The sequence below is a fragment of the Kibdelosporangium banguiense genome (genome assembly GCF_017876405.1).
In the GTDB taxonomy this organism is placed as follows: Bacteria; Actinomycetota; Actinomycetes; order Mycobacteriales; family Pseudonocardiaceae; genus Kibdelosporangium; species Kibdelosporangium banguiense.
Genome location: NZ_JAGINW010000001.1, coordinates 11,600,652 through 11,714,433, shown reverse-complemented (window position 1 = coordinate 11,714,433; position 113,782 = coordinate 11,600,652). Strand labels below are relative to the sequence as shown.

Annotated in this window: 117 protein-coding genes and 2 pseudogenes (2 of these 119 only partly in view); 84 read left to right on the top strand and 35 right to left on the bottom strand. The window is 67.2% G+C overall.

Features of this window, described 5'->3' with window-relative positions; translation table 11 throughout:
- From JOF56_RS52450 to JOF56_RS52435, 4 genes are all read right to left on the bottom strand, one after another.
- Positions 1-496 carry the 5' portion of a phosphotransferase family protein gene (locus tag JOF56_RS52450; protein WP_209646905.1) on the bottom strand. It extends 344 nt beyond the left edge of the window, so 496 of the gene's 840 nt are visible here — the first part of the coding sequence; its start codon is at positions 494-496; the stop codon falls past the left edge of the window.
- Positions 497-533: 37 nt separating this feature from the next.
- Positions 534-2,291 (bottom strand): FAD-dependent oxidoreductase, encoded by a 1,758-nt coding sequence (locus JOF56_RS52445; protein ID WP_209646904.1) that lies wholly within the window; start codon positions 2,289-2,291, stop codon positions 534-536.
- Positions 2,281-4,134 (bottom strand): maleylacetate reductase and hydroxyquinol 1,2-dioxygenase domain-containing protein, encoded by a 1,854-nt coding sequence (locus JOF56_RS52440; protein ID WP_209646903.1) that lies wholly within the window; start codon positions 4,132-4,134, stop codon positions 2,281-2,283. Before JOF56_RS52440 ends, JOF56_RS52445 begins: the two co-directional genes overlap by 11 nt.
- 68 nt (positions 4,135-4,202) lie before the next feature.
- A complete protein-coding gene (locus JOF56_RS52435) occupies positions 4,203-5,057 on the bottom strand; it encodes an AraC family transcriptional regulator (RefSeq protein WP_209646902.1) in 855 nt (284 codons plus the stop codon).
- Between the two features lie 595 nt (positions 5,058-5,652).
- Between JOF56_RS52435 and JOF56_RS52430 the strand changes: the two genes are divergently transcribed.
- Positions 5,653-6,279, top strand: a complete 627-nt coding sequence (locus tag JOF56_RS52430; protein ID WP_209646901.1) for a hypothetical protein — start codon at positions 5,653-5,655, stop codon at positions 6,277-6,279.
- Here JOF56_RS52430 and JOF56_RS52425 read toward each other — a convergent pair whose 3' ends face one another.
- The 5 genes from JOF56_RS52425 to JOF56_RS52405 all read right to left on the bottom strand — a co-directional run bounded on the left by JOF56_RS52425 (position 6,280) and on the right by JOF56_RS52405 (position 10,158).
- Positions 6,280-6,660 (bottom strand): hypothetical protein, encoded by a 381-nt coding sequence (locus JOF56_RS52425; RefSeq protein ID WP_209646900.1) that lies wholly within the window; start codon positions 6,658-6,660, stop codon positions 6,280-6,282.
- Positions 6,661-6,727: 67 nt separating this feature from the next.
- Complete coding sequence (locus JOF56_RS52420) at positions 6,728-7,444, bottom strand: ABC transporter permease (protein WP_209646899.1); 717 nt, start codon at positions 7,442-7,444, stop codon at positions 6,728-6,730.
- Positions 7,441-8,388: an ABC transporter ATP-binding protein gene (locus tag JOF56_RS52415; protein WP_245378774.1), complete on the bottom strand. Its 948-nt coding sequence runs from the start codon at positions 8,386-8,388 to the stop codon at positions 7,441-7,443. The genes JOF56_RS52420 and JOF56_RS52415 overlap by 4 nt, the downstream gene beginning before the upstream one ends.
- Positions 8,385-9,254: an ABC transporter permease gene (locus JOF56_RS52410; RefSeq protein WP_209646898.1), complete on the bottom strand. Its 870-nt coding sequence runs from the start codon at positions 9,252-9,254 to the stop codon at positions 8,385-8,387. The genes JOF56_RS52415 and JOF56_RS52410 overlap by 4 nt, the downstream gene beginning before the upstream one ends.
- Positions 9,247-10,158, bottom strand: coding sequence for an ABC transporter ATP-binding protein (locus JOF56_RS52405; RefSeq protein ID WP_209646897.1), 912 nt, complete (start codon positions 10,156-10,158; stop codon positions 9,247-9,249). The genes JOF56_RS52410 and JOF56_RS52405 overlap by 8 nt, the downstream gene beginning before the upstream one ends.
- Before the next feature lie 153 nt (positions 10,159-10,311).
- Between JOF56_RS52405 and JOF56_RS52400 the strand changes: the two genes are divergently transcribed.
- From JOF56_RS52400 to JOF56_RS52390, 3 genes are read left to right on the top strand one after another with little or no spacing between them, the layout of a single operon-like run.
- Positions 10,312-11,700 carry an alpha/beta hydrolase gene (locus JOF56_RS52400; RefSeq protein WP_209646896.1) on the top strand — a complete coding sequence of 463 codons (1,389 nt, stop codon included), beginning with the start codon at positions 10,312-10,314 and terminating at the stop codon, positions 11,698-11,700.
- Positions 11,701-11,720: 20 nt separating this feature from the next.
- Complete coding sequence (locus JOF56_RS52395) at positions 11,721-12,818, top strand: sensor histidine kinase (RefSeq protein ID WP_209646895.1); 1,098 nt, start codon at positions 11,721-11,723, stop codon at positions 12,816-12,818.
- Positions 12,815-13,447: a response regulator gene (locus JOF56_RS52390; protein ID WP_209646894.1), complete on the top strand. Its 633-nt coding sequence runs from the start codon at positions 12,815-12,817 to the stop codon at positions 13,445-13,447. The genes JOF56_RS52395 and JOF56_RS52390 overlap by 4 nt, the downstream gene beginning before the upstream one ends.
- Positions 13,448-13,498: 51 nt before the next feature.
- Here JOF56_RS52390 and JOF56_RS52385 read toward each other — a convergent pair whose 3' ends face one another.
- Positions 13,499-14,920 (bottom strand): LVIVD repeat-containing protein, encoded by a 1,422-nt coding sequence (locus tag JOF56_RS52385; protein WP_209646893.1) that lies wholly within the window; start codon positions 14,918-14,920, stop codon positions 13,499-13,501.
- Between the two features lie 130 nt (positions 14,921-15,050).
- Between JOF56_RS52385 and JOF56_RS52380 the strand changes: the two genes are divergently transcribed.
- Positions 15,051-15,653 (top strand): DUF305 domain-containing protein, encoded by a 603-nt coding sequence (locus tag JOF56_RS52380; protein ID WP_245381086.1) that lies wholly within the window; start codon positions 15,051-15,053, stop codon positions 15,651-15,653.
- On the opposite strand, the gene JOF56_RS52375 is transcribed toward JOF56_RS52380, so the two are convergent.
- Positions 15,650-16,165 carry a hypothetical protein gene (locus JOF56_RS52375; RefSeq protein WP_209646891.1) on the bottom strand — a complete coding sequence of 172 codons (516 nt, stop codon included), beginning with the start codon at positions 16,163-16,165 and terminating at the stop codon, positions 15,650-15,652. The genes JOF56_RS52380 and JOF56_RS52375 overlap by 4 nt on opposite strands.
- A 222-nt stretch (positions 16,166-16,387) precedes the next feature.
- Between JOF56_RS52375 and thrS the strand changes: the two genes are divergently transcribed.
- On the top strand, positions 16,388-18,403 hold the full coding sequence (thrS, locus tag JOF56_RS52370) for a threonine--tRNA ligase (protein WP_209649015.1): 2,016 nt from the start codon (positions 16,388-16,390) through the stop codon (positions 18,401-18,403).
- Positions 18,400-18,948, top strand: a complete 549-nt coding sequence (locus tag JOF56_RS52365; RefSeq protein WP_307855679.1) for an HIT family protein — start codon at positions 18,400-18,402, stop codon at positions 18,946-18,948. Before thrS ends, JOF56_RS52365 begins: the two co-directional genes overlap by 4 nt.
- Before the next feature lie 104 nt (positions 18,949-19,052).
- Here the strand turns inward: JOF56_RS52365 and JOF56_RS52360 are convergent, their stop codons facing one another.
- Complete coding sequence (locus JOF56_RS52360) at positions 19,053-19,409, bottom strand: DUF397 domain-containing protein (RefSeq protein ID WP_209646890.1); 357 nt, start codon at positions 19,407-19,409, stop codon at positions 19,053-19,055.
- Positions 19,406-20,140, bottom strand: coding sequence for a DUF5753 domain-containing protein (locus tag JOF56_RS52355; RefSeq protein WP_209646889.1), 735 nt, complete (start codon positions 20,138-20,140; stop codon positions 19,406-19,408). The genes JOF56_RS52360 and JOF56_RS52355 overlap by 4 nt, the downstream gene beginning before the upstream one ends.
- Here JOF56_RS52355 and JOF56_RS52350 point away from each other — a divergent pair.
- Positions 20,123-20,290 (top strand): hypothetical protein, encoded by a 168-nt coding sequence (locus JOF56_RS52350; RefSeq protein WP_209646888.1) that lies wholly within the window; start codon positions 20,123-20,125, stop codon positions 20,288-20,290. The genes JOF56_RS52355 and JOF56_RS52350 overlap by 18 nt on opposite strands.
- Positions 20,291-20,419: 129 nt before the next feature.
- Here JOF56_RS52350 and JOF56_RS52345 read toward each other — a convergent pair whose 3' ends face one another.
- Positions 20,420-20,968: a YceI family protein gene (locus JOF56_RS52345; protein WP_209646887.1), complete on the bottom strand. Its 549-nt coding sequence runs from the start codon at positions 20,966-20,968 to the stop codon at positions 20,420-20,422.
- 90 nt (positions 20,969-21,058) lie between these two features.
- Here JOF56_RS52345 and JOF56_RS52340 point away from each other — a divergent pair, with 90 nt between their 5' ends.
- The 5 genes from JOF56_RS52340 (at position 21,059) to JOF56_RS52325 (ending at position 25,217) form a co-directional block, all read left to right on the top strand.
- Complete coding sequence (locus tag JOF56_RS52340) at positions 21,059-21,553, top strand: MarR family winged helix-turn-helix transcriptional regulator (RefSeq protein WP_209646886.1); 495 nt, start codon at positions 21,059-21,061, stop codon at positions 21,551-21,553.
- 64 nt (positions 21,554-21,617) lie between these two features.
- A complete protein-coding gene (gene pgsA, locus JOF56_RS59235) occupies positions 21,618-22,229 on the top strand; it encodes a phosphatidylinositol phosphate synthase (protein ID WP_307855678.1) in 612 nt (203 codons plus the stop codon).
- Positions 22,226-23,128, top strand: coding sequence for a phosphatidylinositol mannoside acyltransferase (locus tag JOF56_RS59230; RefSeq protein ID WP_307855677.1), 903 nt, complete (start codon positions 22,226-22,228; stop codon positions 23,126-23,128). Before pgsA ends, JOF56_RS59230 begins: the two co-directional genes overlap by 4 nt.
- Positions 23,128-24,258, top strand: coding sequence for a glycosyltransferase family 4 protein (locus JOF56_RS52330; RefSeq protein ID WP_209646884.1), 1,131 nt, complete (start codon positions 23,128-23,130; stop codon positions 24,256-24,258). Before JOF56_RS59230 ends, JOF56_RS52330 begins: the two co-directional genes overlap by 1 nt.
- A complete protein-coding gene (locus JOF56_RS52325; protein WP_307855676.1) occupies positions 24,255-25,217 on the top strand; it encodes an NUDIX hydrolase in 963 nt (320 codons plus the stop codon). The genes JOF56_RS52330 and JOF56_RS52325 overlap by 4 nt, the downstream gene beginning before the upstream one ends.
- Before the next feature lie 8 nt (positions 25,218-25,225).
- Here JOF56_RS52325 and JOF56_RS52320 read toward each other — a convergent pair whose 3' ends face one another.
- Positions 25,226-27,343, bottom strand: coding sequence for an elongation factor G-like protein EF-G2 (locus tag JOF56_RS52320; RefSeq protein WP_209646883.1), 2,118 nt, complete (start codon positions 27,341-27,343; stop codon positions 25,226-25,228).
- A gap of 284 nt (positions 27,344-27,627) precedes the next feature.
- On the opposite strand from JOF56_RS52320, the gene pdxS reads away from it, so the two are divergent.
- The 18 genes and pseudogenes from pdxS (at position 27,628) to JOF56_RS52235 (ending at position 41,947) form a co-directional block, all read left to right on the top strand.
- Positions 27,628-28,533 (top strand): pyridoxal 5'-phosphate synthase lyase subunit PdxS, encoded by a 906-nt coding sequence (gene pdxS / locus JOF56_RS52315; protein WP_209646882.1) that lies wholly within the window; start codon positions 27,628-27,630, stop codon positions 28,531-28,533.
- Between the two features lie 39 nt (positions 28,534-28,572).
- Positions 28,573-28,704 (top strand): annotated as a pseudogene (locus JOF56_RS60585) (type II toxin-antitoxin system RelE/ParE family toxin); the annotation flags it as partial.
- A gap of 104 nt (positions 28,705-28,808) precedes the next feature.
- Positions 28,809-28,934: a hypothetical protein gene (locus JOF56_RS60580; RefSeq protein ID WP_307855675.1), complete on the top strand. Its 126-nt coding sequence runs from the start codon at positions 28,809-28,811 to the stop codon at positions 28,932-28,934.
- Positions 28,931-29,248, top strand: a complete 318-nt coding sequence (locus tag JOF56_RS52305; protein WP_209646881.1) for a helix-turn-helix domain-containing protein — start codon at positions 28,931-28,933, stop codon at positions 29,246-29,248. The genes JOF56_RS60580 and JOF56_RS52305 overlap by 4 nt, the downstream gene beginning before the upstream one ends.
- A gap of 60 nt (positions 29,249-29,308) precedes the next feature.
- Positions 29,309-29,953, top strand: a complete 645-nt coding sequence (locus JOF56_RS52300) for a response regulator (protein ID WP_209646880.1) — start codon at positions 29,309-29,311, stop codon at positions 29,951-29,953.
- A 53-nt stretch (positions 29,954-30,006) separates the two neighbouring features.
- Positions 30,007-31,206: a sensor histidine kinase gene (locus JOF56_RS52295; RefSeq protein ID WP_307855674.1), complete on the top strand. Its 1,200-nt coding sequence runs from the start codon at positions 30,007-30,009 to the stop codon at positions 31,204-31,206.
- Between the two features lie 130 nt (positions 31,207-31,336).
- A complete protein-coding gene (locus tag JOF56_RS52290) occupies positions 31,337-32,035 on the top strand; it encodes a DedA family protein (protein ID WP_209646879.1) in 699 nt (232 codons plus the stop codon).
- Positions 32,036-32,315: 280 nt separating this feature from the next.
- A complete protein-coding gene (locus JOF56_RS52285) occupies positions 32,316-32,747 on the top strand; it encodes an SRPBCC domain-containing protein (RefSeq protein ID WP_209646878.1) in 432 nt (143 codons plus the stop codon).
- Positions 32,737-33,084: an ArsR/SmtB family transcription factor gene (locus JOF56_RS52280; RefSeq protein ID WP_209646877.1), complete on the top strand. Its 348-nt coding sequence runs from the start codon at positions 32,737-32,739 to the stop codon at positions 33,082-33,084. The genes JOF56_RS52285 and JOF56_RS52280 overlap by 11 nt, the downstream gene beginning before the upstream one ends.
- Complete coding sequence (locus JOF56_RS52275) at positions 33,081-33,863, top strand: DUF899 domain-containing protein (RefSeq protein ID WP_209646876.1); 783 nt, start codon at positions 33,081-33,083, stop codon at positions 33,861-33,863. The genes JOF56_RS52280 and JOF56_RS52275 overlap by 4 nt, the downstream gene beginning before the upstream one ends.
- Positions 33,864-33,941: 78 nt before the next feature.
- Positions 33,942-34,589, top strand: a complete 648-nt coding sequence (gene pdxT, locus JOF56_RS52270; protein WP_209646875.1) for a pyridoxal 5'-phosphate synthase glutaminase subunit PdxT — start codon at positions 33,942-33,944, stop codon at positions 34,587-34,589.
- Entirely contained in the window at positions 34,586-35,335 is a 750-nt protein-coding gene (locus JOF56_RS52265) for a YebC/PmpR family DNA-binding transcriptional regulator (protein ID WP_209646874.1), read from the top strand. The genes pdxT and JOF56_RS52265 overlap by 4 nt, the downstream gene beginning before the upstream one ends.
- Positions 35,336-35,400: 65 nt before the next feature.
- Positions 35,401-35,952 carry a hypothetical protein gene (locus JOF56_RS52260; RefSeq protein WP_209646873.1) on the top strand — a complete coding sequence of 184 codons (552 nt, stop codon included), beginning with the start codon at positions 35,401-35,403 and terminating at the stop codon, positions 35,950-35,952.
- 18 nt (positions 35,953-35,970) lie between these two features.
- Positions 35,971-36,483 carry a DUF4262 domain-containing protein gene (locus JOF56_RS52255; RefSeq protein ID WP_372448340.1) on the top strand — a complete coding sequence of 171 codons (513 nt, stop codon included), beginning with the start codon at positions 35,971-35,973 and terminating at the stop codon, positions 36,481-36,483.
- A gap of 250 nt (positions 36,484-36,733) precedes the next feature.
- Complete coding sequence (locus JOF56_RS52250; protein WP_209646871.1) at positions 36,734-38,296, top strand: NAD(P)-binding domain-containing protein; 1,563 nt, start codon at positions 36,734-36,736, stop codon at positions 38,294-38,296.
- A 3-nt stretch (positions 38,297-38,299) separates the two neighbouring features.
- Entirely contained in the window at positions 38,300-39,355 is a 1,056-nt protein-coding gene (locus JOF56_RS52245) for an alpha-hydroxy acid oxidase (protein WP_209646870.1), read from the top strand.
- The gene (locus JOF56_RS52240; RefSeq protein ID WP_307855673.1) at positions 39,349-40,674 is read left to right on the top strand and encodes a cytochrome P450; all 1,326 of its coding nucleotides are present in this window, start codon (positions 39,349-39,351) and stop codon (positions 40,672-40,674) included. The genes JOF56_RS52245 and JOF56_RS52240 overlap by 7 nt, the downstream gene beginning before the upstream one ends.
- 10 nt (positions 40,675-40,684) lie before the next feature.
- Positions 40,685-41,947, top strand: a complete 1,263-nt coding sequence (locus JOF56_RS52235; protein ID WP_209646868.1) for a cation:proton antiporter — start codon at positions 40,685-40,687, stop codon at positions 41,945-41,947.
- On the opposite strand, the gene JOF56_RS52230 is transcribed toward JOF56_RS52235, so the two are convergent.
- Positions 41,908-42,351 (bottom strand): cupin domain-containing protein, encoded by a 444-nt coding sequence (locus JOF56_RS52230; protein ID WP_209646867.1) that lies wholly within the window; start codon positions 42,349-42,351, stop codon positions 41,908-41,910. The two genes, JOF56_RS52235 and JOF56_RS52230, sit on opposite strands and share 40 nt — an antisense overlap.
- 86 nt (positions 42,352-42,437) lie before the next feature.
- On the opposite strand from JOF56_RS52230, the gene ruvC reads away from it, so the two are divergent.
- From ruvC to JOF56_RS52190, 8 genes are all read left to right on the top strand, one after another.
- Positions 42,438-43,022, top strand: a complete 585-nt coding sequence (ruvC, locus tag JOF56_RS52225) for a crossover junction endodeoxyribonuclease RuvC (RefSeq protein ID WP_209646866.1) — start codon at positions 42,438-42,440, stop codon at positions 43,020-43,022.
- Entirely contained in the window at positions 43,019-43,615 is a 597-nt protein-coding gene (ruvA, locus tag JOF56_RS52220; protein ID WP_209646865.1) for a Holliday junction branch migration protein RuvA, read from the top strand. The genes ruvC and ruvA overlap by 4 nt, the downstream gene beginning before the upstream one ends.
- Before the next feature lie 10 nt (positions 43,616-43,625).
- Positions 43,626-44,693 (top strand): Holliday junction branch migration DNA helicase RuvB, encoded by a 1,068-nt coding sequence (ruvB, locus tag JOF56_RS52215; protein WP_307855672.1) that lies wholly within the window; start codon positions 43,626-43,628, stop codon positions 44,691-44,693.
- A 102-nt stretch (positions 44,694-44,795) separates the two neighbouring features.
- Positions 44,796-45,191 (top strand): preprotein translocase subunit YajC, encoded by a 396-nt coding sequence (gene yajC / locus JOF56_RS52210; protein WP_209646863.1) that lies wholly within the window; start codon positions 44,796-44,798, stop codon positions 45,189-45,191.
- A 151-nt stretch (positions 45,192-45,342) separates the two neighbouring features.
- Positions 45,343-47,160 carry a protein translocase subunit SecD gene (gene secD / locus JOF56_RS52205; RefSeq protein WP_209646862.1) on the top strand — a complete coding sequence of 606 codons (1,818 nt, stop codon included), beginning with the start codon at positions 45,343-45,345 and terminating at the stop codon, positions 47,158-47,160.
- A 1-nt stretch (position 47,161) separates the two neighbouring features.
- Positions 47,162-48,367 (top strand): protein translocase subunit SecF, encoded by a 1,206-nt coding sequence (gene secF, locus JOF56_RS52200; protein WP_209646861.1) that lies wholly within the window; start codon positions 47,162-47,164, stop codon positions 48,365-48,367.
- Positions 48,367-48,882 carry an adenine phosphoribosyltransferase gene (locus tag JOF56_RS52195; RefSeq protein WP_209646860.1) on the top strand — a complete coding sequence of 172 codons (516 nt, stop codon included), beginning with the start codon at positions 48,367-48,369 and terminating at the stop codon, positions 48,880-48,882. The genes secF and JOF56_RS52195 overlap by 1 nt, the downstream gene beginning before the upstream one ends.
- Positions 48,883-48,993: 111 nt before the next feature.
- Entirely contained in the window at positions 48,994-51,312 is a 2,319-nt protein-coding gene (locus JOF56_RS52190; RefSeq protein WP_209646859.1) for a RelA/SpoT family protein, read from the top strand.
- Here the strand turns inward: JOF56_RS52190 and JOF56_RS52185 are convergent.
- Positions 51,279-51,977, bottom strand: a complete 699-nt coding sequence (locus JOF56_RS52185) for an AraC family transcriptional regulator (protein ID WP_209646858.1) — start codon at positions 51,975-51,977, stop codon at positions 51,279-51,281. The two genes, JOF56_RS52190 and JOF56_RS52185, sit on opposite strands and share 34 nt — an antisense overlap.
- Before the next feature lie 59 nt (positions 51,978-52,036).
- Entirely contained in the window at positions 52,037-52,870 is an 834-nt protein-coding gene (locus tag JOF56_RS52180; protein WP_209646857.1) for a peptidylprolyl isomerase, read from the bottom strand.
- A gap of 130 nt (positions 52,871-53,000) precedes the next feature.
- On the opposite strand from JOF56_RS52180, the gene JOF56_RS52175 reads away from it, so the two are divergent.
- Both JOF56_RS52175 and JOF56_RS52170 read left to right on the top strand, forming a co-directional pair.
- Positions 53,001-53,711, top strand: coding sequence for an MBL fold metallo-hydrolase (locus JOF56_RS52175; RefSeq protein WP_209646856.1), 711 nt, complete (start codon positions 53,001-53,003; stop codon positions 53,709-53,711).
- Complete coding sequence (locus JOF56_RS52170) at positions 53,711-54,337, top strand: hypothetical protein (protein ID WP_209646855.1); 627 nt, start codon at positions 53,711-53,713, stop codon at positions 54,335-54,337. Before JOF56_RS52175 ends, JOF56_RS52170 begins: the two co-directional genes overlap by 1 nt.
- Here the strand turns inward: JOF56_RS52170 and JOF56_RS52165 are convergent.
- From JOF56_RS52165 to pnuC, 3 genes are read right to left on the bottom strand one after another with little or no spacing between them, the layout of a single operon-like run.
- Complete coding sequence (locus JOF56_RS52165) at positions 54,309-55,580, bottom strand: YibE/F family protein (protein WP_307855670.1); 1,272 nt, start codon at positions 55,578-55,580, stop codon at positions 54,309-54,311. The two genes, JOF56_RS52170 and JOF56_RS52165, sit on opposite strands and share 29 nt — an antisense overlap.
- Positions 55,581-55,603: 23 nt before the next feature.
- The gene (locus JOF56_RS52160; protein WP_209646854.1) at positions 55,604-56,689 is read right to left on the bottom strand and encodes an AAA family ATPase; all 1,086 of its coding nucleotides are present in this window, start codon (positions 56,687-56,689) and stop codon (positions 55,604-55,606) included.
- Positions 56,686-57,321 carry a nicotinamide riboside transporter PnuC gene (gene pnuC, locus JOF56_RS52155; protein WP_209646853.1) on the bottom strand — a complete coding sequence of 212 codons (636 nt, stop codon included), beginning with the start codon at positions 57,319-57,321 and terminating at the stop codon, positions 56,686-56,688. The genes JOF56_RS52160 and pnuC overlap by 4 nt, the downstream gene beginning before the upstream one ends.
- Positions 57,322-57,465: 144 nt before the next feature.
- On the opposite strand from pnuC, the gene JOF56_RS52150 reads away from it, so the two are divergent.
- Positions 57,466-58,923: an Rv2578c family radical SAM protein gene (locus tag JOF56_RS52150; protein ID WP_209646852.1), complete on the top strand. Its 1,458-nt coding sequence runs from the start codon at positions 57,466-57,468 to the stop codon at positions 58,921-58,923.
- 21 nt (positions 58,924-58,944) lie between these two features.
- Here JOF56_RS52150 and JOF56_RS52145 read toward each other — a convergent pair whose 3' ends face one another.
- Both JOF56_RS52145 and JOF56_RS52140 read right to left on the bottom strand, forming a co-directional pair.
- On the bottom strand, positions 58,945-59,295 hold the full coding sequence (locus JOF56_RS52145) for a hypothetical protein (RefSeq protein ID WP_209646851.1): 351 nt from the start codon (positions 59,293-59,295) through the stop codon (positions 58,945-58,947).
- A 327-nt stretch (positions 59,296-59,622) separates the two neighbouring features.
- Complete coding sequence (locus JOF56_RS52140) at positions 59,623-60,576, bottom strand: helix-turn-helix domain-containing protein (protein ID WP_209646850.1); 954 nt, start codon at positions 60,574-60,576, stop codon at positions 59,623-59,625.
- A 181-nt stretch (positions 60,577-60,757) separates the two neighbouring features.
- Between JOF56_RS52140 and aspS the strand changes: the two genes are divergently transcribed.
- From aspS to JOF56_RS52070, 14 genes and pseudogenes are all read left to right on the top strand, one after another.
- Complete coding sequence (gene aspS, locus JOF56_RS52135; RefSeq protein ID WP_209646849.1) at positions 60,758-62,530, top strand: aspartate--tRNA ligase; 1,773 nt, start codon at positions 60,758-60,760, stop codon at positions 62,528-62,530.
- 134 nt (positions 62,531-62,664) lie between these two features.
- Positions 62,665-63,027: pseudogene (locus tag JOF56_RS52130) on the top strand (DUF389 domain-containing protein); the annotation flags it as partial.
- A 104-nt stretch (positions 63,028-63,131) separates the two neighbouring features.
- Positions 63,132-64,328, top strand: a complete 1,197-nt coding sequence (locus JOF56_RS52125) for a hypothetical protein (RefSeq protein ID WP_209646848.1) — start codon at positions 63,132-63,134, stop codon at positions 64,326-64,328.
- A 71-nt stretch (positions 64,329-64,399) separates the two neighbouring features.
- Positions 64,400-65,203 (top strand): SGNH/GDSL hydrolase family protein, encoded by an 804-nt coding sequence (locus JOF56_RS52120; RefSeq protein ID WP_307855669.1) that lies wholly within the window; start codon positions 64,400-64,402, stop codon positions 65,201-65,203.
- Between the two features lie 294 nt (positions 65,204-65,497).
- Complete coding sequence (locus JOF56_RS52115; RefSeq protein WP_209646847.1) at positions 65,498-66,853, top strand: replication-associated recombination protein A; 1,356 nt, start codon at positions 65,498-65,500, stop codon at positions 66,851-66,853.
- 105 nt (positions 66,854-66,958) lie between these two features.
- The gene (locus tag JOF56_RS52110) at positions 66,959-68,542 is read left to right on the top strand and encodes a purple acid phosphatase family protein (protein WP_209646846.1); all 1,584 of its coding nucleotides are present in this window, start codon (positions 66,959-66,961) and stop codon (positions 68,540-68,542) included.
- 93 nt (positions 68,543-68,635) lie between these two features.
- Positions 68,636-69,046: a DUF948 domain-containing protein gene (locus JOF56_RS52105; RefSeq protein ID WP_209646845.1), complete on the top strand. Its 411-nt coding sequence runs from the start codon at positions 68,636-68,638 to the stop codon at positions 69,044-69,046.
- Positions 69,043-69,321 (top strand): hypothetical protein, encoded by a 279-nt coding sequence (locus tag JOF56_RS52100; RefSeq protein WP_209646844.1) that lies wholly within the window; start codon positions 69,043-69,045, stop codon positions 69,319-69,321. Before JOF56_RS52105 ends, JOF56_RS52100 begins: the two co-directional genes overlap by 4 nt.
- A 67-nt stretch (positions 69,322-69,388) precedes the next feature.
- The gene (gene alaS / locus JOF56_RS52095; protein WP_209646843.1) at positions 69,389-72,049 is read left to right on the top strand and encodes an alanine--tRNA ligase; all 2,661 of its coding nucleotides are present in this window, start codon (positions 69,389-69,391) and stop codon (positions 72,047-72,049) included.
- The gene (ruvX, locus tag JOF56_RS52090) at positions 72,046-72,573 is read left to right on the top strand and encodes a Holliday junction resolvase RuvX (RefSeq protein ID WP_209646842.1); all 528 of its coding nucleotides are present in this window, start codon (positions 72,046-72,048) and stop codon (positions 72,571-72,573) included. Before alaS ends, ruvX begins: the two co-directional genes overlap by 4 nt.
- Complete coding sequence (gene mltG / locus JOF56_RS52085) at positions 72,570-73,802, top strand: endolytic transglycosylase MltG (protein WP_307855668.1); 1,233 nt, start codon at positions 72,570-72,572, stop codon at positions 73,800-73,802. Before ruvX ends, mltG begins: the two co-directional genes overlap by 4 nt.
- Positions 73,789-74,646, top strand: coding sequence for a shikimate dehydrogenase (locus JOF56_RS52080; RefSeq protein WP_209646841.1), 858 nt, complete (start codon positions 73,789-73,791; stop codon positions 74,644-74,646). The genes mltG and JOF56_RS52080 overlap by 14 nt, the downstream gene beginning before the upstream one ends.
- A gap of 69 nt (positions 74,647-74,715) precedes the next feature.
- Positions 74,716-74,874: a hypothetical protein gene (locus tag JOF56_RS52075; RefSeq protein ID WP_209646840.1), complete on the top strand. Its 159-nt coding sequence runs from the start codon at positions 74,716-74,718 to the stop codon at positions 74,872-74,874.
- 53 nt (positions 74,875-74,927) lie between these two features.
- On the top strand, positions 74,928-75,494 hold the full coding sequence (locus JOF56_RS52070) for a GrpB family protein (RefSeq protein ID WP_209646839.1): 567 nt from the start codon (positions 74,928-74,930) through the stop codon (positions 75,492-75,494).
- On the opposite strand, the gene JOF56_RS52065 is transcribed toward JOF56_RS52070, so the two are convergent.
- Positions 75,488-75,754 (bottom strand): HPr family phosphocarrier protein, encoded by a 267-nt coding sequence (locus JOF56_RS52065; protein WP_209646838.1) that lies wholly within the window; start codon positions 75,752-75,754, stop codon positions 75,488-75,490. The genes JOF56_RS52070 and JOF56_RS52065 overlap by 7 nt on opposite strands.
- Positions 75,747-77,057 carry a PTS transporter subunit EIIC gene (locus JOF56_RS52060; protein WP_372448412.1) on the bottom strand — a complete coding sequence of 437 codons (1,311 nt, stop codon included), beginning with the start codon at positions 77,055-77,057 and terminating at the stop codon, positions 75,747-75,749. The genes JOF56_RS52065 and JOF56_RS52060 overlap by 8 nt, the downstream gene beginning before the upstream one ends.
- Positions 77,058-77,243: 186 nt before the next feature.
- Between JOF56_RS52060 and JOF56_RS52055 the strand changes: the two genes are divergently transcribed.
- The 10 genes from JOF56_RS52055 to JOF56_RS52010 all read left to right on the top strand — a co-directional run bounded on the left by JOF56_RS52055 (position 77,244) and on the right by JOF56_RS52010 (position 87,120).
- Positions 77,244-77,480, top strand: a complete 237-nt coding sequence (locus JOF56_RS52055; RefSeq protein WP_209646837.1) for a PTS sugar transporter subunit IIB — start codon at positions 77,244-77,246, stop codon at positions 77,478-77,480.
- Positions 77,477-77,932 (top strand): PTS sugar transporter subunit IIA, encoded by a 456-nt coding sequence (locus JOF56_RS52050; RefSeq protein ID WP_209646836.1) that lies wholly within the window; start codon positions 77,477-77,479, stop codon positions 77,930-77,932. Before JOF56_RS52055 ends, JOF56_RS52050 begins: the two co-directional genes overlap by 4 nt.
- Positions 77,933-77,940: 8 nt before the next feature.
- Entirely contained in the window at positions 77,941-78,528 is a 588-nt protein-coding gene (locus JOF56_RS52045; protein WP_209646835.1) for a class I SAM-dependent methyltransferase, read from the top strand.
- 69 nt (positions 78,529-78,597) lie between these two features.
- Positions 78,598-79,188 carry a prepilin peptidase gene (locus tag JOF56_RS52040; protein ID WP_209646834.1) on the top strand — a complete coding sequence of 197 codons (591 nt, stop codon included), beginning with the start codon at positions 78,598-78,600 and terminating at the stop codon, positions 79,186-79,188.
- 274 nt (positions 79,189-79,462) lie between these two features.
- On the top strand, positions 79,463-80,695 hold the full coding sequence (locus JOF56_RS52035) for an HNH endonuclease signature motif containing protein (RefSeq protein WP_209646833.1): 1,233 nt from the start codon (positions 79,463-79,465) through the stop codon (positions 80,693-80,695).
- Between the two features lie 441 nt (positions 80,696-81,136).
- Positions 81,137-82,093 carry a GNAT family N-acetyltransferase gene (locus JOF56_RS52030; RefSeq protein ID WP_209646832.1) on the top strand — a complete coding sequence of 319 codons (957 nt, stop codon included), beginning with the start codon at positions 81,137-81,139 and terminating at the stop codon, positions 82,091-82,093.
- A 28-nt stretch (positions 82,094-82,121) separates the two neighbouring features.
- Positions 82,122-82,994 (top strand): GNAT family N-acetyltransferase, encoded by an 873-nt coding sequence (locus JOF56_RS52025; RefSeq protein ID WP_209646831.1) that lies wholly within the window; start codon positions 82,122-82,124, stop codon positions 82,992-82,994.
- Positions 82,995-83,149: 155 nt separating this feature from the next.
- Positions 83,150-83,806 carry a maleylpyruvate isomerase N-terminal domain-containing protein gene (locus tag JOF56_RS52020; protein ID WP_209646830.1) on the top strand — a complete coding sequence of 219 codons (657 nt, stop codon included), beginning with the start codon at positions 83,150-83,152 and terminating at the stop codon, positions 83,804-83,806.
- A gap of 203 nt (positions 83,807-84,009) precedes the next feature.
- Positions 84,010-85,353: a glucuronyl esterase domain-containing protein gene (locus JOF56_RS52015; protein WP_209646829.1), complete on the top strand. Its 1,344-nt coding sequence runs from the start codon at positions 84,010-84,012 to the stop codon at positions 85,351-85,353.
- Positions 85,354-85,518: 165 nt separating this feature from the next.
- The gene (locus tag JOF56_RS52010; RefSeq protein ID WP_209646828.1) at positions 85,519-87,120 is read left to right on the top strand and encodes an FAD-dependent oxidoreductase; all 1,602 of its coding nucleotides are present in this window, start codon (positions 85,519-85,521) and stop codon (positions 87,118-87,120) included.
- A gap of 44 nt (positions 87,121-87,164) precedes the next feature.
- Here JOF56_RS52010 and JOF56_RS52005 read toward each other — a convergent pair whose 3' ends face one another.
- The 7 genes from JOF56_RS52005 to JOF56_RS51975 all read right to left on the bottom strand — a co-directional run bounded on the left by JOF56_RS52005 (position 87,165) and on the right by JOF56_RS51975 (position 93,509).
- Positions 87,165-88,550, bottom strand: coding sequence for a serine hydrolase (locus JOF56_RS52005; RefSeq protein WP_307855667.1), 1,386 nt, complete (start codon positions 88,548-88,550; stop codon positions 87,165-87,167).
- 12 nt (positions 88,551-88,562) lie between these two features.
- Positions 88,563-88,820: a hypothetical protein gene (locus JOF56_RS52000; RefSeq protein WP_209646827.1), complete on the bottom strand. Its 258-nt coding sequence runs from the start codon at positions 88,818-88,820 to the stop codon at positions 88,563-88,565.
- An 11-nt stretch (positions 88,821-88,831) separates the two neighbouring features.
- Positions 88,832-89,308 (bottom strand): Clp protease N-terminal domain-containing protein, encoded by a 477-nt coding sequence (locus JOF56_RS51995; RefSeq protein WP_209646826.1) that lies wholly within the window; start codon positions 89,306-89,308, stop codon positions 88,832-88,834.
- Positions 89,305-89,541 (bottom strand): helix-turn-helix domain-containing protein, encoded by a 237-nt coding sequence (locus tag JOF56_RS51990; RefSeq protein ID WP_209646825.1) that lies wholly within the window; start codon positions 89,539-89,541, stop codon positions 89,305-89,307. Before JOF56_RS51990 ends, JOF56_RS51995 begins: the two co-directional genes overlap by 4 nt.
- A gap of 75 nt (positions 89,542-89,616) precedes the next feature.
- A complete protein-coding gene (locus tag JOF56_RS51985; RefSeq protein ID WP_209646824.1) occupies positions 89,617-90,621 on the bottom strand; it encodes a right-handed parallel beta-helix repeat-containing protein in 1,005 nt (334 codons plus the stop codon).
- Between the two features lie 192 nt (positions 90,622-90,813).
- Positions 90,814-93,048, bottom strand: coding sequence for a catalase/peroxidase HPI (katG, locus tag JOF56_RS51980; RefSeq protein ID WP_307855666.1), 2,235 nt, complete (start codon positions 93,046-93,048; stop codon positions 90,814-90,816).
- Between the two features lie 29 nt (positions 93,049-93,077).
- On the bottom strand, positions 93,078-93,509 hold the full coding sequence (locus JOF56_RS51975) for a Fur family transcriptional regulator (RefSeq protein ID WP_209646823.1): 432 nt from the start codon (positions 93,507-93,509) through the stop codon (positions 93,078-93,080).
- 190 nt (positions 93,510-93,699) lie between these two features.
- On the opposite strand from JOF56_RS51975, the gene aroC reads away from it, so the two are divergent.
- Genes aroC through JOF56_RS51945 form a run of 6 tightly spaced genes read left to right on the top strand, consistent with a single transcriptional unit; the run spans position 93,700 to position 99,473 of the window.
- Positions 93,700-94,887, top strand: coding sequence for a chorismate synthase (gene aroC / locus JOF56_RS51970; protein WP_209646822.1), 1,188 nt, complete (start codon positions 93,700-93,702; stop codon positions 94,885-94,887).
- Complete coding sequence (locus JOF56_RS51965) at positions 94,884-95,399, top strand: shikimate kinase (RefSeq protein WP_209646821.1); 516 nt, start codon at positions 94,884-94,886, stop codon at positions 95,397-95,399. The genes aroC and JOF56_RS51965 overlap by 4 nt, the downstream gene beginning before the upstream one ends.
- 7 nt (positions 95,400-95,406) lie before the next feature.
- Positions 95,407-96,507, top strand: coding sequence for a 3-dehydroquinate synthase (gene aroB / locus JOF56_RS51960; RefSeq protein WP_209646820.1), 1,101 nt, complete (start codon positions 95,407-95,409; stop codon positions 96,505-96,507).
- A complete protein-coding gene (gene aroQ / locus JOF56_RS51955) occupies positions 96,504-96,929 on the top strand; it encodes a type II 3-dehydroquinate dehydratase (protein WP_209646819.1) in 426 nt (141 codons plus the stop codon). The genes aroB and aroQ overlap by 4 nt, the downstream gene beginning before the upstream one ends.
- The gene (locus JOF56_RS51950) at positions 96,926-97,963 is read left to right on the top strand and encodes a GNAT family N-acetyltransferase (protein WP_209646818.1); all 1,038 of its coding nucleotides are present in this window, start codon (positions 96,926-96,928) and stop codon (positions 97,961-97,963) included. The genes aroQ and JOF56_RS51950 overlap by 4 nt, the downstream gene beginning before the upstream one ends.
- 40 nt (positions 97,964-98,003) lie before the next feature.
- Entirely contained in the window at positions 98,004-99,473 is a 1,470-nt protein-coding gene (locus JOF56_RS51945) for a glycoside hydrolase family protein (protein ID WP_307855665.1), read from the top strand.
- Here the strand turns inward: JOF56_RS51945 and JOF56_RS51940 are convergent.
- Together JOF56_RS51940 and JOF56_RS51935 are read right to left on the bottom strand one after the other, a co-directional pair.
- Positions 99,437-99,898 carry a hypothetical protein gene (locus tag JOF56_RS51940; protein ID WP_209646817.1) on the bottom strand — a complete coding sequence of 154 codons (462 nt, stop codon included), beginning with the start codon at positions 99,896-99,898 and terminating at the stop codon, positions 99,437-99,439. The two genes, JOF56_RS51945 and JOF56_RS51940, sit on opposite strands and share 37 nt — an antisense overlap.
- 80 nt (positions 99,899-99,978) lie before the next feature.
- The gene (locus JOF56_RS51935; RefSeq protein ID WP_281065624.1) at positions 99,979-101,196 is read right to left on the bottom strand and encodes an IS110 family RNA-guided transposase; all 1,218 of its coding nucleotides are present in this window, start codon (positions 101,194-101,196) and stop codon (positions 99,979-99,981) included.
- A gap of 278 nt (positions 101,197-101,474) precedes the next feature.
- Between JOF56_RS51935 and JOF56_RS51930 the strand changes: the two genes are divergently transcribed.
- Genes JOF56_RS51930 through nusB form a run of 3 tightly spaced genes read left to right on the top strand, consistent with a single transcriptional unit; the run spans position 101,475 to position 103,615 of the window.
- Positions 101,475-102,584 carry a M24 family metallopeptidase gene (locus JOF56_RS51930; RefSeq protein ID WP_209646816.1) on the top strand — a complete coding sequence of 370 codons (1,110 nt, stop codon included), beginning with the start codon at positions 101,475-101,477 and terminating at the stop codon, positions 102,582-102,584.
- Positions 102,585-102,627: 43 nt separating this feature from the next.
- A complete protein-coding gene (gene efp / locus JOF56_RS51925; RefSeq protein ID WP_209646815.1) occupies positions 102,628-103,194 on the top strand; it encodes an elongation factor P in 567 nt (188 codons plus the stop codon).
- Between the two features lies 1 nt (position 103,195).
- Positions 103,196-103,615: a transcription antitermination factor NusB gene (nusB, locus tag JOF56_RS51920; protein ID WP_209646814.1), complete on the top strand. Its 420-nt coding sequence runs from the start codon at positions 103,196-103,198 to the stop codon at positions 103,613-103,615.
- Positions 103,616-103,770: 155 nt separating this feature from the next.
- On the opposite strand, the gene bldD is transcribed toward nusB, so the two are convergent.
- Positions 103,771-104,259 carry a transcriptional regulator BldD gene (bldD, locus tag JOF56_RS51915; protein WP_003096372.1) on the bottom strand — a complete coding sequence of 163 codons (489 nt, stop codon included), beginning with the start codon at positions 104,257-104,259 and terminating at the stop codon, positions 103,771-103,773.
- A gap of 263 nt (positions 104,260-104,522) precedes the next feature.
- Between bldD and pyrR the strand changes: the two genes are divergently transcribed.
- From pyrR to gmk, 9 genes are all read left to right on the top strand, one after another.
- Positions 104,523-105,095 carry a bifunctional pyr operon transcriptional regulator/uracil phosphoribosyltransferase PyrR gene (gene pyrR / locus JOF56_RS51910; protein ID WP_209646813.1) on the top strand — a complete coding sequence of 191 codons (573 nt, stop codon included), beginning with the start codon at positions 104,523-104,525 and terminating at the stop codon, positions 105,093-105,095.
- Positions 105,092-106,024 carry an aspartate carbamoyltransferase catalytic subunit gene (locus JOF56_RS51905; RefSeq protein WP_209646812.1) on the top strand — a complete coding sequence of 311 codons (933 nt, stop codon included), beginning with the start codon at positions 105,092-105,094 and terminating at the stop codon, positions 106,022-106,024. The genes pyrR and JOF56_RS51905 overlap by 4 nt, the downstream gene beginning before the upstream one ends.
- Positions 106,021-107,319, top strand: a complete 1,299-nt coding sequence (locus JOF56_RS51900) for a dihydroorotase (protein ID WP_209646811.1) — start codon at positions 106,021-106,023, stop codon at positions 107,317-107,319. The genes JOF56_RS51905 and JOF56_RS51900 overlap by 4 nt, the downstream gene beginning before the upstream one ends.
- The gene (locus tag JOF56_RS51895) at positions 107,316-107,819 is read left to right on the top strand and encodes a PH-like domain-containing protein (protein ID WP_209646810.1); all 504 of its coding nucleotides are present in this window, start codon (positions 107,316-107,318) and stop codon (positions 107,817-107,819) included. Before JOF56_RS51900 ends, JOF56_RS51895 begins: the two co-directional genes overlap by 4 nt.
- Positions 107,816-108,925 carry a glutamine-hydrolyzing carbamoyl-phosphate synthase small subunit gene (gene carA, locus JOF56_RS51890; RefSeq protein ID WP_209646809.1) on the top strand — a complete coding sequence of 370 codons (1,110 nt, stop codon included), beginning with the start codon at positions 107,816-107,818 and terminating at the stop codon, positions 108,923-108,925. Before JOF56_RS51895 ends, carA begins: the two co-directional genes overlap by 4 nt.
- A gap of 1 nt (position 108,926) precedes the next feature.
- On the top strand, positions 108,927-112,244 hold the full coding sequence (gene carB / locus JOF56_RS51885) for a carbamoyl-phosphate synthase large subunit (protein ID WP_209646808.1): 3,318 nt from the start codon (positions 108,927-108,929) through the stop codon (positions 112,242-112,244).
- A gap of 74 nt (positions 112,245-112,318) precedes the next feature.
- Positions 112,319-113,155 carry an orotidine-5'-phosphate decarboxylase gene (gene pyrF, locus JOF56_RS51880; protein WP_209646807.1) on the top strand — a complete coding sequence of 279 codons (837 nt, stop codon included), beginning with the start codon at positions 112,319-112,321 and terminating at the stop codon, positions 113,153-113,155.
- 111 nt (positions 113,156-113,266) lie between these two features.
- The gene (gene mihF, locus JOF56_RS51875; RefSeq protein WP_033390147.1) at positions 113,267-113,584 is read left to right on the top strand and encodes an integration host factor, actinobacterial type; all 318 of its coding nucleotides are present in this window, start codon (positions 113,267-113,269) and stop codon (positions 113,582-113,584) included.
- An 11-nt stretch (positions 113,585-113,595) separates the two neighbouring features.
- Positions 113,596-113,782: the 5' portion of a guanylate kinase gene (gene gmk / locus JOF56_RS51870; RefSeq protein ID WP_245378773.1), read on the top strand. It continues 404 nt past the right edge of the window; the window shows 187 of its 591 coding nt (coding positions 1-187); its start codon is at positions 113,596-113,598; its stop codon lies off the right edge, out of view.

Below are 113,782 nucleotides of genomic sequence, written 5' to 3'. Positions count from 1 at the left end.
CTTTGAACAACGCGCCGTCGGCCCGGTCATCGAGATACTTGCCCCAGCGTCGGCTCGCTTCCTTCAAAGTCAAGGCAGGGCAACGGATCCGGCTGAGCGCGGTGAGGGTTTCCACCACCAGCGGGAGATCGGGCGAGGCCGGGCTGTGGTCCACGGCGCGCCCGTCCACGTGCTCGAACCCGATCAGATCCCAGCCACCCGCAGTGACCTGCCACAGCATCCGCGGCCCGAGCGGGACGACATACGGATTGACGGCAGCCTCACGCTGCTGAGTCCATACGTCGTCACGGTCCTGGCGCATCCCCTTGACGAAAACCGGTCCGCTCTCGGTGTCGAGCCTGACGGCGATCTGGCTGGTGTAGCCGTCAGGCGCGGACGCCGCGCGCAGGATCGGGCCGGTGAGTTCGGTCACGGCGGCCATGGCTTCACTGGTCAGATCGTCCCAGATGTGCCTGCGGCCCATGCGCGGAGCGCCGACATCCTGGACCTTGTGCACACCGGCAAAAGTACCCGACCCGGCACCCTGGCTCGTCCTAGGCGGGCTCCAGTTCGGCGGGGACGCGGGCGAGGATTGTCTGCAGGGCCTCGGTCAGGGCGGTTTCGGCGTTCTGTGGGGTGTCTTGGCGCCAGGCGATGTGGGCGTCGGGGCGGATGAGCAGGCAGCCGTCCTCGGGGAAGGCGGTGAGCCTGTGCCAGTCGCCGTAGGCGTCGCGGGCGTTGGGGGCGTCGATGCGTAGGACGTGCAGGTCGATTCCGAGGGTGGTTCTGACGGACTCGGCGGCGGCGAGCCAGGTTGTGCCGGAGAGGCCGGTCAGGAGAGTGAAGTGGCCGTGGCCGACGAGGTCGAGGGTGCAGACGCGGTGGCCGTCGGTGCCGACCAGCCAGACGTGGGGGAGTTTGGCGCCTGGTGTGATGCTGGGCTGGTGGAACAGTTCGGCGTCCTGGCTGAACGATTCCGGGAAGCCGGGGACCACGGCGGACGAGACGTAGCGCTGGTTCATTTCCACGCCGTGCGCGTTGAATTCGTAGTTCTTCAGCCGGATCGCCTTTTCCAGGGCGCGGCGCCGGGTGGCTCCGGTGGCGTCCTCGGTGAGGCAGGCCGCGAGCCCGGCCGCGATGCCGTCGGAATCTGTGTCGCCGGCGATGCTCAGGGCTTCGAAGATCGGGCCGAACTGGTCGCGGCTGAGGTTCGCGCGGTCGACGATCTGCTTGCCGATCGGGGCGCGCTCCTGCGTGTACGTGTCCAGCAGGGCGGGGCCGGCCTCGCCGCGGACGACCATGGCGAGTTTCCATGCCAGGTTGTAGGAGTCCTGGATCGAGGTGTTGGAGCCCAGGCCGTTTGACGGTGGGTGCCGGTGCACGGCGTCGCCTGCGCAGAAGACGCGGCCGCTGGAGTACGAAGTGGCGTAGTTGTGGTTGACCGTCCACAGTGAAGTGGACGTGATCTGTACCGGCAGGTCCTGGTCGCCGACCAGATCGCGGACGATCGCCTCGGCTTCGGCGTCGGAGACCGAAGGCGGTGGCTGGTCGATGTCGTAACCCCAGACCAGCAGCCACTCGTTCCACGGTCTGACCATTCGGACCAGGCCCATCCCGATACCGCCCAGATGGGCGCCTGGACGCATCACCCAGTACAGGACGCTGGGCCGATGCGCGACATACCGGCTCAGGTCCGCGGTGAAGGTGATGTTCATACTTCCGGCTTTGCCGGTCTGACCCGCGATCGGCAGACCGGCCTGCTCGGCCACGCGGCTACGGCCGCCGTCGGCGCCGATCAGGTACCGCGCTCGCACGAAGTACTCGTCGCCGCGTACCCGGTCCAGCAGCCGGACCGTCACGCCTTCGGGGTCCTGCACGAAGTCCAGGAACTCGGTGTCCATCCGGACTTTCGCGCCCCGGGCCGCGGCGTTGGTGATCAGGATCGGCTCGAGATAGGTCTGCGGCAGATCGATCATGTGGCACGGGCTGGACTCGTTGTACTCGCTCGCCGAGCGGTCACCGGTGCCCCAACTGGTGATCCGGCCCAGCTCGGCACCGGCCAGCGACGTGCACAACACTGTGTCGCCCATCAGCGCCGGGGGAGTGCCGTGCAGCAGGGCCTCCTGCTCGACTCCCAAGTCGCGCAACACTTCCATGGTGCGCTGGTTGGTGATGTGCGCGCGGGGACTGTTGGCGAGCCAGCCGTACTTGTTCACGACCAGCGTGCGGACACCGTAGGTCGCGAGCGCCAACGCGGCTGTGCCGCCGGCCGGCCCGCTGCCGACCACCACGACGTCAGTGTCATACGCCATCGGTACTCCTGGAGATGTGGAAGACGAAATCGACTCGGCGCCAGCCCGCAACCGGGCGTCCGTCCGGGGCAGGGCCGTGCTGGACCGGGAAATCCACGATCAGGCCGTCTTTGACGCCGAAGACCGTGTCGGAGTCCAGATACTCGCCGCCGGCGACGAACAGCTGCGTGACCAGCGTGTGGAAGCCGGGTTTGGCGATCATGAAGTGCACGTGCGGCGCCCGGAACGGGTGCCGGCCGACCGCGTCGAGCATCGCGCCGACCGGGCCGTCGGCCGGGATCGGATATGCGGCCGGCAAGATCGTCCAGAACGTCAGCCGGCCGTCGGCGTCGGTACGGAACCTCGCGCGCAGTACCGGTCCGTCCAGATCGGGCAGCTGTACGTCGTAGAAGCCATCCTCATTGGACTGCCAAACGTCCACGACCGCTTCCGCGACAGGCGATCCGGCGGTATCCGTGATCCGGATGTCGGACCACAGTGGAGTACCGGGCAGGCCGTCGGCGATGTCGAATCCGTGCGGGCGTTCCGGCGGGCCTTCGGTGTAGAACGGTCCGAGCACGGCGGACGGAGTGGTGTCCGGGGTGCGGGAGTTCGTCAGGACGTCTACCACGCTGGACACGCCGAGCGTATCGGAGAGCAGGATGAATTCCTGCCGGATCTCGGTGGTGATCTGGCCGGTCCTGGTCAGGAAGTCGATGGCGGACATCCACTCCTGCTCGGTGAGATCGTTGCGCAGGACGTAGGAGTGCAGTGTGCGCACCAGATCCTGCATCAGCGACCGGACCCGCGGCGATGCTCCTTCGAAGCTGTCGACCACCTGGGCGGTCAGTTTACGCACGTCGGGCAGGCCTCGCTGGGGCGGGCGCGTGCCGGACCAGGCCTCGTGCAGCAGGGCTCCGGCTTCCGGATCGACCTTGTCCACATCGGACTCGGCGAGACCGAGGTCCCGGAGTGCGCTGGGGCCGCCGAGCTCGACGATCAGGTCGTACACCCCGGTGGGCGCGTCGCCGACGCCCAGGGCTTCGGCGATCCGCGCCAGGACTTCCGGAGCCTGGCGGGCCATCACATGGGGTAGGACCACAGTATGAGTCTCGGCATGTGGCAGGCCGAACGAGCCGCCGAGAGTGTGGCAGAGCTTGTGATGCAGTCCCATCCGGACCGTGCCGAGGCAGGTCCCGGCCAGCCAGGCCGCCTGCAGAACATCAGACCGTGCGGTTACGTCTTTCCGGTCAGCGACGATCTTGGGCAGGCCGCCGGCCAGCCGCCGGATGGCCTCAAGGGCGAGCTGGTCGGTCACCGGGTTGGCATCCGGTGAGTAAAGGGCCTCGACCGCGTGTGCCATCGCGTTGATTCCGCTGGTCACAGACATCTCGACGGGCAGATCGAGGGTGAGGTCCACGTCGTAGACGATGGTCTCCGGCAACACGGCCGCAGATCGGAGCGTGGTCTTACGCCCGTCGGCAGTCTGGCCTAGGACCGGAGTCGCCTCCGAACCGGCGTAGGTCGTAGGCACCGCGATCTGAGGCAGATCCGTACGCAGAGCGAGCGCCTTGGACAGGCCGATCGCCGAACCACCGCCGACCGCCACCAGGCAGTCCACGTCGTGGTCACGCAGCACAGCCAGCGCCTTCTCGGTCACCTCGACCGGCGTGTGCATCACCGGCTCGGCGAACTCGGCAGCCAGCAGCGAACCAAGCGGCGACACCGCCTGAGCGCGACGACCACCACCGATCAACAGGACACGAGAGGCATCGAGCGCGCGTACCTCGTCAGCCAGCGAGGTCAGCGTGCCCGAGCCGAACACCACCCGGGCGGGCCCGGCCGAGTAGGTGAATGACGTCATTCACCGAGTATCGAGCCACAGCCGCAAGCGCGCCTGCACGTTCCTGCTGTGTCCTCTGCACAAAACGCTCAGGCCTTACGCAGCGCACCCGGCGTCGTGCCCAGATGAGTACGCATCACCCGCGTCAGATGTTCCTGATGAGTGAACCCGCACCGCACAGCGATCTCGGCGATCGGCGCCGCGCTGGTCCGCAGCAGAAGCTCCGCCTGCCGCAAACGCATCCGCAGCAGGTACCGATGCGGCGCAACGCCCGCCGTCGCCTTGAACTGCCTGGAGAACTGACTGACCGACAGCCCGGCGACACCGGCCATATCGGTCAGCGGCACCGGTTCGGCCAGCCGTTCCGCCAGCAGATCCCGCACCCGCCCGAACTGCCGCTCGGACAACCCAGCCGGTTTCGGCCGCGGAGCCGACCGCCCCAGACTGTGCTTGTGCGCCAGCTGCGTGGCCACCATCGTGCTCAACTGGTCCACATAGGTACGCGCGCTCGGCTGCCAATCCCGCATCGCCGAGTCCAGCGCCAATGCCAGCTGCGCCAACAGCGGGTCGGTCGTCCCCAGCTCCTCGGCCAGCCGAACCGGCTTGTCCCGGTAAGCCTGAAGCGCCGCATCCGAAAGATAGAGGTGCAACGTCTCCAGCTCGCCACCCAGCTCAACCGACAACCGGCCATGAGCAGGCTGCAAGAACATCTCACCGGCCTGAACCGTCTGGGGCGCGGCCCGCCCCCGCCGCACCGAAACCGGCCCGGCCAGATGCAGAATCAGCTGATGGCTCGCGGCCCCGCCGAACTCGGCGGCATAAGGCCGCTCCCGCTGCTTGGAAACATAGACCTGCTCCCACCCAAGCCCCGCACTCGTGCGCTCGGGCCGAACCCAGGGCAGAGCCAGAATACCGTTGGTATCAGCCAGGCCCAGCTCCGCCATCAGCCCAGCGTAGTGGAACTGCGTTCGAGACTATGCCCACAGTGAGTCTCAACTGTGACGAAAACAACCCGCAGCATGGATGACCGGGTCGGCGTTTCCGAAAGTTGCCATGGTCGGAAAAGCACGCCGGTCCGAGAGTTGCGCCCGCCACGAAAAGCGCGCAGTCCATCGCATGGGGAATCCGCCAGAGGGACCCCTGATTTCAACGTTACTGCAGGGGGCTGACAGTTTTGGTGTTTGGCCAGGTCAGGGTGGGGTTGGGGCGCAGTGGGCTGAGGGGAAGACCGGTGCGTGCAACCATCTGGTGGTGGTGCTTCGTCATGGGTGCATGGGGACACGGCTGGGTATTTTGTCGGTGCTTGTGATGGTGGTTGTTGCGGGTTGTGGGGCGAATGAGATTCCGGTGGAGGAGAGGCGGACGCCTGGGCCGCCGGTTTGGGTTGAGGCTGTCTGCCCGCCGGGGTCGGTGGAAGGCGTGTTGGGGGCGGAGCCTGTGCGGCGTGGGGGTGTGCCGGCTGATTTTGTGACTGTGGCGGTGATGCAGTGCCGGGTTGATTTTCGGAGTGTGGCTGGTGAGGGGCAGTGGGCGGTTGCCGTGACCGAGAAGGCTGAGACGCCGGCGGCTGATCTGGTGGCGCAGTTGCGGCGGCCGTCGGAGCCGAGCAGTAACAGGCCGTGCACGGCAGAGGGGATTGTCCTGCCGTACTTCACGCTGATCAATGCCGAGGGGAAGGCCGTTCTGCCTGAGATTCCGGCCGATGGGTGTGGGAAGCCTCGGATTGAGGCGCTCAGTGCGCTGAATGCGTTGCCGTACAAGCCTGTTTTCGAGAGTCCGGTGCGGCAGGTGCAGAGTCAGCAGTCGATCGACACCGGCTGCGACCAGGCCTGGAAGGATCTCCTGACGATCGACTTGAACTCGTACAAGCCTGGCCCGGCCACGAAGGTGTGGCCGGCGGCCGGGCAGGTCCGGGTCTGTGTGTACCAGTCCGAAGGTGGGATCGGGAAACTTGTTGCCGGTCACTCGGTCACGACGGACCAGGTGTCCGCTTTGGACAGTGCAGGACCGGCGGCGCCGTGTCAGGCCAAGCACACCAGGTTCGCGACGTTGACTGCTGACAACGCGCAGGCGATGGCCGAACTGGACGGCTGCCATCGGGTGATACGTCCGGACCAAACGCTTGGCCAACTCGACGCGGCGTCCGTCGCCGTACTCGCCAAGTAGTCACCGCAGGCTGCGGATCACGAGATTGGTCAGCGGCACCAGGAGCCACATTATTGCTGCGATCGCCGGCACGGCGAGCAACGCGTGCGTGACCCAGGCTCCGAGGAGTGTCGGGCCGCCCCACGCCCCCGCTTCATGTCCCTCAACCCAGAAAGCGCCGTACGTCGTGATCCGGCCGATCAGGTAGAACACAAGCAGTGACAGCAGAACGGAAACGAATGCCGCTGCCATCGTAACCGGACGCGGTGGTCGTCTGCCGGGGGATCCGAGCCGGTGGGCCCATTGGCGGCGCTTGCCTGGCCCGACGTACATGAACACCAGCCGCCGCCAGCCGTCCGCACCGAGCGGCCGCAACAAAGAAGAAGTGGTGGTCGTTGCCATGCCCTTGAAACTATGGGCCGGCAGCGACCACCACCATCCAGTCAACCGGTGGGGGACAACCCCCGGGTCAGCTGGTCTCCCCGGTCAGCGCGAACGAACGAAGCCGTTGCGTGGCAATGACTGTGCCCAAAGCGATGAACGCGACCGCGAGCACGGACGCTGTCACCGCTGACAGGTTCGAGTTGAGCAGCAAGGTGTCGCCCGAGAGGCCGTCCGCGAGCGTCACTGAGTACTGCTGGATGCTCAGCACGCGCGCCCCCGACACGAACTTCACCAGCAGGTTCTCCCACAGCATGATGTAGATCAGGCCGATCGCGACCGGCCGCCGTGACATCAGCGAGAGCGCCAGGAAGAAAGCGGTGTACGCCAACGCCCCCACCAGCGCACCGAGCCCTAGCCCCAAGCCCAGCGCCACCGAATCCACCATGATCCCGCAGATCGCCAGCGGCACAGCCGTGGCCACTCCCGTGACGCCCCACGCCACGACCAGCTTGGCGATGATGATCTCGCTGCGGGGCAACGGTTTCGCCAGGATGTGCGTGATCGTGCCGTCTTCGATCTCCAGGCCGAGCACGCTGCTGCCGACGATCAGCGCGGTCAGCGGCAGGATGACGCCGAGGCCGAGTTCGCCGAGGATGATCGGCGCCCACTGCTCGGCGGAGTCGCCGGTCGAGAGGCCGATCAGCGTGAGCCCGATCATCAGCGCGGGCATGGGCAGCAGCAACAGGACCCGCCGCCGGCCGAGCAGGGCCCGTGCGGTCAGTCCGGCGATCGTGAGGTTCATGACGCCACCAGGTAGGAGAAGACGTTTTCCAGGGACTCGTCCGACGGCATCACCGCGGTCAGCCGGATGTCCTTGTCCCGCGCGACTTTGCTCAGCGCGCGGGTGAAGGTTCCGTAGTCGTTCGCGCGGACCTGCAGGCCGGTCGGTTCCAGCTCCACGCCGGACACCGAATCCAGTTCCATCAGCACCGCACCGAGTTTCCGGTTGTCCGAGGACTGGATCATGAACACGTGCGGCCGGTTGGTCATGAGCCTTCTGATGTGCCGGTAGTCGCCGGACGCGGCCAGCCGGCCCGCCACGATCACCTGCACGGTCCCGGAAAGCTGTTCGACCTCTTCCAGGATGTGGGAGCTGAACAGAATCGTGCGGCCCTGCGAAGCCATGCCGTGCAGCAGGTCCATCATGTGCAGACGCTGGCGCGGGTCCATGCCGTTGAACGGCTCGTCCAGCAACAGTACCGCGGGATCGTGCACGAGCGCGGCCGCGACCCGGGTGCGTTGCCGCATTCCCTTGGAATAAGTGGAGATCCGCCGATCCTTGGCGTCGTTCATCTCCACGATCCCGATCGCCTTGGCGGCCGCTGCCGCCGGATCGGGCAGGCCGTGCAGCTTCGCGCTGGCGAGCACGAACTCCCACGCGGTGAGGAAACCCGGGACGCTCTCCCGCTCGGTGACCAGACCGAGATCCTTGTACACGTCAGGGTTACGCCAGCTGGGGCGCCCGTTCACGGTCACAGTTCCCTGTGACGGCGGCAGGAAACCGGCCATCATGTGCAGCACGGTTGTCTTGCCCGCGCCGTTGGGTCCGAGCAGGCCGGTCACACCAGGACCGATCGTCAGGGTGACGTCGTTGACCGCAACCACGTTGCCGTACCAGTGCGACACACCGGCGAGTTCCACAGTGGACATATTTGTCTTCGCGGGTTCCGTAGCGATGGCGGTCATGCCTTTACCTTCTTGTAACGCCACATCAACAGGGCGGTGCCGAGGGCGGTGAGCAGGAGGGCGGTGATGCCGTAGATCGGTCCGGCGGAGCCGATCCGGGTCATCTCGTCGGTCACCTCGCCGCCGGAGCTGAACAGCCAGGAGTCCACGCCGTTGAGCAGGCTGACCGGGTTGATCAGGCCGGCCAGTGAGGAGCCGTCGCCCTCGCCGAATGACTGCAGCGCGCCCGCGACCGGCGCTGTGAGCAGGAAGACCCCGATGATCAGGCCGGTCGCGAACACCCGGCGGCCGGTCAGCGATGCCAACGGCAACGCGATCGCGGCGACCACGACGGCGTGCACCAGAGCCGCACCGACGCCGGGCGCCAGGTCGCCGAGCTGTGTGAACACCTCGCCGATGTCGGGCGCGCTGAACGCCATTCCGACGAACATGATCAGCAGCGGCCCGGCGAACATCACGAAGATCGCGGTGATCAGCGCGGCGAACTTGGCCAGCGCGTAGTCGGTCCGGTGTGGTGGACGCGAGAAGTACAGCGGCAGCAAGCTGTTGCGCAGATCGCGGGAGACCATCTCGGGTGCCACGATCGCGGCGAACGCGGTGATTCCGTAGCTGAACGTCGACACGATCCCGACGTAGGTGATCACCGGCTCAGGCAGCTGGCTGCTGACCACGACCAGAATCAGCGACGCGATGCACCCGAGCGCGAACATCCCGGCCGGCAGCAGTTTCGCCTTGGCACTGCGGCCGATGCCGAACGCGCTGCGGACACTGTGGACATAGATCGAGCGCGCCGCGTAACGGCGGCCCAGTCGGACACCTTCGTAACGCTGGTATCCGATGTCATGGATCACGCCTGCCTCAGGCATTGCTGACCTCCTCCCGGAACAGGTCCGCGACCTGGTGGCGGTGCTGCTCCAGGCGGTGCAGCGAGAGATCCAGGTCGGCCACGGCGTCCCGGATCGTGTCGAACGTGCTGTCCCCGGCCAGCGTCACCATCAGCACGCGTTCCTTGCGCCGCACCGAAAGCCCGGACCCGGTCAGCCGGTCGGCGAGCATGTCCTCCCCGTCGTCGACCTCGATCATCAGCATGTCGCTGTGCTGGGTCATCGACGACAGCGACGCCGACCGCAACAGCCGGCCGCCCTCGATGGCGACCAGGGAAGTGCAGATGCGCTCGATCTCGCCGAGCAGGTGCGAGCAGATCACCACGGAGATCCCGAACTCCGTGCCGATCCGGTGCACCAGCGCCAGCATCTGCCTGCGGCCTTCGGGATCCAGCCCGTTGGTCGGCTCGTCGAGCAGCAGCAGTTCCGGGTCGTGCACGAGTGCCTGTGCGAGCTTGACCCGCTGCTTCATACCGGTCGAGTAGCCACCGATCTGCCGGTATCGCTCCTCGTACAAACCCACGTGCCGCAACGTCTCCGACGCGCGCTCTCGTGCCGCTGCGGGCGGCAGCCCGCTGACACGGCCCATGTGGGTGACGAACTCGGCCGCCGACAGGTCAGGCGGGAGACAGTCATGTTCAGGCATGTACCCGACGCGCGCCCGTACGGCGTCGCCGTCGGCGAGCGGATCGAGTCCCAGTACCCGGATCTTGCCGCCGGTGGGCTCCAGCAGGCCGAGCGACAGCTTGATCAGCGTGCTCTTGCCCGCGCCGTTGGCCCCGACCAGCCCGACTATGCCGGGCTCGATGTCCACCGTGAGATCGGCCAGGGCGGTGACTGTGCCGCCATACCGTTTCTCGAGTGACTCGGTCTCGATGAGATTCACAGGTCAGCACGTTACGGACCGTGTCGTGATCGGACATCCGGCACGGCCCCTGAAAACCCGCCGTTCCGCCCCTAGGGGACGTCCCCTCCACAGCGCTGAAGATCTGTCTTTCGGCAGACGACATCACCGCTGCCCCGCGGCCAGGCTGCAGTCATGATCAAAGCGTTCATCACCGCCGCCGTGCTCGCCACAGCGGTCGTGCCCACATCGGCGGCCGCGGCCGCGGCCGACCTCGACTGGCGGGACTGTGGAAACGGGCTGCTGTGTGCGGAAGTCGCCGCGCCCGCGGACTGGTCGCGGCCGGCCGGGGACCGGATCAAGATCGGGCTGGCCAAACTGCCTGCCCGCGACCAGTCCCGCAAGATCGGCACCCTGGTACACAACCTGGGTGGCCCGGCAGCGGTGATCGAATACCTGCCAGCGCTCAAGGACGCCTACGCCGAGCTGACCGAATGGTTCGACGTGGTCGTGTTCGATCCACGCGGCATGGGCGCCAGCAGCAACGTTTCGTGCCCGCAGCCGCCGCCGTACACCCTGCAATGGGCTTATCCCAGTCGTTCGGACTACACCGGGTTCGCCGACGCGAACCGGTTGTTCGCCGCACAGTGCCCGCCCGCGCCGTTGCGCCTGGACTCATGGCAGGTCGCCCATGACATGGAGGCGATCCGGATCGCGTTGAAGCAGCGCAAACTCAACTACTTCGGCAACTCGTACGGCACGGTCTTCGGCCAGGCGTACGCCGAGCTGTACGGCCGCAACGTCGGGCGGATGTACCTCGACAGCGTGGTCGACCATACGAACCCGGACTTTTCTTCTTGGACGGCAGCGAAAGCGGCTACCTCGGAGCAGAACCTGCGGGAGTTCACGCGGTGGTGCGAGCGTGAGGAGGCGTGTGCGCTGCACGGCCAGGATGCCATGGCTGTGTGGGACCGGGTGGTCGAACGGGCCATGCGCGAGCCGATTCCGGCGCCTGGGGCGGCGATGCCGGCGAGTGCGGCGTTGATCGTGGGGCAGGCCAGAGTGCAGGACCACAGGAAGTGGCCGGAGTTCTCTCGTGCGCTCGCCCAGGCTGACGCGGGGGATGGCAGCGCGTTCGTGCCTCCGCTCCCGCCGCCGCCCGGTTCGCTGGGCTCGGACATGTCCAGGGTCATGTACTGCGCAGATTTCCCCTACGAGACCAGGTATGACGCCCTCAAGCAGGTCGAAGGCAAGTTGCGGGCCACGGTCGCCCCGCACATCGGCTGGGCACACGCGTGGAGCCACGCGGCAGTGCACTGTGCGGGTCTTCCAGCCAGGCATACGTTCCCGCCACACCGGATCCAGCCTGCGCAGCTGCCGCCGGTCCTGATCGCCAGCGGAAGCGACGACCAGACGACGCCACCAGAGCACGCTCAGCGCGTCGCCCGGCAGTTGCCTGGTGCGCGATACCTGCCTGCCAAGGGCAATCACGCGCTGTACGTGAGCGGAAATCCCTGCGTGCGGCAGTATGTGCACCAGTACTTACGAACTGGTGCGTTGCCTGGCGAGAGCACGCGCTGCTGACTGGGTGAAAGTGCGCTGCCATGCATGACCGTGTCCGTGATCCGGCTGTGGCGACGGCTTGTGCCGTCGTGGTTTTCGCGCTGGCTGTGGCGGAAAGAGCACCAGCGTCTCTGCTGGTGCTCGCCGTCATGAGCGTGGTTACGGCGGCGCCGCTCTTACTTCGTCGGCGGATGCCGTTGACCGTCGCGGTCCTTACCGCTGAGCTGATGCTGGTCGTGCTGTGGTTTCCGCGCTGGTCGGGTGGTTTGGCCGCCGTGGTCGCCTTCGGCTCGGCGGCTTACCACAGCCCTCACATCGGCCGTGTGTTCGCGGTGTCTGCCTTCTGCTTCGTCGCACCAGGCCTGGTAGGAGCCCGATCGGGATCCAGCGTTTCCGCGCCCTCGATCGTCGGATTCGGCACGACCCCGTTCACGCAGGCTCTCTTGATCGGTATCGCCCCTGTGGCCATGGGCTATGCGTTGCGGCTGCACCACGAACGCGCCGCTCAGTTGGTGCGCCTGCAGCAAGTGGAGGGACAGCGGGCGATCGCGGACCAACGCACCCGCATCGCGCGTGAAGTGCACGACGCGGTCGGCCATCATCTGACCGCGATCCAAATGCAGGCGAGCGCGGCTCGGCATGTCCTGCGTGAGGTTCCGCCGGTGGCTGACCGCGCGTTGCACACCATCGAAGGCTCCGCGACCTCCGCCTTGCGTGATGTCCGCACAATCCTGGCTTTGTTGCCTGCCGACGGCACCATGCTGATCCACGCCGAAGCCCTCGCCGCCCGGCTGGCCACGCCCTCGTGTGACATCAGTGTCAGTGTGGAGGGTTCGCTCAGCGGTCTTCCGCCCGCTGTGGATCACGGCGCGTACCGGCTGCTTCAGGAGGCCCTGACGAATGCCGTGCGGCACTCCGGTGCCACGCACATCAGCGTGACCATCCGCCGTACGCCACAAACCGTGACCACGACCGTCGAGGACAACGGGCCGTCCACAGCTTTTTCGGCTGAGGGACAAGGCATCCGTGGCATGCACGAACGCGCGCAGCAACTCGGCGGCTCGGTCAGCATCGCGTCCAGGCAACCTCACGGCTGGCAGGTCGAGGCCGTACTACCCGTCTCAGGAATCACACCATGACCATCCGCGTGCTGATCGCCGACGACCAGCCCGAAGTCCGTTCCGCTCTCCGGCTCGTCCTGGACGCCGAACCGGATGTCGAGGTGGTCGACGAGGCCGGGGACGGCGCCGAGGCGGTCCGGCTCGCCCGGCAGTCGAGCCCGGACGTCGCCGTGATCGACATCAGAATGCCCCGGCTGGACGGGATCGCGGCGATCCGTGCGCTGACTGACTGCGCCACCATCGCACTGACCACGTTCGACCTCGACGAGTACCTGTTCGGAGCGCTGCAGGCAGGCGCGACGGGTTTCCTGCTCAAAGACAGCGGGCCACTGCTGCTCCTGGACGCCGTCCGCGCCGCCCACCGCGGTCATGGCCTGATCGACCCGCGGCTGACCCGCCGGGTCATTCGCCGGTTCGCCGCGTTGAGCCCAAGCCCTGCCACGGCCGCGCTGAGCCGCCTCACCGCCCGCGAACACGACGTCCTGCTGCACCTCGCCGACGGCCTCAGCAACGCCGAAATCGCTCGCACGCTGTGGATCGAGGAGGGCACAGTCAAAACACACGTCGCCCGCATCCTGGCCAAACTCGGCTTACGCACCCGGGTGCACGCCGTCATCTACGCCTACGAACACGGTCTGACCAAGTAAAAAGCCGGTGCGAACTTCGGAAAGTCCGCACCGGCTTCTGGTCGGCGTCGATCACCAGTTGTGATACTGGGTCTGCGCGTTGAGCTCCTTGAGGTGCACGAACTTCGCGCTCAGCACCCGCGGGTCGGTGATCTCCAGGACGTCGAGGCCCTTCTCGATGTCCGAGGAGTAGATCTGGCCGTTGTAGTAGTACGCCGACCATGGTCCCGCGGTGGTGTCCAGCGTGGTGTTGATCGGGCCACGCTCGAAGAAGCCCAGCTCCTTGGGCTTGCGCGAGTCGGTGAAGTCCCACACCGAGATGCCGCCCTGGTACCAGGCCTGGACCATGATGTCCTTGCCCAGCACCGGGATCAGGTTCCCGTTGTGCGCCACGCAGACCTCGGTGTCGGCGTTCGGCCGCGGGATCTTGAAGTAGCTGCGGAACTCCAGCTTGCGGTTGTCGCCACGGCCGGTGATGTCGTAGACGCCGTCCGCACCGCGCTCCGGACCGATCGTGTCGTTGCAGGTGGCCCGGCCGCCGCCGCCCAGTTCGTCGGTGAAGACGACCTTGGTGCCGGCGTTGTTGAACGTCGCCGAGTGCCAGAACGCGAAGTGCGCGTTGTCCTGCACGCGGTTGATCATGCGAGGCCGCTCACGGTCGGAGATGTCGAACAGCACGCCGTCACCCATGCAGGCGCCTGCTGCCAGGTCCTTCGCCGGGTAGACCGTGATGTCGTGACAACCGGTCGTCGCCGATACCGTCGGGTTCGGCCACGGCGCGGGCGCGCCGGGGTTGCCGCCGTCCGGGAACAGCACCGGCTTGGCCACCACCGCGGCGGCCGCCGGGTTCTTGACCGGCACCTTGATGATCGAGATCAGGTCGTGCGGCGGCTGGCAGTCGGGGAACTCCGGCCGCGGTGAGTACGACGAGACGTACAGGTACAGGTCCTTGCCGCGCTTGTCCGGCACCAGCGTGTGGGTGTGCGAACCGCAGTTCGTCTCCACCGCGGAGACGTACTTCGGCGACTTCGGGTCGCTGATGTCGAAGATCTTGATGCCCTCCCAGGAGGACTTCTCCGAGGCGGGCTGCGAGACGCTGTTGCACGACGCGTCACTGCGGGACGAGTCGGTGGACAGGAAGACCAGGTTGCCCGACACGGACACGTCGTTCTGTCCGCCGGGGCAGGAGACCTGGCTGATGATCTTGGGTTTCCGTGGGTTGCGGATGTCGTAGATGGTGAAGCCGAAGTAGTTGCCGACAATCGCCTTGTCGCCACTGAACGCCATATCGGTGTTCAGCGCGTCCGGGGTATTGAACGGTGCCTGTTTCGGCAGGTTGGCCAGCTGGCGCATGTTCCAGCTGTGCCGGATCTCGTCGATGCCCGGGATCTCGTAGCTGTCGCCGGGCGCTGCCGAGGCTGGTGCGCTGATCACCATCGGTAGCGCTACTGCCGCGGCCGCGAGCAGAGTGAGCGCTCTACCTTTCGCCCCCATTGCAGGCTCCTCTCGCCCACTGCTGGACACGGTGGGTGGCCACAGTATTGCGGATCGTTTAGCTGCGGAAAGCATCCGAAAGTAGGAAACCCACACGATGGCGCTCCGGTACGTTCAGGGCGTGCGCAGGATGTGGGTCGCGGGCGCCGTGCTGGCGCTGGCGTTGACCGGTTGTACGGAGCACCCTTCGGAAGAGGGCCCGAGCGTGATCGTGCCGGGTCTTCCCGGGGAGCCTGCGAAAACGCTGCCGCAGTCGGAGGCGGCGCAGGCCGCGCCGAAGCAGCAGCCGAACGCCGCGGACTTCCGCTACGTCAAGATGATGATCAAGCACCATGAGCAGGCGCTGGAGATGACTAGCCTGGTGTCGTCCCGCGCGGTCAACGAGACGCTCAAGTCGTTCGCCAGCCGGATCGCCGACACGCAAGGTCCTGACATCAAGGCGATGAAGGCGTGGCTCACGCGTGCGGGTGGCGGCCCGGCGCACGACGAGAGCCACGACCAGATGCAGGGCATGGCAACAGCCGAACAACTCGCCGCGTTGAAGGCGGCGAGCGGTCCGGCGTTCGACAGGATGTTCCTCGAGCTGATGACCAAGCACCACGAAGGCGCCGTGGTCATGGCCACTGATCTGCTCCAGACCGGGTCGGACGTGTTCGTCGAGGAGATGGCCCAGGACGTGATCTCGGCCCAGCAGAAGGAGATCGGCCAGATGAAGACGATGCTTGGTGCTTAGCTCGGTGTCGTTGTGGTCGGCGGCGTGGACGGTGTGGAAGGGTTCGACGGGTTGGCCGGCGCCTGCCGTGGCGGACGCTGCTGCCGTGGGCCCCTGTCACCGTCCCGGAAATCGCGGTACGGACCGAAGTCTCCGCGCGGGCCGCCTGGGCCACCGCGGAACTGTCCGTGGTTGCTGAAGCCGCCCCCGCGCGGTCCGTCGCGGTCGAGCAACGCCACGGCGCCACCACCGACGACCAGGCCGACGAGGCCCGCGGCCACGATTTGCGTCGCACGGTGCCGGGCGAACCGTCCGAACCCTCCTGGCTGACGCGGCGGGGCAGGCGGCACAGGTGGCGGTGGGGGAGGCGGAGCCGCGGCCCCGTGCTCGGTGGTTGTCTCCTCGGCCGCAGGTTCCTCGGGCTTGTTGGGCGGTGTGGTGGCCTGTTGCGCGGGAGCTTCGGATGGCCCGTCCGGAGCGGTGGGCTGCGCCGGCTCTTCCGGCTGCCGCGGTTTGATGGGTTCGTCGGACACTGGGTGCTCCCTGACTAGCGAAAATTCGGTGACCAGTCCAGGTTCACCCGCGTTACTGTGCGTCAGCTGTGTGAAACCTGTCCAAGAGGTATCAGCGGGACCCACCCAGGGCAGAACCCACTGGTCGGGGACTCGATACCATGCGTTCCCAGTACTCAGACTTCGTGAAGGAGCAAGACCGTGTCCCAACCTCCCGCCGTCCTGGCCGCACCTCCACAGCGCGTGGTGGTTACGGCAGGGACTACGGCGAGCACCGCCGTGCGGGAGGCCGGGCTGCCGACCAAAGGCCCGGACGCCATCGTCGTCGTGCGCGACCCCGAGGGCAGGCTGCGTGACCTGTCCTGGGTGCCCGAGGCAGACGTCGAGGTCGAGCCGGTCGCGGCGAACACCGACGACGGCCGCGGCGTGATCCGGCACTCCACCGCGCACGTGCTGGCCCAGGCCGTCCAGCAGATGTTCCCCGAGGCGAAGCTGGGCATCGGCCCGCCGATCAAGGACGGCTTCTACTACGACTTCGACGTGCCCAAGCCGTTCACCCCGGAGGACCTGCAGGCGCTGGAGAAGCGCATGAAGCAGATCGTCAAGGGTGCCCAGCGGTTCTCCCGGCGCGTGGTGGAGTCGGTCGATGCCGCCAAGGACGAGCTGAAGGCCGAGCCGTACAAGCTCGAGCTGGTGGATATCAAGTCCGATGTGGACACGTCCGAGGTGATGGAGGTCGGCGGCGGCGAGCTGACGATCTACGACAACCTCGACCCGCGCAGCGGCGATCTGGTCTGGGGCGACCTGTGCCGTGGCCCGCACGTGCCCACGACCAAGTTCATCCCGGCGTTCAAGCTGACCCGGTCGGCGGCCGCGTACTGGCGCGGCAGCGAGAAGAACCCGCAGCTGCAGCGGATCTACGGCACGGCCTGGGAGTCCCAGGAGGCGCAGGACGAGTACCTGCGGCTGCTGGAGGAGGCCGAGAAGCGCGACCACCGCAAGCTGGGCAACGAGCTGGACCTGTTCAGCTTCCCCGACGAGATCGGCTCCGGCCTGGCGGTGTTCCACCCCAAGGGCGGCATCGTCCGGATGGCGATGGAGGACTACTCACGCCGCCGGCACGTCGAAGAGGGCTACGACTTCGTCTACTCGCCGCACATCACCAAGGGCGCCCTGTTCGAGGTCTCCGGGCACCTGGACTGGTACCGCGACGGCATGTACCCGGCGATGCATCTGGACGCCGAGCTCAACGAGGACGGCTCGGTCCGCAAGCCGGGGCAGGACTACTACCTCAAGCCGATGAACTGCCCGTTCCACGACCTGATCTTCCGGTCGCGCGGGCGTTCCTACCGTGAGCTGCCGCTGCGGATGTTCGAGTTCGGCTCGGTCTACCGCTACGAGAAGTCCGGTGTGGTCCACGGCCTGACCCGGGTGCGCGGCATGACGCAGGACGACGCGCACATCTTCTGCACGCCCGACCAGGTCCGCGATGAACTCAAGTCGCTGCTGACCTTCGTGCTGAACCTGCTGCGCGACTACGGCCTGGACGACTTCTACCTGGAGCTGTCGACCAAGAACGAGGAGAAGTACGTCGGCTCCGCCGAGATCTGGGAGCAGGCCACCGAGACGCTGCGCTCGGTCGCCGAGGAGTCCGGCCTCCAGCTCGTGCCCGACCCAGGCGGCGCGGCCTTCTACGGCCCGAAGATCTCCGTGCAGGCGCGCGATGCGCTGGGCCGTACCTGGCAGATGTCCACCATCCAGCTGGACTTCAACCTGCCCGAGCGCTTCGAGCTGGAGTACACGGGCCCGGACGGCTCGCGCCGGCGGCCCGTGATGATCCACCGTGCCCTGTTCGGATCGATCGAACGGTTCTTCGGCGTCCTGACCGAGCACTACGCGGGCGCCTTCCCGGCCTGGCTCGCGCCGGTGCAGGTGGTCGGTATCCCGATCGCCGACGAGCACGTCGAACACCTGCAGCAGGTCTCGAAGGCCCTGCAGTCCCGCGGCGTACGCGTCGAGCTGGACTACTCCGACGACCGGATGCAGAAGAAGATCCGCAACCACACCCTGCAGAAGGTCCCCTTCATGCTCCTCGCGGGCGCGAAGGACGTCGAAGCGGGCGCGGTGTCGTTCCGCTTCCGCGACGGCACCCAGATCAACGGCATCCCAGTCGACCGCGCAGTGGAAACGATCATCGCGTGGATCGATCGCCGCGAGAACAGCTCGCCGACGGCCGAAACCGTCCAGGCGACGCTGTGACAGACCCCGAACTGGTCGAGCAGCAGGGCGTCGGCGAACCCGACGCCCTGCAACGCCTCTGGACCCCGCACCGGATGGCCTACATCAAAGGCGAGAACAAGCCCGAGGACGGCGCCGCCGAAGGCTGTCCGTTCTGCCAGGTCGTGGAGCTCGACGACGTCTCAGCGTTGATAGTGGCCCGTGGCGAACTCGTCTACGCACTGCTGAACCTGTACCCGTACAACCCAGGCCACCTCATGGTCGTGCCCTACCGCCATGTCGCCGACTACACCGAACTGTCAGTCGCGGAGACCCTGGAACTGGCCGAGTTCACCCAGCGAGCCATGCGTGTCGGCCGAGCCGTCGCCGCTCCGCACGGCTTCAACATAGGCATGAACCAGGGCGTCATCGCCGGCGCCGGAATCGCCGCCCACCTGCACCAGCACCTGGTCCCCCGCTGGGGCGGCGACGCAAACTTCATGCCCGTGATCGGCCACACCAAAGTCCTGCCCCAACTGCTGGGAGAGACCCGCCAACTACTGGCCGACGCGTGGAAAACCGAGTAGAGCGCAGCGGGCTTGTGATCGGTTTTCCAACGGCGACCCAGCAATCCGGAGCCTTTTAAGTACACCTTGAACGGGCGGGGTCCGGCTCGGCTTTGCCGGTTTGGTCAGGCGATGGCGCGTCGAGGGGTGAAATCGAACTCGCCGTCGGCTGCTCCGGCGAGGAAGGCGGACCACTCGCCTTTGTCGAAGCGCAGCTCGACGTCGGTGGTTAACGACCTGACGAGAGTGTCGGTGCCGGCCTTGGTGATGGAGGCGATCCCGTTCGCGCTTGTGGCGCTGTCTTCGGAGGCGTCGCGGACGAAGGCCGTCCAGGCATGGTCAGGGAAGGCGATCGTCCCTGCGGCTGGGTGCTTGCTGTGCCGGATGACGACGCCGTCGGCGGCCGGGGCGACCTCGACGCAGTTGCCGGTGCCAGTGCTGTAGCTGCTCTTGCGCCACGTGGTGGGGGAGTCGGTGGTCATCGTAGGTCCTTGATCACATCGTGGATGAGGTCCAGTGATTCTCGTGCAGGCAACGCCTGACTTTGCACTGAGCCGAACGCGTGCAGGTAGCTACGGATCACGCCGTCACGCTCGTGCACTGTCCAGGATGTCACTCCGTCGACATAGATGGCTTCAGGGTCGGCCTCATCGGGCCACTGGATGATCACGAACGAGTCGCCGAGGGCTGCGTGCGCGTCGGCGGTGAACGGGACGATCTGAACGGTGACATCATGCTCGCGGACCACGCGCGTGATGTGCCGCAGTTGCTCGCACAGGATGGCGGGGCCGCCGACCTGCTGGCGGATGGCGGCCTCTCCCACGATCGCGGTCAGCCGCTGGCCCTCGCGGAGCCGTTTCTGGCGTTTCATTCGCAGTTCGAGGTAGCGGTCGATGTCAGAGACTCGAATGTGGGGCGAGACAGCGGTGATGACTCGCTCGGCGTAGTCGCGGGTCTGGAGCAGGCCGGGGATGACCTCGCCTTCGTAGGTGCGGATCCAGGAAGCGTCGGTTTCCAGTTCGATGAGCATCTGCACTGCTTCGGACAGGATGTCGCCGTAGTCCTGCCACCAGCCGGGTTCTTCGGCTTTGCGGCGCAGCGTGTCCAATTGGGACGCCACGTCGGCGGGAATGCTCAGCGCATCCACAGTCCGGGCCAGAACGCCCTGGGACACGGCCAGGTCGCCGCCTGGGGCATGGCATTCGACGACCATGCCGAAGTCGTCTCAGTCGAACGAGGGCTGCGAATATGCCTGCCGGCGCCGGAAGACGTGTTGTACATGTTCAAGGTCGGCAGCCGCATCCAGGCTCGCCTCGTGTGGGTCAACCCGCACGAGGCCCCGCTCGATGGCGAAGCCGACTGAAACGGTGCAAGCGGATGGCGTGCCGTGACCGCACGCCATCCCCGGCTGCCAAAAGGGTGGCCGGCATGGTGACCGGCCACCCGAACTTGTTGCGTTGGCACGCAAATATGGAGTTTTCAGAGAGGGAGCTCAGTCGGACTTGCGGCCGGCCTCGATCTCGAGGTTGATCTTGATCTTGTCGCTGACTACCGCGCCTGCGCCGCCGCCGTGGACGCCGAAGTCCTTGCGGCTGATCTCGGTGGAGGCGGAGATGCCGACGACCGGGGAGCCGTCCATGCCGTCGCCGAAGCCGTTGATCTCCAGGTCGAGGGTGACCGGCTTGGTGACGCCGCGGATGGTCAGGTTGCCGTCCAGCAGGAAGTCCTCGCCGTTCTGGCGCACGCCGGTCGACACGAAGGTGACCTCGGGGTGCTCGTCGGTGTGCAGGAAGTCCTCGCCCTTGACGTGGGCGTCGCGCTGCTCCTGGCGGGTGTGGAAGGAGCCGGCGTCGATGGTCGCGGTCACCTTCGAGTCGAGCGGGTTCTCGGCGGTCACGATCTCGCCGGAGAAGGTGTTGAACTGGCCGCGGACCTTTGAGACACCCAGGTGGCGGACGGTGAAGGAGACGTCCGAGTGGATCGGGTCGATGGCCCAGGTTCCGGTCACGTAGCCGGGGATGTTGATGGTGGGGGTGCTCATGGCTCTGTCCTTCGGATTGGCTGCTTGAAACTTCAACCAGACCATAGCGCGACTTAGTTTAGAGTTCAACCATGAGGTAGAGTGGGGACCATGACAGAGGTCCGGTGGCTCGATGCGCGCGAACAGTCCGTCTGGCGTGTCTTTCTTACCGCCACCGGCTCCTTCATGGAACACCTTGACCGGCAGATGCAGCGTGACTCCGGCATGCCGCTGGCCTACTTCGAGATCCTCGCGGTGCTCTCGGAGATGCCCGGCCGTTCGCTGCGGATGAGCGAGCTGGCGGCCATGTGTCGTTCGTCTCGCAGCCGCCTGTCGCACGCGGTGTCCCGGTTGGAGGAAGCCGGATGGGTACGGCGCAGGGCCTGTGAGAGCGACAAACGCGGTGCGTTCGCCGAGCTGACCGACGAGGGTTTCAAGGTTCTGGAGAAGGCCGCTCCCGATCACGTCGGCGCCGTCCGCCGGCACCTGTTCGACGTGCTCACCCCCGAGCAGCTCACCCAGCTCGACGGCATCATGACCGCCATCCAGACCGGGCTCACCCCGCAGTGTGACCAGGCCAAGGCGGAGCTGCGGGCCGAGTTCTGAGCGTGCGTCCCAGCGGTTAGGCTGCGTGTGGCCAGTTCAGACCACGATCCAGGGTGCCCGCCGAGTGCTGAATATCTTCGCCCGTGCGTCAGTCTCGCGCGTGACTGATCCGATCGGCGCATGGCTTGTCAAGATCGGCCTGACGCCCAACGCGATGACGGTGATCGGCACGCTCGGTGCGGTCGCGGGCTCCCTCTGGTTCTTTCCCCGCGGCGAACTGCTCACGGGCACGTTCGTTGTCTGGGGCTTTGCCATGCTGGACCTGCTCGACGGCGCCATGGCCCGGGCCAAGGGCAACGGCACCAAGTTCGGTGGCGTGCTGGACTCCAGTTGCGACCGGATAGCCGACGGCACGCTCGGCGCCGCCGTGGCCTGGTACTGCCTGGTGGTCGCGCAGAACATGACGCTGGGTGCCGCCGCGCTGATCTGCCTGGTCAGCGGGCAGGTCATCTCGTATGTCAAGGCCAGGGCCGAGGCGTCCGGCCTGCACGCCGATGTCGGCATTGTCGAGCGCGCGGAGCGTCTGATCATCACACTGGTGGGGACGGGCCTGGTCGGTCTGGGCGTGCCGTACGCACTGCACGTGGCGCTGTGGCTGCTCGCGGTGCTCTCGGCGATCACGGTGTTCCAGCGGCTGGTCGCGGTCTGGCAGGCGGCGCAGGAGGAAATGGCGTGAAGGAACGGCTGGTGGATGCCGCGTACGCGGCTGGGTGGGGTCTGGTCAAGTCGCTGCCTGAGGGCTTGGCGCGTAAAGCCTTCCAGAGCGGCGCGGATCTCGCGGCGCGCCGCAACGGCTCAGGCCCCCAGCAGCTGCGGCGCAATCTCGCCAGGGTCGTGCCCGGTGCCGGGCCACAGGAGCTCGACGATCTCGTCCAGCAGTCGCTGCGTTCGTACGCGCGCTACTGGAAGGAGACGTTCCGGCTGCCGAACACGCGGGCCGAGGTGATCGCCGAGCGGATGAACGAGCACGTGACCGGCCGAGAGAACATCGACGAGGGGCTCGAACGCGGCAAAGGCGTCGTGATCGCCCTGCCGCACACCGGCAACTTCGACGCATCCGGCATCTGGGTGGCCCAGAACTACGGCAGGTTCACTACAGTCGCCGAGCGCCTCAAGCCGGAATCGCTGTACGAGCGGTTCCTGGCGTACCGGCGGTCGCTGGGGTTCGAGGTGCTGCCGCTGACCGGCGGGGAAACGTCGCCGTATCGCGTGATGGTCGAACGGCTCAAGGAGAACGGGATCATCTGCCTGGTCGCCGACCGGGACCTCACCAAGATGGGCGTCCCGGTGACGTTCTTCGGTGAGGAGACCAGGATGCCGGTCGGCCCGGCCCGGCTGGCCGCCAGTACCGGCGCGAGTCTCATGGTCGTGGACAACCTGTTCGTCGGGGACGGCTGGGGTGCGCGGTTCCACTCGCCGCGGCTGGTCGAGTCGCGCGCGCATGTCCAGGCCGCGACCCAGGCACTGGCCGACAGCTACGCCAAGGACATCTCCGAGCACCCGGCCGACTGGCACATGCTGCAGAAACTGTGGCTGGCCGACCTCTCCGACGCCCGCCGGGAGGCGCTGGGCTGATGCGGATCGGCGTGGTGTGCCCGTACTCCTTCGAGGTGCCTGGAGGAGTGCAGGCCCACGTCGTGGACCTGGCCAGGGCGCTGCGCCGGATGGGACACGAGGTGGACGTGCTCGCCCCGGCCGACGAGGACACGCCGTTGCCGGATTTCGTCCAGCCCGCGGGCCGGGCGGTCGGCATTCCGTACAACGGTTCCGTGGCCCGGCTGTCGTTCGGGCCGGTGTCGTACGCCCGGGTCCGGCGCTGGATCCGTGAGCACGACTTCGACGTCGTGCACCTGCATGAGCCGATCGCGCCGAGCCTGTCGTTGCTGGCGCTGATGATCGCCGACGGCCCGATCGTGGCGACCTATCACACGTCCACCACGAAATCCCGGGCGCTGAACGCCTTCCAGGTCGTGCTGCAGCCGTTCCTGGAGAAGATCACCGCCCGGATCGCGGTGTCCGCGCTGGCGCGTCGCGTGCAGGTGGAACACCTCGGCGGCGACGCCGTACAGATCCCCAACGGCGTCGACATGGGCTTCTTCGCCGACGCCAAACCGCTGGACGGCTACCCGCGCGAGGGCCCGACGATCGGGTTCGTGGGCCGGTTCACCGAGCCCCGCAAAGGCATGCCCGTCCTGCTGGCAGCGCTGCGACGGCTCGTGCCGCTGCTGCCGGATCTGAGGCTGCTCGTCGTCGGCCGCGGTGACGCCGACGACCTGATGCGGGCGGCCGGTCCGGAACTCGCCGACCGGATCGACCTGCTCGGCCAGGTCGACGACGAGACCAAAGCGCGTGCGTTGAGCAGCGTCGACGTGTACTGCGCGCCGAACACCGGCGGTGAGAGCTTCGGCATCATCCTGATCGAGGCCATGGCCGCAGGCACACCCGTGGTGGCCAGCGACCTGGACGCGTTCCGTCGCGTGCTCGACGACGCCACGGCCGGTGTCGTGACGCCGGTCGGCGACTCGACGGGGTTGGCGAATGCGCTGCACGAGGTGCTGACTGACCCGTCGCGGCGTGCTGCGCTGGCCGCTGAGGGCAGTAGGCGGGTGGCGGCGTTCGATTGGTCGGTAGTCGCGGACCAGGTGCTACGTGTGTACGAGACAGCGATCGCGGCTGACCCCAGGCATGTCGGTGAGGCGCTGTGATTGCCCTGCTGATCGTCGCGGGCGTACTGCTCCTGATCCTGGTCGCGTGGTTGATGGCAACCGCGAACCGTTTGGACCGTCTGCACATTAGGACTGACGCGGCATGGGCAGCGTTGGAGGCTGCGCTCGGCAGGCGTGCTGTCGTGGCCAGAGCCGTTGCGGCGACGGTGGATACGGGCTCGTTGCGCGAGATCGCCGACCACGCCGAACACGCGGCACGGCCTGACCGTGAGGCCGCGGAGAACGAGCTGAGCAGGGAACTGGCCGCGGTGGAACGGGTCAGACTGCCGTTGGCGCTGGTCGCCGAGCTCAGCGATGCCGAACAACGCGTGGTGATCGCGCGCCGCGTGCATAACGACGCCGTACGGGACACGCTGACGCAACGCCGTCGCCGGACGGTCCGTTGGCTCAAGCTGGCAGGCACCGCGCCGCAGCCGGAGTACTTCGAGATCGCCGAGCCCGAGCTGAACGGCGACGCCGCGCCTGTGCCACGGCCGTCAGCGCGCGTGCTCCTGCTCGACGGCGAAGGCCGTGTGCTGCTGTTCCACGGGGGCAACCCGAGCGACGAGAACGACACTTTCTGGTTCACCGTCGGCGGGGGAGTCGAGCCACACGAAGACATCCGCGCCGCCGCAGTCCGGGAACTGTTCGAGGAGACCGGGATCAAGCTGGCCGACGACGAGCTGACCGGGCCGGTGTGGCGGCGGCGCGTGGTGTTCAGCTTCGACGGCCGCAGTTACGACGCCGAAGAGTGGTTCTTCGTCGCCACCACACCGACGACCACAGTGGACACTTCAGGCTTCAACCGGATCGAGCTGGACACGATCGACGAGCATCGCTGGTGGAGCGCAGCCGATCTGCGCTCCACCACCGACACCGTCTACCCCGTCCAGCTCGCCGACCTGCTGCCCGAGTTGCTCGCCGCCGAGTGGGACGGCCGCACGAAATCCGTCCGCTGATCGGTTCGCTAGGTCATGCTGGCCACCAGGTTCTGCGGCAGCGGGTCGAACCGGCTGAACTCCCGGGTGAACGTTGCCGAGCCGGAACTGAGCGACCGCAGATCGATCGCGTACCGGATCAGCTGTGTCGCAGGCACTTCCGCACGGATCACGCTGTAGCCGGGCGTGGTGTCAGCCTCGGTGCCCAGCACACGGCCGCGACGGCTGGACAGGTCGCCGAGCACCGTGCCCAGGTGGTCGTCCGGCAGCCGGACCGTGACCAGATCCACCGGTTCGAGCAGCGTGATCTGGGCGCTCGCGGCGGCCTCCTTCAACGCGATCGACCCCGCGGTCTGGAACGCCGCGTCGGACGAGTCGACGCTGTGCGCCTTGCCGTCCACCAGCGTGACCTTGATGTCCACCACGGGATATCCGGAGTGCAGGCCGCGTTCCAGCTGTGCCCGCACGCCCTTTTCGACGCTCGGGATGAACTGGTGCGGCACGGCGCCGCCGACGATCTTGTCGACGAACTGGAACCCGGATCCACGCGGCAACGGCTCGACCAGGATGTCGCACACCGCGTACTGGCCATGCCCGCCGGATTGCTTGACGTGCCTGCCTTTCGCCTTGGCCGGGCCCGCGAACGTCTCCCGCAGGGCGACCTTCACCGGCTCGGTGTCGACTTCCGCGCCACCGGACCGAAGCCGTGCCAGCACGACGTCCGCGTGGGCCTCGCCCATGCACCACAACACAAGCTGGTGCGTCTCGGCGTTGCGTTCCAGCCGTAGCGTCGGGTCACCGGCGACGAGGCGTGCGAGGTTACGAGCCATCGTGTCCTCGTCGCTGCGGGTCTTGGCGACCACCGCGACGGGCAGCAACGGTTCAGGCATCTGCCACGGCGCCATCAGCAACGGATGTTCAGGCGCGGACACGGTGTCACCCGTCTCGGCCGAGCCGACTTTCGTCAACGCGCACAGGTCACCCGCGACGCAGTACGGCACCTCTCGGAGCGTCGCACCCAATGGGGAGTAGATGTGCGCCACGCGTTCGTCGACGTCGTGGTCCTCGTGACCGCGTTCGGCCATTCCGTGCCCGGACACGTGCACCGGACGCTCCGGCCGCAACGTTCCGGAGAACACGCGCACCAACGACACACGCCCGACGTACGAGTCGACGGCCGTGCGTACGACTTCGGCGGCAAGAGGACCGTCGGGGTCGGCACGCAGGGTCTCCGGCGACTTGCCGTTGGGGTCAGTGACGGATGGCAACGGGTGTTCCAGCGGTGACGGGAACGCGCGCTTGATGCCGTCGAGCACCTCGGCAAGCCCGACGCCGGTCGCCGAGCAGACGGGGATCACCGGGTGGAAGGAGCCGCGCACGACCGCCTTCTCCAGGTCTTCGATCAAGGTGTCCTGGTCGAGATCCTCACCGGCCAGATACCGGTCCATCAGGGTCTCGTCCTCGCTCTCGGCGATGATCCCTTCGATCAGCTCGTTGCGGGCGTCGGTCATCCGCTCCAGGTCGGCCTCCTCCGGCTGGCTCATCCTGGGCGGGTAGCCGTCGGAGTAGTCGTACAGCTGCTGGGTGATCAGCCCGACCAGCCCGCCCTTGGCCGGCAGGTACAGCGGCAGCACCCCGGCGCCGAACGCCTGACGGCACGCGGCGATCTCGGCCTCCGGGTCGGCCCGCTGGTGGTCCAGGCGCGCCACGATCACGGCGCGCGGCATCCCGACCGCCGCGCATTCCTCCCACACGGCCACCGTCGAGGCGTCCACGCCCTCGGCCGAGCAGACGACGAACAGCGCCGCGTCGGCGGCCCGCAGGCCGGCCCGCAGTTCACCGACGAAGTCGGCGTATCCAGGCGTGTCGATCAGGTTGATCTTCACGCCGTCGTGCATCAGCGGTGCGACCGACAGGCCGACCGATCGTTGCTGGCGGACAGCCGCCGGGTCGTGGTCACAGACCGTGGTGCCTTCGGTGACCGAACCCGCGCGTGTGAGTACTCCTGCCGCGGTGAGCAGGGCCTCGGTCAGTGTTGTCTTCCCTGATCCGGACGGCCCCACCAGGACGACATTGCGCACTTTGGCCGGGTCGTCCACAGCGACCGCGGCTCCGGCGTCTCCGTTCTCGGTGTGCTTTCCTGCCATAGCACTCAACCTCCCGCACGCACAGTATTCAGTTGCAGGACACAATGTGCTCGATCTCACACCCCTATGCAGGTCGGGGACAACCCCAGCGGCGGTCCTCCATCCGGTGGAAGTAACGCCCGCCCGGCAGCCGTACGACCGTACCGCCGAGTGGTGACGGGGGCCACACGCTGCGGATTTGCCGAAGTGGCCTGGTGAGATCGCGCCGGATTGGCCCGGTTGACAGGGCCACGTCGAACGTAGGATTCAGGTGAACCAATAGTTACGACGAGAGGACCGAGTCCGTGACCACCAGCCCAGAATCCGTCCCGCAGACCGGGACCGCCCGCGTGAAGCGCGGCATGGCGGAGATGCTCAAGGGCGGCGTGATCATGGATGTGGTCACCCCGGAGCAGGCCAAGATCGCCGAGGACGCAGGCGCGGTCGCCGTCATGGCGCTCGAGCGCGTGCCGGCCGACATCCGCGCGCAGGGCGGCGTGTCCCGGATGAGCGACCCCGACATGATCGACGGCATCATCGCCAAGGTCTCCATCCCGGTGATGGCCAAGGCCCGCATCGGCCACTTCGTCGAGGCCCAGGTCCTGCAGTCGCTCGGGGTGGACTACATCGACGAGTCCGAGGTGCTCACCCCGGCCGACTACGCCAACCACATCGACAAGTGGCAGTTCACCGTGCCCTTCGTCTGCGGCGCGACCAACCTGGGCGAGGCACTGCGCCGGATCACAGAGGGCGCGGCGATGATCCGCTCCAAGGGCGAGGCCGGCACCGGCGACGTCTCCAACGCCACCACGCACATGCGCAAGATCCGCGCCGAGATCCGTCGCCTGCAGAACCTGCCGGAGGACGAGCTCTACGTCGCGGCCAAGGAGCTGCAGGCCCCGTACGAGCTCGTGAAAGAGGTCGCCGAGCTGGGCAAACTGCCCGTCGTGCTGTTCACCGCCGGCGGCATCGCCACCCCGGCCGACGCCGCGATGATGATGCAGCTGGGCGCCGAGGGCGTGTTCGTGGGCTCCGGCATCTTCAAGTCCGGCAACCCGGCCCAGCGCGCCGAGGCGATCGTGAAGGCCACCACCTTCCACGACGACCCGGACGTGATCGCCAAGGTCTCCCGCGGCCTGGGCGAAGCCATGGTCGGCATCAACGTCGAAGAGCTGCCCGAGCCCCACCGCCTCGCCGAGCGCGGCTGGTGAGGGAGTTCCCTCAAGTATAGCGAATGCTATACTTGGGGAGTGGCTGCGGCTGAATGGGACGTCTACCTTGTCGATGAGGTGCGGGAGTGGATCGAGCAGCTTGATGCCTCGACGCACAGGCGGGTCGTGCAAGCCATTGATGCGCTCGCTGACTATGGCCCCAGCCTCGGGCGGCCCCTGGTCGACACCATCACGCACTCAAAGATCCGGAACCTCAAGGAACTCGGCCCTGAACAGTTCGGATTCTCTTCGTCTTCGATCCGTGGCGGGCCAGCGTGCTGTTGGTCGCGGGTGACAAGGCGGGGCAGTGGAATGCGTGGTATGAGCGAGCGATCCCGCTGGCCGAGCAACGCTATGAGATTTATCTGAAGGAGCGCGAGGCGGAGGCGGATAGGCGATGAGCGGTTACACACGGTGGAACGACATTCGAGCAACACATGTCGAACGTGCTGGCGGGGAGGAAGCTGTCGCGGTAGGCAAGCAGGAGTTGCTGGCCGAAGTGCTTGGCAACCGGCTGGCCGAGATCCGGCATGCGCGGGGACTGACCCAACAAGTGGTCGCCGACCGTATGGGCGTGACGAAGGGACGTGTCTCGCAGATCGAACAGGGCATGATCTCCGGCCAGGATGTGCTCGTTCGGTATGCAGCCGCGCTTGGCGGACGCCTGCATCAGGCCATCTATTTCGATGACGGAGACATCTCGGCCATCGCCTAGACGGCCGCCGGTCTGTCTATGTCCTCAATAGACTCCCGGCACACTCGATACGATGCGATCATGCGCATAGTCCTGGCCGAGGATTCGACCTTGCTGCGAGAAGGCCTGGTACGCCTGCTGGCCGAGGAAGGCCACGAAGTCCTCGCGGCCGTGGACAACCCGGTGGAACTGGTCGCCGCGGTCGCCGACAGCCAGCCCGACGTGGTCGTCACCGACATCAGAATGCCGCCGACGAACACGAACGAAGGGCTGCGCGCAGCCCTGGAGATCCGCGAACGCTGGCCTGCGGTCGGCGTCCTGGTGCTGTCGCAGTACGTGGAGAACAGGTACGCGGCCGAACTGATCACCAGCGAGACAGGCCAGGTCGGCTATCTGCTCAAGGACCGGGTTGTGCAGGTGGAGGAGTTCCTGGACGCCCTGCAGCGAATCGCGTCCGGCGGCGTCGCATTCGACCCAGAGGTCGTTCGCAGGCTTCTGTCCCGCACCAAGCAGACGGACCCGCTGGCCACACTCTCCCCACGGGAGAGGGAAGTACTCCAGCTGATGGCCGAGGGCCTGACCAATGCCGCTATCGCTGAGCGGCTGCACTTCTCCCAGAGCGCGGCCGAGAAGCACGTGAACTCGATCTTCGACAAGCTGGGCCTGACAGGAACCAAAGGCACAAGCCGCCGCGTCCTGGCAGTCGTCCGCTATCTCAGCACTTAGGACTGAGGTTTACCGCAGTACGCCAGAGCAAACACTGCACTACGGTCGAATCCGTGTACCAGGACACCCCGCCGAACCGGCTCACCGCAGCCTCGATGCTGCGCCAATGGACCGAATTGGCCGGCACGGTGTTCGTAGGAGCATGGACCGCGCTCATCGAGCTCGGTTTCCTGGCCGTCCTGGCCATCGCCCCCGCACTCGCCCTCATCCCAGGCCTCCACACCAACAGGCTGACCAAAGCAGCGGACAGATGGGCGATGAGGCTGACCGCGCTGGAGCTGCGCCGCCTCAGCATGTTCCGCCAAAAACTGGACACAGACGAGCTGACCCCGACAGGAAGCTGGCGTTACATAGCGGTGCGCTGGCTGGTCGGCGGCCTCGGCGGCGGCGTCCTGCTGATGTTCCTCCTGTGCCTTACGGTCGCCGCCTCAATGCTGTCCGCCTGGATATTCAACGGAGGCTGGGGCCTGATCTCCAACGAAGGCAGAGTGGACGGCGAACTGATAGCAATAGCAGTCGTCCCAGGCGCAGTCATCCTGTTCGTCACAGCAGCTGGTATCAGTGGTGTGGCCACTTTGGACAGAATGCTGGCTGTGCATCTACTGGGCACAAGCACCGAACAGATGCTGCGACGCCGAGTGGAAACGCTCGCAAGCACCCGCGCCCAGGTAATCGACGCAATCAACGACGAACGCAGAAGGATCGAGCGAGACCTGCACGACGGCGTACAGCAACGCCTGGTGGCCCTGGGAATGCTGATAGGCCGAGCCCGCCGCTCAACAGAACTGGAACACGCGGCCGAACTTCTGCGGCAAGCCCAAGCCGCATCCCAGGACGCAATCGCCGACCTCCGAGGAGTGGCAAGCCGAATCTACCCGGCGGCACTGGACGAAGCAGGCCTGCACGTAGCACTGGAGTCATTGGCCGAGAACGCCAGCGTCCCCATAGAACTGACATTCCGACTCCCAGAGGAACCAAACAGGTCACTGGCAACAGTAATCTACTTCGTGGTGTCCGAAGCGGTGACCAACGCGACGAAACACGCCGAGCCGGCCCTGGTCCGAATCGAGGTGCGCGGCCAGGGCGGCGAGATTCAGGTCCAGATCATCGACGACGGCCCCGGCGGCGCGAATCCCACGGGCACAGGGCTTTCCGGACTGGCCCGGCGGGTCGCCGCCGCCGATGGGACGTTCGGCGTGCACAGTCCGGCCGGTGGCCCGACTGTGGTCTGCGCGCACCTGCCGGCCGGCTGACTGTGGTTTACCGCAGCAGAGACCTGTGGATATCACGCAAACGGCTGGGTGGCATGCCGCATTGCCGGTGTGCTGGGGAATTCATAGGTTTCAGGTATCCATTTCAGACACTGTCAAGGGGTACCGAACAATGTCGCAATTCCTGCTTGCCGAAGCCGCCACCGAACCGCTGGGCGGCCTGGCCGGGTGGGCGGTCGACCTGATGGACGTGCTGGGCGGTCCGGGGGCCGCGCTCGTGGTCGGCGCGGACAACCTGTTCCCGCCGATTCCCAGTGAGCTTGTGCTGCCGCTGGCGGGTTTCTCGGCCAGTCAGGGCACGTTCAGCCTCGCCGCGGCGCTGATCTGGACGACGCTGGGATCGGTGGCCGGTGCGATCATCGTGTACCTGCTGGGCGCGTGGCTCGGCCGGGAGCGCACTCGCAAGGTGATCGCCAAGATCCCGCTGATGAAGGTGCGGGACTTCGACCGGTCTGAGGCCTGGTTTGCCAAGCACGGCACCAAAGCGGTGTTCCTCGGCCGGATGATCCCGTTGTTCCGCAGCGTGATCTCGTTGCCGGCCGGTGTGGAGCGGATGAACATCGCCAAGTTCCTGCTGCTGACCACCCTGGGCAGCCTGATCTGGAACACGATCTTCGTCATGGCCGGCTACGGACTGGGCGTGAACTGGCACAAGGTCAGCGACTACGCCGACATCTTCCAGAAGATCGTGATCGTTGCGGTCGCCATCGCGGTCGCGCTGTTCGTCGTGGTCCGCCTCAAGAACCGCAAGCATGCCGGCCGCGACCAGGATGCCACCCAGATCATCCCGCCGGTCGACCGCCGCGGTTGATCCCGAGCGGGCAGCGACGCCTCCACGGGCGTTGCTGCCCCTTCAGTTTTTGACCGCCCGCACGAAGACGGTCGCGAGTTCGCTCGCGAACCCGGCGACATCGGTGTCCGGGCGCGCGAACAGTTCGCGGGCACAGTTTCCAGCGCGGCCATCAACGCCAACGCCATCACCCGCGGCTCGAACGCATCCGAACCAGTGCCGGTCGGCCAGCTTGACGCAACCGTTTGGTTGCCATAACGTGAGTAGCAACCAAACGGTTGCTACTCATTGGAGGCCTGTCATGGGATTTCCCGATCGCATCGAACGGACCATGGAGATCGCCCACCCGCCGGCCAAGGTCTGGGCCGCGCTCACCACGGCCGAAGGTCTGGGCACGTGGTTCGGCAACGAGGCCACGATCGACCTGCGGCCGGGCGGTGAGGCCACGATGAGCTGGGACAACGGGCACAAGGCCACCATGCGGGTGGAACGCGTGGACGAGCCGAACGCGTTCGGATTCACCTGGCATATCTACGGGCTGCCCGAGGATGACCCCCGCCGGACGTACGTCGAGTTCACGCTCGAACCTGTCGGCGCGGGCACGCGGCTGACTGTCGTCGAGAGCGGCTTCTCCCAGTTGCCTGAGGACGCCTACCGCACGGCCTTCGACGGCAACACCCAGGGGTGGGCGAGCGAGCTGGGGGAACTGGTCGAATACCTCGATGCCGCCTGACATCGAAGCGATCGCCGAGCAGGTCTTCGCCGCACTGGCCGATCCGAGCCGGCGCGCCATCCTGGGCGCGCTGGCCAAGGACGGGCCGGCCACGGCCACCGACCTGGCCGCCCGGCTGCCGATCACGCGGCAGGCGATCGCCAAACATCTAGCCCTGCTGACCGAAGCCGGCCTGGTGACGGCCGAACCGGGGGAGCGCCGCCGCGTGCGCTACCGGTTGCGGTCCGCGCCCATGCAGGTCGCGCAGCAGTTCCTGGCGGCGTTGGCCCGAGACTGGGACAGCCCGCTCACAGCGCTGAAAGACCATCTCGACCGGAAGGCGGGAGACGCATCATGAAGACACCCACGATCGTCACGTCAGAGCAATGGGAAGCAGCGCGTCAGCAGCTGCTTGTCAAAGAGAAGGAACTGACCCGCGCCCGGGACGCGCTGGCGGCCGAGCGCAGGCGGATGCCGTGGCTGGCGGTGGAGAAGCAGTACGCGTTCGACGGGCCTCAGGGCAGGCTCAGCCTGCTCGACCTGTTCGAAGGCCGGCGCCAGCTGATCGTCTACCGCGCCTTCTTCGAACCCGGCGTTTTCGGTTGGCCCGAACACGCGTGCCGCGGCTGCTCCATGGTGGCCGACCAGGTCGCCCACGTGGCGCATCTGAACGCCCGCGACACCACCCTCGTCTTCGCCTCACGCGCGCCGCAGCCGGACATCGAACGCCTGAAGGCACGTATGGGCTGGACGATGCCCTGGTACACCATGACCGACGAGTTCGACACCGACTTCGGCGTGAACGACTGGCACGGCACGAACGCGTTCATCCACGACGGCGACAGCGTGTTCCGTACCTACTTCATCAACAGCCGTGGTGACGAGGCGATGGGCAACACCTGGAGCTACCTCGACATCACCGCGCTCGGCCGGCAGGAGGAGTGGGAGGACTCGCCCGACGGCTATCCGCAGACCCAGCCTTACCAGTGGTGGAACTGGCACGACGAGTACACGAACGCGGAGCCCGCGGCGGAGTGGCTGGCCAAGATCGCCGGTTCCGCCGAAGACCCCAACGGCCCACGGTCCGACGCGGACAAGCAGGCAGCGACGGGGTGCTGTCGGCCGACCACGGAGTGACGATCACGGCGGGCACGGCGAGGCGGCGTCACCCGGTCTTCTAAGCTGGTGGGCAGGCGTTTCGGGAGGGAATCCAGGGTGACGGCTCAGCCAGTGATCGGTGTGCTCGCGTTGCAGGGTGACGTGCGGGAGCACGCGGCTGCCCTGACCGAGTGCGGCGCGCAGGTCCGGCCGGTGCGCCGGGTCGAGGAGTTGGACGGGCTGCACGGGATCGTGCTGCCGGGCGGCGAGTCGACCACGATGTCCCGCCTGCTCGAGACGTTCGAGCTGCTCGAACCGCTGAAGGGCAGGATCGCCGACGGCCTGCCCGCCTACGGCTCCTGCGCGGGCATGATCATGCTCGCCAGCAAGGTGCTGGACGGCCGGCCTGACCAGCACCAGCTCGGCGGGATCGACATGATCGTGCGGCGCAACGCGTTCGGCAGGCAGGTCGACTCGTTCGAAGGCAACCTGGAGTTCACCGGGATCGACGGCGGCCCGTTGCACGCTGTGTTCATCCGCGCCCCGTGGGTCGAATCGGTGTCGCCTGAGGTGGAAGTGCTGGCGACAGTGCCGGACACCGAAACGGCCGGGGCCGCCGCCGGTAGGATCGTCGCGGTTCGGCAACGGTCCGTGCTGGCCACTGCCTTTCACCCGGAGCTGACCGGTGACGGGCGGGTACACCGGCTGTTCACGGAGATGGTCCGGGCGACCATGACTGGCGCGAAGACGACGGAGGAGAGATGAGCGGCCACTCCAAGTGGGCGACTACGAAGCACAAGAAGGCCGCCCTCGACGCCAAGCGTGGCAAGCTGTTCGCGAAGCTGATCAAGAACATCGAGGTCGCCGCGCGGACCGGCGGGGGCGACCCGGACGGCAACCCCACGCTGTACGACGCCATGCAGAAGGCGCGCAAGAACTCGGTCCCGCTGGACAACATCGAGCGTGCGCGCAAGCGCGGCGCCGGTGAGGAAGCGGGTGGCGCCGAGTGGCAGACCATCATGTACGAGGGCTACGGCCCGAACGGCGTGGCGCTGCTGGTGGAGTGCCTGACCGACAACCGCAACCGGGCGGCGGGCGAGGTCCGTACCGCGATGACCCGCAACGGCGGCTCGATGGCGGACCCCGGCTCGGTGGCCTACCTGTTCAACCGCAAGGGCGTGGTACTGCTGCCCTCAGGTGACCTGTCCGAGGACGACGTGCTGATGGCGGTCATCGACGCGGGCGCCGAAGAGGTCAACAACCTCGGCGAGAGCTTCGAGATCGTCTCCGAGGCGACCGACCTGGTCGCGGTCCGCAAGGCAGTGCAGGACGCGGGCTACGACTACGAGTCGGCCGAGTCGAGCTTCCTGCCGTCGGTGTCGGTTCCGCTGGACGTCGACGGTGCCAAGAAGGTCTTCAAGCTGATCGACGCGCTTGAGGACTGCGACGACGTGCAGAACGTCTTCGCGAACTTCGATGTAAGCGACGAGATCATGGAGGCGGTGGGCTGACCGCCGACGAAGCAGTACCGACAGGGCCCCGGGCACTGCCCGGGGTCCTTGTTTGGCGTCTGTTCGTGGCGTTCTGCGGTTTCTTCGGGTTCTTCGTCGCTGTCAGCCGCCTGAACGACCCGCTGATCGCGCTGAGTCAGCAGGCCAGCCTGCTCACGGGCCTCGGCTACACCTGGCTGGCGGTGTATCCACTGGTCAAAGGCCGCCCGGAGCCGCGTTCGCCGTGGCTGCGCGGTGCGTTGACGGTCCTGCTGATGCTGGTCTGCGTCACCTACATGACGCTGCTCGGCGGCAACCTGAGCCGGGTGGACTCGCTGTTCGAGCACATGATCACGCCGGTGGCCGTGCTCGCCGACTTCCTGCTGGTCGGCCGCAACCAGCGGGCGGTGAGGTGGTGGTACCCGGTGACGTGGCTCGGCTACCCGTTGCTGTACCTGATCTACTACGTGGCCGCCGACCTGACGCTCTACGGCCGGTTCCTCAACCCTGGCCGGCCGAGCTTCCCCGGCGTGGTGGCCGGGTTCATCGTGGCGCTCACGGCTCTGGGCTACCTGCTGTACGCGTTCGGGCGAGCCAAGACCCGGATATCACCACCGGGTTACGCCCCGAACGGGTGACACATGCAGAATGGGCATGTGACCACCGCGCCCCTGAACCCCGATGAGCAGCGATTCCGCGACTGGTTACTGCACGAGACCGAAGTCAACGGTTGCGCTGTCATCGAAGTCCCTCCCGACGACGAAGGCGCCGGGTACACCTTCTCGGTCGGGGCGTGGCGCCGGTTCGGCATCGCCGAGGCCGTCGTGCTGGGCCTGCCCCTGGACATGGGCCCGGTGCTGGTCAACGCCTACCTGGAGCGGGCCAAGGCCGGTGAGCGGTTCCTGCCCGGCCACCTCTACGAGAACTTCTTCGACAACGTGCCGATCACGGTCGAGCGCGTCAACAAGGGCCACTACATGGAGTACTTCGGCAGCGCGTTCGTGCTCTATCGCAAGGGCGATTTCCCGGCGCTGCAGCTGATCCTGCCGACCGCCGAAGGCCACTGGCCCTGGTCACCCGAAGCCCCGGACGGCTTCTCGGACTGGCAGCACGTGCTGACCGAAAGCGGCCGCCCGGAAAGCTGGATGCCCGGCTTCAACGGTCCGTGACCGATGCGCGCGGTATATCCGTATTGATCACTCGGATCGCCGTGCGGAAATGCGGTAGGCCGGATCAATAGTGCGGGCGACTCGTCCTGCGAATGTCCCGGTCTTCGATACACACCCGCTGTGGCACGGGCCAAACCTACCGGCCGAGAACTTTTGTGGCCGTCTGCCGAACTAAACCGCGGTTACGTGCGTAGTGAACCGTGCACTACGAGGCCCGCGCCTGAAAAGGCGCGTATCGCGGAGGAGATGCATGGTCACGACCACGGATTATCTGGTGATCGGTGCCGGACCGGCGGGGCTGCAGCTCGGGTACTTCCTGCAGCGTGCCGGTCACGACTACCTGCTGCTGGAGGCGGGCCCGGGCGCGGGGCACTTCTTTGAGACGTTCCCGCGGCACCGTCAGCTGATCTCGATCAACAAGCCGCACACCGGGATCGACGATCCCGAGTTCAACCTGCGGATGGACTGGAACTCGCTGCTCTCGGACAACGACGATCTGCTGTTCACCAAGTACACGCCACGATATTTCCCGGACGCCGGCGACATGGTCCGCTACTTGGCCGACTACGCCGAGAAGCTCGAGCTCAACGTGCGTTACAACGCTCGGGCCGTCGAAGTGAGCAAGGACAAGAACTTCCGGGTCGTCGACAGCAACGGTGCGGTGTACGAGGCTCCGCATCTTGTCGTCGCCACCGGCCCGTCCAAGCCGTACATACCTGATATCCCTGGGATCGGGCTCGCTGAGCAGTACGGCACGGTTTCCGTTGATCCACAGGACTTTCTCGATCAGCGGGTACTGATCATCGGCAAGGGCAACTCGGCGTTCGAGACCGCCGACAACCTCGTCGAGACCGCGGGTGTCATCCACGTCGCCGGTCCGCACTCGGTCCGGTTCGCCTGGCAGACGCACTTTGTCGGGCATCTGCGGGCGGTCAACAACAACTTCCTGGACACCTATCAGCTCAAGTCGCAGAACGCGATCCTGGACGGCGACATCGTCGGGATCCGCAGGGAAGGCGACGGTTTCATCGTCTCGGTGAGCTTCTCGCGGGCCAACGAGATCGTCAAGGACATCCCGTACCACCGGATCATCGCGTGCACCGGGTTCCGGTTCGACACCTCGATCTTCGCTGAGAACTGCCGTCCGGCGCTGGTCATCAACGACCGGTTCCCGGCGCAGACCAGTGAATGGGAGTCGGTCAACGTGCCGGGCCTGCATTTCGCCGGAACGATGATGCAGGTCCGTGACTTCAAGAAGTCCACGAGCGGGTTCATCCACGGATTCCGTTACACCGTCAAGGCGTTGCACCGGATTCTGGAGCGCAAGTACGAGGGCCGTGACTGGCCGCATGTCTCGCACATCGCCGACGCGAACACGTTGACGGACGCGATTCTCAATCGGGTGAACCGCAGTTCCGCGCTGTGGCAGCAGTTCGCGATGCTCGGCGACGTGATCGTCCCCGACGGGCGCGACGCGAGGTACTACGAGGAGATGCCGGTCGACTACGCGCACGACAGCGAGTTCGCCCACCGGTACTTCACGATCACCCTCGAGTACGGCCCGGACCACGACAAAGTCGATCCCTTCGACATCAACGTCCGGCGCGTGGCCCAGAACAACGCCGAGCAGGCGCACGACGCGGCCTACCTGCACCCGGTGATCCGGCACTTCGAACGGGGCGCGCTGCTCGCCGAGCACCACGTCGCCGAGAACCTGGAGAACGACTGGACCGACGAGCACGCCCATCGCAAGCCGGTGACCGATTTCCTGGCCGAGCGGCTGCTGCAGACTGTGCTCACGACAGCGGACTGACCGATGTCAGGACCGTTGTCACTACGCGAGTTCGAGGCGCTGGCGCGGGACCGCCTGCCGCTGTCCGCGTATGACTACTTCGCGGGTGGCGCGGACGACGAGGTGACGCTGCGGGCGAACGAGTCGGCATTCGCTCGCCTCCGGCTGTTACCCCGGGTCCTGCGCGGGAACGCCGCACCGGACTTGCGAACATCGTTGCTGGGTGCGGACATCGCCATGCCGGTGGTGATCGCGCCGACGGCGTTTCACCGGCTGGCCGATCCCGAGGGCGAGCTGGCGACCGCGCGGGCGGCCGCCGAGGCGGACACGCTGATGATCGCCAGCATGGCCTCGACGGTCGCGGTGGAGGACATCGCCAAGGCCGGCGGTGCCGATCTGCCGCTGTGGTTCCAGCTCTACATCCAATCCGATTCCAAGGTCACCGAGGCGCTTGTGCGGCGCGCCGAGGACGCGGGCTGCCGGGCGTTGGTCGTCACTGTCGACTCGACAGTGTTCGGGCGGCGGGAACGCGACCACCGGCACGGTTTCCATGATCTGCCGGAAGGCCTGTACTGCGAGAACATGCGCGGTCTGGCCGGGGACGGCGGCGTGCGGCCGATCGAGATGATCCGGGACCTGGACTGGGAGCACGTCCAGCGGCTGCGGTCGGTGACCGGGCTGCCGATCGTCCTGAAAGGACTCATGCATCCGGCGGACGCCGTGCTCGCGGCCGCGCACGGGGTCAGTGCGCTGATGGTGTCCAACCACGGCGGGCGGCAGTTGGACACCGTGGTCGCCACGATCGACGCGGTTGCGGATGTTGTCGCGGCCGTGGACATTCCCGTGCTCGTCGACGGGGGCGTCCGGCGCGGTACGGACGTCGTGAAAGCGCTTGCTCTGGGCGCCGACGGGGTGGCGATCGGGCGGCCGGTGTTGTGGGGTCTGGCCGCTCGTGGTCAGACCGGAGTCGCCCAGGTCCTGCGCATGCTGCGAGACGAACTCGATCGGGCGCTCGCGTTGTGTGGATGCTCGTCGGTGCACGACATCCCGCGCGATCTCCTCCGGGAGGCGCCGTGCTGATCACGATCATCGCGGCGCTCGTGGTGTTGCTGGTAAGCCTGCCGTTCTGGCTGCCGGATCTCGTTGTCAAGCTGCGGGTACGGATATTTGCCCGCGTCAACGGCGACGAGGGCGTGCAGGTCGAGGTGTCGCAGTTCCGTTCGCTGTACGAGCATCCGGCCGCCGACGGTCGCAGCAGGGGAGCGGTGCTGTCGGACCTGTTCTGGTACTGGCTGGCGCCGGGCCCGCAGGTGCACCAGGAACATCTGGAGCCGGGGGAGCGGTACACCGAGGTCGCCAGGACCACCCGCCGCATCCTCGCCGGAGCGCACGCGAAGGCGGGCACGGTGGTGTCCGGCTGCACCGATCATGTCCTCAGTGGACTGACCAGGAAGGTGAACACGGTCCGGCTACGGGATCTGATGATGCCGATCTGGGCCGAGTTCTACTACGAGATGGTGTTCGCCGAGCCGTGCCCTCGCGACGCGCGGGATCTCATCGTCGGCAACGCCAACGACGTGGTGACCGCGTTGAAGTGTTGCGGTCTGCGGCACATGGCCAAACGCGAACGGCTGACCAGTTACCTGATCGGCCGGATCGAGGCAGGTGAGGTGCCGCATCGGCTGCCCGAGGGATTCTCAGTGCGTGAACAGGCCTGGTACCTGCAGGGCACGTTCTTCAACACGGCCGTCGTCCAGTCCAGCGAAGCCATGGCACACCTGCTGATGGCCATCGCGCAGCATCCTGATGTCCAGCGCGGCCTGATCATCGGCACGGCCGACCTGGACAACGTGATGGACGAGACGCTGCGGCTGTACCCGCTGTTCGGCATCGCGCACCGGATCACCAGCGCGGACATAGCCGTGGAGAGTCACACCATCCCGGCGGGCTCGGTGTTGTTGTTCAACTATCCCGACTTCCACCAGTCCGGGTTCCAGGAGCCCGGCCGGTTCCGGCCGGAGCGGTGGAAGGCGTTGCCGGTCAAGCAAGCCAACCACGTCCCGTACGGCATCACCGCCAACCGGGCCTGCCCGGCGCGTGGGCTGATGCCGGTCACGATGCGCGTGGTGGCGATGCGGACGCTGGGCCGCTTCGAGTTGCGGACCTCGGCCGCGCACACCAGATCCATCCCCAATCGAGGGCCATGCCTGCTGTCCGACCGGCGGTCATCCGCGAAGCGGGCGCTGGGGGCGCGGCTGGCCTTCATGAGGCTGCGTGACCGCTGGGAGGACGTGTCACGCAGCCTCACCCAGCTCGTGCTGGGCAGCTACATGGTTTGGGACGCCCGTCGGCACCAGCTGTGCCGCCGCTACTTCGATGGCCAGCCGGCCGTGGAATGAGGGACCCCAGATGGACATCGCAACCACTACAGCGCGGTTCTTCCTGGCCGCGGTCATCATCCTGATCACCTGCCGGCTGGTGGCCATGGCCGCCCGCCGACTCGGCCAGCCACCCGTCGTCGGCGAGATGATCGCGGGTGTCCTGCTCGGGCCGTCCTTGCTGGGGCTGGTGCTGCCGGGCGTGCAGAATGCCCTGTTCCCGGACGCCGTGCGGCCGATGATCTACGTCGTCAGCCACATCGGGCTGGTGGCGTTCATGTTCGGGGTCGGTCACGAGTTCGCCCAGCAGAAGGTCCGTGGCCTCGGCCGGCCCGCGGCGACGGTTTCGCTGGCAGGGGTGACCGCGCCGCTGGTCCTCGGCGTTGCGTTCATCCTGCTGGTCCACGGGCATGCCGACATTCTCAAAGACGGCGTCCCGGTCGGCGTCTCGGCGCTGTTCGTCGGTGTGGCGCTGGCGATCACGGCGTTCCCGATGCTGGCGCGGATCATCAGTGAACGCAACCTGACCGGCTCCAGGCTCGGGTCGCTGTCGCTGGCGGCGGGCGCGATCGACGACGGCGTGGCGTGGATCCTGCTGGCGCTGACGATCGGGCTGGCCACCGGCGATCCGAACAAGATCCTGGTCACCGGGGGCGGAACGCTGCTGTTCGTCCTGGCGCTCTGGTTCGGGGTCCGGCCCGCGCTGAACTGGATCATGGCGCGGCCCGGTGCCGCCGTCGAGCACCTGGTGCTGGTGACGGCGGTCGCGCTGTTCGCGGCAGCCTGGTGGACCGACCTGATCGGGCTCTACTCGGTGTTCGGCGGGTTCTGTCTCGGCTTCATCTTCCCGCGCACTGAGATCGGCAACCGGGTGGTCGCGGCGATCAGCCCGGTCACCAAGATCGTGTTCCTGCCGCTGTTCTTCGCGTACTCCGGCCTGAACACCGAGTTCGGGCTGCTGTTCACCCTGCCACTGCTGCTCGTCTCGCTCGGGTGCGTCGCCGTGGCGATCCTCGGCAAGTTCGGGGCGTGCTGGTTCGGTGGCCGGCTGGCCGGGGAGGAGAACTCCGTGGCGATCCGGGTCGGCGTGCTGATGAACGCCCGTGGCCTGATGCAGTTGATCGCGCTGAATGTGGGGCTGCAGACCGGGATCGTCACCCCGGCACTGTTCAGCGCGCTGGTGCTCGTCGCGATCGTGACGACCGTGATGACCGCGCCATGGCTGTCCTGGCTCGACAGGCGAGCCGAACGGCGTCAGGCCAAACGGGAGATGTCCTCGGTGGCAGCGGGATAACCGGCGGCGAGGATGCCCGCGTCGGCATAAGTGATGATGTCGTCGCTGTACGGCGGCGACATCATCGTGCCGAGCAGGCTCCACTCGCCGGTCGTCTCGGTGGCCTGCCAGGTCCCGGTGGGCACGATCACCTGCGGACGTTCCCCCGCGGCCAGATCCATGCCCAGCAACGGCCGCTCGACGGTCCCGTCGGGGTGCAGCAGGAGCATCCGCGCGGGCGCTCCCGCGTGGTAGACGAAGATCTCCAGGTTCTCCAGCTTGTGCAGCCGCGAGAACTGCGGCGCGACAAGCATGTAGTAGATCGCCGACGCGTTCGGATCGCCGTTGAGGTTCTCCTTGTACAGCCCGCCTTCCACGGGCAGTGGCTGCAGGTCAAGCGCCTTGATGATCTCCTCCGGGGTCATGCATCCAACCAACCACAAGCGTGTCTGCGCGGTTGCGGACCGGCCACCCGTTACGCTCTCGAACAAGCGTTCAGAGAGGTGATGGTGTGCGGGTGCTCGGTGTCGACCCGGGCCTGACCAGGTGCGGTGTGGCCGTGGTCGACGGTGGGACTGGCCGCAAGGTCACGTGCGTCGCGGTCGACACGGTCCGTACGCCGGTCGAGGCGGCGTTGGCGGAGCGGCTGCTGGCGGTGTCGGACTTTGTCGAGGGCTGGCTGGATCTGCACAAGCCGGATGTGGTCGCGGTCGAGCGCGTGTTCAGTCAGTACAACGTCCAGACCGCGATGGGCACCGCGCAGGCGGGCGGCGTGGTCGCGGTCGCGGCAGCCCGGCGCGGCCTGAAGGTCGAGTTCCACACACCCAGCGAGGTCAAGGCTGCTGTCACGGGCTCTGGGCGTGCGGACAAGGCGCAGGTGACCGCGATGGTCATGCGCCTGCTGAGGCTCACGGAACGTCCCGGCACGGCGGATGCCGCCGACGCGCTCGCGTTGGCCATCTGTCACATTTGGCGCGCGCCGATGCGGTCCCGGCTGGAGGAGGCCGAGCGGCGCGCGGCCGAACTCGCCCGGGTGCACAAGGCGCGGCTGGCTGCAGCAACCAAGGCTCGGAAAGCAGGAGGAACGAAGCCGTGATCTCGTCGGTACGCGGACCGGTGCTGTCGGTCGGGCTCGACCACGCCGTGATCGAGGTCGGTGGCGTCGGCTTCGCTGTCCAGGCCGCGCCCTCGACGCTGGCCACGCTCCGCAGAGGCGAGGAGGCGCAGCTGTTCACCGCGCTGATCGTGCGCGAGGACTCGCTGACGCTGTTCGGTTTCGCCGACGCCGACGCTCGTGACCTGTTCTGGATGCTGCTGACGGTCTCCGGTATCGGACCACGGCTCGGTCTCGCCATGCTCGCCGTGCTGGAGCCCGACAAACTGCGCGCGGCCCTGTCCGAGGGCAATGTCGCGATGCTCACGCAGGTGCCCGGCATCGGCAAGAAGGGCGCGGAACGGCTGATCATCGAACTGCGCGACAAGGTCGGGGCGTGGCAGAGCGCGGGCGAATCGCCCGTCGCGCCGTCCGCGAGCGCGGTCCGCGGCTCCGTGGTGGAGGCCCTGGTCGGCCTCGGGTTCGCGATGAAGGCCGCTGAGCAGGCAGTCGATGGCGTGCTTTCCGAAAATTCGGCTGCCGACACCGCGGGTGTGCTGCGCAAGTCCTTGGCCATCCTCGGCCGCAAGCGTTAGGAGGCCGGGCGTGCACGACGACTATCGCGGCCCGGTGGCCGACGAGGACGACGCGCTCTCGCCGCTCGCCGAGCCCGAGGACCGTGACGTCGAGGCGACGCTGCGGCCCAAGCGGCTGAGCGAGTTCGTGGGCCAGGCGCGGGTGCGTGAACAGCTCGAACTCGTGCTCGAAGGCGCCATGCGCCGGGGCGCACCGCCAGATCACGTCCTGCTCTCCGGCCCGCCCGGCCTGGGCAAGACCAGCCTCTCGATGATCATCGCCGCTGAGCTGGGCAGTGCCATCCGGATCACGTCCGGGCCGGCGCTGGAGCGTGCCGGCGACCTCGCCGCCATGCTGTCGAACCTGGTCGAAGGCGACGTGCTGTTCATCGACGAGATCCACCGGATCGCCCGGCCCGCCGAGGAGATGCTCTACCTGGCGATGGAGGACTTCCGGGTGGACGTCGTGGTCGGCAAAGGCCCCGGCGCCACGAGCATCCCGCTGGACATCGCGCCGTTCACGTTGGTGGGAGCCACCACCCGATCAGGGGTGCTGACGGGTCCGCTGCGTGACCGATTCGGCTTCACCGCGCACATGGAGTTCTACGAGCCGCACGAACTGGAGCGGGTGCTCACCCGCTCGGCCACGATTCTGGGCGTCGACCTGCGGCCGGACGGCGCCGTGGAGATCGCCAAACGGTCCCGTGGCACACCCCGGATCGCCAACCGGCTGCTGCGCCGGGTCCGGGACTACGCGGAAGTGCGTGCTAACGGAGCGGTCACGATTGATGTGGCGAAAGCCGCGCTCGAGGTCTACGACGTCGACGAGCTGGGCCTCGACCGGCTGGACCGGGCCGTGCTGAACGCGCTGGTCAGGTCGTTCGGCGGTGGACCGGTCGGTATTTCGACTTTGGCTGTCGCGGTGGGGGAGGAGTCAACTACCGTGGAGGAAGTGTGCGAGCCGTACCTGGTACGTGCTGGCATGCTGGCAAGGACCCCTCGTGGCCGAGTAGCGACTGCGACCGCGTGGGCGCACCTCGGGTTGCAAGCCCCGAACGACGCACCAGGTCAGGCGGCGCCTACGCTGTTCGAAGAGTGACCGCGCGCACAGCGCGTAACGCGTTGGTGGCACACTCGGCGGCAGGCAACCAGAACAATCGGGCATTTCCACTCCAACGGGATGTCCGCCGAACGGAGAGAAATGAACCTCGGGCAACTGCTTCCGTTTCTGCTGATCGCGGTGCTCATCGTGCCCATGGTGCTGATGAGCCGCAAGCAGAAGAGGGCGATGGCGCAGCAGCAGGAGCTGCAGAACTCGATCGGCGTCGGCGACCGGGTGATGACCACCTCCGGCCTGTACGCCACTGTCGCGGACACCGACGATGAGGCAACGGTTGACCTGGAGATCGCCGACGGCGTGGTGACCACCTGGCTGCGTGCCGCGATCCGCGAGAAGGTCGGCCCGGAGGTCGAAGAGGAGATCGAGGACGACGAGGACATCGTCGAAGAGGTGGAAGAGGACGAGAAGAAGCAGGACCCGACTCCCAAGTCCACCGCCGAGGTCGCGCCCGCGCTGGAGCAGACCAAGAAGAGCTAACCGCTTTCGTTGAGGGAAAACACCAACCTCATCGGACGCGCGGTACGCTGCGCCCTCACCCATTAGTGACTGGGTGCGGGCGCAGCGTCATGGTTGTGTGACCAACCGCCCGCTCCCCACCTGACTAGACGACACAGAGAGACGGACAGACGTGGCACCATCGGCTGGGCACTTCCGCCCCGTTCGTTATCTCGCCTTCTTCGTAGCCATCATCGCGGTGCTCTACGGCTTGGTGTTCGGCACAGGTGACCACAAACCGGTCCCGAAGCTGGGTATCGACCTCAAGGGTGGCACCCGTGTGGTGCTGACCGCGCGAACCCTGGACGGCAACGCGCCGAGCCCGGAATCGCTCAACCAGGCACGCCAGATCATCGAGAACCGTGTCAACGGCCAGGGCATCAGCGGTGCCGAGGTCGTCCTGGACGGTAACAACATCGTGATCACGGTGCCGGGTGACGGCGGCGAGAAGGCCAAGGAACTGGGCCAGACCGCGACCCTCGGTTTCCGCAAGGTCCTGCAGGCGGTGCCCAACACCCCGCCGCAGCCCCCGGCTTCCGGCACGCCTCCGACGAGCGGTACCCAGCCACCGCCGTCCGGTAGCCAGCAGCCGTCCACGCCGTCCGGCAGCACCCCGCCGAGCGCGGGCGCTCCCGCAAGCAACCAGCCGCAGGGCCGCCCCGCCCCCGTTCTGGGGCAGCAGCCGTCCGGCAGCACCCCCACGACTCCGAGCGCCCCGCCGAGCACAAGCACCAGTGCCCCGGCGCCGCCGCCCGTGAACAACAACGACGGCTCGATCAGCCCCGAGGTCGCGGCGGCCATCCAGAAGGCTCGTGCCGCGCGTCAGAACCCCGCGCTGGCCGGTGCCGAGGACGGTGGCAACGCCCCGCAGGCCGACCCGGCACTGCAGCAGCAGGCTCTGGCCGCGCACAGCTGTGACGGCGACGACCCGCTGGTCGGCAACGACGACCCGAACCTGCCGCTGATCACCTGCGACCAGGACAAGACCGAGAAGTACGTGCTCGGCAAGCGGTTCCTCAAGGGCGAGGAGATCAGCGGCGCGAACGCCGGCCCGAACTCCCAGGGCGCCGGCTACGTGGTCAACCTGACCTTCAACGGCACGGGTGCCGACATCTGGGCCAAGTTCACCGCCGCCAACGTCGGCCAGCGCGCCGCGTTCGTGCTGGACACCGAGGTCGTCTCGGCCCCGGAGATCCGGGGCGCGATCCCCGGCGGCAACACCGAGATCAGCGGCAACTTCAACCAGCGCACCGCGACCGCGCTGGCGGACGTGCTGAAGTACGGTTCGCTGCCGCTGTCGTTCCAGTCGTCGGACGCCGAGACCGTCTCCGCGACGCTCGGCCTCGCGTCCCTGCAGGCAGGCATCATCGCCGGTGCGATCGGCCTGCTGCTGGTGTTCATCTACTGCCTGTTCTACTACCGCCTGCTCGGCGTTCTGACGATCCTGTCGCTGGCACTGTCGTTCGCCATCGTCTACGCGATCATCGTGCTGTTCGGCCGGTTCATCGGCTACAGCCTCGACCTGGCCGGTGTGGCGGGTCTGATCGTCGCCATCGGTTTCACCGCCGACTCGTTCGTGGTGTTCTTCGAACGACTAAAGGACGAGATGCGAGAAGGCCGGACATTCCGGTCGGCGGTGCCACGAGCATGGGTCCGAGGCAGGCGCACGATCCTGTCGGCCGACGCGGTGCTCTTCCTGTCCGCCGCGGTGCTGTACCTGCTGGCAGTCGGCCAGGTGAAGGGCTTCGCGTTCACCCTGGGCATGTCCACGGTGCTCGACCTGATCGTCGTGTTCCTGGTGACGCACCCGCTGGTGGCGCTTGTGTCGAAGTCCAAGAAGCTGTCCAACCCGGCGCTCGTCGGGCTTGGTGCGGCGCACCGCGCGAGCCACAAGGCGAATCTCAACAAACCGGCCACCGGCCGTACCGGTCCCACAGTGAAGGAGGCCTGAGGTGGCCGGCGAGACCCCACCCCAGACGCCAGCGAAGAAGGCCAAGTTCTTCGACCGGCTCTACGTCGGCAACGGCGCGCTGGACGTCATCGGCAAGCGCAAGCGCTGGTACGTCTTCTTCACGGTGCTGGTGCTGGTCAGCATCGCCTCCATCGCGATCAAGGGCTTCAACTTCGGAATCGACTTCGAGGGTGGCACCAAGATCCAGCTGGATGCCAAGAGTTCGACCTCGCAGGTGATCACTCCCCAGCAGGTCATCGACGTCTACAGCAAGACCCTCGGCCACGAGCCGGAGTCGGCGCAGAGCGTCGGCATCGGCGACCAGGCCTCCATCCAGGTCCGGACCCAGACGCTCAGCCAGGGCGACATCAGCCGCCTGAAGGCCGCGCTGACCAACGACCTCAAGCCGCAGGGCGCGATCAGCGACAGCGCGGTGTCCGGCACGTGGGGCGGTGAGGTCACCAGCCAGGCACTGTGGGCCCTGCTCGTGTTCCTCGTGCTGGTGACGATCTTCCTGGCGTTCTACTTCGAACGACGGATGGCCGTCGCGGCGCTGGTCTCGCTGTTCCACGACGTGATCGTGACCGCGGGTGTGTACTCGCTGGTCGGTTTCGAGGTCACCCCGGCCACCGCGATCGGCCTGCTGACGATTCTGGGCTTCTCGCTGTACGACACGGTGGTGGTGTTCGACAAGGTCAAGGAGAACACCCGGGGCCTGCTCGGCCTGACCCGCCGGACCTACGGCGAGGCGGCCAACCTGGCGGTCAACCAGACGCTGATGCGGTCGATCAACACCGCGCTCATCGCGTTGCTGCCGGTGCTCGGCCTGCTGATCGTCGGTGCCGTCCTGCTGGGTGTCGGCACCCTGCAGGACCTCGCGCTGGTCCAGCTGACCGGCATGCTCGCCGGTGTCATCTCCTCGATCGGCCTGGCCACCCCGGTTCTGGTGGACCTGACCATGCGGGACCCGAAGTTCCAGGCGCAGGCCAGGCGGGTCGCCGCCCGCCGGGCCAATCTGGCTGCCAAGGCCGCGCACGAGTCCGGTGACCCGGAGTCGTTCGACGAGCAGACGCTGGACGAGGAAGTCCGCAAGGAGAAGGCACTGACCGCGGCGAGCGGTGTCCCGGTGCGCAACCGGAGCAACGCCGAGCGCCGTAAGCAGAGCCAGCCGCAAGGCAAGCGTCCCAGCGGGAAGCGCCGCCACTGATGGATGTCAACGAGGCACTCGCCCTGATCCGGCGAGTGCCTGATTTCCCAGAGCCGGGCGTGCTGTTTCGCGACATCACGCCCATGCTCGGCAACGCTGAGGCGTTCCGCACGGTCGTCGACGCCATGGCCGCCACACTCGACGACGTGGACGTCGTGGTGGCCGTGGACGCCCGTGGCTTCTTCTTCGGTGCCGCCGCGGCGTACTCGAAAGGTCTCGGCGTGGTGCCGGTCCGCAAGGCCGGCAAACTCCCCGCAGTTGGTGGCCGCGCCGGGTACTCACTTGAGTACGGCTCGGCCGAGCTGGAGATCCCCGCGGACATCATCCAGCCGGGGCAGCGCGTGGCCATCGTCGACGACGTCCTGGCCACCGGAGGCACCGCCGCGGCAGCATGTGAGCTGGTCGAGCTTGCCAAGGCAGAAGTGGCCGGTATCACAGTGCTGCTGGAGATCGGCGCACTCGACGGTCGTCAGCGACTTGCCGGACGTAAGATCGACGCGCTGCTCACCGTGTGAGACTGGCCGTCCAGCGCGCACGAAGATGTTCACCAGCGCTTACGCGTTATTCTCAATGCACGCGGACCACACTCGTGGCCCGCGAGGTTCGGGATATGCGGGAGCGTGTGAGTGAGTCACGACGTGGAGTCCGCAGCGAGCCTGAAAGCAGGGGAGCAGGCGACAGCTGTCCCCAGGCCGCCGTCAGCGACCCGTCGTGTCCGTACGCGACTGGCCCGCCGCATCACAGCCCAGCGTGCCGCCCCGGTCAAGCAGGTCCTCGAACCGCTGGCCGCGGTGCACCGGGAGCTGCACCCGAAGGCCGATCTGGGTCTGTTGCAGCAGGCGTACGACGTCGCCGAGGAGAAGCACCGCCACCAGCGCCGTAAGTCCGGCGACCCTTACATCACCCACCCGCTCGCGGTCGCCACGATCCTCGCTGAGCTGGGCATGGACACCACGACCCTGGTCGCGGCGCTGCTGCACGACACGGTCGAGGACACCGACTATTCGCTGGAGCTGCTGCGCTCGGACTTCGGTGACGAGGTCGCGCACCTGGTCGACGGCGTGACCAAGCTGGACAAGGTCAAGCTGGGCACGGCCGCCGAGGCCGAGACCATCCGCAAGATGATCATCGCGATGGCCAAGGACCCGCGAGTCCTGGTCATCAAGCTGGCCGACCGCCTGCACAACATGCGCACCATGCGGTTCCTGCCGCCGGAGAAGCAGGCCCGTAAGGCCAAGGAGACCCTCGAGGTGCTGGCCCCGCTGGCCCACCGGCTGGGGATGGCCACCGTGAAATGGGAGCTGGAGGACCTCGCGTTCGCGATCCTGCAGCCCAAGAAGTTCAACGAGATCGTCCGGCTGGTGGCCAACCGGGCGCCCTCCCGCGAGAACTACCTCAACGCGGTGATCGAGGAGCTGGACAAGCACCTGGCCGACGCCAAGATCAAGTGTGCGGTCGAGGGCAGGCAGAAGCGCTATTACTCGATCCACCAGAAGATGATCGTGCGCGGCCGGGACTTCGACGACATCCACGACCTGGTCGGTGTCCGGCTGATGGTCGAGGACGTCCGTGACTGCTACGCCGCGATGGGCGTCGTGCACGCGATGTGGCAGCCGATGCCCGGCCGGTTCAAGGACTACATCGCCCAGCCCCGGTTCGGGGTGTACCAGTCGTTGCACACCACCGTGATCGGCCCGGACGGCAAGCCGCTCGAGGTCCAGATCCGTACGCACGAGATGCACAACACCGCCGAGTACGGCATCGCCGCGCACTGGCGGTACAAGGAGACCCGCGGCACGCACGAGAGCAAGGGCGGCGTCGAGGTCGACGAGATGGCGTGGATGCGTCAGCTCCTCGACTGGCAGCGTGAGGCCGCCGACCCGGGCGAGTTCCTCGAGTCCCTGCGCTACCAGTTCTCCACCCGCGAGATCTTCGTGTTCACGCCGAAGGGCGACGTGGTCACGCTGCCCGCCGGGTCCACGCCCGTGGACTTCGCCTACGCCGTGCACACCGAGGTCGGCCATCGCTGTATAGGAGCCCGGGTCAACGGCCGCCTGGTCGCGCTCGAGCGCAAGCTGGAGAACGGCGAGGTCATCGAGATCTTCACCTCGAAGGCCGAAGGTGCCGGGCCCAGCCGCGACTGGCTGCAGTTCACCGCCTCGCCGCGGGCCCGCGCCAAGATCAAGCAGTGGTTCGCCAAGGAACGGCGTGAGGAGGCGATCGAGGCCGGCAAGGACGCGATCGCCAAGGAGGTCCGCCGGGTCGGCCTGCCGATGCAGCGCCTGGTCTCGGTGGACGCGATGACCGCGCTGTCGCGTGAACTGCGCTACCCGGACATCACCTCGCTCTACGCGGCCGTGGGCGAGGGGCACACCTCCGGGCGGCACGTCGTGCAGCGCCTGGTGGCCCTGCTCGGCGGCGTCGAGCACGCCGAGGAAGAGCTCGCCGAGCGGGCGACCCCGTCCACGATCACCCGCCGCCGGGCGTCCGGCGACGCGGGCGTGGTCGTGAAGGGCGCGTCCGACGTGTGGGTCAAGCTGGCCCGTTGCTGCACGCCGGTGCCAGGCGACGACATCCTCGGATTCGTCACGCGTGGCGGCGGTGTCAGCGTGCACCGGACCGACTGCACGAACGCGGACGAGTTGCTGGCCGAGCCGGAGCGGCTGGTCGACGTCGAGTGGGCGCCTTCGGCCTCGTCGGTGTTCCTGGTGGCCATCCAGGTCGAGGCGTTGGACCGGCACCGGTTACTGTCCGACGTCACCAAGGTCCTGGCCGACGAGCGGGTCAACATCCTGTCCGCGTCGGTCACGACGTCCCGCGACCGGGTGGCCGTCTCCCGGTTCTCGTTCGAGATGGGCGACCCGAAACACCTCGGACACGTCCTGAAAGCAGTCCGCAGCGTCGAAGGCGTCTACGACGTGTACAGGGTGACGTCGGCGTCCTGAACCAGGGTGCTGAGCGTCGTACCGGCCAGGGTTTTCACTTCCCGGGACAGATGCGCCTGGTCGGCGTACCCGGTCAGGTGCGCTGCCTCGGCGAACGGCGTGCCCGCGTAGATGAGGTCCATGGCCTGGTCGAACCGCAGTACGCGGTGCAGCATCTTGGGGCCGTAGCCGAAGGTCGTGAGGCAGCGGCGGTGCAGGTGGCGTTCGCTGAAGCCCAGCTCGCCCGCCATCGCGCGGACGTCCCCTGACCGGCGTGCCAGCTGTTCGACGACTCTCGCGAACGGATCCGGCTCGGCGTCCTGGACGGCGTGCAGCAGGACTTTGCCGGGCTGATCGGTGTGCAGGTCGTCGATGAGCCGCTCGACCTTGTCCCGCGCCCAGAGATCCTCCAGCCCGGCCCGGGTGTTCTTGAGCACGTGCGCCGGGATGTCCAGGAAAGCCGGCGCGGCCCCCGGGCGGAACCGGACCCCGACCTTCGGCCCGGTGGACTCGCTGAGGAACGCCGCGGTGTCCGGACCGGCCACGATCAGCCGCTCACCGCTGAAGATGATGTCCATGCACCCGTCGGGCACGACCCGCTGGGTACCTACCCGCGTACTCGTCCACACACAGTCGACGACATCCGCGAGCCACAGCGGCCGGTACTCCCGATACACGAACCCCATAGTGCCAAAGGCCCGTCGTGAGCGCGGAACGCTCACGACGGGCCCTTGTGCCGCTCAGGTCAGGAGACGGTGGCGGTCTCGATGCTCACCGGGGTCTTCGGAGCGCCGTCCTCAGGGCCGTTCTGCCCCGGGGTGATCCCGTTGGCCGCGATCTTGTCGAGCGTGGCCAGGCCAGGCGCGTCGATCGAGCCGAAGACGGTGTAGTTCGGCGGCAGCTGGCTGTCGCCATAGACCATGAAGAACTGGCTGCCGTTGGTGTTCGGGCCCGAGTTGGCCATCGCCAGCGTGCCCCGCGGGTACGGCACCGGCTGGCCCTCGGCCGGCGGCTTGGGCAGGCTGCCCAGCTCGTCGTTGATGGCGAAGCCCGGTCCGCCGCTGCCCTGGCCGGTCGGGTCACCGCACTGCAGGACCTTCAGGCCGGCGGACGCGGTGATCCGGTGGCAGGGCGTGCCGTCGTAGTACTTGGCCTTCACCAGGTGCTCGATGGCCTGCACCGTGCACGCCGCCTTGGTGCGGTCCAGGGTCAGCGGGATATCGCCCTGGCCGGTCTTGAGGTTGACCTTCACCGTGCCCGCGTTCGGCGACGGGTCGACATCCGGCGGGGCGTCCACCGGCTTGGAGGCCGGCTTTCCGCCGGTGACGTACTTGCAGGGACCGCCCGTGGTCTGCGTCGCGGGCGTCGACGGGTCAGGCGTCTCACCGTTGGCCGCAGGGGTGTTCTCGCCGGTGTTGAGCACCACCAGGAGGTAGATCAGCCCGACCACCACGACCACGCCACCGACCGTGATCGCTGTCGCGACGATCCGGCGCCGTTTGGCGCGCTCGGCCCTTCGGGCGAGCTGGCGCTCCAGCTTCCGTTTCGCCTGCTCCCGGCGTTGCTGATTCGTCGGCACCTGCACCCTCCCTGGGCCCTCACATTGCTCGCGGCGCGCAGTCTATTTGGCGCCCAGGTAAGACCAGCGTAGAGGTGGCGCTCCACTAGTGTTACGAACACACACCAGTTCAGCCCGGAGGGCGGATTTCGTGCTTGTCGTCGGGTTCCCCACCGGGGCGCTGCAGGCCAACTGTTATCTGATCGCGGCAGGCAAAGGCGCCCCTTGCGTGATCGTCGACCCAGGTCAGGACGCCGCGGACGCGGTGGCCAAGGCCGTGCGGGAACACGGTTTGTCGCCAGTCGCCGCGGTACTCACGCACGGGCATTTCGACCACTGTTTCGCGGTGACGCCGATCTGCGACGGTGACGGCATTCCGGCCTACATCCATCCGGACGATCGGGATCTGTTGTCGGATCCGCTCAAAGGCGTCAGTACCGACACGGCCGCGTTCTTCGGCGGGAAACTTCAGATGCGGGAGCCGCGCGAGGTGCGTGAGCTCGCCGACGAGGCTGTGCTCGACCTCGCAGGGCTGTCGATCACGGTCGACCACACGCCCGGGCACACCCAGGGGTCGGTGACGTTCCGCTGTGACACCGAGGAAGGCGGCCGGCTGTTGTTCGCCGGGGACACGCTGTTCGCGGGGTCGATCGGCCGGACCGACTTGCCGGGCGGGGACGTTCGCCAGATGGCCTCCTCGTTGCGTACCAAGATCCTCACGCTGGCCGACGACACGGTTGTGCTGCCCGGCCACGGGCCGACCACGACGATCGGCCGGGAACGCGGCACGAATCCGTTCCTCGCCGGGCTGGAAGAGGGCTCCGAGGACTCCACCGCCCAGGGCCCGTTGCGGGGTCTGTGATGGAGCAGCTGCCGTTGGACTTGTTCGACCGCGCCGCAGCCGCCAAACGCCTGCGGATGGCGATCGTCGCGATCCTGATTCTGGCCGCCGCGCTCGGCGGGGTGGTGGGTCTGATCTTCGGTCAGGTGGCCGGTTTGGTCACGGCCGGTGCCGTGGCGGTCCCGCTGGGGCTGTTCAGCTGGTCGCAGGCGCGTCGCCGGCTTTGGCTGGAGGGCACGAAGATCGTGCTGCGGACGTTCGGCAAGCGTTCGGTGGACCTGTCGAAGGCCGAGCGGATCGAGCTGATGGTGATGGACGTCCGCAGCGTCCGCACGGTCAGCCTGCTCGTCTCCGAAACGCCGCGCAGCCGCGGTATCAACATGGCGATGGCGTCCTACTCCGGCACCGGCGGCGCCGAGCTGGGCATCATGGCGCTGCGCAAGCTCGCCGACGCGTTGGCGTCCTCGGAGAGCACAGGATCGCTGGTCTTCTCGGAATTACTGGTCGCGCAGTTGCGGGCCGAAGCACGCGGCGCAGGCCTGGACGGGCGTCCGCTCTACCAGCTCGCGAAGGCCGCGCCGCCCGGCAAGCTCGCGACGAGGCTCAAGCCTGAGGCGGTCACGAAGTTCGTGACGTCGCTGGAATAGCCGGTTCGCGGCTGGCCACCAGCGCGGCGACAAGCGTGGTCACGGGTACGCACGCGATCAGCCCGATGCTGCCGACCAAGGTCCGGACAATCTCCTGGGCAATCGACTGCGAGCCCAGGATTGTGCCGAGCCCGGCGTCGGACAGGTACGAGTACAACAGGATCGGCAGCGCGGCCCCGGCGTACGCCATGGCGAGCGTGTTGACCGCTGACGACACGTGATCACGGCCGATCCGCAACCCGGCTGCGTACAGCTCACGCCAGCTGAGCAAGGGGTTCGCGCGTCGCAGCTCCCACACCACGCTGGCCTGCGTGACGGTCACGTCGTCGAGTACGCCCAGCGCGCCGATGATCAGCCCTGCCAGCAGAAGCCCACGGGTGTCGAGGCTCTGCCCGAGCGTGCCCAGCAGCAAACCCGTGTCCTCGTCGAGGCCCGTCAGTTTGGTCAACGCGCTGAACAACGCGCCCAAGCCCCCGATCAGCACCAGGCTGATCATCGTGCCGAGCACAGCCGTGGATGTCCGCGCCGACAGCCCGTGCGTGAGGTACAAGGCCACGAACATGATCAGCCCGGCACCCGCGACGGCCACCAACAACGGGCTTTCACCAGCGAGAATGGCGGGCAGGACGAACATCAGCAGGACAACGAAACTCAACCCCAGCGCGATCAGCGCGGCCACGCCCTGATAGCGCCCGAGTACCAGGATCGCCAGCGCGAACAACCCGGCCAGCACGGCGAGCGGCATTCCGCGCTGGAAGTCCACAACCTTGTACGAGTCGCCGTTGGTCGCGTCGGCACCCGAGTAGGCCATCACGACCTTGTCGCCGACCGCGAATCGGGGAGAGCTGGGCTCGATCGGAGCCCGCGTGGTGATCTCCTTGCCCGACGCGGCACCGTCGCTCATCTTGACCGAGATCAGCAGGCACGGGCCGTCGGCCGAGCCGACCTGCACACCGTCTTCACACGACCCCTGCGACACCGCCGTGACATCCCCGGACACCGGCTCCTGCTGGCCCACCTTGGGCGACGGCGTGCCACCGAACGGGTACAGCAGGATCACGCCCGCGACCGAGGCCAACGCGAACGGCAGCAACAGCGCTGTCAGCAGCCTGCGGACCTTCTTCGAGGCCGGTTCGGCAGGTCCGTGTCCATGACCGTGCCCGTGGCCGTGGCCGTGGCCGTGGCCGGTGGGCTTTTCCGGCTCCGCCTTGATCCGGGGAATGGGCATGGTGTCGTCGTGCACGGCCCCATCCTGCCCGTTGTGCCTCAGCCGAGCGGATCGGCGTACCGGAAATGCCTGGCGAGCATGTCCTCGACCGCATTGATCGCCTGCTCCAGGCGGTTTTGGCGGCTGCCGGTGAGCCGGGCCCACGACACGCCCCGTTCGTCGAGCCTGCGCTCGAACAACCCGGTCATCCACTCCCGCAAGTGTTCCCCGTCGCGCCATCCGTCCTGTTCGAACGGAACGTCCTGATGGTCCGTCAACAGGTACAAAGCGGGTTTTCTCCCGCTGACCGCCTCGGTCACCTGTGGGTACGCGCATCCCAGGTACCGTTCACACCAGACAGTCGCTGCCCAGGGATCGTTGTCGCACACCAGGATCGGCCCGGCTCCGGCAGCTTCATCCTCGGCCTTCGCCTGCCGCGCGGCGATGTCCACGAAGTCGCCGACCGTCCACACGAGATCCTCGATTCCGGCTCGCTCGTCGAACGCTTGTGCGGCAATGAGTTTCTCTTCGGTGTGCAGCCGACCGTGCTCGGGAACCCATGCCGTTCGGTAGTGTTCGGCGAGCGCACGGGAAAGCGTTGTGGTTCCGGTTGATTCCGCTCCTACGACAACAATCCGTGCGGCCAGTCCGGCTTGCGTCGCCGGTGCGAGGTCCGTCCAGCGTCCCATCGGGTCCGCGCGGACAGCGGTGCCGGACATCGGATGCACGGTGCGGTCCAGGTCGACCAGAACATGCTGGGCGCCAAGGCGTTTGGCCAGTTCCTGACCGTAGTCCTCGGACGTGAACACGGCGTCGACGGCCGCGCTTGCGGGGTCGCCTTCCTGGATCGCGCGCCGCGACAGCACTGATCGGAAAATTCCGACGTGCGCCTCCCAGATCGCGTTGTCGTCATAGTCGGTCTGGTAGTCGTCTATGTCGCCGAGCACGACCACACCCTCGTCACCGCTGTGTTCCCGTGTCATCCAGGAAACCCGGTCGGCCAACGGGATCGACTCCACGCTGGACGCCAGCACCGCGACCGTGGTCCGGTTGCTGGCCGCCGCCGCGGTTCTGACCAGATGGTGGTGCCCGAGGTGCGGCGGGTAGAACTTGCCGAGGACCAGCGCGTGCTCGAACTTGCTCATGCCGTCACCATCGCTCGCAGGTCGGCCCGCCAGTTGCGCAACCCGAGCACACAGAGGGCGAGGAAGCCGACGTAGAGGATGGCGGTCAGCCAGAGTCCCTTGTAGGCGTACAGCGGAACGTAGATCACGTCGGCGGCGATCCACAGCCACCACGACTCGACTTTCTTACGTGCCTGCCCCCATGTCGCGAGCAACGACAACACCGTTGTCACCGCATCAGGGAACGGCACCGTGGAGTCCGTTTGCGTTATCAGGATCCACGTCAGTAGCGCGGTCGCGGCAATGCCTACGCCGAGTAGCGCCAACCATTGCGCGCGGGTTGTGCGGCTGACCGGCAGCGCGGTGTGCGCCTGCCCGCCGCGTAGCCAGGACCACCAGCCGTACAGCGCGAGCGCCATGTACACGACCTGTAGCCAGCCGTCGGCGTACAGGCCGCTGGTCATGAACAACGCGAGGAACGCCAGGTTGTTCAGGATCCCGATCGGCCAGTTCCACACGTTCTGCCTGGCCACCAGCCAGACACACAGGGCGCCGGTGACGAATCCGGCGATCTCGCCCCAGCTGGTGCTCACACCGCCGAGCGTGACCGCCGGCGTGTGGAACGGGACGAGGATGGCGTCCAGCAGCGACATGGGCCTGATCTTGTCAGCCCGGCTCGAGTTGGCCGACGACACGCAGGGGGTTTCGTGTCGTCGGCGCCGACGGCAGTGTCCCGCGGCGACATACAAATCCGATACAGTTTGACAGCGCCTCGAACATGTGTTCGACTGGGGATCATGCGCTGGGACGCTCAACGGGCCGATCGCGGGCAACTGGCCCTGCCTGGGCTGGTGCGTACCGTGCGCACCCCCGAGTTCGCCGACATCGTCTTCCATGAGGTGTACGCCAAGTCGGTGCTCAACCGCGTGCCAGGCGGCTCGTCGATGCCGTTCCAGTGGACGATCAACCCCTACCGCGGTTGCTCGCACGCCTGCACGTACTGCATGTCCGGCGACACCGAGATCCTGATGGCCGACGGCAAAACTGTGCAGCTGGCGGATCTCCAGGTCGGCGACGAGATCTACGGCACCCGCAGACTCGGCTTCCAGCGCCAGCTGGTGCCCACAAAAGTGCTGGCGCACTGGACAACCGTGAAACCAGCCTACGAAGTCACACTCGAGGACGGCACCCGCCTGATCGCCAGCGGCGACCACCGGTTCCTGACCGAGCGCGGCTGGAAACACGTCACGGAAGGCATTACCGGGCAACCATTTCTGGCTCCCGGCGTCAAACTCGTCACTGACGTGGACGGCGTCGTCGAGCCACGCCTTGCGGTAACCGGCATCGAACTGGTCGCGAACTCGATGACGCTGTACGACATCACAACCGGCACAGGCGACTTCATCGCCGACGGTGTGGTGAGCCACAACTGCTTCGCCCGCAACAGTCATACCTATCTGGAGTTCGACGCGGGCCGCGACTTCGACACCCAGGTAGTGGTGAAGATCAACGCGCCCGAAGTCGTCGCCAAACAGCTGCGTTCCCCACGCTGGCAACGAGAACACGTCGCAATGGGCACGAACACCGACCCATACCAACGCGCCGAGGGCCGCTACAAACTGATGCCCCGCATCATCGAAGCGCTCGCCTCAACCGGAACCCCGTTCTCGATCCTGACCAAAGGAACGGTCCTGACCCGCGACATCCCCCTGCTGACCCAGGTGAGCAAAGACGTCCCAGTCGGCGTCGGCGTATCACTGGCCCTGCTGGACAAGGATCTGCAACAGCGCCTCGAACCAGGCACCCCCACCCCGCAGGCCCGCCTCGACATGATCAAACGAATAACCGACGCAGGCCTGCCCTGCGGAGTACTGGTGGCCCCAGTAATCCCCAAACTGACAGACTCGCATGAGCACCTCGACGCCCTGCTGACCAAAATCGCCGAAGCAGGCGCAACCGGCGCCACCATGATCCCCCTGCACCTACGCCCAGGCACCCGCGAATGGTTCGCCGCCTGGCTCACCCGCGAACGCCCCGACCTCCTGGACTCTTATCGCGACATCTACGCCCGCGGCAGCTACGCCAACCGCACCTACCGCGACCGCCTCGCCGACCGCGTCAAACCCCTGATCCGGAAACACGGCCTCACCGGCAGCAGCATGCCCCGCGGCAGCACACCCGACCCCAAACCATCCCCACCCGTCGCCCCCGAACAACTCGAACTCCTGCTCCAACAGGACAGTCTTGCCAACTAGCCGACCGGCCGTCGCGCTGGTTCAGCCGGCCTGGAGTCGCGCGTTGATCTTGGCGACCGCGTCGTCACGTGCCGAGGTGTCCTTCGACCACATCGACGCCGCGCGGCTCGCAAGAACCATCAATACCAACGCGCGGCCGTCGCGAGTACTGACGCGCAGCCGAGGCGGTCTGTCGGCGTAGGCGCTGACCTCGTGGATGTCAGTCAGCGGAAAGCTCCGCGCCTGCCCAAGGCCGCCCACCGGCTTGAACATCACCGCGTCACCGGTGAGCACGAGCGTCCCGCCTACCTTGGAGAGCCGTCCAGCCAGGGATCTCCCCTCGGAGAAGGGCATACCCGCCACCCACTCCGTGGCCTCGTACGCAGTGCTCACCGAATCCCCGATTACTCATGCGGCCGACCTGATTCCAAGCCGATCGTAGTGGGGGAGCGCCGGCGAACGGACAGTGCGGGCCGGACGTACCGCCAGCTGAAGCCGAACGCCGCGGGCCAGCCCGGAACACCGCTGTCCAGTTCCGGACAGGACGCTGCCCGAGCCATCGCGGGCAGCCTCATTCGCACCATGAATTCCGGCAAGGGGAACCCTTGTTGATCACATTACCGCAGGGGTCTGACAGTTTCGGTGTCTGCGCAGGTCAGGTGGATTGTGTGCAAAGCAGGGGGCGATCAGCCGGACATGTGGGCGATCCAGCCAGGGCGGCTAAGGTACCCAGCCCCACTTGACGCCGAACATCCCTGGTCCGAAGTTGAGCACCACGGCATGTGTCCGGCCGACGTTGTCGACGACGAGGTCGCGGCGGGTGGTGCTGTCGGGGTCGTCGGCGGGGTTGGCGATCTGGTGGCACCAGGCGGGTGGGTCGGCTGGGTCGAATCGCATCTCGATGACGTAGTCGCGGACCGGGAGCCGGAACTTCCGGCAGAACATGTCGGCGGTGCGCGGGTATGGGGGACCGGCTGAGGCGACCTCGTACTCCATGATCACGGTCTCGCCGCGGGATAACGGCCGGTCGAACAGCAACTCGGCGACCATCAGGCCGGCTGCGGGGTCCTCGGCGACGCGACCGAGCTGGCATGACTGCAGCGGTATGACCCTGGGTAATGGGGCGCCTGGCTGGGCGGCGTCGTACACCGCGATCCATCGGTCGGCGCCGTCGTGCTCGGCGCGTAACACCTGACGGACCCGGATGCTGCGTTCGCCGCGGTCCGGGCCGATCTCGACGCGGTCGTGCTGGCTGATCCTGGCCAGTGAGGTGTCCGATGCCAGGTCCATCCGCGACAACAGGGGAGCCAGTTGTTCGCGGTTGTCCCACAGTGCCTCGAGCGGCAGTGCGGTCGGCGTGCGTTGGGCGCGTCCGCGTGGGCGTGGCGGGCCGAGTAAGGCCGTCAAGGATCCGGACTCGACGCCGAGTACTTCCTCGAGGTGTTTCAGGGCGCTCATCGACTCGGGGCGTTCCGGCCTGCGACGACCGGACTGCCAGTAGCTCAGCGCGGTCACGCTGATGGTCAGGCCTCTGGCTCTGAGCCGGTACTGGATCCTGTCGAGACTCAGGCCGCTGGCGCGAATGGCCGCGCGCAGGGCGATCGGGAACGCGTCACCTGCCAGCGCGTCGACCTCGTCGATCGCGCTGGAGTCCCCAACCGGCCAGCCACCCATAGTCAGGCTCCCCTGGCTATCACATCCGTTACCGAACACTACTTCGCAGTAACAGCCAGAGGTACCGACAAGAGTCGGTCTTTGTAGCGTCCAATCGGTAGCCGAGCGTGAATGACCTGGGGGTGTTGGCTAGCCTTTTCCTCCGAGAGGGACGTACCAGTCAGCAAGGAGTGCACAACCCGTGATCCGCACCCACGAGGCCGGGACTCTCCGGTCCGAGCACGCCGGGCAGACCGTCACGCTGAGCGGCTGGGTGGCCCGCAGGCGCGATCACGGTGGGGTCATCTTCATCGACCTGCGGGACGCCTCCGGTGTCGCCCAGGTCGTGTTCCGTGAAGGCGAGATGGCCGAGCGCGCGCACAAGCTGCGTGGCGAGTTCTGCGTCAAGATCGTCGGCGAGGTGTCTGTGCGGCCCGAGGGCAACGAGAACGCCGAGATCCCGACCGGTCAGATCGAGGTCCTGGTCACCGAGCTCGAGGTGCTCAGCGAGGCCGCGCCGCTGCCGTTCCCGCTGGACGAGCACCTGACCGTCGGCGAGGAGGCGCGGCTGCGCCACCGTTACCTCGACCTGCGCCGCACCGGCCCGACCAAGGCCATCCGGCTGCGCAGCGAGGCCAACCGGATCGCCCGCGAGGTGCTGCACGCGGAGAAGTTCCTGGAGATCGAGACCCCGACGCTGACCCGATCCACGCCTGAGGGCGCGCGTGACTTCGTGGTCCCGGCCCGGCTGCAGCCCGGTTCCTGGTACGCGTTGCCGCAGTCGCCGCAGCTGTTCAAGCAGCTGCTGATGGTCGCCGGGATGGAGCGGTACTACCAGATCGCCCGCTGCTACCGCGACGAGGACTTCCGCGCCGACCGCCAGCCCGAGTTCACCCAGCTCGACATCGAGATGAGCTTCGTCGAGCAGGACGACGTGATCGCCCTGTCGGAGAAGATCATGTCGGCGCTGTGGCGGGAGCTGGCGGGCTACGAGATCCCGCTGCCGATCCCGCGGATCAGCTACGCCGAGGCGATGGCCCGCTACGGCTCGGACAAGCCGGACCTGCGGCTGGGCGTCGAGCTCACCGACCTGACCGAGTTCTTCAAGGACACGCCGTTCCGTGTGTTCCAGGCGCCGTACGTGGGCGCGGTCGTGATGCCGGGCGGCGCCAGCCAGCCCCGCCGTCAGCTCGACGCCTGGCAGGAGTGGGCCAAGACCCGCGGCGCCAAGGGCATGGGCTACGTGCTCGTCACGGAGGACGGCACGCTTGCAGGCCCGGTCGCCAAGAACATCTCCGAGGCCGAGCGCGAGGGCCTGGCCAAGGCCGTCGGCGCCAACCCCGGCGACTGCATCTTCTTCGGTGCGGGAGACCCAGGCTCGTCGCGTGCACTGCTGGGTGCCGCGCGGCTGGAAATCGGCAAGAAATGCGGCCTGATCGACGAGTCCGCCTGGTCGTTCGTCTGGGTTGTGGACTTCCCGATGTTCCAGGCCGTCGAAGGCTCGGACGACGTCGCCGTCGGTTCCGGCAAGTGGACTGCGTTGCACCACGCGTTCACCTCGCCGACGCCGGAGTGGATCGACCGTTTCGAAGAGGACCCGGGCAACGCCCTGGCCTACGCCTACGACCTGGTGTGCAACGGCAACGAGCTCGGTGGTGGCTCGATCCGTATTCACAACCGCGAGGTGCAGCAGCGCGCGTTCGGCGTGATGGGCATTGGCGCGGAGGAGGCCCAGGAGAAGTTCGGCTTCCTGCTGGACGCGTTCTCCTACGGCCCGCCGCCGCACGGTGGTGTGGCGTTCGGCTGGGACCGGATCTGCATGCTGCTGTCGGGTTCCGACTCGATCCGCGACGTGATCGCGTTCCCGAAGTCCGGCGGCGGTTACGACCCGCTCACCGGTGCGCCCGCGCCGATCACCCCGGAGCAGCGCAAGGAAGCGGGCGTGGACTTCAAGCCCAAGCCTCAGCAGGCGTAACAGGTGCTCCACCTGCGGGGGTGGTGTCGCCGCCGGAACGTACCGGCGAGGTGCTGGACCTGCTCAAGTCCGAGCCGGGGGCGACACACCTGATACCGCTGCGCGGCGCCGCGGTCGAGCCGGCCGGGGACCTCGGTGAGGCGACCGGCCTGCTGGACGTGAACGCGGTCCGCAACGGGCACAACGTCGATTTCGTCTACCAGGTCGGCGTTTTCTCCCTGATCGTGGCATTGTTGGCAGGAGCGGCCGGAATGCTGTCGATGACCTCGGCCAAGTCGGCCGCTCTGGTGGGCGTGTTCATCTCGGTGACGACTATCCCGGCGGCCGGGTACGCGGCGGTCGCCGCGGTGCTGGGGGAGTGGGACCGCTGCCTGTTCTCGATCGGGCAGCTGGTGGTCAACCTGGTCGGCATCGTGCTGGCGGCCGCGGTGGTGCTGTTGTTGCGTAGGCGGACATGGACCGCACGTGACAACGGACGTCCGCTGTCCACTGGGTGAGATTGAATGCTGTCAAGCGAGAGCTTGGCTCTCTATCGTTGCGGGTAGCTGCTGTCGGGGCCGCGTCGAAGTGAGACGACGACGCGGTAGTAGGGTCGGAGGAGATGAGTGTGGACATCGCCGCCGACCCGCCCGATCTCGACGACACCCCCAACCCGGCCATCCATGAGGCTGTGACCGCGGCCGAGGCCGTGCTCAGGCGCCGGTACGGCGCGAAAATCCAGCTTGCCGAGCCAGAGGACCTGGGCGGCAGCAAATTCTCCACGGTCGTACGTGTGCGCGTCGCCGCGACGCCGTTCTCACTGCCGCGCACCCTCGTGGTGAAACGTTATGAGCAGCCGACGCCGTCCGAAGCGTTCGTCCGTGAGGCCGTCAGTTATCAACTGTTCACGGCGTTGACCGCGGATGAGCGCATGTGTCCTGAGCTGTATGCGCACGACGGCGCCGCCGGAGTAATCGTTATCGAGGACCTTGGCCGCGCTCCGACCCTGGCCGACAAGCTGCTCGGTGACGACGCTCGCGGCGCCGAGCGTGCGCTTTTGTCGTGGGCACGGTCGCTAGGTCGCCTGCACGCCACCACAGCAGGCCGTGAGGCTGACTTCGACGCGTTGATGCGCCGGTTGTCCGCAGCCCGCGTGAAGGGCGATCCGTTAGCGGTCAACGGTCCGGCCGCGATCGAGCGCCTGCCGCAGTTGCTGGAGGACGCGCTGAACGTGCGCACCCCGTCGCACGTGTTCGAGCGCGCGGAACGCACCCGCTGGCTGCTGGCCACCAGCAGGCACCGTGCCTTCAGCCCGTCAGACCTGTGCCCGGACAACAACTTGATCACCAGCCGGGGCGTCCGGTTCCTCGATTTCGAGGGTGGCTGCATCCGCAACATCATGCTGGACGCGGCGTATCTGCGGGTTCCGTTCCCCTCCTGCTGGTGCGCGTTCGCGTTGCCGGCCGGCATGACGGACGCGATGTTCGCCGCGTGGCGTGCCGAGGTCCGCGTGATGTGGCCCGACCTGGCCGACGATTCCGTTGTGCTGCCTCGCATGCTGGACGCTCAGCTGTTCTGGGTCTGGGCGTCCACATTCTGGTTCCTGCCCCGTCCGGGCGAACCCGACGGCCCGCTCGACAGCCACCTGCCGTCGCCCCGCCGCAGCGTCGCCCTGGCCGCGCGCTGGCAGCACCTGTGCGAAGAGGCCAAACGAGCCGGCGCGGACGCGGTCGCCGAGCATGCGGCATCCGTGGTGGACGCGCTGACCCGCAAGTTCGGCCCGGATCTCAAGCTGCCCATGTACCCGGCGTTCCGATAGTTCAGTGAGCCGTCTTCGGACGGTCAACCCGGCGTCACCGGTGGTGAGCCCGCAGCCGCGATCGTTGTGCCGTGAGCGTGCTGGAATGCGTGACCCCGGGACTGCGGCAGCCGGAATGGCAGGCCGGCAGCCTTGTCGTGCTCGGCGACTCGACGGCGGTCGGGCTCGGTGACCCGTTGCCCGGCGGCGGCTGGCGTGGCGTGGGCTCATTGCTCGCGACCGCGCTCAGCGGCCATGACCATGTCCGTTTCGCGAACCTCTCCTTCACCGGCGCGCGCATGGCATGTGTGCGTGACGTCCAACTGCCCGAAGCGGTGGCGCTCGCGCCGGACGTGGCAGTGATCATCGTCGGGATGAACGACACGCTGCGGTCGGACTTCGACGCGGCCCGCATCCGGGCCGACCTGGACCACGTGGTCAGCACCCTGACTGAGGCGGGCACAGTCGTGCTGACTGTGCGTTTTCACGATCATGCCAAGGTTTTCCGCTTGCCTGGCCCACTGCGCCGGGCATTGCGCAGCCGGATCAACGAACTGAACTCGGTCATCGACGAAGTGTCGGCCGAGCACGACGCGGGCTGCCTGGACCTGGACCTGCTGCCCGGCGCCTACGACATGCGTGCTTGGAGCGTCGACCGGCTGCATCCGTCGGAGCTCGGCCACCGGATGCTCGCCCTCGGATTCGCCGAGATCCTGGCCAAACGCGGCTGCACGATCCCCAACCCCGTCAGCCTGGTGTGTTCCGGAGGCCGCCGGGTAGGCGCTGCCGGACACGTGATCTGGCTGGTGGTGAAGGGAATTCCGTGGCTGTGGCGGCGCGGCCGGGACCTCGTGCCATACGCCGTCTCGATCATGGTGAAGGAACTGAGCCGCTAGAGGAAGTCAACGTGGTCAGGGGCTTTGTCGCGCTGGTCATTTACGCCCCGCAACACGCCCGGCATCGCCCCGGCCGCAGCGGTGCCCGGCCCCGAGCGAAGAAGCCGGTTGCGTGGGGCGGGGTGGAATGGCCGGCTTCCGGCGACAAAGCCCGTCCGAGCGAAGCGAGGACCATCAACACTGTCGGATCCCCTCGCTAACCTGCCGGGCATGCGCTTCATCGAACTTCAGTCGCTGGCCGATGTCTTACCCGCCGGGCCAGTCGGCGGTCCTTGACCAGGTAGCGTGTTTGCCGTGGATGAGGGCCTGTTCGACGTGTCCGGACCATCCGACCCGCCACCCCATCCGGGTGCCGCGGCGCGGGTGGCGGCGAACGCTCCGTTGGCGGTGCGGATGCGTCCGCAGTCGCTTGACGAGGTCGTGGGCCAGGACCACCTGCTTGGTGCCGGATCGCCGTTGCGCCGCCTGGTCGAGGGCGCCGCGCCTGCCTCCGTGCTGCTCTACGGGCCGCCGGGGACGGGCAAGACGACCCTGGCCACTCTGGTCTCCCAGGCGATCGGGCGGCGGTTCGTCGCGCTCTCGGCGTTGACCGCGGGCGTGAAGGAAGTCAGGGCGGTCATCGATGAGGCCCGACGAAGGCTGACCAGGTCAGGCGAGTCGACCGTCCTGTTCATCGACGAGGTGCACCGCTTCTCGCGCACGCAGCAGGACGCGCTGCTGGGTGCGGTGGAAGACCGGATCGTGCTGCTGGTCGCCGCGACCACCGAGAATCCGTTCTTCTCGATCGTGTCGCCGTTGCTGTCGCGCTCCCTGGTGCTGCAGTTGCACCCGTTGACTGATGAGGACGTCCGTGTCCTGATCAGGCGCACAGTCGAGGACGAGCGCGGCCTGGCCGGTGCGCTCGGCCTGGCCAAGGAAGCCGAAGACCACCTGGTCCGGCTGGCCGGCGGCGACGCCCGGCGGGCCCTGACCGCGTTGGAGGCCGCAGCCGATTCCGCCGCCGCGACCGGCCTCGCGGAGATCGATCTCGCCACCGTCGAGGCGACCGTCGACAAGGCGGCCGTCCGGTACGACAGGCAGGGCGACCAGCACTACGATGTCACGAGCGCGTTCATCAAGTCGATCCGCGGCTCGGACGTCGACGCGGCCCTGCACTACCTGGCGAGGATGATCGAGGCGGGGGAGGACCCCCGGTTCATCGCGCGCCGCCTGGTCGTGCACGCCAGCGAGGACATCGGCATGGCCGACCCGACCGCGTTGCAGATCGCCGTCGCCGCGCAGCAAGCCGTGCAGTTCATCGGTATGCCCGAGGGACGTCTCGCGCTCGCCCAGGCGACGATCCATCTCGCCACAGCACCGAAGTCCAACGCCGTGATCGTGGCGATCGACGCAGCGCTGTCCGACGTCCGGTCCGGCGCAGCGGGCACAGTCCCGGCGCATCTGCGCGACGGCCATTACGCCGGTGCGGCCCGTCTCGGCAACGCCAAGGGCTACCGCTACCCGCACAACGTGCCCGAAGGCGTTCTGGCGCAACAGTATCCGCCTGACGGCCTGGTCGGTCGCGACTACTACGAACCCACTTCCCGTGGTGCCGAACGTCCGCTTTCGGAGCGCGTCCCCAAGCTCCGCAAGGCGATTCGAGGCGAGTGAAGTAAAGAACCCTTCGGCTGCCCTTGACCATCACCATCTATAGTGGACAGCTGGTGTTCATGTCGGCGTGGTCGCACCGGCATGTTCCCGGATGAGCATGTCGGCATGGAAATCCCCCGTGTAGGCGTTCCTGATCACCTGGCTGCGCGCCTGACCATGGCCGAGCAGCACGAATACCTCAATCGCAGGTCCCTGCTCGGTCGTGGCGCCGCCGTCGCTGCGCTGGCCGTCGCTGGTCCGACGTTGCTGCCTGGCCTGGCGTACGCGTCCGGCGACCGGGTCACGCCAACCGGCCGGCACATCGCCTTCGGCCGTGACCCGCGTACGCAGATGCGCGTCGGCTGGCAGTTGCCCGCGCCCGTACGCAAGCCGTTCATCCGTGTCGGGTCGGACCCGAACGACCTCGGCCACCGCGTCCCGGCCGAGATCCGCGCACTGCATTCCGAGGTCAAGGGTGTGATCGCGCCGACCGACCAGTACTACCTGCACGCCGAGGTCGGTGGCCTTCGGCCGGGCGCGAAGTACTACTACGCCGTCGGTCACGAGGACTACGACCCCAAGCACGCCGACGCCAGCTTCACCACGGCTCCGGCGCGCTACCTGCCGCACCACAAGTTCACGTTCACCGCATTCGGTGACCAGGGCGTAAGCACGGCGGCGCTGGCCAACGACGGCCAGGTCAACAAGCAGAACCCGGCCTTTCACTTGCTCGCAGGGGACATCGCGTACGCCGACCCGACCGGTGCGGGCAACCCGATCGCGGGCACCGCGGACGCCACGCACGACGTATTCGACCCGAAAGTGTGGGACGCGTACTTCAGTCAGATCGAGCCGGTGGCGCAGGGTGTGCCGTGGATGGTCACCACGGGCAACCACGACATGGAGGCCCTGTACGCCAACCACGGTTACGGCGGCCAGACCGCGCGCTGGGACTTCCCTGGCTCGGGACCGCGATCGTGCCCTGGCGCGTACTCGTTCATCTACGGCAACGTCGGCGTGGTCTCGCTGGACGCCAACGACGTGTCGTACGAGATCCCGGCCAACCACGGCTACACCGGCGGCGACCAGACCCGCTGGCTCAAGCAGCGGCTGGCGTTCCTGCGCGCGCAGCCGGATGTGGACTTCATCGTGGTGTTCTTCCACCACTGCGCGTACTCGACCACCAACAGCCACGCCTCCGAGGGCGGCGTGCGCGACGCTTGGGTGCCGTTGTTCGACCGCTACAAGGTCGACCTCGTCGTGAACGGCCACAACCACGTCTACGAGCGCACCGACGCCCTACGCGGCAACCGCGTGACGAAGGCGGTGCCCATCGGCAGCACGGCGCACCCGGAGACCGACGGCACTGTGTACGCGACGTGCGGTGGCGGCGGCCGTAGCCTCTACAACTTCCCTGCGCCGGACACCTACGAAGGCCACGAAGGGCCGCACCAGGACGTACTGTCGTATCACTGGGCGCCAGGCAAGTCGAAGGTCACCGAGACCGTCCAGTGGTCGCGCGTCCGGTTCACCGGCTACGCGTTCATGGCCATCGATTCCGAGCCCGCGTATCCCGGCCGCAAGTCCAGACTGACCGTCCGGGTATTGACCTCGATCGGCGCCGAGATCGACCGCTTCACGCTGGAGCGCACGGCGGGTACGCACTTCGGCATCAACCTCGGTCTGGGCGGTGACATCGGCGATCTCTGAGCTCGTGGCCCGGCTCCGTGCACCGGCGCCGGGCATGCTCACCCCACCCGGTAGCCTTGCTGCACTATTCGCACAGCCGTACGGGAGGGCTTCGTGTCCGCAGGGGAAATCGCCGCGGTCGTCGCCGCAGCCGCGTTCGTGCTGCTGGTGCTGCTGCTGGTGGTTCCGTTGATCAAGCTCGGACGCACGCTGGACGAGGCCACGATCGCCATCCGTAAGGCGCACGAGAACACTGATCCGCTGTTCAACGGTGCCAACACGACGCTGAACCACGTCAACACCCAGTTGGAGCGCGTCGACGGGATCACGGCGAACGCGCAGGCGGTCAGCGGCAACGTCTCGGCGCTGACTTCGGTGTTCACCGCCACGCTCGGCGGTCCGCTGGTGAAGGTCGCGGCTGTGTCGTACGGCCTGAGCAAGGCGATCAGGGCCCGCCGCAAGCGTAAGGACGAGCGCGAGGGCAAGCACACGCGTCGCCCGCGCCGCCGTGGGGGCCGCAAATGAGCAGGCTCTTCTGGCTCGGAATCGGAGTGGCGGCCGGTGTGGTCGCGTCACGTAAACTCAGGGAGAAGGCTCGCGCCGCCACACCGGCAGGCGTGGCCGAGAACGTCGGCGACGCGATGCGTGAGCTGGCGGGTGCCCTGGGCGCGTTCGGTGCGGACGTGCGAGCGGGGATGAGTGAGCGTGAGAAGGAGCTGCAGGACGTGGTGAACGAGCGGTCGGGTGTGCGCCTTCCTGGTGCACGCGGCGGCGCGCGAGCGCGTCGGGCGGACGACTGAACTGTCGTTCCGTCGCTCCGCCGTGTCCCCCGCGACCTGATCCCTTCTTCATCATCTAGGACTAGCTGTGCAGACGCATGAGATCCGCAATCGATTCCTGAACCACTTCAAGAACGCCGGGCATACCGAGGTGCCGAGCGCCTCGCTGATCCTCGACGACCCGAACCTGCTGTTCGTCAACGCCGGCATGGTGCAGTTCAAGCCGTACTTCCTCGGTGAGGCCCCGCCGCCGTACCCGACCGCCACCAGCGTGCAGAAGTGCGTGCGCACCGGCGACATCGACGAAGTCGGCAAGACCACCCGGCACAACACGTTCTTCCAGATGGCCGGCAACTTCTCCTTCGGCGACTACTTCAAGGCCGGGGCGATCGAGCACGCCTGGAACCTGATCACCTCCTCGGTCGACGACGGCGGTTTCGGGCTGGACCCGGACCGGATCTGGACCACGGTCTACCTCGACGACGACGAGGCCATCGAGCTGTGGAAGAAGGTCGCCGGCCTGCCCGACGAGCGGATCCAGCGCCGTGACGGCCGGGACAACTACTGGGACATGGGCGTGCCCGGTCCCGGTGGCCCCTGTTCGGAGATCTACTACGACCGCGGCCCGCAGTTCGGCAAAGAGGGCGGCCCGGTCGTCGACGAGGACCGGTACCTGGAGATCTGGAACCTGGTCTTCATGCAGGACGTCCGGGGCGAGCAGAGCCCGAAGTACGGCCACAAGCCGATCGGCACGCTGCCCAAGAAGAACATCGACACCGGTATGGGCGTCGAGCGTGTCGCCTACTTGCTGCAGGGCGTCGACAACGTCTATGAAACGGACCTCGTCCGCCCGGTGATCAGCAAGGCCGAGGAGATGTCCGGCCGTCGTTACGGCGCCGACCACACCGACGACGTGCGGTTCCGCGTCATCGCCGACCACGCCCGTAGCGGTGTGATGCTGATCGGTGACGGCGTGACGCCAGGCAACGAGGGCCGTGGCTACGTACTGCGCCGTTTGCTGCGTCGCATCGTGCGGTCCGTGCGTCTGCTCGGTGTCGACGAGCCGGTGCTGACCGAGTTCGCTGGGGTCGTGCGTGACGCCATGGGCCCGTCGTACCCGGAGTTGGTGCGCGACTTCGAGCGCATCTCGGCCGTGATGAAGACCGAGGAAGACGCCTTCCGCGCCACGCTGACCACCGGTTCGCGCATCTTCGACCTGGCCGCCCTGAAGACCAAGGACAGCGGCAGCAAGGTCCTGGCCGGCGACAAGGCCTTCCAGCTGCACGACACCTACGGCTTCCCGATCGACCTCACCCTGGAAATGGCCGCTGAGCAGGGCTTGCAGGTGGACGAGACCGGCTTCCGGGAGCTGATGGAGGAGCAGCGGCAGCGGGCCAAGGCTGACGCCGCCGCCCGCAAGACCGGGCACGGGGACCTCTCGGAGTACCGGAAGTTCCTTGAGCAGAACGGCGAGACCGAGTTCCTGGGCTACACCGATCTGCAGGCCACCGCCCGCGTGATCGGCCTGCTCGTGGACGGCCAGCCGGTCACTCGTGTCACCGCTGGTCAGGACGCTGAGCTGGTCCTGGACCGCACGCCGTTCTACGCCGAGAGCGGTGGCCAGATCGCCGACACCGGGCTGCTCGTCGGCTCCGGTGCCGAGATCCAGGTCAACGACGTGCAGAAGTCGGTCCCGGGCCTGTTCGTGCACCGCGTGACCGTGCTGTCCGGTGAGATCGGTCTGGACGCCGAGGTCACCGGATCGGTGGACCGTGACCGCCGCAAGGCCATCGCCCGCGCTCACTCGGCCACGCACCTCGTGCACGCCGCTGTGCGCGGTGCCTACGGCCAGCGCGCTGCCCAGGCTGGTTCGCTCAACGCCCCTGGCCGCATGCGGTTCGACTTCACCACGCCCGGCTCGGTGTCCACGGACATCCTCACCGAGGTCGAGGAAGAGGTGAACGACTACCTGCAGACCGACGTCGAGGTCAACACGTTCGTCACCAACAAGGCCAAGGCCCTGGAGCTGGGTGCCGTGGCGCTGTTCGGTGAGAAGTACGGCGACAACGTCCGCGTGGTCGACATGGGTGAGTACTCGCGCGAGCTGTGCGGTGGCACGCACGTCGACCGGATCGGCCAGCTCGGCCTGGTCAAGCTGGTCGCCGACGCCTCCATCGGCTCCGGCGTGCACCGCGTCGAGGCCCTGGTCGGCTCCGACGCCCTGCGCTACGTCCGCAAGGAGCAGCTGCTGGTGTCGCAGCTGGCCGACCAGCTGAAGGTGCCGTCGGCCGAGCTGCCCGGCCGGATCGAGGGCCTGCTCGGCCGGATCAAGTCCGCCGAGAAGGAGATCGAGCAGCTGCGCATCGCCCAGGTGCTGCAGTCCGCCGGTGACCTGGCCGGCAAGGCCCAGGACGTCGACGGCGTGCAGCTGGTGGCCGAGAGCGTGCCCGAGGGCGTGGACGCCGGCGGGTTGCGGGCGCTGGCCATGGACGTGCGCAACCGGATCGGCGGCAAGGCCGGTGTGGTCGCTCTGTTCGCCCCGGCCGGTGACAAGGTCAGCTTCGTGGTCGCCACGACAGGCGTGGCCCGTGAGCAGGGCCTGGCCGCCGGCAAGCTGGTCGGCTCGTTCGCCCCGGCGATCGAGGGACGCGGCGGCGGCAAGCCCGACATGGCCCAGGGCGGCGGCACCAAGCCGGCCGGTGTCGAGGAGGCCATCGTGCTGCTGCGCAGGGAGCTGGGCGGCGCGTGACGCATGACGGTCCGGCCGCGGATCGCCCGGGAGAACATGATCCCGGGCCTGGTCGGAGGCTAGGCGTCGACGTCGGCTCGGTACGGGTCGGCGTCGCGCTGAGCGATCCCGCGCCGGTGATCGCCAGCCCTCTCGTTACTCTGTCACGTGACGAGCGGTCGGGTAGTGACCTCGACCGGCTCTCGGCACTCGTTACGGAACACGAAGTGGTCGAGGTGGTGGTCGGTTTGCCCAAGACGTTGGCTGGCCGGCACGGCCCGGCGGCGATCGGCGCGGTCGCCTATGCCACAGCACTGGCTGAGCGGATCGGGCCTGTTCCGGTCCGGTTAGGGGACGAGCGGCTGACGACAGTGACAGCGTCACGAATGCTGTCGCAGCGCGGTGTACGCGGTAAGAAGCAGCGCGCCGTGGTCGACCAGGCCGCCGCCGTGGAGATCCTCCAGGCGTGGCTGGACGCGCGCGCGGCCGCTGTGCGCAGGAACAACGACCGGGTCGGGAAAAGTACACCGGAGGGTGCGGAGTGACCGACGGACTCGGGCTGTTCGACAACTCGCGTGGTCAGAATCGGCACGACGACGATTACGACGACTACGACTATGACGACGAGCCACGCCCGCCGCGTAAGAAGCGGCGTCGCAGCCCCACATTCTGGGTGATCGCCATTGTGGTCGTCGCCCTGATCGCCGGTGGCGCGTGGTACGGCGTCACGCAGGTGCTGGGCTTCGGCGGCTACGACGACTACGCCGGTTCCGGTGAGCACGATGTGGTCGTCGAGGTGAAAGCGGGCCAGGGGACGGCGGACATCGGCGCGGCGCTCAAGGAGAAGGACGTCGTGGCCAGCGGTCGCGCGTTCTCCGCCGCGGGCGAGGACCAGCCGAAGGTCAAGTCCATCCAGCCGGGCTACTACCTGGTCAAGACCAAGATGTCCGGCAAGGCCGCGGTGGACCGGATGATCAGCAAGGACGCCCGGGTCGGCCAGCTGCAGATCAAGGCGGGAACCCGCCTCGACGACATCAAGCTGCCCGACGGCAAGGTCGTGCAGGGCGTGCTGACGCAGATCTCCAACGCGGGCACGGTGACCATCGACGGCAAGAAGACCGGCCCGACAGTGGCGGACCTGCTCAAGGTGGTCGAGGCGACCACCGATCTCACCCAGCTCGGCGTGCCCCAGTGGGCGGCCCCGTTCGCTGTGAAGGCCGAACCCAAGCGCAGGCTGGAAGGCCTCGTCGCGCCCGGCGTCTACAACGTGCAGCCCGGCCAGACCGCCGAGGAGCTGCTCAAGAAGGTGCTGACCGACTCGGCGTCGATGTTCGACGGCTGGGGCATGCCCAAGCTGGCCGAGAAGTCCGGCTACACGCCGTACCAGGTGCTGATCATAGGGTCGCTGGTCGAGCACGAGGGCATCGAGAAGGACTTCGGCAAGATCGCCCGGGTGGTCTACCGGCGTCTGGAGACCAACGACCGGCTCCGGTTCGACTCGACGGTCAACTACCTGCTGGACGCGCCGATCGTGACAACGGACGACAAGGCACGCGGCACACAGAGCCCGTACAACACGTATGTGGTCGCCGGACTTCCGCCGACGCCGATCTCGGCGACCAGCGAACCCGCGTTGAAGGCGGCGGCCGCGCCAGAACCCGGTTCCTGGCTGTTTTTCGTGAAGTGCCAGAAGGACGGCACGTCATGTTTCGCGGACACGCCGGAACAGCATGACCAGAACCGTCAGACAGCGCGTGCCAATGGCGCCTTCTGAGCGGCGCGCTGGGATCGTCGGTACGAACATCGGGTACTCGCTGTCGCCTGTCCTGCATTCGGCCGCCTACGGGGCATTGGGACTGGACTGGACGTACTCGCGGCTCGAGTGCGACGCCGAGGGCCTGCCCGCGCTCGTCGAAGGCCTCGGCCCGGAGTGGGCCGGGCTTTCGGTGACCATGCCGGGCAAACGTGCCGCCCTGACAGTGGCTTCGCATGTCACTGAACGCGCTCGTCTTGTGGGCGCTGGGAACACGCTCGTGCATCAGCCTGACGGCAGCTGGCACGTCGACTGCACGGACGTGGACGGCGTTGCCGGAGCACTGTTGTACGCCGGTGGCTACCAGCCAACGCCTGGCGCGCATGCGGTCCTGCTCGGCGCGGGTGGGACAGCACTTGCGGCGATCGTGGCGCTCGCCGAGGCATCGATCGATTCGTTCGCTTTGGTGGTGCGTGATCCAGCGTCAGCGGCTGATGCTTTGCAGTGCGCGGAACGACTCGATGTGAAGATCGAGGTACATCGCTGGGCCGACACGGACTTCGGCAAGCTCGTCGCGGCAGCCGACGTCCTCGTGAGCACAGTGCCCGCTGGGGTCGCCGATGTCCACGTCGAGGACCTGGCTTCTGCCCCGTGCGTGGTCGACGTGATCTACCACCCCTGGCCGACCCCGCTCGCGGCTGCCGTCCAGGCCCGTGGCGGCCGGACCGGCACCGGCCTGGACATGTTGCTGCACCAGGCGTTCGGCCAGGTCACCCAGTTCACCGGGATGCCCGCGCCGCGTGAGGTCATGCGGGACGCGCTGGTGGAGGCAACCGGAGGGACACTGCCGTTGCCGCTGGCCTGAGCCACCCGAGCCGTGATAGACAGTAGGTGATGCTCACGATGCGGTGGGTGTCTGGAACGGAGGGTGTTCGTGGGTACAGCGTTGACCATGGGCCTGCTGGCTGTCGTGCTTGTCGTGATGGCCGTGTTCTTCATGGGCTTTTTCGCGTTGTTCGCCGGTGTCGCGGCGGTCGGGGCCATCGTGACCGCGACGCAGCGCACGACCACCAGGCGCAAGCTCGGCCAGTAAATCGGTTGCCCCTCTCGATAACCTGAAGCGCTGTTCATCGAGAGGACGGCATCATGTTCGTTGGGGACCGGCCGCAGCCCTATGCGGTCAAAGTCGTTGTAGCTGAATACGACCCGCGTTGGCCCGCGTGGTTCGAAGAAGAGCACGACAAGATACGTGCTGCCCTAGGACCTGCGGTTGTGGGGATCGAACACGTCGGGTCGACCTCAGTGCCCGGTCTGGCGGCCAAACCCGTCATCGACATCGCGCTGGCCGTGCCCGATTCCTCCACAGAGGACGCGTTTGTCCCTGCTCTGAAGGCAGTCGGTTTTCGTTTCCACATCAGGGAAGCCGAGCATCACGAGCACCGGGTGTTCTACCGGCGTGTCGAGTTCGGGCACGACCGCAACGTGAACCTGCACGTCTACACGGCCGGCTGTGTGGAGTTCGACCGCTACCTGGTCTTCCGGGACTGGTTGCGCGCCAACGACAGTGACCGGCTGCTGTATGAGAAGACCAAGCTGGAACTGGCGAAGCGGGACTGGGCGTATGTCCAGGACTACGCCGACGCGAAGACCGGCGTGATCCAGCAGATCCGGGACCGCGCCGGTGAGCGCGCCTCCGCCTGTCCGCGTTACTGATCCATCTCCGTCTCGATCAGCGCGGCCACAGCGTCCAAACTGGACTGAGCGTGTTCTCCCTCGGCGGCGAGGATGACCTCGTCGCCGTGCATCGCCCCCAGCGTCATCAGGTTCAGCAGGCTGGCCGCCGCAATGGGCTCACCGCCGTCCTTACGGATCGTGACGGTGGCCGGTTGCTCGGCGGCCAGCTTCGCGATCAGCGCGGCGGGCCTGGCGTGCAGGCCCACCCGGCTGGCGACGCGGACGCGGACCTCAACCACGGCGAGGCGGGGGTGAGTGCGGCGGCTGGGGCTGCGGCCGTGGCGCGCGGACCCGTTCGGTCGGCGTGTCCATCGTGCTCTCGACGTCCAGCGGTTCGTCCTCGCGGCCCGGCGTGCGAAGGTTCCACTTCGTGATCACAAAGCGGAACACCACGTAGTAGATCACCGCGAACACCAGGCCGATCGGGATGATCAGCCACGGCTTCGTCGCCAGGTTCCAGTTCAGCGCGTAGTCGATGGCACCCGCGGAGAACCCGAACCCATCATGCACCCCGAGCGCGTTGGTCACCGCGAGCGACACACCGGTGAGCACGGCGTGCACGATCAGCAGCGGCCAGGCGACGAAGATGAACGCGAACTCCAGCGGCTCGGTCACCCCGGTCAGGAACGACGCCAGCGCCGCGGACAGCATCAGGCCGCCGACGATCTTGCGGTTCTCCGGCCTTGCCGTGTGGTAGATCGCCAGCGCGGCCGCGGGCAGCGCGAACATGAAGATCGGGAAGAAGCCGGACATGAACGTGCCTGCGCTCGGATCGCCGGCGAAGAACCGGTTCAGGTCACCGGTAACGCCGTTGGTCTCGCCGAACACGAACCAGACGAACGAGTTGATGATGTGGTGCAGGCCGAACGGGATCAGGAACCGGTTGAGCGCACCGTAAACCCCGGCGCCGACGACGGTCGATCCGGAAACCGCCTCACCGACATGGGTCAGGCCGGTGTTGAACCAGCTGTAGATCAGGCCGAGCACGACGCCGACCAGCAGCATCGCGATCGCGGTGATGATCGGCACGAACCGCCTGCCACCGAAGAACGCCAGGTAGGCAGGCAGCTTGATGCGGTGGTACCGCTGCCAAAGAGCGGCGGTGATCAGGCCGGTGACAATGCCGCCGAGCACGCCGTACGGGCCGTTGTTGAAGCTTTTGCCCTCGGTCAGCGCGGGGTCGATGATCGCCAGCAGGACATTGTGGAACACCAGGTAGCCGACCGCGGCGGCGAGCGCTGCCGAGCCGTCGGCGCGTCGGGCGTACCCGATGGCGATACCGATCGCGAACAACAGGGGCAGGAACTGGAACAACGCGTCGCCGCCTGCGCCGACGACCTTGGCGATCTCGTCGAATGCCTTGCCCGGGATGGCGGCGATCAGCTCGCCCTGCCCCTTGCCGCTATTGTCGATGAAGCCGAGTCGCGACAGCAGGGCCGCGGCCGGCAGGACCGCGATGGGTAGCATGAGGCTTCGGGCGAAGCGTTGTAATCCCGCCAGGCCACGGCCTGACTGCTGGATCTGTGGTGCGCTCACTGGAATTCTCCCGTATCGGGGCCGGGTGTCCTGACGCGTGGGCAGCCTGGTCTAGACCAGGTAGGTGGCGGACTATGCGCCTGACATGTGTTAAGAGTCAACGCCCGTTACAGCTTTGTGTCAATGCGTGACGCAGTCGGTGTCCGGCGCGTACAAAAGTGCGCAGGTTGACCGACCGGGAGGGAACAACAGATGCCAGACGAGCGGGCGGCGAAGATTCTCGCCGCCATCGGCGGGGCCGCCAACGTTATCGAACTCGAACCGTGTATCACGCGGTTACGGTGCGAACTCAAAGACGATTCCCTGGTGGACGAACGAGCGTTGCGTGCACTGGGCGTGCACGGTGTGGTCAGGATGGGTGGAGCGGTACAGATCGTGGTCGGCCCGGAAGCCGACACCATTGCCAGTGATATCGAGGATCTTCTGTGACTTTGCGCGTTTCCAGTCCGGTCGCCGGTGCCGTCGTGGCCCTCTCGGCGGTTGCGGACCCGGTGTTCTCTCAGGCGTGGGTCGGTCCAGGGCTGGCTGTAGAGCCCGCTCTTGTCGCCGCTGACGTCCTTTCTCCCATTGACGGGGTTGTGATGGCTTTGCACCCGCACGCGTTCGCCGTGGCGGGGGAGAGCGGTCAGGGTGTGCTGGTCCATTTGGGAATCGACACGGTGAAACTGAAGGGTGAGGGCTTTGTAGTGCATGTGGTGAAGGGTGAGAGTGTCCGGGCGGGACAGCCGATCATCGGATGGGATCCCGCGGCCCTTGCGGCGGCCGGCTTTTCCGTGGTCTGTCCAGTTGTGGCACTGGACGCCCAGAATACGGCGCTCTCGGACTTCGCGCCGGAAGGGCCGGTGGCCGCCGGTGATCATCTCTTCAGCTGGAGTGCTTGACTGGCAGGGTGACAGACGAAAACAGGTGGAATCACAACATCCACTACCACCCGCTCGTCCTGGCGTCGGTACAGGACGGTGCGCGCACCGCGCTGGACGTGGGTTGTGGTGAAGGAATGCTTACCCGCGCGCTGCGCCGGAAAGTGCCGGAAGTGGTCGGTCTGGATCTGGACGAGCCGAGCGTCGAGCTGGCAAGAGGCTTCAAAGATGATATTTCATATGTAGTCGGGGATGTACTGACCCACGACTTCCCGGCCGGCTTCGATTTCATAGCCTCGGTGGCGACCGTGCACCACATGGACGCCGAGGCGGCCCTGACTCGCTTGAGGACACTGCTGCGGCCCGGTGGCCGGCTGGTGATCATCGGTTGCGCCCGCTTCGAGTGGCGTGGTCTGCCCTTCGAACTGGCAGGCGTGGTGGCGCACCGGGTGTACAAGCGGACACGGTCCCATTGGGAGCATCCGTCGCCGACAGTCTGGCCGCCCCCGGAGACCTACTCAGGCATGCGTTCACTGGCGACCAGACTCCTCCCAGGCGCCAAATACCGCCGTCACGCTCTGTGGCGCTACTCCCTGACCTGGGCAAAACCCAACTAACCCGTGCGAACGGCCCATTCGCACGGGTTAGTGCTGGCCCCAGACCAACTTCCCAGGCAACCTGAACCCATGGCCCCAACCCTCCTCCTGACCGGACTCCTCGCCGGATCCCTGGGCCGCCTGTTGCTCAGGCGGCTCAGCCGCGGCGCGGAAGTCCGGCCCGGCTGGTGCGAAGCGGGCTGCGGCGTACTTTGGGCCCTGCTGGGCCTTTCCGTTGACAAACCGACGTTGTGGCTGCCCGTGATGCTGGCCCTGTCCTGGTTCGCAGTCCTGCTGACCGCGACGGATCTGCTGCACAACAGGCTTCCCGACGCCCTGACCTTCGCTGCCTACCCCGTCTTCGCCTTGCTCATAGCACTTTCAGGCACATCCGCCCTGCTTCGCGCCTCAGTCGGCGCAGCACTCTTCTTCTGTCTACACGCAACAGTCCACTATGTCGCACCTCATGCGATGGGAGGAGGAGACGTGAAACTGTCCGGAAGCCTCGGCGCGATACTGGGCGCAGTCAGTTGGCCCGCCCTCGTCATCGCCCTAGCCTTGGCCGCCGTCATCACCCTGGGCCTCCGCGCCGTATCGCTCAGCCGCTGGCGCGACCGCGTCCCCCATGGCCCAGGTCTCCTCGCCGCAACCTGGATTCTCGCCTTCTTACCCGGAATGTAATCCAGCCTGTATTCTTTCCGCTCGCGCAATTCGCCGAACCCTTTCGTCTGGGCTGTCCTCCTCTGTGGTAAGGAGCTTTATCATGCCTATTTTCCCGGTCCCTGTTTGTTTCATGGATCGATCTCGGCTCGTGGGCGGTGAGCTGGGTCAATGCATGCCACTTGGACTCCTTTATGCGGGTCTCTGTGGAGGTGGTCTTTGTCGTCGAAAATAGGTCGCCACGATCGAGTGAATCCACCCCCCTTTCCTTCTCCCTGAAAGATAAAATGAAACCATGACCGCAGAACTCCTGATGAACTTCCGCGACACCAATCCGCCTGCGGATATCCCCATTTCCGCGATGACCGCCTCGCAATGTCTGGATGTGATCGCCGATGCCGACCGGATGAAGTCCTTCTACGACGCGCGCATCGCCCAGGCGTTGACGCGGTTCGCCGAGTTGAGACCGCCCAGCAGGCAAGGCATGGACTTGGCCGACGGCGCCAGGGAAGAGGTCTCCATGGAACTGGGGATCACGCCCCAGGCCGCCGACACACAGATCCAACAAGCCCGAAAGCTTGTCACCCGTCTGCCTGCGACGTTGTCCGCCCTGGCAGACGGGCACATTGACCACAGGCGAGCCGTCGCACTGGCAGACCTGACCAGCGATTTGTCCAAAGAGGATGCCCACAATGTCGAGAAACAAGTCCTTGCGCAAGGAAAGCGTCCCAGTCACGGCAAGTTCCGTGACGCCGTCCGGCGCCACACGATCAAGGCCGATGCGGACGCGGCTGCCCGCCGCCGTGCCGCTGCCCGCAAGCGCCGGGATGTCTTCTGCCGGCCTTGCTTCGACGGCATGAGCGAACTCAGCGTCAACCTGACGGCCGAAGACGCGGCCGCCGTCCACAAGCGCATCGACACACTCGCCCGGGAGGCCAAAACGCCCGGCGACACCCGGACCATAGGCCAACGCCGCGCCGATGTCCTGGTTGACCTGATCCTGGGCGAGGGCAAGAAACTGTTCAACGTCACGGTGAACGTCACCGTCCCCATGACAACCCTCATGGGCCTCAACGAACATCCCGGCGAGCTCTCCGGCTACGGCCCCATCACGGCAGAACACGCTCGCGAACTGGCCACCAACGCCACCTGGCGCCGAATCCTCACCGACCCAGCCGGCCAAGTCCTCGAGGTCAGCCGCCGACGCCACGCCTCACCGGCTCTCGCCGACCACATCCGGCTCCGCGACCGCTACTGCCGCGTCCCCGGCTGCAATGTGCTCGCCGAGGACAGCGAAATCGACCACACCGTCCGCCACTCCGACCAAGGCGAAACCAGCGCCGCCAACACAGGCGCCCACTGCAAGTACCACAACCTCTGGAAGGAACGCAGCCCCTGGACCGTCGACCAGCCCACCCCCGGCACCTTCACCTACACAAGCCCCGAAGGCCGCACATACACAACAGAACCTGACCCCTACCCCTCACCCGATTCCCCAACCCCACCAACCCTCTCCATAGTCCGCTGACCCAACCCAACCCAAGCCCGACTTGTACATTGACAACTCCACAGGTGCGATACGAAGTTACACATAACGCAGTGAACCGGACGAGGAGTGCAGTTCGGTTCCCGGTCAGTGATCAGGACCGGTTCCCCGGGGTGCGTGCGTCGCTGGTAACGGCAGGGTGCGAAGCAACCTGGCATCGGCCCCAAGGGTTTCGTGGCCCATCACGAACTACAGGGCAGGGGAAAGCGTAGAAGGACGAACGAAAGTGAACCTCCGATGAGGGCCTCAAGAGATGTCAGCCGCGTCCATGGTGAGCAGTCGGCGGTGAGGGTCGGGAGGGAAGACTCCCAGCGGTCCGAGGTCTCCTGTGAGCTGAGGATGGATCAGACAGACCCTGCCCAGGACGTGGCGGACCTGGAAACGGTTCGACGGGTTCGCGGAGTCCTGACACAGTGGCGCACTATGGCGAACTTTGAGCTTGTGACCGCTGCGGACGTCCGGCTCATGCAGGGGTTGGCGCAGCATGTCACCGCCGCTCGGCCGGATCTGGTGAACAGCGATGCGTCGTTCGGTGAGCTGGCCTGGAACTGGGGCAAGGGGCATGCCAGTGATGGGGCTGGCTGGCGGCGTCGGCTGTGGTTCTCTGGCGGGGATCTGGTTGCGTGGGGCTGGGTCTGTCTTCCGCATCGGGTGAGGCGGAGTGATGGGTCGGTCAAGGATGTCACCGGTGCCTATCTGGCGTATCAGGTTCATCCTGACCATGCTGGGCTGGTTGATGAGGTGATCGACTGGTACGACGCCACGGCAGTGGATCTGGAGCGGACGGTGCTGCCGGGCGCTGCCGATGAGTTCGCCCTGAAGCGATGGGCGGCGCACGGGTATGTGACCGATCCGGCTTCGCTCGGCGATGCCGGGTCCTGGACCCAGCTCAATGAGCGGGACCTCATCGACGTGGAACAGCCGGTGCTGCCAGATGGATTCCGGTTCCGCACCGCTGACGAGGCTGGGCCGGAGGCTGCGGTTCAGGCTCATGTGGACGCCTGGGCTCCTTCGTCGTACACGGCCGAAAGCTACGAAGGCGTCCGGCAGATGGTGGCGTATCGCGGCGATTTGCACCTCCTTGTGGAGGCGCCGGACGGGACGATGGCGTCCTCGACGATCATGTGGCTCGACGAGGTGAACAAGACCGCTGAGTTCGAGCCGGTCGGGACGCATCCGGGCTACCGGCGTCAGGGGCTGGCAAGGGCGATGCTTCTGCACGGGATGCATCTGGCGCGGGCGGCTGGGGCCACTCATATGACCGTCGCCTGCTTGGGTGCGCCGGGGCGTTCCCAGGCACGCGAGCTGTACTACGGCGTCGGGTTCCGGAAACTGTCGTGGGACGTGCCGCTCATCAAAGCCAAGACCGCAGTTTCTTGATCTTGACACTGTTCGTCACGGAGGCACGTTGTCGATTCGCATCACCGCACTGACTGATCCTGATCGTGGCCTGTCCAGTTACCGCTTGGCGTGGCTGGCGTCCGACGATGCTGGAGTTCCTGTCGGGTCGGCGTTCCTACGCATGTTCACCTCAGCTGGGCAGAACCATCTGGCTGAGCTCTCGCTTGATGTTCATCCGGCTGAGAGGCGTAATCGCGTCGGCTCCCGACTACTCGAAGCTGCTGTGGCGGTAGCTCGGGATGACGGCCGACGGTGTGTGGTGGCTCAGGCGCGGGCGGACTCGCCGGGGGATCATTTCCTGTCGGGTCACGGTTTTCGCAAGGTCCTGGCGTTGACGTTCGCCCGGCTGGGACTGGCTCAGGCGGACACCACCGAGATCACCAGGCAGCCACATCCCGGTTACCGCTTGGTGTGGTGGAACGGCACCGTTCCCGATGAGCTGGCCGACACGTTTGCCGCCTCGCGCCGGGCCATGGACGACATGCCGATGGACGACACCGACTACGGCACAGTCTCCTGGGACGTGGACCGGGTCCGGGCCGCGGCGAAGGCCATCGAGAAGCGCGGGGATCTGTTGCAAACCGTGGTCACCGTGGATGAGTCGGATGGCTCGATCGCCGGGTTCACCGAACTGGTTGTTCCCGGGAGCGGTAAGGGCGACGGCCAGCATTACGGCACCGGGGTCCTGCCCGAGCATCGTGGGCACGGTCTCGGCCGCTGGATGAAGGCCGAATCGATCCGCCTGGCCCAAGAACACCACCCGGACCTTGCCGGACTGCTGACCGACACCGCCGACAGCAACCTGCATATGCGCGGCATCAACGACGCGCTCGGCTACACACCAACGCACACAACCTTCGAGTACCAGCTCGATCTGTAGGAACGACGCAGCCGGAATTCACCCGTTCCACCACGTCCCCGCGTTGTCGGTAGAAACAGTGGGCGAGTGCACCGCTGGGATCGCTCTGGTGTGGCAGCCGTCGCGGAGGCGGAAATCGGTCGCAGGGTGGGCTGGGCGCTGCTAGCTTGCGGGCCGTGGATCTTTTCGCGCGTTCGTGGGCGGCGTTGCTCAAGGCGGTGGCCGAACTCTCGGACGAGGACTTCGCGCGGCCGTCCGGCTGTACCGGCTGGCTTGTGCGGGATCTGGTGTGCCACTTGGTCATCGATGCTCAGGATGTCCTGATCACGCTGGTGACTCCCACCGAGGCGGAAGTGACCCGCGATGCGGTGACCTACTGGGAGGTCGCCGGAACGCCGCCGACTGGCCAGGATCCGCTTGACGCGCTGATTGTCCGGCTGGCTGCGGCGTATGAGCAGCCGTGGCTGCTGAAGTTCCACCTTGATGACGTCGGCTCCGCTGCCGGGCGCGCTGCCGGACTGGCTGACCCGGACCTTCGGGTCAGCACCCGTGATCAGGTACTCACTGCGGGGGACTACCTTTCCGCGTATGTCATCGAGTGGACTCTGCACCACCTTGACCTGATCGCGAATCTCCAGGGTGCGGCGGAGCCACCTGCCGAAAGCCTGGCCAGGTCTCGCGAGATGCTGGAGAAGATCGCCGGGGCCGCGTTCCCCAAGTCGTTGTCCGACAAGGACGCACTGCTGGTCGGCACTGGACGACGTGCTCCGGCCAATGCGGAGAAGGCCGAACTGGGTGAGCTGGCCGCCAGACTCCCGTTTGTTCTCGGATGAGCATCTGACATCACCAGCGGGATTCGAAACTATCGGAACCGTGCGACTCGTGATTGTGGTGTGTGATCTGGATCTTTGTGGGGTCACGCTGAATGTGGTTGATCCTTGACGGTCGGTGCGACGCGGTCCTACAGTCTGTTTCGGGTATCAATTCGAAAGTTTCGATCGAATCTCCTCCTCACCCTGCACGGAAGGAGAACCCGGTGAATAGTGGCCTGAGCCGGTCGAAGATCGGTTCGATGATCGTCATTCCGGTGCTTGCGATCGCGGGAGCGGTGTCGGTGACCGCGACGACCGGACCCGCCTACGCCGACAGCGTGGCCGCCGCGCCGGTCGAGGACGAGGGCGCCGACTGCCCGGTGACGCTGCCTGGCTCGTTGCCCGCCAACTCCAAACTTCCTGATCCTTTCAAGAAACTGGACGGGACGCGGATCTCCGCGAAGTCGGACTGGCGGTGCCGGCGGGCGGAGATCAAGAAGCTGGCCGAGAGGTACGTCTACGGCGAGAAGCCCAGAAAGCCCGCGACTGTCACCGGAACTGTCTCGCGCACCGGCGTCACAGTGAATGTCACGGACAACGGCAGGAGCGCCAGTTTCTCGGCGCGGGTCGAGCTGCCGAGCGGATCCGGGCCGTTCCCGGCAGTTGTCGTCGTAGGCGGATTCGGTGCGGACACGGCCACCATCAAGGCCTCTGGTGCTGCCGTCATCAACTATGACCCGCTCGCGGTCGGCAGAGAGGGAACACCTCGCAACAACAAACAAGGCGCGTTCTACAGCGTCTACGGCTCCTCAAGCAGCACGGGACTGCTGGTCGCGTGGGCCTGGGGCGCGAGCCGGATCATCGACGTCATCGAGAAGTCGGGCGGCGGCATCCTCAAAGCGGAGGCGATCGGCGTCACGGGATGCTCGCGGTACGGAAAGGGCGCCATGGCCATCGGTGCGTTCGATCAACGCATCGCGCTGACCATGCCGATCGAGTCCGGCAGTGCCGGTGCTCCCATTTTCCGCGGGATTCCCGGGGAATCAGGCGCTCAGCCGCTCAGCAGCGCGTACGGTGAACAACCCTGGCTGGGCGATGCTTTTGGTTCATTCACAGGAAACCCGGCCGCACTGCCGGTGGACACGCATCAGACGGTGGCGATGGTGGCGCCACGAGGGCTGTTCATCATGGAGAATCCCCACATCGACTGGCTGGCCGCCAGGTCCGGGAGCGTGGCGGCGCTGGGTGGGGCCGAGGTCTACAAGGCGCTCGGCGCGGGGGACAACATCACCTACTGGTCCGACATCCAGGACGGTAGCCATTGCGCCGCCAGGCCCGAGTGGCGGACTCCCTTGCAACAGAACATCCAGAAGCACCTGCTGAAGACATCGAGCGCACCTGGCGTCTTCAGGATCTCGGGCAAGAAGGCCGGAAACCTGGCCACCTGGCGGGATTGGCAGACACCGAATCTCTCCGGCGGCCCGGCCGATCCGCTGCCACCAACGCCCAACGGCTGCATAGGTACCGGCACTGGCACTGGACCGACCCCCACCTGTACCGCCGGATAGCTCCTGTCCCGATGCGGACGCGGCAAGCCTCCGCATCGGGGCCTTCGTCCTTCGACGGCAAACAGAGCCATCGTTTGCGCGATTGTGCTGCCACCCTCGTGCGGCGTACGACTGTGGACTCACGATCGTTCAGCAGGCTTCATTGCTCGATGCGAAGGAGCGTTGATGTCCGGTTTCGATGTTGTGATCGTTGGCAGTGGCGCGGCAGGCCTGGTGGCCGCCTTGACCGCGGCGGAGCGCGGGCTCAGGCCGCTGGTGGTGGAGAAGTCCGATCTCCTCGGCGGGTCGACGGCACTGTCCGGTGGCGGGTTGTGGGTTCCGGGCAACTCCCTGTTGCGTGGCACGGACTCTGCTGAGGCTGGGCTGCGTTACCTGGCGGCGACAGCGGGCGCGGACAGCTCGGCGCAACGTCAGGAAGTGTTCGTGCGACGTGGTCCGGACATGATGTCCTTTCTCGTGAAGGAAGGCCTGCGGCTGAAGTGGGCGAAGGGTTACCCCGACTACCACCCGGATCTGCCGGGCGCCAGCACAAGCGGTCGTTGCGTCGAGGCGAGTGTGATCGACGGGGCGAAACTCGGGACGTGGATGAGCAAGCTGCGGTTACGGGCCAGTGCGATCGATGTGCCCTTGTACACCACCGAGATCCGGTGGCTGGGCCTGGCGAAGCGCACGCTACGGGGGTTCCTCACCGAGCTGTGGGTGACCAAGATCCGCAAGATCGGCCGTAATCCCGCGCTGACCGGTGGTGCTTCGCTGATCGGCCAGCTGGTGTTGCTCGCGACCCGTCGTGGTGCCGAGGTTTGGTTGAACACGACGCTCACGGAGCTTGTCGTGCGAGACGGGCGGGTGACCGGGGTTGTCGTGTCAAAGGATGGCGCGTCCCAGCAGATCGACGCCGAGAGCGGCGTGTTCCTGACCGCGGGCGGGTTCTCGCACAACGACGCGCTGCGCCAGCGGTATCAGCCTCACCCGACCGGCACCAAGTGGACGAACGCGTCGCCCACCGACACCGGGGAGGTGATCTCGATGGGCATCGGGCTCGGCGCGGCGACGGCGTTGATGGACGAGTCCTGGTGGACACCTGCGGTCGGTCTGCCGAACGGCTTCGCGGCCGGGACATTGCGTGAGCGTTCCTTTCCGGGCTCGATCATCGTGGATGCCGGAGGCAAGCGCTTCATGAACGAGTCCATGTCCTACAACGAATGCGGGCACCAGATCTACCAGCGCGGCACTGTGCCCGCATGGATGATCATCGACGACCAGCACCGCTCGTGGTACCCGTTCGTGACGTTCAAACCCGGTGACACGCCGGACACCGGGATACTGACCCGAGCAGGCTCCATCGCCGAACTCGCGGCGAAGATCGGTCTGCCATCCGAGGCGCTGGAGCAGACGGTCAAGCGCTTCAATGGGTTCGCCGCGTCCGGCGTGGACGAGGACTTCAAGCGCGGTGGCAACGTCTACGACCGGTACTACAGCGATCCTCGGGTGCGGCCGAACCCTAACCTGAGTGCGCTGGACACACCGCCGTACTACGCATGCAAGATCTATCCAGGTGATCTCGGTACGAAAAGCGGCTTGCTGACCGACGAACACGCACGGGTGGTGCGCGAGGACGGCTCGGTCATCGAAGGGCTTTACGCGGCGGGGAACACATCGGCTTCGGTGATGGGCCGGTCGTACCCTGGTCCAGGGTGCACTATTGGTGCCGCAATGGTTTTCGCCTACCTGGGCGCACAACACGCGGGGCAGCGCGTGGCGGCCTGACGTTCACTCCATCGAGCGGGTCCGGCGAACAGAGCCGGTCGCCTCTAACTGCTGGTCCGCGGATTCACCCGGCAGTTGTTGTGCAGGTACTGCGCGGCCCCGTCCTGGAAGTCGTAGATCGCGACAGTCTGGGTGTCCTCAAGCGGGTCGTTCGAAGGCATCAGGAAATGCGTCTCGCTGACGGGAAGCAGTTCGTAGGTGATGCGATCCGGTTTGCCGAGGAACTCTGCCTGCATGGGATCGATCACGAATGTCAGGCAGAGTTTCCCGGCTTCGGCTGCCACTTCGTAACGGGCGCCAGGCCGTTCGTAGACACCTTCGTACCTGGACAGGTCGAGGTTCAGTCCTGGGTCGGGTTTCGGCAGGCCCGGAATTGTGACCATGTCGAGGCCGGTCAGGATTTCGTTGAACACCTTCTGGTAGAAGGTCTCTCGCGGGCCGCCGTTGGTCAGCATCGTGATGGCGATGCCCGAGTCCGGCAGGATCCGAAGGCGAGCGTTCTGACCGACAGTGCTCCCGTCGGTCGCGTAGACCGTTTCGCCATGCCAGTCGCACACGATGAGGCCGAGGGCCCACTCCGGTCCGAACATGTACGGGTCTGGAATGGACACTCGAGAGGTCATCATCTCCCGGAGGAGCTCGGCCGAGATGATGCGCGTTCCGTTCGGCGCCACGCCTTTGTTGAGCAGGACGTGTGCCATGGTGAGCACTTCTCGGACTGTCGAGGTGATGTTCCCGCCTGGTCCGAAGGAACGCGGCAGGTGACTCACCGGCGTGAGGATGGGGCCTTCGTCCAGAGACCGGATCACGTGCCCTGTCGCGGCCCGGTCTTGGTCCACCTGGTCATGCCGGCTGTTGGTGTCGGTCAGTCCCATCGGGACGAAGAGCCGGCCGGCCATGATGTCGTCCCACCGCTTGCCGTCGGTGACCTCCATGATCCGGGCGAGGATCGCGTAGCCCAGGGCCGCGCTGTAGCCATGGGTGTGGCCCAGCGGGTGAACCTGCGGCGCGTCGGTGATGTTCTCGACCATCCGCTCGTACACGTCATCGCCCTCACCGGGATCGCCGATGTCCTCCTCGATACCGTTGGTGTGGTAGAGCAGATGGCGGGGCGTGACCTTGGCGCTGACCTCCGCGTCGGCGACCCGGAAGCCGGGCAGGTAGGTCCGCACCGGCTCGTCCAGGCTGACTTTCCCTTCCTGGACGAGTTGCATGAAGGCGAGGGCAGTCCATGTCTTGGTCATGGAACCGCATTGGTAGACGGTGGCGGGCGTTGCCGGTTCGCCTCTCGACACGTTCTTGGTTCCGATGGCGAACTCGGTGATCTCGCCATTGTGGAGAATGCCGATCGCCGCACTCGGGATCTGGTACTCGGCGAGCAGTTCTCGGACGCGAGCCCGCAGTCGCGTCACGTCGATACCTCTGGTCACTCTCTTCTCCTGCTACTTCGGCAGACCGACCGCGTTGGCGGCATCGGCTTCGAAGTACTCTGTTGTGGCGTAAGGGCCTGCGTGCGGCTCGAAGAAGTCCCTGGCGCTCTCGACCGAGTCGTGAACGATGATGTTCACGGCCTTCGCGCCGTCCGTGCTCGCCACCGCCAGCGTCCACTTGGCTGACTTGGGCAGTGCGCGGTGCGCCTTCTTCAGCGCACCCCAGAACTTGTCGTTGTCGGAGATCGTGGAAACAGCCACGACGTGCATCTTTTGTCCTCTCAGGTGTTCTCGGTGGTGATCGTCTGCCGGACCTGTGCCATCAGGTCTTCCCGGTCGATGCCGGCCAGGGCCAGCGCCCGGGGGACAGTGCCGACTTCGGCGAACAGAATCGCCAGCAGCACGTGCGCGGGCTGCAGATCCTTCTTGCGGAAGGAGGTCATGATCCGCTCCAGCACGAGCTTGACCGACGTGCCGACCGGGGGATGGGTGGGAAGCAAGCTGGGCCGCGGCATCTGGAAAGCGGTGCGGGACACGCCGACCACGCTCAGGCTGTGGTCGAATTCCCGTTCCAGCGCTGCGCGGATCGTGGCCTGGTCAAGCCCGGCCGAGCCCAGGATCCGGTGTGTGGCCGGTTCCTGTTCGGCTGCGATCGCCAGCAGCAAATGCTGTGCCTCGACCACTTTCGAACCGTCTTCACGGCATTCGTGTTGTGCCCGCACGATGATTCCGTGCATGTAGGTGTCGAACGCGTTCATCCCTCGCGTCTCCTCAACTTGACCCCGGCGATGATGAGCCGCTTGGCGTGTTTCTTGTAGACCGCCTGGCGCGTGACCCCGAGCGCCTCGGCGACCCGGGGCCAACCCCATTCCGCCCGCATCGCCTGCTCCACAGCCGCGTCCTCCAACTGATCGGCCAGTTTCCGCAACGCGACCACCGCGGCGAGCGCGTCAGCAGGATCGGGAGGAACAGGGGCTTCGGTACCAGGCACGTAAGCAACTCTAGTTGACTAATCGAGAGTTAGTCAACCAATGTTGCTAACGCGTGCGACTGTTCCGGCGGGCTCCTACCGGCGGTTGAGCAGGCCGGTGACGTTGTCGTAGCCGCTGTGGCCGACGAGCTGGCCGTTGGTGATCATGCTTGCGGGTATGTTGAAGCCGTACCGTTGCTGTGCGGCGTGGCCGCCGGCTTTCCGGTCGAATGCCTGGCAGCCCACCATGGAGGTGTCGTCGCCCTCGAGGACGTGGAACCCGTCCGCCCCAGCGGAAGTGCCGCCCACGTCATAGAAGGACGCGCTGTCGGCGGTGCATCCTGTGTAGACATTGCGGCCCCACTCGATGTACCAGCCGTGCGACCGGGTGTCCTGGGACTCGCAGCCGATGAACTTGTTGCGCACCCCCTTGACGTGAAAGCCGTAGTCGCGGCAGTACCACGCCTTGCAGGACTGGAAGAAGTTGTTCGAGCCGAACACGCCGAATCCGGCAGTGGAGCCGGTGGACGTGCTTGTGGTCGCCTCGCAGGCGATCCACCAGTTGTCCGGTGCCTGGACGTTGTAGCCGTAGCGGCCCGCATCGCGCACGCGGACACGGCTGCTCACGCACGACTGGGTGTCCTCGCCGCGGTAGTTGATCCCGTCGAGCACGGGCTGATAGATCCGCAGGTTGTCCAGTCGGCAGATCGAGTCGGGCTCCCAGTAGTAGTTGCCCGACGTGCCGACGACATTCAGATCGATGCCGGTCTTCGCCTTGCCGTCACACTCGATCATCAAGTCGGAGATCTGCACGGCCTCGATCGCTCCGCCGTTGCCGATCGCGACGGCCGCGTTCATCACAGTCGTGGCCAGCAACCGGGTACGTCGGCCCAGTCCTCGGACGACGGCTCCCGACGGAGGCACAAGGGTTTCGGTAAGTCTGTAGTCGCCGTCGCCAAGCTGGATGGCGCGCGCACCGGCGTCGAACGCCGCCTTGATGGATTCGCCCGGTGGCACATACGTCCACGGCCCCATCGGGCTTGCCTGCATCCCGGCCGGTTCGGCCCCCGCGACACCGGCGAGACCGACCATCCCAGCCATGCCCGCCGCCGTGCCACCGAGCAATCTTCTGCGATTAACCGATAAATCTGCCATGGCCCGCAGTATCACGATCGGTGATCAACTAACGCAAGATCAAGCCATTGGGTTTGTCCTCAACGTTCGCCATCGGACGCCGCCGAACGAGAACTGGCCCGGCTGCGGGGCAGCCGGGCCAGGTGGTGCGGTCGGGACTCAGGCGATGTCGAACCGGTCGAGGTTCATGACCTTGTCCCAGGCGGCCACGAAGTCGCGGACGAACTTGGCCTTGGCGTCGTCGCTCGCGTAGACCTCAGCGACGGCACGAAGTTCGGAGTTCGAGCCGAAGACCAGGTCGGCGCGGCTGCCGGTCCACTTGACCTCGCCGGTGTCGCGGTTGCGGCCCTCGAAGGTCTCCGCGTCCTCCGACGCCGGCTTCCACTCGGTGTCCATGTCGAGCAGGTTGACGAAGAAGTCGTTGGTCAGTGTTCCCGGCGTCGAGGTGAGGACGCCCAGCGCGGACTGCTTGTGGTTCGCGCCCAGGACACGCAGGCCGCCCACCAGGACGGTCATCTCGGGTGCGCTCAGGGTCAGCAGGTTGGCGCGGTCGATCAGGTGGTACTCCGACGGCAGGTTGTCGCCCTTGCCGCGGTAGTTGCGGAATCCGTCCACAGTGGGCTCGAGCGCGGCGAAGGAGTCCGCGTCGGTCTGCTCCGCCGACGCGTCCGTGCGGCCCGGGGTGAAGGGGACCTGGACGTCGTGGCCGGCGCTCTTGGCAGCCTGCTCGACGGCGGCGACCCCGCCGAGCACGATGACGTCGGCGAGCGAGACCTTCTTGCCCCCGGTCTGGGAGCTGTTGAAGGACTCCTGGATGCCTTCCAGGGTGCGCAGCACCAGCGTCAGCGCGTCGGAGTCGTTGACCTCCCAGCTGCGCTGCGGCTCGAGGCGGATGCGTGCCCCGTTCGCGCCACCACGCTTGTCACTGCCACGGAACGTCGAGGCCGACGCCCACGCGGTGGAGACGAGCTGGGAGACCGACAGGCCCGAGTCGAGGATCTGGCCCTTGAGGGCGGCGATGTCGTCCGCCCCGATCAGCTCGTGGTCCACAGCGGGAACGCGGTCCTGCCAGATCAGCTCCTCCTGCGGCACCAGCGGGCCGAGGTAGCGCTCGATCGGGCCCATGTCGCGGTGGGTCAGCTTGAACCAGGCGCGGGCGAACGCGTCGGCGAACTGGTCCGGGTTCTCCAGGAAGCGCCGCGAGATCTGCTCGTAGACCGGGTCGAACCGCAGCGAGAGGTCGGTCGTCAGCATCGTCGGGGTCCGGGTCAGCGAGCCGTCCTCGGGGTCCGGCACGGTGTTCGCCCCGGCGTCGTCCTTCGGCTTCCACTGGTTGGCCCCGGCCGGGCTCTTGGTCAGCTCCCATTCGTAGCCGAACAGGTTCTGGAAGAAGCTGTTGCTCCACTGGGTCGGCGTGGCGGTCCAGGTGACCTCGAGACCACTGGTGATCGCGTCGCGGCCCTTGCCGGTGCCGAAGGTGTTCGTCCAGCCGAAGCCCTGCTCCTCGATGGAGGCGCCCTCAGGCTCGGGGCCGACGTACTGGTCGGGGTCGGCCGCACCGTGGGTCTTGCCGAACGTGTGGCCGCCGGCGATCAGCGCGACGGTCTCCTCGTCGTTCATCGCCATGCGGCCGAACGTCTCGCGGATGTCGCGGGCCGCGGCGAGCGGGTCCGGGTTGCCGTTGGGGCCCTCCGGGTTGACGTAGATCAGGCCCATCTGCACGGCGGCCAGCGGGTTCTCCAGCTGCCGGTCGCCGGTGTAGCGCTCGTCGCCCAGCCAGGTGCGCTCAGGACCCCAGTAGACATCCTGGTCGGGCTCCCAGACATCGGCCCGGCCACCGGCGAAGCCGAAGGTCTTGAAGCCCATCGTCTCCAGCGCGCGGTTGCCCGCGAAGATCATCAGGTCGGCCCACGAGACCTTGCGGCCGTACTTCTTCTTCACCGGCCAGAGCAGGCGGCGCGCCTTGTCGAGGTTTCCGTTGTCGGGCCAGCTGTTGAGCGGTGCGAAGCGCTGCATGCCGGCACCGGCACCACCGCGGCCGTCCTCAATGCGGTACGTGCCCGCGCTGTGCCACGCCATGCGGATCATGAAGGGCCCGTAGTGGCCGAAGTCGGCAGGCCACCACTGCTTGGACGCCGTCAGGACCTCGTCGACGTCCGCGGCCAGGGCGTCGAGGTCCACGGTCTTGAACTCCGCGGCGTAGTCGAAGTCCCCGCCCATGGGATTCGCGACATCCGAGTGCTTGCGCAGGATCGTCAGGTTGAGCTGGTTCGGCCACCAGTCGCGGTTGCTCCCGCCTTCAGTCGGATGGTTGAAGCGCCCAGCCGAGACCGGGCATCCGCCCGCACTTTCCTCGTTCATCTCGCCGACGACGGCGTTAGGGCTGTCAGACACTGAAATCCTTCCGGGATCAGAGGTGGTGCTCAGGAACTGAGCGCTGTCGAGCACCCGGGGCACAGGCCCCAGTAGATGACCTCGGCCTCGTCGATCGCGAAGCCGTGGTCGTCGGATGCGGTCAAGCAGGGCGCGGTGCCAACAGCACAGTCGACATCGGCGATGACACCGCATGACCGGCACACGACGTGGTGGTGGTTGTCCCCGACTCGGGCCTCGTAGCGCGCCACGGAACCTGGTGGCTCGATCCGCCGCAACAGGCCTGCGGCGGTCAGTGCGCGCAGCACGTCGTACACGGCTTGGTGGGACACCTCGCCGAGATCCGCACGCACAACACCGATGATCGAGTCCGTGTCGGCATGCGGATGGGCGTGCACCGCGGACAGCACTGCCACCCGCGGGCGCGTCACACGTAAAGCCGCCTCCCGCAGCATGCGTTGGAAGTCCGAAGTCGTGGGCACGGTGCCGGAGTCTGCCGCATTTTCTGGAATCAATCAAGTTTAGGCTGCCTGGCCTGGGGTGATCATTGTGGCGGTGCCGGATCATCCACTGTGGAGCAGCGTGGCGGAGTTTCCGGTGTGGCGCCGCGACGCAGCTGGACAGTCTCCCCCAGGGTGGGGCCGAACTGGACCGGCGTGACAGGATTCAGCTGTGCTGCGCTGGATAACCGCTGGGGAATCGCATGGTCCGGCATTGGTCGCCGTGCTGGAAGGCATGGTGGCCGGGGTCGAGGTCACCACCGACGAGCTGACGGGCCAACTGGCTCGCCGCAGGCTGGGGTTCGGGCGCAGTCCGCGCATGGGCTTCGAGACCGACGACGTGGAGTTCCTCGGTGGTGTGCGGCACGGTCGCACCCAGGGCGGGCCGATCGCCGTGAAGATCGAGAACTCGGAGTGGCCCAAGTGGGAGAAGGTCATGTCCAGTGACCCGATCGACCCGCAAGTACTTGCCGGTCTGGCCCGCAACGAGCCGCTGACCAGGCCTCGGCCCGGTCACGCCGACCTGGCCGGAATGCAGAAGTACGGCTTCGGGGAGGCCCGTCCGGTCCTGGAGCGGGCCAGTGCCCGGGAGACGGCCGCGCGCACAGCGCTGGGTTCGGTCGCGAAGTGCTTCCTGCGGCAGCTGCTCGGCGTCGAGATCATCAGCCATGTCGTGTCGATCGGTGCTGCTGAGGCGCCTGAGGGTGCTGAGCCCACGGCCGCGGACCTCGCCGCGATCGACGAGAGCCCGGTGCGGGCGTTCGGACAGGAGGCGACCGACGCGATGGTCGCCGAGGTGGACGCCGTCAAGCAAGCTGGTGACACGGTCGGTGGCGTGATCGAGGTGATCGCGTTCGGGCTGCCGCCGGGCCTCGGCTCGTACGTGCACTGGGACCGCAGGCTGGACGCGCGGTTGGCGGGCGCGTTGATGGGTGTGCAGGCCATGAAGGGCGTGGAGATCGGCGACGGTTTCACCACGGCCCGCCGGTGGGGCAGCAAGGCCCACGACGAGATCGACCGGGGCAGCGGCGTCACCGGCGTGACAAGGCGCTCCAACCGGGCCGGCGGCCTGGAAGGCGGTGTCACCAACGGTGAGCCGTTGCGCGCCCGGGTGGCCATGAAGCCGATCTCGACCGTCCCCAAAGCACTGTCCACTGTGGATGTCGTGACCGGTGAGCCCGCGGTCGCCATCCACCAGCGGTCGGACGTCTGCGCGGTGCCGCGTGCCGGTGTGGTGCTGGAGTCCGTGGTGGCCCTCATCCTGGCCGACGCGGCGCTGGAGAAGTTCGGTGGCGACTCGATGCCCGAGACGAGGGCGAACGTGGAGTCCTACCTGAAGGCACTGGAGGAGCGCTGGTGAGCACGAACGGCCCCGTACTGGTTCTGGTCGGGCCGCCTGGTTCGGGCAAGAGCACGATCGGCCGGCTGGCGGCCGAACGCCTGGGCGTCGGGTTCCGTGACTTCGACGACGACATGGAGGCCGAGCACGGCAAGGAGGCCGGCGAACTGGTCGTCGACTTCGGCCGTGAGCGGTTCCGGGAGTTGGAGCACGAGCTGCTGGTCCGGGTGCTGCCGGAACACGACGGCGTGCTCGCCCTCGGCGGCGGGACGCCGACCGCGCCCGGTGTGCCTGAGCTGCTCAAGCCGTTCCACGTGGTCTTCCTGGACGTCGACCTGGACCACTTGCTCAAGCGGGAAGGCCTGGTGGCGTTGCATCCGTGGCTGCTGCCGAACCCGCGTGCGCACCTGCGCCAGATGCTGACCGAGCGCAGGCCGGTCTACACGTCGGTCGCGAACGCCACTGTGCAGACCAACGGCCGTGACCCGCAGGACATCCTCGAAGATGTCCTCGCGGCCATGCCGGTGAAGTGAGGGCGATATGGAGCCGGTGAGGATCGCAGTCGCCACGCAGCAGCCGTACGAGGTCATCGTCGGCCGCGGACTGCTCGGTGACCTGGTCGAGAAGGTGCAGGGCGCGTCGAAGGTGGCGATCATCCACCCGCCGACGCTGACCGCGACGGCCGAGACCGCGCGCGAGGAGATCACCGCGGCGGGCGTGGACGCGCACCGCATCGAGATCCCGGACGCCGAGGACGGCAAGGCGCTTCCGGTTGCGGGCTACTGCTGGGAGGTGCTCGGCCGGATCGGGCTGGACCGGCAGGGCATCGTCGTCGGGCTCGGTGGTGGCGCCGTCACGGACCTCGCCGGGTTCGTCGCGGCCACGTGGCTGCGTGGCGTGCGGCTGATCAACGTGCCGACGACGCTGCTCGGCATGGTCGACGCCGCGGTCGGTGGCAAGACCGGCATCAACACCGACGCGGGCAAGAACCTGGTCGGTGTGTTCCATGAGCCCAGCGCGGTGCTGGTCGACCTGGCCACGCTGACCACACTGCCGGCCAACGAGCTCGTCGCGGGCATGGCCGAGGTGATCAAGGGCGGGTTCATCGCCGATCCGCGCATCCTGGAACTGATCGAGGCCGATCCCAAGGTCGCGGTCGACCCGGCGGGCGACGTGATCGCCGAACTGGTCGCGCGCAAGATCCAGATCAAGGCCGATGTCGTGGGTCAGGACCTCAAGGAGTCCGGTCTGCGCGAGATCCTCAACTACGGCCACACGTTGGGCCACGCCATCGAGCGGCGGGAGCGCTACCGCTGGCGGCACGGCGCGGCGATCAGCGTGGGGCTGGTGTTCGCCGCCGAGCTGGCGCGACTGGCAGGCAGGCTCGACGACGCGACGGCGGACCGGCACCGGAGCGTGCTCGAGTCAGTCGGGCTGCCGACCCAGTACGACGCGGACGCGTTGCCGCAGTTGATCGACGGCATGCGTAACGACAAGAAGACACGCGCAGGCATGCTGCGGTTTGTTGTCCTGGACGGCCTGGCCAAGCCGGGCCGGCTGGAAGGCCCGGACCCGGTGTTGCTGGCAGGTGCGTATTCAGCTGTGGCAGCCAAGCCGTCGAACGGAGGAGTTCTGCTGTGAGGGTGCTGGTGCTCAACGGTCCGAACCTTGGCCGGCTCGGCAAGAGAGAACCAGCGGTGTACGGCTACACCACACACGAGGACCTGGCCGCCCTGTGCGAGAAGGCCGGGACCGAGATGGGCGTCGAGGTCGAGGTCCGCCAGACCGACCACGAGGGCGAGATGATCGGCTGGCTGCACGAGGCCGCCGACGAGAGCCGGCCCGTCGTGCTGAACGCCGGTGCCTGGACGCACTACTCCATCGCGATCGCCGACGCGTGCGCCCAGCTGACCGCGCCGCTGGTCGAGGTGCACATCTCCAACGTGCACAAGCGTGAGGACTTCCGGCACCACAGCTACATCTCCGCGGTGGCCAGCGGTGTGATCGTCGGCCTCGGCGTGCAGGGCTACCCGCTCGCGATCAAGTGGATAGCCGAGCAGTGAGCCAGCCGACCTTCGAGACCAACCGGCTGACCCTGCGGCCGATGCGGGCCGAGGACCGGGACGCGGTGATCAAGATCTTCGCCGACCCGGAGAGCAGCCGGTACCTCACGCGTGACATGTCCGACCAGGTCAACGCGGCGACGAGCTTCGAGCGCTGGCTGGGCTGGGGCGCGCCCGGCGGGATGGGCAGCTGGATCCTCGATCTCAACGGCACCGTCATCGGTGTCGGCCGGTTCACGCCCTCCGACCGGCTGCCCGGCAAGGTCGTCGAGGTCGGCTGGTTCGTGGCGCGGTCGCACGCAGGTCAGGGGTATGCGAGTGAGGCATTGCGGACCCTGCTGGACTACGGCATCCGCACGCTCGGCCTGCCGGCGATCTGGGCGTTGATCCACGTGGACAACGAGCCCAGCTACCGCCTGGCGGCAGGGCTGGGTTTCCTGAACGTCGCGGACTTCTACCAGCCGGCCGGTCCGGGCCGCATCCACGTCCTGCTGCCGCCGGGCGGCAGCACACTGCCCGAGCAGCCGACGCTCCGCACCGAACGGCTGGTCATCCGGCCGCTGCGGGAGGACGACCGCCGCGACGTCCGGGACATCTTCAGCGATCCGGCGATCACGCGTTTGCTCAGCAAGAACGCCAATGAGCCAGGCTGGATCGACGAGACGGTCGACCGCAGGCTCGGCTACGACGGCCCGGCGGGCATGGGGCACTGGGCCTTCGTCGAGGACGACATCCTGGTCGGCGTCGGCCACCTCCGCCCGTCCTGGGAGCTGCCTGGGGGAGTGCCGGAGATCGGCTGGTTCCTCGGGACCGCCCACCAAGGACGCGGTCTGGCGACGGAGGCCGCGGCCGCGTTGCGTGACCACGGGCTGTACACGCTTCGTCTCCCTGCGGTGTGGGCGTTGGTGCACAGGGACAACACGGCGAGCACGCGGCTGAGCGAGCGGCTCGGGTTCGTCGAGGTCGGGACCGGTCAGCACTACGGCGATTCGCACCGGGTTTGCGTCGCTCTGCCCCGGGCAGCCTCCCGCTGACCATAGACTGTCGCCCTGTCGGGTGACGGAAGGTCTATGTGTGCGCCGGTTGTTGTTGCTGCTACTGATCTGCGTGACGGTCGCGTCATGCACCGAGGCACAGCCACAGGCCGAAGGCACCGACAGTGCGGTGATCGGCGGGGCCCCCGCCAGACCTCGGCAGGTCCAGACCGATTCTCCCGGACCGCGGGCGTTGTCCACCGACAGCCCGCGTGACGACGGCGGCATCATCGTCGCGGCGGGGGAGAACGCCCAGTACAACTACGCGCCCTCGGCCATGGTCGAGGGCGGCCGCATCCGGATGTGGTGGTGCAGCCAGCTGGTGAGCGCGGCACCCCCTGGCGACGACGTGCTTTACGCCGAGGCTGCCACGCCGATCGGGCCGTACACGACCCCGCGCGCGGTGTTCGGCGGGGCAGGCGCAGGCTTCGACGGTCGGCACACGTGCGACCCGTCAGTCATCCAGGTCAACGGCACCTACTACCTGTACTACACAGGCGCTCCCAACGATCACAGCGTCGGCAACGCGATCGGCCTGGCCACCAGCCCCGACGGCCTGACGTGGACGCGTGCCAAGGGCGGCGAGCCGGTTGTGTCCTCGTCGTACGAAGTGGGCCGTAGCAACACATATGGCGCCGGTCAACCGTCAGCGTTGTACCTCGACGGCTGGTTCTACCTGATGTTCACCGACACCAACGCCCGTGGCGCGCACGATAACGGCGCCGGCCAGTTCGTGCTGCGCTCGCCGGATCCGATGTTCGCCACCCGCGTGGAAACGCTCACTCCCAAGGGTTTTGTGCCCGGCTACGGCCGTGACCGCTCCATTGTGGACGCGTTCAGCGCGGACTGGATGTGGATCGACGCCCTGGACGCGTTCGCCATCGCCCACGAGACCGCTGGCGGCACCACGCTCACCTTCTGGGACCGGGGCTTCACCAGCCATCCGTACCAGCCGGTGCTGGTCCCGGGGCCCTGGGAGGAAGGGCCAGGGCTCGCACGCCGCCCGGACGGGCACGCGCCGATCTCCGAGAAGGATCCGTGCGGGCGGGTGTCGGTCAACGTCTTCCGGGCCACCCGGGACCGGGCCCAGCCCACGGACCTGCGGAGGTTCGGGCTCGACCTGAAGGACATCGGCGGTTGCGAGACCCGTGTCTCGGCGTTGGCCACCTTGAACGGCTTCGCGATGCCGTCGCCCCAGCGGACCCTGGACATGGTGATGGGCAGCGCGGTCTACCGGGTGGACCGGCGGTCAGTGGCCGAGGCGTTCGGCGCGGCCGTGGTCGAACGGAGGCCGGCGGTCCTGGACAACGTGACTCCCTCGGCCCATGTGGTGCCCGGCGCGGAGGCGGTACGGGCCGCTGACCGGGGAGTCGGCCTGCTGCTGGGTGGCAAGTTGTACCCGATCGGGTCTGCCGAGGTGGCGGGCGTGAACTCGTCGCGGGTGGTCGACGTGCTGCCGGCGACCTGGGATTCCTACTTACGCGGGCCGGCTTTGGCCGTCGTGCGCTGAGCGTCGCCCTGGGAAGTGCCGGCCTGGGAAGTGCCGCGCTGGGCCGCGATCCGGCTGCCGACCAGTAGTCCCAATCCCGCCGGAACGAGGATCACCAGCGCGCCGAAGGCGGCGTCGCCGGTCAGCGCGCTGCCCAGGGAGCTCAGGCCGGTCTCGTCCACGAAGATCGCCTTGCCGATCACCCGCAGCAGGCCGCTGGCGAACCCGGCGATGACGGCCGCCAGGACCCAGATCCGGCCGCGGTCGGCCAGCTGGTGCCAGCCGTCCAGCGCAGCCCACAAGGCGGCTGCCCCGGCGACGACGCCGAGCACGATCGAGCGGATGACGCTCAGCGAACTGGTGTGCACCGCGATCGCGGCGAGCCCGACGTCCGCCCCCGCGAGCACGAACGCCAGCACAAAACCTCGGGTCAGCCAGAACCGCACGACGAGCACAATAACCTCCATCGGCCCGGTCCGGGGATCACCCGCGAGATCCGCCGAAAGACATCCCAGGAGCGTAGATGTCAAGCGGCAAGCGACTCGATGTGATGAGACCAGGCGGTTGTTTCGTCGTAGAGGGTGCCGGTTTTGAGGCAGCCGTGGAGGATGCCGACGAGTCGGTTGGCGAGTTGGCGCAGGGCGGCGTTGTGCTCGCAGCCACGGGCTCGTTGCCGGTCGTAGTAGGCGCGGGCGCCGGGAGAGTGTCTCAGTGCGCTGAAGGCTTGGGTCATGAGAGCGTCGATGAGCCGGTCGTTGTGGATGAAGCGGGCCAGGGCGACCTTCTTTTTGCCGGACGCGCGGGTGATCGGGGAGGTGCCGGCGTAGTTCTTGCGGGCTTTGGCGGTGGTGTAGCGGTGCGGGTCGTCGCCGAACTCTGCGAGCACCCGGGCGCCGAGCACCTGTCCCAGGCCGGGCTGGGAGGTGATGATCTCAACGGCCGGGTGCTGGCCAAAATAGGCCTCGACCTGCCCTTGCATGGCGTTGATCTGGGTGTTGAGTACGGTCAGGACCGCGATCAGTGCCTGGACGGAGGCGGCGTAGGCGGCGGTGACGACCTCGGGCTGGCCGAGGTGCTCAGCGCGCAGCGCGGCCTGGATCGCGGCTGCTTTGTCGGCGATGTTCTTGCGGCGGGCGCGTGTGAGCGCGGCGCTGATCTGCGCGGTGGTCAGCCGGGCGGCCTGCGCCGGGGTCGGGGCCTTGGCCAGCAACTGCAGGGTGTCGGCGGCGTCCAAGTCGGTGAACGCGACCAGCGCGGCCGGGAAATAGTCGCGCAACGCGTGACGCAGACGCTGGGTGTGCCGGGTCCGTTCCCAGATCAGGGTTTTGTGGGTGCGGGTCACGACTTTGACGGCCTCGCCCTGCGCGGTGTCCCCGGCGATCGGCCGCAGCTCGTGGGCGTGGGTGCGGACCATGTCGGCCAGCACGTGTGCGTCCCCCGGGTCGCTTTTGGCTCCGGAGACCCCGAGCCGGTCACGAAACCTGGCCGCCTGCAGCGGGTTGACCGCCAGCACGGTGTATCCGGCGGCCACCAGCGCCCGCACCCAGGGGCCGCGGTCGGTCTCGATGCCCACCAGCACCTCGACCTCGTCGGCCTCGTCTCCGGCCAGCCCGCCCAGGATGGTGTGCAGCCGGGCCATTCCCGCCACGCCCTCGGGCAGCCGGGCTTTGGCCAGCCGGCGGCCGGAACTGTCCATCACCTCCACATCGTGATGATCCTCAGCCCAGTCATCACCTACGAACAACCTCAACAAGCTCTCCCGTCTCCACACTGTCGATCACCCGGTGCAGCCTGCGAGAGAACCATCAGCGACCTAATCAAGCAGTGCTCACGCCAACCAGCAGCAGGCACGACATCCCATCAGCGATCAACTCTCTCGGCCATCCGGCAGGGGCACGATCTTTCGTCAGGACTCATACGTCCAGGAGCACAAAGTGCTCACCTGCCGGCGGCTACCACCAGGAGTCTGCCGGATGGCAACTCCCAGAACTGATTAGGAGCAAACGACCTAAGCTCCCAGATATGTCTGACGCCTACGCCCGCCGCCGGGAAGCACTGCGTACTCAGCTCCGGGAGCGAGGGCTGGACGCCCTGCTCGTGGTCGACCTGCTCAACATCCGCTATCTCACCGGGTTCACCGGTTCCAACGCCGCGCTGGTCGTGCACGCCGCCGACAGCCCCGGCGAGGAGAAGCACACGGTTTTCTGCACCGACGGCCGATATCTCACGCAGGCTCAGCAACAGGTGCCGGACCTTGACCGGGTCATCGACCGCGCCAGTGCCATCGCGCTCGTGCGCCAGGTCGCCTCGCAGCCGGCCAAGCACCGCAGGACGGGGTACGAAAGCCACCACGTCACCGTCGAGGACCTCGACGGGCTGGCGGACGCGGCCGCGGGCGTCGAGCTGGTCCGGGCGCCGGGCATGATCGAGAAGCTGCGGATCGTCAAGGACGACACCGAGGTCGAGGCGCTGCGGATGGCCTGCGCCGCGGCTGACCGGGCGCTGGCGGACCTGATCGAGCACGGCGGGCTGCGGCCGGGCCGTACCGAGCGGGAAGTGGCCCGGGAGCTGGAGGACCGGATGCTGGCCAACGGTGCCACCAAACCGGCGTTCGAGTCGATCGTCGCCACGGGCGCGCACTCGGCGATCCCGCACCACCGGCCCACCGACGCGGTCCTGCAGAGCGGCGACTTCGTCAAGATGGACTTCGGTGCCCTGGTCGACGGCTACCACTCGGACATGACCCGCACCGTCGTGCTCGGCCGTCCCCAGGACTGGCAGACGGAGATCTACGAACTGGTGGCCGCCTCGCAGGCGGCCGGCCGGGCGGCGTTGAAGGTGGGCGCGGACGTCAAGGACGTCGACAACGCCGCGCGTGAGGTGATCGAACGGGCCGGCCGGGGCGAGGAGTTCCTGCACGGCCTCGGACACGGCGTGGGCCTGCAGATACACGAGGCACCCAGCCTCTCCAAGCTGGGTGACGGTACACTTTCGGCCGGCATGGCGGTCACCGTGGAGCCCGGCGTGTACCTGGCCGGCAAGGGCGGTGTCCGTATCGAGGACACGCTCGTCGTGCGGGAGGCCGGTCCCGAGCTCCTCACCCTGACCACCAAGCAGCTCATGGTCGTGTGAAGCGAACACGTCCTAGAACTTTGATAACAGGAGAGTCGAACCCGTGGCCACCACCACCAACGACCTGAAGAACGGCCTGGTCCTCAACATCGAGGGCCAGTTGTGGACGGTTGTGTCGTTCCAGCACGTCAAGCCAGGCAAGGGCCCGGCCTTCGTCCGGACCACGCTCAAGGCTGTGCTGTCCGGCAAGGTCGTCGACAAGACGTTCAACGCGGGCACCAAGGTGGAGACCGCGACCGTCGACCGCCGCTCGATGACGTACCTCTACGCCGACGGCCAGGACTTCGTGTTCATGGACGGCGAGACCTTCGAGCAGATCACGGTCTCCCGGGACGTGGTCGCCGACGGGGCGAACTACCTGTTGGAGAACACCGAGGTCGTCGTGGCCACCCACGAGGGCGTGCCGCTGTACGTCGAGCTGCCGACCTCGCTCGAGCTGGTCATCCAGCACACCGACCCGGGCCTGCAGGGCGACCGGTCCACCGGCGGCACCAAGCCGGCCACGCTGGAGACCGGCGCGGAGATCCAGGTCCCGCTGTTCCTCTCCACCGGTGAGAAGGTCAAGGTCGACACCCGGGACGGCCGTTACCTCGGCCGCGTCTCCAGCTGAGATGGGTGCTCGGAGCAAAGCCCGCAAACGCGCGGTCGACCTGCTTTTCGAAGCGCAGCTCAGGAACGTCGACCCGGTCACGTTGCTGGCCGACCGGGTCGGCTCGCCTGACGTCCCGCCGGTCAACGACTACACCGTCACGCTCGTCGAAGGCGTGCAGACGCAGCTGACCCGGATAGACGAGCTGCTCGCCGAGCATTCGGAGGGCTGGACGCTCGACCGGATGCCCGCGGTGGACCTCGCGGTGCTCCGGCTCGGTCTGTACGAGCTGCTGTGGGCTTCGGATGTGCCGGACCCGGTGGCCATCGACGAGGCTGTGCAGCTGGCGAAGATGCTGTCCACGGACGACTCGCCGCGGTTCGTCAACGGCCTGCTCGGCCGGATCGCCACGATCGCCGACAGATTGCGCGCCACCCTCTAGATGTAGATGCGCGCCACGAATTTCACGCTGCTGTGCGCGGGCACAGCTGATGACCGACGTCATCGCCGACCGGCTGCGCGCCACCCTGTCAGGCAGGACCCCCAGCGCGCAGCCGGGCAGTGTGTCAACCCGGGCTGAGCCTTTCCCCCTTGAACTCAGTCCTCTTTGGAGGGCCTGGCCTCCGGCGGCAGCACGCCCCAGTCGATGAGCTGCTCGGTCAGCTCACCAGGGGTCATGTCGTAGATGATGGCGAGTGACCGCAGGTCCTCAGTCCGGATGGACAGCACCTTGCCGTTGTAGTCCCCTCGCTGACTCTGGATGGTGGCCGCGTAGCGTGCCAGCGGGCCGACTTTCTCGGCCGGTAGCTGCTGCAGTCGCTCCAGGTTGATCACAATCTTGGTGGCGGGCTCGGCGCCGGAGGGGACCCTTCCCTCAGGCAGGAGCTCGACCACCGGGACCCCGTAGAAGTCGGCCAGCTCGGCCAGCTTCTGCACGGTCACCGCACGGTCGCCGCGCTCGTAGGAGCCGACGACGACCGCCTTCCAGCGTCCGCCGGACTTCTGCTCGACGCCGTGCAACGACAGGCCCTGCTGCTGGCGGATGCCGCGGAGCTTGGCCCCTAGCGCCTTGGCGTAATCGCCCATGTGGCGGTTCTCCATTTCATTCACCCCGGCGGCCGGGAAGGGGTGCCGACGGGTCTCTGCTTAGATCGATACGCAGAGTAATGGTTACTTGTTGTGGTCGGCAGGTCAAGCACCTCCCTCGGTTGCAGTATCGAGATCCACCCGAAGACCACCCGGAAGGTGTACCGCGAAGTCCTGGTAACGTCCCTGATGACCCTGGTAGTGAGGGTCCTCGACATCCTTTAACGACCCGTCCAGAGAGGCGGGGAAGGAGGTCCACGCCTGTGCCACGGACCCGTGGCGCGGCGGATCCCGGCGGGCGGCGCGAGCTGCTCTCGGCCGGGGACGTCGCGCGCACCGTCGCCCGAATGGCCCATCAGGTCATCGAGAAAACGACTCTCGGTGCTGCTGATGCTGCTCCAGTCGTGCTGATCGGCATTCCGGCCAGGGGCGCACCGCTCGCGGAGCGACTGGCAGCACGTATTGCGGAGTTCAGCGGAGTCCACGTCCCCACCGGGGTCCTCGACATCACGCTTTACCGCGACGACCTGCGTCGGCGGCCCAATCGCCCGCTCGAGCCGACGAACCTGCCCGAGGGCGGGATCGAGGACAAACTCGTCGTGCTCGTCGACGACGTGCTCTATTCCGGGCGAACCGTGCGTGCTGCCCTGGATGCGCTGCGTGACCATGGCCGTCCCCGGGCGGTCCAGCTCGCCGTGCTCGTCGACCGGGGCCACCGGGAGCTGCCGATCCGCGCGGACTACGTGGGCAAGAACGTCCCGACCTCCCGGAGCGAGGACATCGTGGTCAGTCTCGAGGAACTGGATGGGCACGACGCTGTGGAGCTGGTCGGATGAAGCACCTGCTGAGTTGTGAAGGCCTCGACCGCGACACGGCGACGGCCGTCCTGGACACAGCGGGCGCGTTGAAGCAGGCGTTGCTGGGGCGCGAGGTGCGCAAGCTGCCGACGCTGCGCGGCCGGACGGTCATCACGATGTTCTACGAGAACTCCACCCGCACCCGCGTGTCGTTCGAGATCGCCGGCAAGTGGATGAGCGCCGACGTCGTCAACGTCTCGTCCAGCGGGTCGTCGGTCAGCAAGGGCGAGTCCTTGCGCGACACGGCGCTCACGCTCGCCGCGGCCGGCGCGGACTGCGTCATCGTGCGGCACCCCGCGTCGGGTGCAGCGCATCGGTTGGCGAACTGGCTGTCCGGCACGCACACGTCCGTCGTGAACGCGGGCGACGGCATGCACGAGCACCCGACGCAGGCCCTGCTCGACGCGGCGACCTTGCGCGAGCGGCTCGGCGGTCTCAACGGCCGGCGCGTTGCGATCGTGGGTGACGTGCTGCACAGCCGGGTCGCCCGATCGAACGTGCACTTGCTCACAACGCTGGGCGCGGAGGTCGTCCTGGTCGCGCCGCCCACGTTGCTGCCGACGGGCGTGAACAGTTGGCCTGTAACGGTGTCCCACGAACTCGACGCCGAACTGTCCGCTGTGGACGCTGTCATGCTGCTTCGCGTGCAGGCCGAGCGGATGCACGGCGGCTTCTTCCCCTCTGCACGGGAGTACTCGATCGCATACGGTCTCTCCGAGGCGCGCATGCGCCTGCTCCCCGAACACGCTGTCGTGTTGCATCCCGGACCGATGCTGCGCGGCATGGAGATCGCGTCGGCAGTTGCGGACTCGCCGCGAGCGGCGATAACCGACCAGGTCCGGAACGGAGTCCACGTCCGCATGGCTGTGCTGTACCACCTGCTCGCCGGAGAGGAAGAAGTCGCTTGACGACGACGCTGGTCAAAGGCGCCGTGCCCTACGGCGAAGGTGCGCCGGTCGACATCCTTGTCGAGGACGGCCAGATCGCAGAGATCACTGCGGCCGGTGACACCGGCGAGCGGCCCGGGGACGTCATCGAAGCCGATGGGCTCGTCGCGTTGCCGGGATTCGTCGACCTGCACACGCACCTGCGTGAGCCGGGCCGCGAGGACACCGAGACGATCGAGACGGGTTCGGCCGCGGCCGCGCTCGGTGGCTACACGGCTGTGTTCGCCATGGCCAACACCGACCCGGTGGCTGACAACACTGTTGTAGTCGAGCACGTGTGGCGGCGTGGCCGTGAGGTCGCGCTGGTCGATGTGCATCCGATCGGCGCGGTGACAGTCGGGCTCAAGGGGGAGCGGCTCGCCGAGATGGGCGCGATGGCGCGCAGCCTGGCGGGCGTGCGGATCTTCTCCGACGACGGCATGTGCGTCGCGGACCCGTTGATCATGCGCCGTGCGCTGGAGTACAGCCGCGGCTTGGACGTCCTCATCGCGCAGCACGCCGAGGAGCCGCGGCTGACCGTCGGCGCCCAGGCCCACGAAGGCGAAGCCGCCGCGAGGCTCGGCTTGGCCGGCTGGCCCGCCGCGGCCGAGGAGTCCATCGTGGCCCGGGATTGCCTGCTCGCCGGGCATGTCGGCGCGCGCCTGCACGTCTGCCACGTCTCCACTGCGGGCACTGCCGACGTGCTGCGCTGGGCGAAGGCTCGCGGCACGCAGGTCTCCGCCGAGGTCACGCCGCACCACCTGCTGCTGGATGACGACCGGCTGGAGACCTACGACCCGGTCAACAAGGTCAACCCGCCGCTGCGCACGTCCTCGGACACGAAGGCACTGCGCGCTGCCCTGGCCGAAGGCGTGATCGACTGCGTGGCCACCGACCACGCGCCACACGCCCCGCAGGACAAGGACTGTGAGTGGTCCGCTGCCCGGCCGGGCATGCTCGGCCTGCAGACCGCGCTGTCGGTGGTGATCGAGACGATGGTCCGGCCCGGCCTGCTGGACTGGCGCGGAGTGGCGCGGGTGATGAGCGAGCGGCCCGCCGAGATCGCCGGGCTGCCCGACCAGGGCCGCCCGATCGCGGTGGGGGAGCCTGCCAACCTCGTGCTGGTCGACCCCGAAGCCGTGTGGACCGTGAATGGCGCGCAACTGGCCAGTCTGGCGGGCAACACCCCCTACGAGGGGATGCGGCTTCCCGGGGTGATCAAGGGGACCCTGCTGCGCGGCAAGGTGACCGCCAGAGACGGGCGGGTCGCCTCATGAGAGTCGTGCTGACACTGGCGATCGTGGCCTTCTTCCTGCTGTGTGTGCTGGCCATGTGGTGGGGCTACCGCAACCGGGCCCGCCGGCAGGACGCCGTGCTGCCGGAGTTCCCGCAGCCGCCGCAGGCCCTCGGTGAGGACCTGCTCAAGCCGGCGACCGGCGTGTACATCAGCACGACCACGACAAAAAGCTGGCAGGACCGGGTGGCCATCGGCGACATCGGGTTCCGTGCGGCCGCGACGCTGCACCTGACCGGGGACGGCGTGCTGTTCGACCGGGAAGGCGCCGACCGGGTGTGGATCCCGGCAGGCTCGGTGGTCGGCGCCCGGACCGATCGGGCGATCGCCGGGAAGGTGATGGCCCGCGACGGACTGCTGGTGGTGCGCTGGCGGCTGGGCGAGCATGAGCTCGACACGGGTTTCCGCGGCGATGACAAAGACGTGTACGCAGACTGGGTCGAAGCGCTGCAAGGCCTGGCAAACGGAGGGGCAGCGAAGTGAAACCAGCTGCATTGGTTCTTGAGGACGGCCGGGTTTTCCGGGGCGAGGCGTTCGGCGCCGAGGGCACCACGCTGGGCGAGGTCGTGTTCTGCACGGCGATGACCGGCTACCAGGAGACCCTGACCGACCCGTCCTACCACGGCCAGATCGTGGTCGCGACGGCGCCGCAGATCGGCAACACCGGCTGGAACGACGAGGACGACGAGTCCAAAAAGATCCACGTCGCCGGGTACGTCGTGCGTGACCCGGCGAGGATCCCGTCGAACTGGCGCTCCCGCCGCTCGCTGAACGACGAGCTGGTCAGCCAGGGAGTCGTCGGCATCGCGGGGGTGGACACCCGCACGATCACCCGGCACATCCGTGAGCAGGGCGCGATGCGTGCCGGGGTGTTCTCCGGTGACGCGCTGACCGACGTCGACACGATGGTTCAGACGATCCAGGACAGCCCGAAGATGAAGGGCGCGGACCTGTCGGGCGCGGTCAGCACGGCCGAGACGTACATCGTCCCGGCCGACGGCGAGACCCGTTTCCGCGTGGCCGCGCTGGACCTCGGGATCAAGTTCAACACGCCGCGGATGATGGCCCAGCGCGGCATCGAGACCCACGTGATGCCGGTCGGGTCCACTCTGGACGACCTGCTGGCGATCGAGCCGCACGGCGTGTTCCTGGCCAACGGCCCAGGTGACCCGGAGACCCAGGCGCACGCGATCGCACTGACCCAGGGCGTGCTCGAACGCCGCATCCCGCTGTTCGGTATCTGCTTCGGCAACCAGATTCTCGGCCGCGCGCTGGGCATGGGCACGTACAAGATGACCTACGGCCACCGTGGCATCAACGTGCCGGTGATCGAGGCGGCCACCGGCCGGGTCGCGATCACCGCCCAGAACCACGGCTTCGCCCTTCAGGGCGAGGCGGGCCAGAAACTGGACACGCCGTACGGCGTGGCCGAGGTGAGCCACTACTGCCCGAACGACGGCACCGTCGAGGGCTTGCGGTGTGTGGACGTGCCCGCGTTCAGCGTGCAGTACCACCCGGAGGCGGCCGCCGGGCCGCACGACGCCGCGCCGCTGTTCGACCAGTTCGTGACTGTGATGGGTGAGGCCTGAGATGCCCAAGAGGACTGACATCAAGCACGTGCTCGTGATCGGCTCGGGGCCGATCGTGATCGGGCAGGCGTGCGAGTTCGACTACTCCGGCACCCAGGCCTGCCGGGTGCTGCGCGAGGAGGGCCTGCGGGTCAGCCTGGTCAACTCCAACCCGGCCACGATCATGACCGACCCGGAGTTCGCCGACGCGACCTACATCGAGCCGATCACGCCGGAGTTCGTGGAGAAGGTCATCGCGGCCGAGCGCCCGGACGCGATCCTGGCGACGCTGGGCGGGCAGACCGCGCTGAACACCGCGGTCGCGCTGCATGAGCGGGGTGTGCTGGAGAAGTACAACGTCGAGCTGATCGGCGCCGACATCGACGCCATCCAGCGCGGTGAGGACCGGCAGAAGTTCAAGGACATCGTCGCCCAGATCGGCGGCGAGACCCCGCGCAGCCGCGTCTGCCACTCGATGGACGAGGTCCGCGAGACCGTCGCCGAGCTGGGCCTGCCGGTGGTGATCCGGCCGTCGTTCACCATGGGCGGCCTGGGTTCCGGCATGGCACACACCCCCGATGAGCTGGAGCGGCTGGCGTCGTTCGGGCTGTCGGAGTCGCCGGTGACCGAGGTGCTCATCGAGGAGAGCGTGCTCGGCTGGAAGGAGTACGAGCTCGAGCTGATGCGCGACCGGCACGACAACGTGGTGGTCGTCTGCTCGATCGAGAACATCGACCCGATGGGCGTGCACACCGGTGACTCGGTGACTGTGGCCCCGGCGATGACGCTGACCGACCGGGAGTACCAGCACATGCGGGACGTCGGTATCGACGTGCTGCGCGCGGTGGGCGTGGACACCGGCGGCTGCAACATCCAGTTCGCCATCCACCCGGGCAACGGCCGGATGGTCGTCATCGAGATGAACCCGCGCGTGTCGCGGTCCTCGGCGCTGGCCTCCAAGGCGACCGGATTCCCGATCGCCAAGATCGCCGCCAAGCTGGCGATCGGCTACACCCTCGACGAGATCCCCAACGACATCACCGGCGAGACGCCCGCGTCGTTCGAGCCGACGCTCGACTATGTGGTGGTGAAGGTGCCGCGGTTCGCCTTCGAGAAGTTCCCCGGCGCGGACAAGACGCTGACCACCACGATGAAGTCGGTCGGCGAGGCGATGTCGCTGGGCCGCAACTTCACCGAGGCGCTCGGCAAGGCGTTGCGCTCCATGGAAACCAAGGCGGCCGGCTTCTGGACCACGCCCGACCCGGCCGGCGCCACGCTGGAGTCCACTATGGAACAGCTGGCCAAGGGGCATGACGGACGTCTGTACACGGTGGAGCGTGCGCTGCGCCTGGGTGCGAGTGCCGAGCAGGTGCACGAGGCCTCGGGCATCGACCCGTGGTTCGTCGACCAGATCCTTTCGCTGGTCGAGCTGCGTGCCGAGATCCTGGCCGCCGCGGTGCTGAACGAACCCTTGTTGCGCAGGGCGAAACGCGCCGGTCTGTCCGACCGGCAGATCGCCGCGCTGCGGCCGGAACTGGCCGGCGAGGACGGCGTCCGCACGCTGCGCCACCGGCTCGGGATCCGGCCGGTGTTCAAGACAGTGGACACGTGCGCGGCCGAATTCGCTGCCAGGACGCCGTATCACTACTCGGCCTACGAGTCCGATCCGGCCGCGGAGTCCGAGGTCGCGCCGCAGCGGGTGAAGCCGAAGGTGCTGATCCTGGGCTCCGGGCCGAACCGGATCGGCCAGGGCATCGAGTTCGACTACTCGTGTGTGCACGCGGCGATGGCGTTGCGCGAGGACCAGTACGAGACCGTGATGGTCAACTGCAACCCGGAGACCGTGTCCACCGACTACGACACGTCCGACCGGCTGTACTTCGAGCCGCTGACGTTCGAGGACGTGCTCGAGGTCGTGCACTCCGAGCAGCAGTCCGGCACGGTCGCGGGCGTGATCGTGCAGCTGGGCGGCCAGACACCGCTGGGCCTGGCGCAGCGGCTGGCCAACGCCGGGGTCCCGATCGTGGGGACCCTGCCCGAGGCGATCCACCTGGCCGAGGACCGCGGCGCGTTCGGTGAGGTGCTGCAGGCCGCGGGCCTCCCGGCGCCGCGCTACGGCACTGCTACTTCTTATGAGGGCGCCAAGCGGATCGCCGACGAGATCGGCTACCCCGTCCTGGTGCGACCGTCCTATGTGCTCGGCGGGCGTGGCATGGAGATCGTCTACGACGACTCCACGCTGGCCGACTACATCGCCCGGGCCACCGAGGTCTCGCCGGAGCACCCGGTGCTGGTCGACCGGTTCCTCGACGACGCGATCGAGATCGACGTGGACGCGCTGTGCGACGGCGAGGAGGTGTTCATCGGCGGCGTGATGGAGCACATCGAGGAGGCCGGCATCCACTCCGGCGACTCGTCCTGCGCGTTGCCACCGATCACGTTGGGCCGCACCGATCTGGAGAACGTGCGGCGCTCCACCGAGGCGATTGCCAAGGGCGTCGGCGTGCGTGGCCTGCTGAACGTGCAGTACGCGCTGAAGGACGATCAGATCTACGTGCTGGAGGCCAACCCGCGCGCGTCGCGGACGGTGCCGTTCGTGTCCAAGGCGACCGCGGTCCCGCTGGCCAAGGCGGCGGCCCGGATCATGCTGGGCGCGACCATCAAGCAGTTGCGTGACGAGGGCATGCTGCCGCCGTCCGGCGACGGTGGCGAGCTTCCGTCCGACGCGGCGGTCGCGGTCAAGGAGGCCGTGCTGCCGTTCCACCGGTTCCGCACGCCTGAGGGCCACGGCGTGGATTCGCTGCTGGGGCCGGAGATGAAGTCCACCGGCGAGGTGATGGGCATCGACACCTCGTTCGGCAAGGCGTTCGCCAAGTCGCAGACCGCGTCCTACGGCTCGCTGCCGACCACCGGCCGGGTGTTCGTGTCGGTGGCCAACCGCGACAAGCGCGCGATGATCTTCCCGGTCAAGCGCCTCGCCGACCTCGGCTTCGAGATCGTGGCCACCCAGGGAACGGCGGAAGTGCTGCGCCGCAACGGGATTCCGTGTGCCGAGGTGCCCAAGCACTTCGAGACCTCGCAGCCGGTGCGCAACGCGGTGAGCGTGATCCTGGACGGCGAGGTCGTCATGGTGATCAACACGCCGTACGGCAACAGCGGCCCCCGCGTGGACGGCTACGAGATCCGGACCGCGGCGGTGGCGCGCGACATCCCTTGCGTGACCACGATCCAGGGCGCCGCAGCGGCCGTGCAGGGCATCGAGGCCCTGATCCGGGGCGAGATTCACGTCCGTCCGCTGCAAGCCCTGCAAGAGGGCCTGAAAGCCCAGCGACGCGCATGAAGGTGTGCCCCCAATGCCACATTGGGGGCATCTGACGCCCCCAATGTGGCATTGGGGGCACAAGGGAGATGGGTATGAGGGCGCCGTTCGGAGCCAGGCTGACCACGGTCGTCGAGCAGCGGGGCTCGCTGTGCGTGGGCATCGACCCGCACCCGGGTCTGCTGGAGAAGTGGGGCCTCGCCGACGACGTGGCGGGCCTGGAGCGGTTCGCGATGACCTGCGTGGAGGCCCTCGCCGGCGAGATCGCGGTCCTCAAGCCGCAGTCGGCGTTCTTCGAGCGGCACGGCTCGAAGGGCATCGCGGTGCTGGAGCGGGTCCTCGCGGAGGCGCAGGAGGCGGGCGCGATCGTCCTGCTGGACGTCAAGCGGGGCGACATCGGCTCGACCATGACGGCCTACGCCGACGCGTACCTGACCGACGGGTCGCCCCTCGCGGCCGACGCCGTAACGCTGTCGCCGTACCTCGGGTTCGGCTCGCTGGAGCCCGCGCTGCAGGCCGCCGAGAAGTCCGGCCGGGGCGTTTTCGTCCTTGCTCTGACCTCGAATCCTGAAGCACCGGAGGTACAGCATGCGGCTAATGGCGGACGGACTATCGCGCAGACGGTCGTAGACGCTGCCGCCGAACGCAACGCCGGAGTGACCCCGATCGGGGGAATCGGTCTTGTCGTCGGAGCCACCATCGGCACGCTCGGGGTGGACCTGGGCGCGCTCAACGGACCAGTGCTCGCGCCGGGTTTCGGCGCACAAGGGGGCACGCTGTCCGATCTGCGGACAGTCTTCGGAAACTCCCTGCGTAACGTGCTTCCGACCTCGTCAAGAGGGGTGCTTGGGGCGGGCCCGGACGCCTTCGCGCTGCGTAGCGAGGCTCTGCGTACCCGTGACGCGATCGTGTCGGCTACGGGTCACCATTGATGTACCACGCGTGATCTGCGCAGGATCGCGGACCCACGTTGTCCTGGACCCGGGCGTGTCGGTACGGTCGCCAGCACCCGATCCGGAAACACCCACCCCACGGAGGAAATCGTGGCCCTTCCCCAGCTGACCGAGGAGCAGCGGGCCGCAGCGCTGGAGAAGGCGGCTGCCGCTCGTCGGGCCCGGGCTGAGCTCAAAGAGCGCCTGAAGCGAGGCGGCACGACCCTCAAGGACGTGCTCGCACAGTCCGACAGCGACGAGGTCTTGGGCAAGATGAAGGTGACCGCACTGCTGGAGGCCCTCCCCGGCGTCGGCAAGGTGCGCGCCACCCAGATCATTGAGCGGTTGCAGATCGCCCCAAGCCGCCGTCTCCGGGGCCTCGGCGACAGGCAGCGCAAGGCGCTGCTGGCCGAGTTCAGCGGCGAGTGACTTCTCGTCACTTGAACAGCAGCGAGCCGGGGACGGGTGTGCGCGCCCGGTCCCGGCTCACTGTTGTGTCGGGACCATCCGGCGTCGGCAAGTCGACTGTGGTCGCCGAGCTGCGCCGGATGGATCCCAGCATCTTCTTCAGCGTTTCGCTGACCACCCGGGCGCAACGCCCCGGTGAAGTGGACGGCAGCCACTACC

Coding starts and splice junctions, on each gene's coding strand:
- JOF56_RS52435 (WP_209646902.1), bottom strand. CDS start 5,057: ATGGCGGAGCTGGGCCTGGCTGATACCAACGGTATTCTGGCTCTGCCC.
- JOF56_RS52245 (WP_209646870.1), top strand. CDS start 38,300: ATGTCAGGACCGTTGTCACTACGCGAGTTCGAGGCGCTGGCGCGGGAC.
- JOF56_RS52140 (WP_209646850.1), bottom strand. CDS start 60,576: ATGGGTGGCTGGCCGGTTGGGGACTCCAGCGCGATCGACGAGGTCGAC.
- JOF56_RS52440 (WP_209646903.1), bottom strand. CDS start 4,134: ATGACGTCATTCACCTACTCGGCCGGGCCCGCCCGGGTGGTGTTCGGC.
- JOF56_RS52290 (WP_209646879.1), top strand. CDS start 31,337: ATGTCGCAATTCCTGCTTGCCGAAGCCGCCACCGAACCGCTGGGCGGC.
- JOF56_RS52305 (WP_209646881.1), top strand. CDS start 28,931: ATGAGCGGTTACACACGGTGGAACGACATTCGAGCAACACATGTCGAA.
- JOF56_RS52380 (WP_245381086.1), top strand. CDS start 15,051: ATGTGGGTCGCGGGCGCCGTGCTGGCGCTGGCGTTGACCGGTTGTACG.
- JOF56_RS52300 (WP_209646880.1), top strand. CDS start 29,309: ATGCGCATAGTCCTGGCCGAGGATTCGACCTTGCTGCGAGAAGGCCTG.
- JOF56_RS52285 (WP_209646878.1), top strand. CDS start 32,316: ATGGGATTTCCCGATCGCATCGAACGGACCATGGAGATCGCCCACCCG.
- JOF56_RS52355 (WP_209646889.1), bottom strand. CDS start 20,140: ATGGTCGTCGAATGCCATGCCCCAGGCGGCGACCTGGCCGTGTCCCAG.
- JOF56_RS52000 (WP_209646827.1), bottom strand. CDS start 88,820: ATGCACGTCGTGGCTGTTTCCACGATCTCCGACAACGACAAGTTCTGG.
- JOF56_RS52035 (WP_209646833.1), top strand. CDS start 79,463: ATGACCGCAGAACTCCTGATGAACTTCCGCGACACCAATCCGCCTGCG.
- JOF56_RS52010 (WP_209646828.1), top strand. CDS start 85,519: ATGTCCGGTTTCGATGTTGTGATCGTTGGCAGTGGCGCGGCAGGCCTG.
- aroB (WP_209646820.1), top strand. CDS start 95,407: ATGGAGCCGGTGAGGATCGCAGTCGCCACGCAGCAGCCGTACGAGGTC.
- JOF56_RS51895 (WP_209646810.1), top strand. CDS start 107,316: ATGAGAGTCGTGCTGACACTGGCGATCGTGGCCTTCTTCCTGCTGTGT.
- JOF56_RS52160 (WP_209646854.1), bottom strand. CDS start 56,689: ATGAGCAAGTTCGAGCACGCGCTGGTCCTCGGCAAGTTCTACCCGCCG.
- nusB (WP_209646814.1), top strand. CDS start 103,196: ATGGGTGCTCGGAGCAAAGCCCGCAAACGCGCGGTCGACCTGCTTTTC.
- JOF56_RS52055 (WP_209646837.1), top strand. CDS start 77,244: ATGCCAGACGAGCGGGCGGCGAAGATTCTCGCCGCCATCGGCGGGGCC.
- pyrF (WP_209646807.1), top strand. CDS start 112,319: ATGAGGGCGCCGTTCGGAGCCAGGCTGACCACGGTCGTCGAGCAGCGG.
- JOF56_RS52030 (WP_209646832.1), top strand. CDS start 81,137: ATGGCGAACTTTGAGCTTGTGACCGCTGCGGACGTCCGGCTCATGCAG.
- JOF56_RS52250 (WP_209646871.1), top strand. CDS start 36,734: ATGGTCACGACCACGGATTATCTGGTGATCGGTGCCGGACCGGCGGGG.
- JOF56_RS52340 (WP_209646886.1), top strand. CDS start 21,059: ATGACAGAGGTCCGGTGGCTCGATGCGCGCGAACAGTCCGTCTGGCGT.
- JOF56_RS52445 (WP_209646904.1), bottom strand. CDS start 2,291: ATGGCGTATGACACTGACGTCGTGGTGGTCGGCAGCGGGCCGGCCGGC.
- JOF56_RS52125 (WP_209646848.1), top strand. CDS start 63,132: ATGAGTGTGGACATCGCCGCCGACCCGCCCGATCTCGACGACACCCCC.
- JOF56_RS51995 (WP_209646826.1), bottom strand. CDS start 89,308: ATGAACGCGTTCGACACCTACATGCACGGAATCATCGTGCGGGCACAA.
- JOF56_RS52385 (WP_209646893.1), bottom strand. CDS start 14,920: ATGGGGGCGAAAGGTAGAGCGCTCACTCTGCTCGCGGCCGCGGCAGTA.
- JOF56_RS52330 (WP_209646884.1), top strand. CDS start 23,128: ATGCGGATCGGCGTGGTGTGCCCGTACTCCTTCGAGGTGCCTGGAGGA.
- JOF56_RS52150 (WP_209646852.1), top strand. CDS start 57,466: ATGCGCTGGGACGCTCAACGGGCCGATCGCGGGCAACTGGCCCTGCCT.
- JOF56_RS52410 (WP_209646898.1), bottom strand. CDS start 9,254: ATGCCTGAGGCAGGCGTGATCCATGACATCGGATACCAGCGTTACGAA.
- JOF56_RS52100 (WP_209646844.1), top strand. CDS start 69,043: ATGAGCAGGCTCTTCTGGCTCGGAATCGGAGTGGCGGCCGGTGTGGTC.
- yajC (WP_209646863.1), top strand. CDS start 44,796: ATGAACCTCGGGCAACTGCTTCCGTTTCTGCTGATCGCGGTGCTCATC.
- pnuC (WP_209646853.1), bottom strand. CDS start 57,321: ATGTCGCTGCTGGACGCCATCCTCGTCCCGTTCCACACGCCGGCGGTC.
- JOF56_RS52400 (WP_209646896.1), top strand. CDS start 10,312: ATGATCAAAGCGTTCATCACCGCCGCCGTGCTCGCCACAGCGGTCGTG.
- JOF56_RS52415 (WP_245378774.1), bottom strand. CDS start 8,388: ATGACCGCCATCGCTACGGAACCCGCGAAGACAAATATGTCCACTGTG.
- JOF56_RS51905 (WP_209646812.1), top strand. CDS start 105,092: ATGAAGCACCTGCTGAGTTGTGAAGGCCTCGACCGCGACACGGCGACG.
- JOF56_RS52230 (WP_209646867.1), bottom strand. CDS start 42,351: ATGACCCCGGAGGAGATCATCAAGGCGCTTGACCTGCAGCCACTGCCC.
- JOF56_RS51930 (WP_209646816.1), top strand. CDS start 101,475: ATGTCTGACGCCTACGCCCGCCGCCGGGAAGCACTGCGTACTCAGCTC.
- JOF56_RS52280 (WP_209646877.1), top strand. CDS start 32,737: ATGCCGCCTGACATCGAAGCGATCGCCGAGCAGGTCTTCGCCGCACTG.
- JOF56_RS52345 (WP_209646887.1), bottom strand. CDS start 20,968: ATGAGCACCCCCACCATCAACATCCCCGGCTACGTGACCGGAACCTGG.
- JOF56_RS52395 (WP_209646895.1), top strand. CDS start 11,721: ATGCATGACCGTGTCCGTGATCCGGCTGTGGCGACGGCTTGTGCCGTC.
- JOF56_RS52195 (WP_209646860.1), top strand. CDS start 48,367: ATGGATGTCAACGAGGCACTCGCCCTGATCCGGCGAGTGCCTGATTTC.
- JOF56_RS52265 (WP_209646874.1), top strand. CDS start 34,586: ATGAGCGGCCACTCCAAGTGGGCGACTACGAAGCACAAGAAGGCCGCC.
- JOF56_RS52360 (WP_209646890.1), bottom strand. CDS start 19,409: ATGACCACCGACTCCCCCACCACGTGGCGCAAGAGCAGCTACAGCACT.
- JOF56_RS52390 (WP_209646894.1), top strand. CDS start 12,815: ATGACCATCCGCGTGCTGATCGCCGACGACCAGCCCGAAGTCCGTTCC.
- JOF56_RS52320 (WP_209646883.1), bottom strand. CDS start 27,343: ATGGCAGGAAAGCACACCGAGAACGGAGACGCCGGAGCCGCGGTCGCT.
- JOF56_RS52235 (WP_209646868.1), top strand. CDS start 40,685: ATGGACATCGCAACCACTACAGCGCGGTTCTTCCTGGCCGCGGTCATC.
- JOF56_RS51985 (WP_209646824.1), bottom strand. CDS start 90,621: ATGGCTGGGATGGTCGGTCTCGCCGGTGTCGCGGGGGCCGAACCGGCC.
- JOF56_RS52420 (WP_209646899.1), bottom strand. CDS start 7,444: ATGAACCTCACGATCGCCGGACTGACCGCACGGGCCCTGCTCGGCCGG.
- carB (WP_209646808.1), top strand. CDS start 108,927: ATGCCCAAGAGGACTGACATCAAGCACGTGCTCGTGATCGGCTCGGGG.
- JOF56_RS52110 (WP_209646846.1), top strand. CDS start 66,959: ATGGAAATCCCCCGTGTAGGCGTTCCTGATCACCTGGCTGCGCGCCTG.
- JOF56_RS52185 (WP_209646858.1), bottom strand. CDS start 51,977: ATGGGGTTCGTGTATCGGGAGTACCGGCCGCTGTGGCTCGCGGATGTC.
- bldD (WP_003096372.1), bottom strand. CDS start 104,259: ATGGGCGATTACGCCAAGGCGCTAGGGGCCAAGCTCCGCGGCATCCGC.
- JOF56_RS52170 (WP_209646855.1), top strand. CDS start 53,711: ATGGAGCAGCTGCCGTTGGACTTGTTCGACCGCGCCGCAGCCGCCAAA.
- JOF56_RS52350 (WP_209646888.1), top strand. CDS start 20,123: ATGGCATTCGACGACCATGCCGAAGTCGTCTCAGTCGAACGAGGGCTG.
- JOF56_RS52080 (WP_209646841.1), top strand. CDS start 73,789: ATGGCGCCTTCTGAGCGGCGCGCTGGGATCGTCGGTACGAACATCGGG.
- JOF56_RS52425 (WP_209646900.1), bottom strand. CDS start 6,660: ATGGCAACGACCACCACTTCTTCTTTGTTGCGGCCGCTCGGTGCGGAC.
- JOF56_RS52040 (WP_209646834.1), top strand. CDS start 78,598: ATGGCCCCAACCCTCCTCCTGACCGGACTCCTCGCCGGATCCCTGGGC.
- JOF56_RS52275 (WP_209646876.1), top strand. CDS start 33,081: ATGAAGACACCCACGATCGTCACGTCAGAGCAATGGGAAGCAGCGCGT.
- JOF56_RS52070 (WP_209646839.1), top strand. CDS start 74,928: ATGTTCGTTGGGGACCGGCCGCAGCCCTATGCGGTCAAAGTCGTTGTA.